General features: G+C 67.2%; 107 protein-coding genes, 6 tRNA genes and 2 pseudogenes (1 of these 115 running past the window's edge). 45 read left to right on the plus strand and 70 right to left on the minus strand.

Annotated elements, in window-relative coordinates; all coding sequences use genetic code 11:
• Positions 1-623: 623 nt before the first annotated feature.
• Both murA and ramA read right to left on the minus strand, forming a co-directional pair.
• Positions 624-1,886 (minus strand): UDP-N-acetylglucosamine 1-carboxyvinyltransferase, encoded by a 1,263-nt coding sequence (murA, locus tag L1O03_RS07740; protein ID WP_236119216.1) that lies wholly within the window; start codon positions 1,884-1,886, stop codon positions 624-626.
• Positions 1,887-1,940: 54 nt separating this feature from the next.
• Complete coding sequence (gene ramA / locus L1O03_RS07745) at positions 1,941-2,783, minus strand: acetate metabolism transcriptional regulator RamA (RefSeq protein ID WP_236119217.1); 843 nt, start codon at positions 2,781-2,783, stop codon at positions 1,941-1,943.
• Positions 2,784-3,193: 410 nt separating this feature from the next.
• Here ramA and cysK point away from each other — a divergent pair, with 410 nt between their 5' ends.
• Positions 3,194-4,129, plus strand: a complete 936-nt coding sequence (cysK, locus tag L1O03_RS07750; RefSeq protein ID WP_236119218.1) for a cysteine synthase A — start codon at positions 3,194-3,196, stop codon at positions 4,127-4,129.
• Between the two features lie 105 nt (positions 4,130-4,234).
• Positions 4,235-4,807, plus strand: a complete 573-nt coding sequence (gene epsC, locus L1O03_RS07755; protein WP_236119219.1) for a serine O-acetyltransferase EpsC — start codon at positions 4,235-4,237, stop codon at positions 4,805-4,807.
• Here the strand turns inward: epsC and L1O03_RS07760 are convergent.
• The 5 genes from L1O03_RS07760 to L1O03_RS07780 form a co-directional block, all read right to left on the minus strand.
• Positions 4,804-5,112, minus strand: coding sequence for a GNAT family N-acetyltransferase (locus L1O03_RS07760; RefSeq protein WP_236119220.1), 309 nt, complete (start codon positions 5,110-5,112; stop codon positions 4,804-4,806). The genes epsC and L1O03_RS07760 overlap by 4 nt on opposite strands.
• Positions 5,113-5,240: 128 nt before the next feature.
• A tRNA-Phe gene (locus tag L1O03_RS07765) sits at positions 5,241-5,313 on the minus strand.
• 27 nt (positions 5,314-5,340) lie between these two features.
• Positions 5,341-5,414 (minus strand) — tRNA-Asp (locus tag L1O03_RS07770).
• 204 nt (positions 5,415-5,618) lie between these two features.
• Positions 5,619-5,695: transfer RNA gene (locus L1O03_RS07775), tRNA-Asp, on the minus strand.
• Position 5,696: 1 nt separating this feature from the next.
• Positions 5,697-5,772, minus strand: a tRNA-Glu gene (locus L1O03_RS07780).
• A gap of 151 nt (positions 5,773-5,923) precedes the next feature.
• Between L1O03_RS07780 and L1O03_RS07785 the strand changes: the two genes are divergently transcribed.
• The 13 genes from L1O03_RS07785 to L1O03_RS07845 all read left to right on the plus strand — a co-directional run bounded on the left by L1O03_RS07785 (position 5,924) and on the right by L1O03_RS07845 (position 20,676).
• On the plus strand, positions 5,924-6,247 hold the full coding sequence (locus tag L1O03_RS07785; RefSeq protein WP_268914224.1) for a metal-sensitive transcriptional regulator: 324 nt from the start codon (positions 5,924-5,926) through the stop codon (positions 6,245-6,247).
• 3 nt (positions 6,248-6,250) lie between these two features.
• Positions 6,251-7,927, plus strand: a complete 1,677-nt coding sequence (locus L1O03_RS07790) for an ABC-ATPase domain-containing protein (protein WP_236119221.1) — start codon at positions 6,251-6,253, stop codon at positions 7,925-7,927.
• Entirely contained in the window at positions 7,924-8,418 is a 495-nt protein-coding gene (locus L1O03_RS07795) for a methylated-DNA--[protein]-cysteine S-methyltransferase (RefSeq protein ID WP_236119222.1), read from the plus strand. The genes L1O03_RS07790 and L1O03_RS07795 overlap by 4 nt, the downstream gene beginning before the upstream one ends.
• A gap of 14 nt (positions 8,419-8,432) precedes the next feature.
• Positions 8,433-9,044 carry a hypothetical protein gene (locus L1O03_RS07800; RefSeq protein ID WP_236119223.1) on the plus strand — a complete coding sequence of 204 codons (612 nt, stop codon included), beginning with the start codon at positions 8,433-8,435 and terminating at the stop codon, positions 9,042-9,044.
• Positions 9,045-9,159: 115 nt separating this feature from the next.
• Positions 9,160-10,584: an MFS transporter gene (locus L1O03_RS07805; RefSeq protein WP_236119224.1), complete on the plus strand. Its 1,425-nt coding sequence runs from the start codon at positions 9,160-9,162 to the stop codon at positions 10,582-10,584.
• A complete protein-coding gene (locus L1O03_RS07810; protein ID WP_236119225.1) occupies positions 10,581-11,675 on the plus strand; it encodes a glycerophosphodiester phosphodiesterase family protein in 1,095 nt (364 codons plus the stop codon). Before L1O03_RS07805 ends, L1O03_RS07810 begins: the two co-directional genes overlap by 4 nt.
• Before the next feature lie 76 nt (positions 11,676-11,751).
• Positions 11,752-12,753: a FecCD family ABC transporter permease gene (locus L1O03_RS07815; RefSeq protein WP_236119226.1), complete on the plus strand. Its 1,002-nt coding sequence runs from the start codon at positions 11,752-11,754 to the stop codon at positions 12,751-12,753.
• Positions 12,750-13,589, plus strand: a complete 840-nt coding sequence (locus L1O03_RS07820; protein WP_236119227.1) for an ABC transporter ATP-binding protein — start codon at positions 12,750-12,752, stop codon at positions 13,587-13,589. Before L1O03_RS07815 ends, L1O03_RS07820 begins: the two co-directional genes overlap by 4 nt.
• Positions 13,586-14,584, plus strand: a complete 999-nt coding sequence (locus L1O03_RS07825; protein ID WP_236119228.1) for an ABC transporter substrate-binding protein — start codon at positions 13,586-13,588, stop codon at positions 14,582-14,584. Before L1O03_RS07820 ends, L1O03_RS07825 begins: the two co-directional genes overlap by 4 nt.
• 20 nt (positions 14,585-14,604) lie before the next feature.
• Positions 14,605-15,993 carry a glycoside hydrolase family 1 protein gene (locus L1O03_RS07830; RefSeq protein ID WP_236119229.1) on the plus strand — a complete coding sequence of 463 codons (1,389 nt, stop codon included), beginning with the start codon at positions 14,605-14,607 and terminating at the stop codon, positions 15,991-15,993.
• 165 nt (positions 15,994-16,158) lie between these two features.
• A complete protein-coding gene (locus tag L1O03_RS07835; protein ID WP_236119230.1) occupies positions 16,159-17,712 on the plus strand; it encodes a Re/Si-specific NAD(P)(+) transhydrogenase subunit alpha in 1,554 nt (517 codons plus the stop codon).
• Positions 17,713-17,719: 7 nt separating this feature from the next.
• Positions 17,720-19,123 (plus strand): NAD(P)(+) transhydrogenase (Re/Si-specific) subunit beta, encoded by a 1,404-nt coding sequence (locus tag L1O03_RS07840; protein ID WP_236119231.1) that lies wholly within the window; start codon positions 17,720-17,722, stop codon positions 19,121-19,123.
• A gap of 404 nt (positions 19,124-19,527) precedes the next feature.
• Positions 19,528-20,676: an RtcB family protein gene (locus L1O03_RS07845; RefSeq protein ID WP_236119232.1), complete on the plus strand. Its 1,149-nt coding sequence runs from the start codon at positions 19,528-19,530 to the stop codon at positions 20,674-20,676.
• Positions 20,677-20,733: 57 nt separating this feature from the next.
• Here the strand turns inward: L1O03_RS07845 and L1O03_RS07850 are convergent, their stop codons facing one another.
• From L1O03_RS07850 to L1O03_RS07865, 4 genes are all read right to left on the minus strand, one after another.
• Complete coding sequence (locus L1O03_RS07850) at positions 20,734-21,303, minus strand: NADPH-dependent FMN reductase (protein ID WP_236119233.1); 570 nt, start codon at positions 21,301-21,303, stop codon at positions 20,734-20,736.
• Entirely contained in the window at positions 21,300-22,346 is a 1,047-nt protein-coding gene (nrdF, locus tag L1O03_RS07855; RefSeq protein WP_338026142.1) for a class 1b ribonucleoside-diphosphate reductase subunit beta, read from the minus strand. Before nrdF ends, L1O03_RS07850 begins: the two co-directional genes overlap by 4 nt.
• Positions 22,336-22,803 (minus strand): class Ib ribonucleoside-diphosphate reductase assembly flavoprotein NrdI, encoded by a 468-nt coding sequence (gene nrdI / locus L1O03_RS07860; RefSeq protein WP_236119234.1) that lies wholly within the window; start codon positions 22,801-22,803, stop codon positions 22,336-22,338. Before nrdI ends, nrdF begins: the two co-directional genes overlap by 11 nt.
• 267 nt (positions 22,804-23,070) lie before the next feature.
• Positions 23,071-23,499: a CAP domain-containing protein gene (locus L1O03_RS07865; RefSeq protein ID WP_236119235.1), complete on the minus strand. Its 429-nt coding sequence runs from the start codon at positions 23,497-23,499 to the stop codon at positions 23,071-23,073.
• Between the two features lie 182 nt (positions 23,500-23,681).
• Between L1O03_RS07865 and L1O03_RS07870 the strand changes: the two genes are divergently transcribed.
• Entirely contained in the window at positions 23,682-25,661 is a 1,980-nt protein-coding gene (locus L1O03_RS07870) for an acyltransferase family protein (protein WP_236119236.1), read from the plus strand.
• Between the two features lie 55 nt (positions 25,662-25,716).
• Here the strand turns inward: L1O03_RS07870 and L1O03_RS07875 are convergent.
• From L1O03_RS07875 to L1O03_RS07885, 3 genes and pseudogenes are all read right to left on the minus strand, one after another.
• Positions 25,717-25,789: transfer RNA gene (locus tag L1O03_RS07875), tRNA-Lys, on the minus strand.
• A 41-nt stretch (positions 25,790-25,830) separates the two neighbouring features.
• Positions 25,831-26,702: pseudogene (locus L1O03_RS07880) on the minus strand (aldo/keto reductase).
• 195 nt (positions 26,703-26,897) lie between these two features.
• On the minus strand, positions 26,898-28,400 hold the full coding sequence (locus tag L1O03_RS07885; protein ID WP_236119238.1) for an acetyl-CoA hydrolase/transferase family protein: 1,503 nt from the start codon (positions 28,398-28,400) through the stop codon (positions 26,898-26,900).
• 228 nt (positions 28,401-28,628) lie between these two features.
• Between L1O03_RS07885 and dusB the strand changes: the two genes are divergently transcribed.
• Together dusB and phoU are read left to right on the plus strand one after the other, a co-directional pair.
• Positions 28,629-29,774: a tRNA dihydrouridine synthase DusB gene (dusB, locus tag L1O03_RS07890; RefSeq protein WP_420830318.1), complete on the plus strand. Its 1,146-nt coding sequence runs from the start codon at positions 28,629-28,631 to the stop codon at positions 29,772-29,774.
• Between the two features lie 87 nt (positions 29,775-29,861).
• Complete coding sequence (gene phoU, locus L1O03_RS07895) at positions 29,862-30,602, plus strand: phosphate signaling complex protein PhoU (protein WP_236119240.1); 741 nt, start codon at positions 29,862-29,864, stop codon at positions 30,600-30,602.
• On the opposite strand, the gene L1O03_RS07900 is transcribed toward phoU, so the two are convergent.
• The 6 genes from L1O03_RS07900 to mshD all read right to left on the minus strand — a co-directional run bounded on the left by L1O03_RS07900 (position 30,599) and on the right by mshD (position 36,804).
• Positions 30,599-31,804 carry an HNH endonuclease signature motif containing protein gene (locus L1O03_RS07900; protein ID WP_236119241.1) on the minus strand — a complete coding sequence of 402 codons (1,206 nt, stop codon included), beginning with the start codon at positions 31,802-31,804 and terminating at the stop codon, positions 30,599-30,601. The genes phoU and L1O03_RS07900 overlap by 4 nt on opposite strands.
• 161 nt (positions 31,805-31,965) lie before the next feature.
• Positions 31,966-32,739, minus strand: a complete 774-nt coding sequence (pstB, locus tag L1O03_RS07905) for a phosphate ABC transporter ATP-binding protein PstB (RefSeq protein WP_236119242.1) — start codon at positions 32,737-32,739, stop codon at positions 31,966-31,968.
• A gap of 31 nt (positions 32,740-32,770) precedes the next feature.
• Entirely contained in the window at positions 32,771-33,601 is an 831-nt protein-coding gene (gene pstA, locus L1O03_RS07910; protein ID WP_420830326.1) for a phosphate ABC transporter permease PstA, read from the minus strand.
• Positions 33,602-33,654: 53 nt separating this feature from the next.
• Positions 33,655-34,713 (minus strand): phosphate ABC transporter permease subunit PstC, encoded by a 1,059-nt coding sequence (gene pstC / locus L1O03_RS07915; protein ID WP_236119244.1) that lies wholly within the window; start codon positions 34,711-34,713, stop codon positions 33,655-33,657.
• Positions 34,714-34,729: 16 nt separating this feature from the next.
• Entirely contained in the window at positions 34,730-35,818 is a 1,089-nt protein-coding gene (pstS, locus tag L1O03_RS07920; protein WP_420830319.1) for a phosphate ABC transporter substrate-binding protein PstS, read from the minus strand.
• Between the two features lie 122 nt (positions 35,819-35,940).
• Complete coding sequence (gene mshD / locus L1O03_RS07925; RefSeq protein WP_236119245.1) at positions 35,941-36,804, minus strand: mycothiol synthase; 864 nt, start codon at positions 36,802-36,804, stop codon at positions 35,941-35,943.
• Positions 36,805-36,826: 22 nt separating this feature from the next.
• Here mshD and L1O03_RS07930 point away from each other — a divergent pair, with 22 nt between their 5' ends.
• On the plus strand, positions 36,827-37,585 hold the full coding sequence (locus tag L1O03_RS07930; RefSeq protein ID WP_236119246.1) for an LmeA family phospholipid-binding protein: 759 nt from the start codon (positions 36,827-36,829) through the stop codon (positions 37,583-37,585).
• Positions 37,586-37,591: 6 nt separating this feature from the next.
• On the opposite strand, the gene L1O03_RS07935 is transcribed toward L1O03_RS07930, so the two are convergent.
• Positions 37,592-38,629 (minus strand): diacylglycerol/lipid kinase family protein, encoded by a 1,038-nt coding sequence (locus L1O03_RS07935; protein ID WP_268914240.1) that lies wholly within the window; start codon positions 38,627-38,629, stop codon positions 37,592-37,594.
• A 69-nt stretch (positions 38,630-38,698) separates the two neighbouring features.
• On the opposite strand from L1O03_RS07935, the gene L1O03_RS07940 reads away from it, so the two are divergent.
• A complete protein-coding gene (locus L1O03_RS07940) occupies positions 38,699-39,358 on the plus strand; it encodes a heme-binding beta-barrel domain-containing protein (RefSeq protein WP_236119248.1) in 660 nt (219 codons plus the stop codon).
• Positions 39,359-39,411: 53 nt separating this feature from the next.
• On the opposite strand, the gene L1O03_RS07945 is transcribed toward L1O03_RS07940, so the two are convergent.
• The gene (locus L1O03_RS07945) at positions 39,412-40,332 is read right to left on the minus strand and encodes an aminodeoxychorismate lyase (RefSeq protein WP_236119249.1); all 921 of its coding nucleotides are present in this window, start codon (positions 40,330-40,332) and stop codon (positions 39,412-39,414) included.
• 41 nt (positions 40,333-40,373) lie between these two features.
• Between L1O03_RS07945 and ygfZ the strand changes: the two genes are divergently transcribed.
• Positions 40,374-41,495 (plus strand): CAF17-like 4Fe-4S cluster assembly/insertion protein YgfZ, encoded by a 1,122-nt coding sequence (gene ygfZ / locus L1O03_RS07950; RefSeq protein ID WP_236119250.1) that lies wholly within the window; start codon positions 40,374-40,376, stop codon positions 41,493-41,495.
• A gap of 319 nt (positions 41,496-41,814) precedes the next feature.
• Complete coding sequence (locus L1O03_RS07955; protein WP_236119251.1) at positions 41,815-42,033, plus strand: DUF3073 domain-containing protein; 219 nt, start codon at positions 41,815-41,817, stop codon at positions 42,031-42,033.
• 102 nt (positions 42,034-42,135) lie between these two features.
• Here L1O03_RS07955 and purM read toward each other — a convergent pair whose 3' ends face one another.
• The 3 genes and pseudogenes from purM to L1O03_RS07970 all read right to left on the minus strand — a co-directional run bounded on the left by purM (position 42,136) and on the right by L1O03_RS07970 (position 45,232).
• The gene (gene purM / locus L1O03_RS07960) at positions 42,136-43,215 is read right to left on the minus strand and encodes a phosphoribosylformylglycinamidine cyclo-ligase (RefSeq protein ID WP_236119252.1); all 1,080 of its coding nucleotides are present in this window, start codon (positions 43,213-43,215) and stop codon (positions 42,136-42,138) included.
• Between the two features lie 85 nt (positions 43,216-43,300).
• A pseudogene (gene purF, locus L1O03_RS07965) lies at positions 43,301-44,719 on the minus strand (amidophosphoribosyltransferase); the annotation flags it as partial.
• A 114-nt stretch (positions 44,720-44,833) separates the two neighbouring features.
• Positions 44,834-45,232, minus strand: a complete 399-nt coding sequence (locus L1O03_RS07970; protein ID WP_236119254.1) for a sterol carrier family protein — start codon at positions 45,230-45,232, stop codon at positions 44,834-44,836.
• 52 nt (positions 45,233-45,284) lie between these two features.
• Here L1O03_RS07970 and L1O03_RS07975 point away from each other — a divergent pair, with 52 nt between their 5' ends.
• A complete protein-coding gene (locus L1O03_RS07975; RefSeq protein WP_236119255.1) occupies positions 45,285-46,280 on the plus strand; it encodes an acyl-CoA thioesterase in 996 nt (331 codons plus the stop codon).
• On the opposite strand, the gene L1O03_RS07980 is transcribed toward L1O03_RS07975, so the two are convergent.
• The 11 genes from L1O03_RS07980 to L1O03_RS08025 form a co-directional block, all read right to left on the minus strand.
• A complete protein-coding gene (locus L1O03_RS07980; RefSeq protein WP_236119256.1) occupies positions 46,277-46,639 on the minus strand; it encodes a lactococcin 972 family bacteriocin in 363 nt (120 codons plus the stop codon). The two genes, L1O03_RS07975 and L1O03_RS07980, sit on opposite strands and share 4 nt — an antisense overlap.
• On the minus strand, positions 46,636-47,268 hold the full coding sequence (locus L1O03_RS07985; RefSeq protein WP_236119257.1) for an ABC transporter ATP-binding protein: 633 nt from the start codon (positions 47,266-47,268) through the stop codon (positions 46,636-46,638). Before L1O03_RS07985 ends, L1O03_RS07980 begins: the two co-directional genes overlap by 4 nt.
• Before the next feature lie 25 nt (positions 47,269-47,293).
• Complete coding sequence (locus L1O03_RS07990) at positions 47,294-49,330, minus strand: hypothetical protein (RefSeq protein ID WP_236119258.1); 2,037 nt, start codon at positions 49,328-49,330, stop codon at positions 47,294-47,296.
• A gap of 65 nt (positions 49,331-49,395) precedes the next feature.
• Positions 49,396-49,689 carry a lactococcin 972 family bacteriocin gene (locus tag L1O03_RS11665; RefSeq protein WP_420830320.1) on the minus strand — a complete coding sequence of 98 codons (294 nt, stop codon included), beginning with the start codon at positions 49,687-49,689 and terminating at the stop codon, positions 49,396-49,398.
• A gap of 203 nt (positions 49,690-49,892) precedes the next feature.
• Positions 49,893-51,338, minus strand: coding sequence for a cation:dicarboxylate symporter family transporter (locus tag L1O03_RS07995; protein WP_236119259.1), 1,446 nt, complete (start codon positions 51,336-51,338; stop codon positions 49,893-49,895).
• A 198-nt stretch (positions 51,339-51,536) separates the two neighbouring features.
• Positions 51,537-52,268 (minus strand): hypothetical protein, encoded by a 732-nt coding sequence (locus L1O03_RS08000; protein WP_236119260.1) that lies wholly within the window; start codon positions 52,266-52,268, stop codon positions 51,537-51,539.
• 56 nt (positions 52,269-52,324) lie between these two features.
• Entirely contained in the window at positions 52,325-53,083 is a 759-nt protein-coding gene (locus tag L1O03_RS08005) for an ABC transporter ATP-binding protein (protein WP_236119261.1), read from the minus strand.
• The gene (locus L1O03_RS11615) at positions 53,076-53,870 is read right to left on the minus strand and encodes an MTB12 C-terminal domain-containing protein (RefSeq protein ID WP_338026144.1); all 795 of its coding nucleotides are present in this window, start codon (positions 53,868-53,870) and stop codon (positions 53,076-53,078) included. The genes L1O03_RS08005 and L1O03_RS11615 overlap by 8 nt, the downstream gene beginning before the upstream one ends.
• A gap of 64 nt (positions 53,871-53,934) precedes the next feature.
• Positions 53,935-56,130, minus strand: coding sequence for a S9 family peptidase (locus L1O03_RS08015; RefSeq protein WP_236119262.1), 2,196 nt, complete (start codon positions 56,128-56,130; stop codon positions 53,935-53,937).
• Between the two features lie 5 nt (positions 56,131-56,135).
• Positions 56,136-56,822, minus strand: a complete 687-nt coding sequence (locus L1O03_RS08020; protein ID WP_236119263.1) for an aminotransferase class IV — start codon at positions 56,820-56,822, stop codon at positions 56,136-56,138.
• Entirely contained in the window at positions 56,819-58,675 is a 1,857-nt protein-coding gene (locus tag L1O03_RS08025; protein ID WP_236119264.1) for a chorismate-binding protein, read from the minus strand. The genes L1O03_RS08020 and L1O03_RS08025 overlap by 4 nt, the downstream gene beginning before the upstream one ends.
• A 160-nt stretch (positions 58,676-58,835) precedes the next feature.
• Here L1O03_RS08025 and L1O03_RS08030 point away from each other — a divergent pair, with 160 nt between their 5' ends.
• Both L1O03_RS08030 and L1O03_RS08035 read left to right on the plus strand, forming a co-directional pair.
• Positions 58,836-59,801, plus strand: a complete 966-nt coding sequence (locus tag L1O03_RS08030; protein ID WP_236119265.1) for an SPFH domain-containing protein — start codon at positions 58,836-58,838, stop codon at positions 59,799-59,801.
• A gap of 17 nt (positions 59,802-59,818) precedes the next feature.
• A complete protein-coding gene (locus tag L1O03_RS08035) occupies positions 59,819-60,016 on the plus strand; it encodes a type II toxin-antitoxin system antitoxin (RefSeq protein ID WP_236119266.1) in 198 nt (65 codons plus the stop codon).
• Here the strand turns inward: L1O03_RS08035 and trhA are convergent.
• From trhA to purD, 9 genes are all read right to left on the minus strand, one after another.
• A complete protein-coding gene (trhA, locus tag L1O03_RS08040; RefSeq protein ID WP_236119267.1) occupies positions 60,013-60,723 on the minus strand; it encodes a PAQR family membrane homeostasis protein TrhA in 711 nt (236 codons plus the stop codon). The two genes, L1O03_RS08035 and trhA, sit on opposite strands and share 4 nt — an antisense overlap.
• A gap of 132 nt (positions 60,724-60,855) precedes the next feature.
• Positions 60,856-63,144 (minus strand): phosphoribosylformylglycinamidine synthase subunit PurL, encoded by a 2,289-nt coding sequence (gene purL / locus L1O03_RS08045; RefSeq protein ID WP_236119268.1) that lies wholly within the window; start codon positions 63,142-63,144, stop codon positions 60,856-60,858.
• Positions 63,145-63,159: 15 nt separating this feature from the next.
• Entirely contained in the window at positions 63,160-63,834 is a 675-nt protein-coding gene (purQ, locus tag L1O03_RS08050; protein WP_236119269.1) for a phosphoribosylformylglycinamidine synthase subunit PurQ, read from the minus strand.
• Positions 63,831-64,076: a phosphoribosylformylglycinamidine synthase subunit PurS gene (gene purS, locus L1O03_RS08055; RefSeq protein ID WP_236119270.1), complete on the minus strand. Its 246-nt coding sequence runs from the start codon at positions 64,074-64,076 to the stop codon at positions 63,831-63,833. Before purS ends, purQ begins: the two co-directional genes overlap by 4 nt.
• 41 nt (positions 64,077-64,117) lie before the next feature.
• Positions 64,118-66,643 carry a multicopper oxidase domain-containing protein gene (locus L1O03_RS08060; RefSeq protein ID WP_236119271.1) on the minus strand — a complete coding sequence of 842 codons (2,526 nt, stop codon included), beginning with the start codon at positions 66,641-66,643 and terminating at the stop codon, positions 64,118-64,120.
• 90 nt (positions 66,644-66,733) lie between these two features.
• Complete coding sequence (locus L1O03_RS08065; protein ID WP_236119272.1) at positions 66,734-67,243, minus strand: phosphoribosyltransferase; 510 nt, start codon at positions 67,241-67,243, stop codon at positions 66,734-66,736.
• Positions 67,244-67,271: 28 nt separating this feature from the next.
• Complete coding sequence (locus L1O03_RS08070) at positions 67,272-68,165, minus strand: phosphoribosylaminoimidazolesuccinocarboxamide synthase (protein ID WP_236119273.1); 894 nt, start codon at positions 68,163-68,165, stop codon at positions 67,272-67,274.
• A gap of 81 nt (positions 68,166-68,246) precedes the next feature.
• A complete protein-coding gene (gene purB, locus L1O03_RS08075; protein WP_338026151.1) occupies positions 68,247-69,674 on the minus strand; it encodes an adenylosuccinate lyase in 1,428 nt (475 codons plus the stop codon).
• Between the two features lie 59 nt (positions 69,675-69,733).
• Positions 69,734-71,017 (minus strand): phosphoribosylamine--glycine ligase, encoded by a 1,284-nt coding sequence (purD, locus tag L1O03_RS08080; RefSeq protein WP_236119274.1) that lies wholly within the window; start codon positions 71,015-71,017, stop codon positions 69,734-69,736.
• A gap of 34 nt (positions 71,018-71,051) precedes the next feature.
• Here purD and L1O03_RS08085 point away from each other — a divergent pair, with 34 nt between their 5' ends.
• Positions 71,052-71,486, plus strand: coding sequence for an HIT family protein (locus tag L1O03_RS08085; protein ID WP_236119275.1), 435 nt, complete (start codon positions 71,052-71,054; stop codon positions 71,484-71,486).
• Here L1O03_RS08085 and L1O03_RS08090 read toward each other — a convergent pair.
• The 3 genes from L1O03_RS08090 to L1O03_RS08100 form a co-directional block, all read right to left on the minus strand.
• Positions 71,483-72,931, minus strand: a complete 1,449-nt coding sequence (locus L1O03_RS08090) for a sensor histidine kinase (protein ID WP_236119276.1) — start codon at positions 72,929-72,931, stop codon at positions 71,483-71,485. The genes L1O03_RS08085 and L1O03_RS08090 overlap by 4 nt on opposite strands.
• Positions 72,932-72,936: 5 nt before the next feature.
• Positions 72,937-73,668 carry a response regulator transcription factor gene (locus tag L1O03_RS08095; protein ID WP_236119277.1) on the minus strand — a complete coding sequence of 244 codons (732 nt, stop codon included), beginning with the start codon at positions 73,666-73,668 and terminating at the stop codon, positions 72,937-72,939.
• Positions 73,669-73,777: 109 nt separating this feature from the next.
• Positions 73,778-75,514: a pyruvate dehydrogenase gene (locus L1O03_RS08100; RefSeq protein WP_236119278.1), complete on the minus strand. Its 1,737-nt coding sequence runs from the start codon at positions 75,512-75,514 to the stop codon at positions 73,778-73,780.
• Between the two features lie 224 nt (positions 75,515-75,738).
• On the opposite strand from L1O03_RS08100, the gene L1O03_RS08105 reads away from it, so the two are divergent.
• Positions 75,739-77,187 (plus strand): MFS transporter, encoded by a 1,449-nt coding sequence (locus tag L1O03_RS08105; RefSeq protein ID WP_236119279.1) that lies wholly within the window; start codon positions 75,739-75,741, stop codon positions 77,185-77,187.
• A complete protein-coding gene (locus tag L1O03_RS08110; RefSeq protein ID WP_236119280.1) occupies positions 77,187-77,756 on the plus strand; it encodes a TetR/AcrR family transcriptional regulator in 570 nt (189 codons plus the stop codon). The genes L1O03_RS08105 and L1O03_RS08110 overlap by 1 nt, the downstream gene beginning before the upstream one ends.
• On the opposite strand, the gene L1O03_RS08115 is transcribed toward L1O03_RS08110, so the two are convergent.
• The 3 genes from L1O03_RS08115 to L1O03_RS08125 are packed head-to-tail and all read right to left on the minus strand — an operon-like array spanning position 77,753 to position 79,709.
• Positions 77,753-77,977, minus strand: a complete 225-nt coding sequence (locus L1O03_RS08115; protein WP_236119281.1) for a helix-turn-helix transcriptional regulator — start codon at positions 77,975-77,977, stop codon at positions 77,753-77,755. The two genes, L1O03_RS08110 and L1O03_RS08115, sit on opposite strands and share 4 nt — an antisense overlap.
• A 3-nt stretch (positions 77,978-77,980) precedes the next feature.
• Positions 77,981-78,829 (minus strand): ABC transporter permease, encoded by an 849-nt coding sequence (locus L1O03_RS08120; RefSeq protein WP_236119282.1) that lies wholly within the window; start codon positions 78,827-78,829, stop codon positions 77,981-77,983.
• Positions 78,816-79,709 carry an ABC transporter ATP-binding protein gene (locus L1O03_RS08125; RefSeq protein ID WP_236119283.1) on the minus strand — a complete coding sequence of 298 codons (894 nt, stop codon included), beginning with the start codon at positions 79,707-79,709 and terminating at the stop codon, positions 78,816-78,818. The genes L1O03_RS08120 and L1O03_RS08125 overlap by 14 nt, the downstream gene beginning before the upstream one ends.
• Before the next feature lie 137 nt (positions 79,710-79,846).
• Between L1O03_RS08125 and L1O03_RS08130 the strand changes: the two genes are divergently transcribed.
• Entirely contained in the window at positions 79,847-80,695 is an 849-nt protein-coding gene (locus L1O03_RS08130; protein WP_236119284.1) for a class I SAM-dependent methyltransferase, read from the plus strand.
• A gap of 120 nt (positions 80,696-80,815) precedes the next feature.
• On the opposite strand, the gene L1O03_RS08135 is transcribed toward L1O03_RS08130, so the two are convergent.
• From L1O03_RS08135 to L1O03_RS08145, 3 genes are all read right to left on the minus strand, one after another.
• The gene (locus L1O03_RS08135) at positions 80,816-81,757 is read right to left on the minus strand and encodes a hypothetical protein (RefSeq protein ID WP_236119285.1); all 942 of its coding nucleotides are present in this window, start codon (positions 81,755-81,757) and stop codon (positions 80,816-80,818) included.
• Between the two features lie 77 nt (positions 81,758-81,834).
• Positions 81,835-82,152, minus strand: a complete 318-nt coding sequence (locus L1O03_RS08140; protein WP_236119286.1) for a TM2 domain-containing protein — start codon at positions 82,150-82,152, stop codon at positions 81,835-81,837.
• Positions 82,153-82,456: 304 nt separating this feature from the next.
• Positions 82,457-82,529, minus strand: a tRNA-Thr gene (locus tag L1O03_RS08145).
• A gap of 244 nt (positions 82,530-82,773) precedes the next feature.
• On the opposite strand from L1O03_RS08145, the gene thrE reads away from it, so the two are divergent.
• Genes thrE through otsB form a run of 5 tightly spaced genes read left to right on the plus strand, consistent with a single transcriptional unit; the run spans position 82,774 to position 87,446 of the window.
• The gene (thrE, locus tag L1O03_RS08150; RefSeq protein ID WP_236119287.1) at positions 82,774-84,288 is read left to right on the plus strand and encodes a threonine/serine exporter ThrE; all 1,515 of its coding nucleotides are present in this window, start codon (positions 82,774-82,776) and stop codon (positions 84,286-84,288) included.
• Between the two features lie 38 nt (positions 84,289-84,326).
• The gene (locus tag L1O03_RS08155) at positions 84,327-84,713 is read left to right on the plus strand and encodes a hypothetical protein (RefSeq protein ID WP_236119288.1); all 387 of its coding nucleotides are present in this window, start codon (positions 84,327-84,329) and stop codon (positions 84,711-84,713) included.
• Between the two features lie 29 nt (positions 84,714-84,742).
• The gene (locus L1O03_RS08160) at positions 84,743-86,188 is read left to right on the plus strand and encodes an alpha,alpha-trehalose-phosphate synthase (UDP-forming) (protein WP_236119289.1); all 1,446 of its coding nucleotides are present in this window, start codon (positions 84,743-84,745) and stop codon (positions 86,186-86,188) included.
• Complete coding sequence (locus tag L1O03_RS08165; RefSeq protein WP_236119290.1) at positions 86,185-86,664, plus strand: META domain-containing protein; 480 nt, start codon at positions 86,185-86,187, stop codon at positions 86,662-86,664. The genes L1O03_RS08160 and L1O03_RS08165 overlap by 4 nt, the downstream gene beginning before the upstream one ends.
• Positions 86,665-86,675: 11 nt before the next feature.
• Positions 86,676-87,446 (plus strand): trehalose-phosphatase, encoded by a 771-nt coding sequence (gene otsB, locus L1O03_RS08170; RefSeq protein WP_236119291.1) that lies wholly within the window; start codon positions 86,676-86,678, stop codon positions 87,444-87,446.
• Here the strand turns inward: otsB and L1O03_RS08175 are convergent.
• On the minus strand, positions 87,390-88,520 hold the full coding sequence (locus L1O03_RS08175) for a LacI family DNA-binding transcriptional regulator (protein WP_236119292.1): 1,131 nt from the start codon (positions 88,518-88,520) through the stop codon (positions 87,390-87,392). The genes otsB and L1O03_RS08175 overlap by 57 nt on opposite strands.
• Before the next feature lie 60 nt (positions 88,521-88,580).
• On the opposite strand from L1O03_RS08175, the gene L1O03_RS08180 reads away from it, so the two are divergent.
• From L1O03_RS08180 to L1O03_RS08205, 6 genes are all read left to right on the plus strand, one after another.
• The gene (locus L1O03_RS08180; RefSeq protein WP_236119293.1) at positions 88,581-89,669 is read left to right on the plus strand and encodes a metal ABC transporter solute-binding protein, Zn/Mn family; all 1,089 of its coding nucleotides are present in this window, start codon (positions 88,581-88,583) and stop codon (positions 89,667-89,669) included.
• A gap of 11 nt (positions 89,670-89,680) precedes the next feature.
• Positions 89,681-90,382, plus strand: a complete 702-nt coding sequence (locus tag L1O03_RS08185; RefSeq protein WP_236119294.1) for a metal ABC transporter ATP-binding protein — start codon at positions 89,681-89,683, stop codon at positions 90,380-90,382.
• 2 nt (positions 90,383-90,384) lie between these two features.
• Positions 90,385-91,299 (plus strand): metal ABC transporter permease, encoded by a 915-nt coding sequence (locus L1O03_RS08190; protein ID WP_236119295.1) that lies wholly within the window; start codon positions 90,385-90,387, stop codon positions 91,297-91,299.
• A gap of 194 nt (positions 91,300-91,493) precedes the next feature.
• Positions 91,494-92,720: a M20 metallopeptidase family protein gene (locus tag L1O03_RS08195; protein ID WP_236119296.1), complete on the plus strand. Its 1,227-nt coding sequence runs from the start codon at positions 91,494-91,496 to the stop codon at positions 92,718-92,720.
• Between the two features lie 13 nt (positions 92,721-92,733).
• The gene (locus tag L1O03_RS08200; RefSeq protein WP_236119297.1) at positions 92,734-94,041 is read left to right on the plus strand and encodes an MFS transporter; all 1,308 of its coding nucleotides are present in this window, start codon (positions 92,734-92,736) and stop codon (positions 94,039-94,041) included.
• Positions 94,042-94,269: 228 nt separating this feature from the next.
• Positions 94,270-95,079 carry a CE1 family esterase gene (locus L1O03_RS08205; protein ID WP_236119298.1) on the plus strand — a complete coding sequence of 270 codons (810 nt, stop codon included), beginning with the start codon at positions 94,270-94,272 and terminating at the stop codon, positions 95,077-95,079.
• A 46-nt stretch (positions 95,080-95,125) separates the two neighbouring features.
• Here L1O03_RS08205 and rlmB read toward each other — a convergent pair whose 3' ends face one another.
• The 8 genes from rlmB to L1O03_RS08245 all read right to left on the minus strand — a co-directional run bounded on the left by rlmB (position 95,126) and on the right by L1O03_RS08245 (position 102,490).
• Positions 95,126-96,076, minus strand: a complete 951-nt coding sequence (rlmB, locus tag L1O03_RS08210; protein WP_236119299.1) for a 23S rRNA (guanosine(2251)-2'-O)-methyltransferase RlmB — start codon at positions 96,074-96,076, stop codon at positions 95,126-95,128.
• A gap of 12 nt (positions 96,077-96,088) precedes the next feature.
• Positions 96,089-97,498, minus strand: coding sequence for a cysteine--tRNA ligase (gene cysS / locus L1O03_RS08215; protein WP_236119300.1), 1,410 nt, complete (start codon positions 97,496-97,498; stop codon positions 96,089-96,091).
• Positions 97,499-97,507: 9 nt separating this feature from the next.
• Positions 97,508-98,002 (minus strand): PTS sugar transporter subunit IIA, encoded by a 495-nt coding sequence (locus L1O03_RS08220; protein ID WP_236119301.1) that lies wholly within the window; start codon positions 98,000-98,002, stop codon positions 97,508-97,510.
• Positions 98,003-98,069: 67 nt separating this feature from the next.
• On the minus strand, positions 98,070-99,680 hold the full coding sequence (gene nagE / locus L1O03_RS08225; RefSeq protein ID WP_236119302.1) for an N-acetylglucosamine-specific PTS transporter subunit IIBC: 1,611 nt from the start codon (positions 99,678-99,680) through the stop codon (positions 98,070-98,072).
• Positions 99,673-100,485, minus strand: coding sequence for a PRD domain-containing protein (locus tag L1O03_RS08230; RefSeq protein ID WP_236119303.1), 813 nt, complete (start codon positions 100,483-100,485; stop codon positions 99,673-99,675). The genes nagE and L1O03_RS08230 overlap by 8 nt, the downstream gene beginning before the upstream one ends.
• A gap of 180 nt (positions 100,486-100,665) precedes the next feature.
• Entirely contained in the window at positions 100,666-101,157 is a 492-nt protein-coding gene (gene ispF, locus L1O03_RS08235) for a 2-C-methyl-D-erythritol 2,4-cyclodiphosphate synthase (protein ID WP_236119304.1), read from the minus strand.
• Positions 101,154-101,903 (minus strand): 2-C-methyl-D-erythritol 4-phosphate cytidylyltransferase, encoded by a 750-nt coding sequence (ispD, locus tag L1O03_RS08240; RefSeq protein ID WP_236119535.1) that lies wholly within the window; start codon positions 101,901-101,903, stop codon positions 101,154-101,156. Before ispD ends, ispF begins: the two co-directional genes overlap by 4 nt.
• Positions 101,900-102,490 carry a CarD family transcriptional regulator gene (locus tag L1O03_RS08245; RefSeq protein WP_236119305.1) on the minus strand — a complete coding sequence of 197 codons (591 nt, stop codon included), beginning with the start codon at positions 102,488-102,490 and terminating at the stop codon, positions 101,900-101,902. The genes ispD and L1O03_RS08245 overlap by 4 nt, the downstream gene beginning before the upstream one ends.
• 197 nt (positions 102,491-102,687) lie before the next feature.
• On the opposite strand from L1O03_RS08245, the gene L1O03_RS08250 reads away from it, so the two are divergent.
• Positions 102,688-103,320: a hypothetical protein gene (locus tag L1O03_RS08250; RefSeq protein ID WP_236119306.1), complete on the plus strand. Its 633-nt coding sequence runs from the start codon at positions 102,688-102,690 to the stop codon at positions 103,318-103,320.
• A gap of 15 nt (positions 103,321-103,335) precedes the next feature.
• Positions 103,336-104,745 carry a DNA repair protein RadA gene (gene radA / locus L1O03_RS08255; protein ID WP_236119307.1) on the plus strand — a complete coding sequence of 470 codons (1,410 nt, stop codon included), beginning with the start codon at positions 103,336-103,338 and terminating at the stop codon, positions 104,743-104,745.
• A 7-nt stretch (positions 104,746-104,752) separates the two neighbouring features.
• On the opposite strand, the gene L1O03_RS08260 is transcribed toward radA, so the two are convergent.
• Together L1O03_RS08260 and L1O03_RS08265 are read right to left on the minus strand one after the other, a co-directional pair.
• Entirely contained in the window at positions 104,753-105,373 is a 621-nt protein-coding gene (locus L1O03_RS08260) for a hypothetical protein (RefSeq protein WP_236119536.1), read from the minus strand.
• A 78-nt stretch (positions 105,374-105,451) separates the two neighbouring features.
• Entirely contained in the window at positions 105,452-106,075 is a 624-nt protein-coding gene (locus L1O03_RS08265; protein ID WP_236119308.1) for a carbonic anhydrase, read from the minus strand.
• 85 nt (positions 106,076-106,160) lie between these two features.
• Between L1O03_RS08265 and L1O03_RS08270 the strand changes: the two genes are divergently transcribed.
• Positions 106,161-107,054 carry an HhH-GPD family protein gene (locus L1O03_RS08270; protein WP_236119309.1) on the plus strand — a complete coding sequence of 298 codons (894 nt, stop codon included), beginning with the start codon at positions 106,161-106,163 and terminating at the stop codon, positions 107,052-107,054.
• Here L1O03_RS08270 and L1O03_RS08275 read toward each other — a convergent pair.
• The 5 genes from L1O03_RS08275 to L1O03_RS08295 all read right to left on the minus strand — a co-directional run bounded on the left by L1O03_RS08275 (position 107,025) and on the right by L1O03_RS08295 (position 112,940).
• The gene (locus L1O03_RS08275) at positions 107,025-108,365 is read right to left on the minus strand and encodes a threonine/serine exporter family protein (RefSeq protein WP_338026145.1); all 1,341 of its coding nucleotides are present in this window, start codon (positions 108,363-108,365) and stop codon (positions 107,025-107,027) included. The two genes, L1O03_RS08270 and L1O03_RS08275, sit on opposite strands and share 30 nt — an antisense overlap.
• 186 nt (positions 108,366-108,551) lie before the next feature.
• Positions 108,552-108,725, minus strand: a complete 174-nt coding sequence (locus tag L1O03_RS08280; protein WP_236119310.1) for a DUF4236 domain-containing protein — start codon at positions 108,723-108,725, stop codon at positions 108,552-108,554.
• 20 nt (positions 108,726-108,745) lie between these two features.
• Complete coding sequence (locus L1O03_RS08285; RefSeq protein ID WP_236119311.1) at positions 108,746-109,315, minus strand: hypothetical protein; 570 nt, start codon at positions 109,313-109,315, stop codon at positions 108,746-108,748.
• Positions 109,312-109,923, minus strand: a complete 612-nt coding sequence (locus tag L1O03_RS08290) for a hypothetical protein (RefSeq protein WP_236119312.1) — start codon at positions 109,921-109,923, stop codon at positions 109,312-109,314. The genes L1O03_RS08285 and L1O03_RS08290 overlap by 4 nt, the downstream gene beginning before the upstream one ends.
• 245 nt (positions 109,924-110,168) lie before the next feature.
• Positions 110,169-112,940, minus strand: a complete 2,772-nt coding sequence (locus L1O03_RS08295) for an ATP-dependent Clp protease ATP-binding subunit (RefSeq protein WP_236119313.1) — start codon at positions 112,938-112,940, stop codon at positions 110,169-110,171.
• 211 nt (positions 112,941-113,151) lie between these two features.
• Here L1O03_RS08295 and L1O03_RS08300 point away from each other — a divergent pair, with 211 nt between their 5' ends.
• Both L1O03_RS08300 and L1O03_RS08305 read left to right on the plus strand, forming a co-directional pair.
• Positions 113,152-113,580 (plus strand): hypothetical protein, encoded by a 429-nt coding sequence (locus L1O03_RS08300; protein ID WP_236119314.1) that lies wholly within the window; start codon positions 113,152-113,154, stop codon positions 113,578-113,580.
• A 64-nt stretch (positions 113,581-113,644) separates the two neighbouring features.
• Positions 113,645-113,717, plus strand: partial view of an NAD(P)/FAD-dependent oxidoreductase gene (locus L1O03_RS08305; RefSeq protein ID WP_236119315.1) — the start only. 1,043 nt of this gene lie beyond the right edge of the window; only the first 73 of its 1,116 coding nucleotides appear in the window; the start codon lies at positions 113,645-113,647; its stop codon lies beyond the right edge, outside the window.

The raw sequence follows: 113,717 nt of genomic DNA on the forward strand, positions 1-113,717 counted from the left end.
CCGCCAGCGTTCGTCCTGAGCCAGGATCAAACTCTCCTAAAAAGAATTTCAGAAAAACAACCAAAACCCCACCCACACCACCACCAGATGATGCGGCAAGAGCCTGATACCTGAAACAAACAAAAAAGAACTGCTCTTGAACCAAAAAACAATCAATCAATCATGACACAAACCACAACCATCAATGCCAGCAAGAGCACCAGCAACCACCACACAACGTGGTGTTGGTTGCACCTTATGCCACGAGGTCATGATCACCCACCCCACAACGGGGCAACATGGCCACCCACATGGAGGTCATGCCAGGTCACAAGACAAGGCAAAAAAGTACATTGGCTCACTATTGAGTTCTCACACAACACCACCACACACCCCCATACACACACCACCCCACCACCTGCCCACCAGAGCAAGAAGAAAACTTGGGATAATGCCGCGTGTCATGGTTCCCGTGTGCGGCAACAAACGACTACCTTACACCCACCACCAGATGGACACAAATCATCGCCTGGCCAGCATCTTTTGTCCCAGAGTGTTGCCACCCTGTCGCGCTGACTCCGGTAAATGTACACACCCCACCCAGGATCACACAAACCCCCAGCACAACAAGGGTTTTTAGCGCGCTAGGACTCGTGGGTGATGCGCTCGATCTCTGCGCCGAGGCTGCGGAGATCCTCCACAAAGTGCGGATAGCCCCTGTCGATGTGGTAGACATCGTGGACTTCGGTTTGGCCGTCGGCCACCAGCGCGGCGAGGACGAGGCCCGCGCCCGCGCGAATGTCGGAGCTCCAGACGGGCGTCGAGGAGAGTTGGTCGATCCCGCGGATCACGACGTGGTGGCCGTCGACGCTGGCATCGGCTCCAAGGCGCTGCATCTCGTCGACGAAGCGGAAGCGGGATTCGAAGACGTTTTCTGTGATGACGGAGGTGCCCTCGGCGATGGAGGCGATGCCGATGGCCATGGGCTGAAGGTCCGTCGGGAAGCCCGGGAAGGGCAGGGTTTGGTAGTCGACGGCAGAGGGGCGTCGATCCATGCGGACTCGGAAGCCGTGCTGGTAGGCCTCGACCTCGGCGCCAGCCACCTTGAGCTTTTCCAGCGCGAGGTGGAGGTGGCGCGGGGCGATGCCCCCGACGGTGACGTCGCCGCGCGTCATGGCCGCCGCATAGGCCCAGGTGCCGGCGACAATGCGATCGCCGATGACCTCGTGCTCCGTGGGGTGGAGGCGCTCAACGCCCGTGATGGTGATGGTGCTGGTGCCGGCCCCCTCGATCTGCGCCCCCATGGAAACGAGCATGTCGCAGAGGTCGATGACCTCGGGCTCACGCGCGGCATTGTCAAGGACCGTCTGTCCCTCCGCGAGCACGGCGGCGGTGAGGATATTCTCCGTGGCGCCCACCGAGGGGAAGTCCAGCGTGATGTGCGCGCCGCGGAGGTTGGCGGCTTCGGCGACGACGGCGCCGTGGCGGATCATCGTCGTGGCGCCCATCTTCTCCAGTCCGGTTTGGTGCATGTCCAGGGGTCGGGAGCCGATGGCGTCGCCGCCCGGGAGGGCGACGACGGCCCGCCCGCACCGGGCAGTGAGTGGACCGAGGACGCAGACGGAGGCTCGGAATTGGCGGACGGCGTCGAAATCGGCGTCACTCCGGGGCTCTGCCGGCGTGGTGATGCGGACGACCTCGCCGTCGATGTCCACCTGGCAGCCGAGCCCTTCCAGGACTTTGCGCATGAGGGGGACGTCGAGAATTTCGGGGCAGTTCCGGAGGGTCGTCGTCCCCTCGGCGAGGAGGGCGGCGGCCATGAGTTTCAAGACGCTGTTCTTCGCGCCGCTCACTTTTACGGCGCCCTGCAGACGGGCGCCACCGGTCACAAGAAAACTGTCCTTCACGCTCCTTAGCGTAGCGGGATGGGGGCGCGGCGGCAGAACCGCGTGCAGAGGGGCTTAGGGCAGCGCGCCGATGCGGCGGGCGGCGTTGACGGCCTCGTAGCGGGTGTGCGCGCCGAGCTTACGCATGACGGAGCGGAGATAGCTCTTCACGGTTTCCGCGCCGATGCCCATTTCCTCGGCGGCCTCGACGTTCGTGTGGCCGAGGGCGACGCAGGAGAGGACGTCGAGCTCACGGGCGGAGAGCTTGGCGGATTGCTTGATCCGCACGGGGGTGACGAGCTGGTCGCAGAGCACCTCGAGTTCCTTGCGGAGGCTTTCCTCCTCGAGGCGATTGGCCAACATGCGGAGCTTGGTGTGCGTGGAGCGGACCTGCTCCCACTCGGCGCCATTCATGACACGGCCGGTCTTCACCGCGCCCATCTTTCCGCCCTCGACGCGGCGGAGGGCGGCGTTGACGGCGAGGTCTTGCTCGAGCATGCGGCTGGTCATGGTGACTTCTTCGATGACCTTGTCACCCAGGCGGACCGGGGAGTGCACGCCGACGTAGAGAACACCTCGGATCTCGCGGTGGACGATCACCGGCACCGCGGCGATGGAGTGCAGGCCCTCGTCCTGGATGTAGCGGTCATTCTCGTGGGAGATGATGTTGGCTCGGGTGTAATCGGCTACCCCCACGGGGCGGCGGGTCTTCACGACGCGGCCGCCGACGCCCACCCCCTCGTCGACCATGAGGTTCTGGAGGGCCGGGGTCCGGAGCCCCACCCACTGGGTGATCTGCAGGCGGTTATCGGGCAGCAACGTGGCGTACATCGTTACCGGGATACCCGTCTTCGTCTTGAGGGCGGTCAGGGCCGCCCGGATGGCCTCGTCGTCGTCTTTGATGCGCTGGATATCCACCGCCACACCTCCTGACCCATCACGATGGGGGAGCCCATCGCTGGGGGAATTCGGACATCGTCTCCGTCGATTCGGAAGTATATCCCGACAATGGGGGTAAATAAAATCCCCCCACCTCCACCTATCTGGCGATTTCGGACACGAAAACCACATGCCCGAGCCCCTCCACACCCCCGATTCCTGAGAATTTCCCTATATTTCCCCAGGTGGGGCGCTCAGGCTCGCGGAGTAGACCGCACGGCCCTCGTGCCGATTGGCCGGGTGAGCTGGGATGCAGTGTGGCATTTTTCATACGATCTGCGTCGATGTAGACAAGTCTGTATGTCGACAGAGAACTGACATGTCTACAAAACCGGTGTATGGTGACCGGGAGAATCACTACGACAGAGAAAAGACAAGGAGTCAGTGCCATGGCACGCGTCTATGACAGCATCACGGAGACGATCGGTAACACTCCCCTCGTGAAGCTGCAGCGCCTCACCGAGGGCCTTCCCGCCGATGTGCTCGTGAAGGTCGAGTCCTTTAACCCCGCGAACTCGGTGAAGGACCGCATTGGTCTCGCCATCATTGAGGCCGCGGAGAAGTCCGGCCAGCTGAAGCCCGGCGGGACGATCGTCGAGGCCACCTCCGGGAACACGGGTATCGCCCTCGCGATGGTGGGCGCCGCCCGCGGTTACACGGTCATCCTCACGATGCCGGAGACCATGTCCACCGAGCGCCGCGTTATGCTCCGCGCGTACGGCGCGAAGATTATCCTCACCCCCGGCAGCGCCGGCATGCAGGGCGCGGTGGATAAGGCGAATGAGATCGTCGAGCAGGAGGAGAACGCGATTCTCGCCTCCCAGTTCGCCAACCCCGCCAACCCGGCCATCCACCGCGAGACCACCGCGGAGGAAATCTGGCGGGACACCGACGGCGACGTCGACATCTTCGTTGCCGGCGTGGGCACGGGCGGCACCGTGACGGGCGTCGGGCAGGTGCTCAAGGAGCGGAAGCCGGATGCCAAGGTCTACGCCGTCGAGCCCGCCGACTCCCCGCTGCTCACCACCGGAAAGGCCGGCCCGCACAAGATTCAGGGCCTCGGCGCGAACTTCATTCCTGAGGTGCTTGACCGTCGCATTCTCGACGACGTCTTCACCGTGTCCCACGAGGACGCCATCACTACCGCCCGCGCGCTGGGCGAGAAGGAGGCCATCCTCGGCGGCATCTCCTCCGGCGCGAACGTGTACGCGGCCCTGGAGCTCGCGAAGCGGGAGGAGAACGCGGGCAAAACCATCGTGACGGTGATCGCGGACTTCGGCGAGCGCTACGTCTCCACCATCCTCTATGAGGACCTCCGCGACTAGCGCTGCGTAGCGCCGCGGCAGGTGGCGCACCGCGGCACGCCGCTGAATTCATCGAAAGGGCCTGGATAGCCAGGCCCTTTTGTCTGTGCTGTTAGGATCACATCCATGCTTTGGACCTTGTGGACACGAATTCGAGAAGATCTCGAGAACGCCCGGGAGCACGACCCCGCCGCGCGGGGCACCTTGGAAAACGCCATCGTCTACTCGGGGCTCCACGCCATTTGGTGCCACCGCGTCTGCCACTGGCTCTGGCAGAAAGGGCACCGCGGTCCAGCGCGCATCCTCGCACAGATGAACCGCTTCTTCACGGGGATTGAAATCCACCCGGCGGCCACCATCGGCCGGCGCTTCTTCATCGATCACGGCATGGGCATCGTCATTGGCGAGACCGCGGAGATCGGCGACGGCGTCATGCTCTATCACGGGGTCACGCTGGGCGGCCAGGTCCTCACGCAGACAAAGCGCCACCCCACCATCGAGGACAACGTGACCATCGGGGCCGGGGCCAAGGTGCTCGGGCCGATCGTCGTGGGCGAGGGATCGGCCGTGGGCGCCAATGCCGTCGTGACGAAGGACGTCCCCCCGAACAGCATCGCGATTGGGATCCCCGCGACGACGCGCCCGCGCCGCAGCGAGGAATGCATCAAGCTCGTCGACCCCGATTACTACGAGATCTAGGCGCGCTCGAGGAGCTCGCGGAAGCGGGCAAACTTCTCTTTCGTCAGCGCATGGGCCACCGCCGAGCACGAGGGGATGAGGCGGAGCCCCTGGGCGGCCGTGTCCTCGAGCACCGCCTCGATGAGCGGGGTGGACAGTCCCTGGCCCTGGAACTCGGGGAGGATCTCCGTGTGGTAGACATCGCGGCGGGTGCCGTCGCTCCTGTACTCGGCGACGCCTGCCTCGGCGCCGTCGACAAGGAGGACGAAGCGCGCCTTCTCCGGCTCGTGGAGAACGGTGGCTGAGGATTCGGGGGATGGGGACACGGGGGCGCTCCTTTCATCGAGTGCTGGGGCACGTGTCCCACCAGTATGCCGGAGAACGCCGCGGCGCCGCTGGGTGCGGGCGCCGGCAGATACAGAAAAACCCCGTGGCTCTCACCACGGGGACACTGTGGCCAGACGCGGGATCGAACCGCGGACCTTCCACTTTTCAGGCGGACGCTCTACCAACTGAGCTATCTGGCCGAGAAAACTCGCTGGGAGTATTCTCCGCGACCCTGACGGGACTTGAACCCGCGACCTCCGCCGTGACAGGGCGGCGCGCTAACCAACTGCGCCACAGGGCCAGAAGCACCACACCGTGGTGCCCGTTGCACGAGAGGTTACTTTACCCAGAAGCCCCAACATTCTACAAACGAGCACGTCACACCGCATTTTTGAGGACATCGGCGGGGTAAAGAGACGCAGCGGAGGGCTGAGTATACGCCTCCGCAGCGCCCCAGGACAGAGAAAAAACGCCGGGGATCGTGTGATCCTCGACGCTCATCCACTGGCGACCCTGACGGGACTTGAACCCGCGACCTCCGCCGTGACAGGGCGGCGCGCTAACCAACTGCGCCACAGGGCCGTGGTACCCCCAACGGGATTCGAACCCGTGCCGCCGCCGTGAAAGGGCGGTGTCCTAGGCCGCTAGACGATGGGGGCCCGCCACGCGAAAGACTGCGCCCGCTACTCGGGGCACTGGTCACGCGGCGTGACTGTGTGAGAATATACCGTGATCGCAGGTCAATGCAAAACCACTGGCCAGGGCACGGATTACGGGGAGCCCCAGGGAGGGGGCGGTATCCTCGGCCCCATGAGCTCACCGACCCCCTGTTGTTCCTCTGGCGATCATGCCGAGTACGGCTACCTCGCCGATAAGTCCCGCTACGTGACGCGGATGCGCCGCATCGAAGGCCAGGTCCGGGGCATCCAGAAGATGGTGGAGGATGAGAAGTACTGCATCGACATCCTCACGCAAATCGCGGCGGTGCAGTCCGCGCTGGAGAATGTGGGGCTCAGCATCCTCGAGGATCACCTCTCCCACTGCGTGGCGGATGCGGCCGCGCACGGGGGAACCCTCGCGGACGATAAACTCGCGGAGGCCATGAACGCTATTCGACGGATGGTGAAGTCCTAGATCATGCTGTCTTCCAGGCTGAAGTCCCTCGATAACGCGAGCTACGGGGCGTATAAGAGCCTCCGTGGCTGCCACGATCTCGGGCCGGATATGCGCCTTCACATCGACCGCGTCCAGTCCGACCCCTTCGCCCCGCCCTCCCTCGCCCGCGTGACGGTCCCCGCGTCCTGGGCCTCCCCCACGGGTCTCGACGCCCCGCTCAGCCCGGCGGAACTGCGCAGCCCCGCCGCGGCCGACACCATACTGCGCCGCCTGCTCGACGCCCTCCCCACGCACGGTTCCAAGGAGCGCGGCAGCATCAGCATCGACCGGCCCGGGCAGGAGGTTCTTCGACGCTCCGCCGTTCAGGTGGATCCCGGCGGGCTCATTACTCTCTGCCTGGAGATCGCACTCCCCGCCCACGGTCGGCGCATTCGTGGGAGGGCGGCCGCGGAGCTGATCTGCGCCCAGCTTCCGGCCGCCGTCGAGAAGGCCGTGCGCTTCGATGAGGAGGCCACCGCGCGCTGCCGCGCAGCCTGCGCCCTGTACCGGGAGCAGGAGGCTATCTCTTCCTACCTCGAGGAGAAGCGGCTGGTGGCCTTCGTCGGGGATGGCGCGATCCTCGCGCGGGAGGCGGGAAACTCGGACCATCCTGCCACGCGCGCGATCCCCTTCCGTAGCCCCGACAGCCTCGCGCACACCATCGAGCTCCCGACGGGGCGCACCATCCGCGGCATGGGAATCCCGGAGGGGATCACGCTCATCGTGGGCGGGGGCTATCACGGCAAATCCACGCTGCTCGACGCGGTCTCGCGCGGCATTTACCACCACATCGCCGGGGATGGCCGCGAGTTCGTCATGACGCGGCCCGACTCCTGCTCCCTTCGCGCGGAGGACGGACGGAGCGTCAGTGGCGTCGACATCAGCCCCTTCATCGGAAACATCCCCTCGGGGGCGGATACGTCCTTCTTCTCCACGAGCAACGCCTCCGGCTCCACCTCGCAGGCGGCCTCCCTGCGCGAGGCGCTCGAGGCGGGCAGCCGCGCTCTCCTCATCGACGAGGACACCTCCGCCACCAACTTCATGCTGCGCGATGCCCGCATGGGACGGCTCGTGCCCCAGGAGAAGGAACCCATCACCCCGCTCCTCCACCGAGTGCGCGCGCTCTACCGTGACCTCGGGGTGTCCACCGTCCTGGTGGCCGGCGGCTCGGGGGCGTTCCTTGACGTGGCGGACACCGTCATCTGCATGGAGTCCTACGAGCCCCACGACGTCAGCGCCCGGGCGCGCGAGCTCTCCGAGCCCATCGGGGAGCAGCCGAGGGTCAGCGCCCCGGCGCCCCGCTGCGGGAGGATCGCCCGCTCGCGTGGGCGGGGGAAGCCGCGTCCGCCCCGCGCCCAGGGGCTCCACGCCGTGCGCGACGGGCAGGACACCGTCGACCTCAGCACGCTCACGCAGCTGAGCGACGCCTCGCAGACCGCGAGCATCGCTGCCATTCTCCACCGGATCGAGGAGGCCGGCGACGAGCAGCGCCCCCTCATCGAGCAGGTCCGCGCCCTCCTCGACGACGCACACCCGGCGCGCTACAGCACCCATCGCGGGCACCCGGGCCGGCTGGCCGAGGTGCGGGCGCTCGAGGTCATGGCGGCGATCAACCGGCACCGGGGCCTGCGCTGCCGCCGCCCGGAGGAGCAGCGATGAGGTGGGGCGAGGCCGCCTCCCCACTCGGCCCGCTCACGCTGTGGGCGGACCGCCTCCCCGGCGCCGGGTGGGCGCTCTGCGGAATTCACTACGAGGGGAAAGGCCCCGCGCGCGAGGCGGCGAAGCGCGAGGAGGAGCTTCCGCTCTTCCGGGATGTGCGTCGAGAACTTGAGGAGTACTGGGCCGGCGAGCGGCGGGAGTTCACCGTGCGCTGGGAGGTGCGGGGCACGCCCTTCCGGGAGCAAGTGTGGGCGGCGCTGGCGGGCGTCGGCTATGGGGAGACCGTCTCTTATGGGGAGCTCGCGCGGGAGATCGGGCGGCCGCGGGCGGCGCGGCAGGTGGGCCAGGCCGTGGGGGCGAACCCGCTCAGCATTGTGCTGGGGTGTCACCGGGTGCTGGGGGCGGATGGCTCCCTCACCGGATACGGGGGTGGCCTGGAGCGAAAGCGCTGGTTATTGAGGCTGGAGGGCTGCCGCTTTCGCGAGGACTGACTAGGGTCGAAGGTATGCATTTTCTTGGCTTTCCCCCGTATGCCTCGGCGATGGATGCGATCGTCGCGGTCGTGTTCGGACTCATGGCGGGAGCGGTGCCCCTCATTCTCGGGTTTATTGTCGCGTTCTTCCTCCTCAGGCACGACGACCAGGATCGGGTGCGCCGGCACCTGTCCAGCCCGCCCGGCCGGCGCAGCCTGGGGCTCGGGTGGGTGGCCGGACTCAGCGTCGTGGGCGCGGTGCTCGTGTGGTTCATCTGGCTCTCGTGGACCTCGGTGGCCAACACCGCCGCCGCCGTGGGCGCGAACTACCCCTATAACGTCCCGCAGGTGATTGGCTGCGTGGTGTTCATGGTGCTGCTCGTGCTTCTTATCGGGTGGCGGGCACGGCACAGAATGGCCGGCCCCATGCTGTCGGCCGCGTGCGCGGTGCTGGGCTTCCTCCTGCCGTGGACGTACATGGCGGCGGGCGCCGAGGGGCCGAACTTCTACCTCGTGGGGGCGAGCATGCTCGCGACGGGCGGGATGCTGGGGCTCGGCATTGTCGCGTTCATTCAAGGGATGGTGCGGCGCTCACGCGCCCTCCAGGCGACTGGGGCACAGAAGGACCCATCAGAAGTTTCTTAATCGAGAAGGGCAGCCTACCCCCATTTGTGCCCGTTTTCAGTGATACATCTCTCAAAATGAGAGTTTCTTAATCGTTTCACACTGGGAGTATGGCCGCCTCTTCATAATGGCCCCTATGAGTACACCTACGACCCGAGGCGGGGTCCCCGCATTCCTGCGGGCCCTCCCCGCCGCACCTCGGCTGCCGGAAGCCGAGATCGCGAAGAAGTATCCCGTTCTCCGATTCCAAGTCTTCATGGGAATCTTCCTGGGATACGCGGGCTTCTACCTGGTCCGCAACAACATCTCGCTCGTGTCCGCCCTCCTGAAGAGTGAAAACATCCTGGACACGGTGGCGATCGGCATCATCGCGAATGCCGTCTTCATCTCTTATGGCCTCTCCAAGTTCTTCATGGCCACGCTCTCCGACCGCGCGAACGCCCGGCTCTTCATGCCGATCGGCCTGGCGCTCTCGGGCATCACGAACATCCTCCTCGGCACTGTGCCGGTCCTCCACGCGAGCGTCCTCATCTTCGCGCTCGTCATGTTCATTAACGGCTGGTTCCAGGGCATGGGCTGGCCGCCCTCGGGCCGCGTCCTCGTCCACTGGTTCTCCACGAGCGAGCGCGGCTCCAAGACCGCCATCTGGAACTGCGCCCACAACGTCGGCGGCGCCGGCGTGGGCATCGCGGCCGCCTGGGCCCTGAGCTTCACCGGGGAGCAGTGGCAGTCCGCCTTCTGGTTCCCGGGCATCATCTCGCTCATCGTCGCCCTCATCGCCTTCATCCTCATCCGCGACACCCCCGAGTCCCAGGGCCTCCCGACCATCGAGGAATACCGCGATGACCCGGCCAAGACCGAGGCCATCGATGAGTCCGAGATGGAGTCCCAGTCCGTGTGGTCCATCGTGTGGAAGCACGTCCTGTCCAACCGGACCATGCTCTTCCTCGCCCTCGCGAACGTCTTCATTTACACCCTGCGCTACGGCGTCCTCAGCTGGACCCCCGTCTATCTCCACGACGTCCACAACGGCGACCTCAACGCCGGCATCGCGGGCTTCTCCTTCTTCGAGCTCACCGGCATCATCGGCACCCTGCTCTGCGGCATCGTCTCCGACAAGCTCTTCCGCGGCTACCGCACCGGCACCGGCGTGCTCTTCCTCAGCGGGGTGGGCATTTTCATCGCCGCCTACTGGCTGGTTCCGACGGGCACCCCGATCTGGGTGCTCATGGTCATCGTCGCGCTCATTGGCGGGCTCATCTACGGCCCAGTGATGCTCATTGGTCTCCAGGCCATCGACATGGCGCCGCGCAACGTGGCCGGCACCGCCGCTGGCTACACCGGCCTCCTCGGCTATGTTGTGGGCGCGACGCTCGCCTCCACCGGTGTGGGCTGGATCATCAAGCACTTCGGCTGGGATGTCACCTTCATCTTCCTCATCATCTGCACCGTTCTAGCGGTTGCACTGCTCCTGGGTGTGGGTAAGGATGAAAAGCGGCTCATGGAATCCCATGCAGCAGCACGGCAGAACTCTGAAAAAACTAAGGAGACGCAACGATGAAACTGCGTAATGTGTGGGCAGTGAGCTCTGTCTGCGCACTGGCGTTTGGCCTCGGGGCGTGCGGGAACGCCCAGGAGAATGACGCCCAGCCGGCGTCGTCAAGCGCACAGACCTCGAGCACGGAAGGCAGCACCCCCGTGGAGTACACCGAGCCGCTCGACCTCCAGGCCCACCGCGGCGGGCGAGGCGAAACCACCGAGGAGTCCCGGCTGGCCTTCGAGAAGGCTCTCGACATGGGGGTGAGCACCCTCGAGTTTGACATCGTCATGAGCAAGGACGGCGTCCCGATGGTGTGGCACGACCCCGACGTCAAGGCAGAAAAGTGCCGCGACACCGCCCCCGTCCAGGAGGGCGACCCGCAGTTCCCCTACGTGGGCAAGGACCTCCACGACCTCACACTTCCGCAGATTCAGACGCTGCGTTGCGATGTCCAGCTGAAGGACTTCCCCGAGCAGGAAGTGGCCAAGGACAACACGATGCTGCAGCTCAAGGACGTCTTCGCCCTCACCGCGGAGCGTCAGGCTGACGTCGATTACAACATCGAGACGAAGATCGAGGGCGACAAGCGCGAGCGCTCCGCCAGCCCCGAGGAGTTCGTCGACGCGATCCTCAAGGAGGTCGACGCAGCGGGCGTCGCGGACCACGTGACGATCCAGAGCTTCGATTGGCGTTCGCTGCCGCTCGTCAAGGAGCACAACCCGTCGATCCGGACCGCGGCCCTCTATGACGAGACCACCTGGCTCGAGGGCTCCCCGTGGATCGGCGACATCGACTACAACGCTGTCCACGGCGATGCCCTCGAGGCCGCCTCGCAGCTCAAGGTCGACTACGTCTCCCCCGGCTACGCCGTGCCCTACGGCACGACTCCCGAGGACGCCGACTTCCACCCCGTCACCACACGGGAGTACGTGAAGAAGGCCCACGACCTGGGCATGAAGGTCCTGCCGTGGACCGTCAACGACGAATCCACCCTGCGGTGGATGATCGAGGAAGCGGGCGTCGACGGCATCATCACCGACTACCCGAGCCGGCTCCGCTCCGTCATGAAGGACCTGGGCATGGAGCTCCCCCAGGCCTATCCTTCCCGCTAACCACTTTCGCTCCCCATAGGCTAGGCTCACTTCTAGATCTGATCGTGCACTGAGCAGAGAGAAGGAGCGTGGGCCGATGCCTCACACTCGACCGGGAGGGCGCGCCCGCAGCACCCGCATCATCCGCTGCGCCGCCCTTCCGGTTTTGCTTGTCCTCCTCGCGGTGGCGTTTGTGCTCGCGCTGGGTTTGGGGCCGCGCAGCGGGGTGGGGCTCACCTCCCCCACCGTGCTCGCGGGGCGGCTGCCGCGGGCGATCGTCGCCACGCTCGTGGGCGCCTCTCTCGCGCTCGCGGGGACCATCCTCCAGGCGGTCTTCCGCAACCCGCTGGCTGATCCGGGGATCATCGGGGTGTCCTCGGGCGCCGCGGTGGGGGCCGTCGCCGCGATGGTCACGGGGCTGGCTAGCACCACCGTGTGGGCCCTTCCGCTCAGCGCCTTCTTGGGAGCGCTGGGCACGGCCGTCGTCGTCTATCTCATCGCGGCGCGGCGCGGGGCGGACCCCATCACGCTCGTGCTCGTCGGCATCGCGGCGAGCGCCTTCCTCGGGGCCGTGACCTCGGCCATCGTGTCCAATGCGCCCACCGACTCCGACCTGCGTGGCATCGCGTTCTGGATGAACGGCGACCTCGTTGCGCGCCAGTGGTACCACGTGCCCATGGTGGCGATCCCGCTGCTTATCGGGGTGGTGGGGGTGGTGCCGCTCGTGCGGCGGCTGGACCTCCTGCTCCTCGGTGAGGACATCGCGCACAGCACTGGCGTTGACCTCACCCGCACGCGGATCGCCGCGCTGGGGGTGGCCTCGCTGGTCACCGCCGGGGCGGTGGCGGTCTCTGGGGTCATTGGCTTCGTGGGACTCGTCGTCCCGCACCTGGTCCGGCTGGTGCTCGGGCCGCGCCATGGGCTGCTCCTGCCCACGGCCGCGGTGGCCGGCTCGGTCTTCCTGCTCATCGCCGACACCCTGGCGCGCAACGCCGGGCTCTCCGTCGTCTTTCAAACCGGCACGATCGTCGCCTTCCTCGGCTCCCCGATCTTCCTCTGGCTCCTTTTATCCTCTCGACGGAGGTGGACGCAGGCATGAGCCTTCGCATCAGCAACCTCAGCGTGCCGGAGATCCTCCCGCCACCCGGGATCAGCATGGAGTGCGAGCCCGGCAGCGTGACCGGCATCATCGGCCCGAACGGGGCCGGAAAGTCCACGCTCATCAAGGCGCTCTACGGGCGCATGCCCGGTGCGACGGGCAGCGTGTGCCTCGACGGCACGGAGCTCACGGCGATGCGACCCGCGGAGCAGGCGGCCCGGCTGGCCGTCGTTCCGCAGGACACCTCGAGCGGCGGGGAGTACAGCGTGGCGGACATGGTTGGGCTTGCGCGCAGCCCCCACCTGGGGCGCTTCGGTCTCTTCCGCGGCGAGGACCACGAGCGGGTAGCCCGCGCCCTCGCAATCACGGGGATGAGCGCGTTCGCGGAGCGGCCGGTGAACCGGCTCTCGGGCGGGCAGCGGCAGCTTGCGCACATCGCGCGGGCGATCTGCCAGGATACCCCGGTGATCCTCCTCGATGAGCCGGTGAGCGACCTCGACATCCGCCACGAGCTCACAGTTCTCCGCCTCCTCCAGCGGCTGGCCCGCCAGGGCCGGACTATCCTCGTTGTTCTTCACAACCTCGAGAGCGCGGCCCGCTTCTGCGACCGGCTCGTCCTCCTCAGCGAGGGCCGGCTCGTGAGCCAGGGCCCACCCGCCGAGGTTCTCGACGCCCCCACCCTCGCCACGCACTACCGCGTGCGCGCGCGAGTGGGCCGCGACCCCGACACGCACGCGCTGCGCGTCAGTGTTCTCGACGCCATCGAGGACGCCGACGATCCCCACGCGCGCACATCCTCCCCCTTCACCTCCTCACAGAAAGAAGAGACACCATGACGCATACTGTTCTCTCCCGGCGCGCCCTGCGCGCCCTGGCCGCCGGCACCCTCGTGCTCGGGCTGGGCCTGGGTGCGTGCTCCGCCCCGAAGGAGAACACCAGCACCGAGTCCCCCGCCGCCTCCGCCAGCGCCAGCCAGGGCGCCGAGGACACGGCCGCCGCCTTCCCGCGGGACGTCGACGTCCACGGCCAGAGCGTGCACCTTGATGCTGCTCCGCAGCGGATTGCCGTCGCCTCCCCGGACGCGGCGGTTCTCCTCGCGGCGCTCGTCGATGGGGAGCGCTTCGTGGCCACCCCCGACTTCGGCCCCGAGACCCCGGCCGGAGCGACGCGCATCCCCGGCTCCCACACGGTGGATCCCGAGCAGCTGCTCTCCATGGAGCCTGACCTCGTCGTGTTGACGTCGCGGCACGGGCAGGAGAAGGACGCGGCGAGCATGCTCCAGAGCTCCGGGGTGCCGACGGTGGTCATGCCGAGCGACGCCTGGTCGAGCATCGATGACCTCAAGGAGAATCTCAGCATCTTGGGTTCTGTCGTGGGCGCGGAGGAGAAGGCCTCGGAGCTCAACGACTCCATTCAGTCGAAGCGGGAGGAAATCACCGCGTCTCTGAAGAAGGACACGCACCCGCGGGTGCTCACCCTCATGGCGCACGGCGGCAAGAAGATGCTCATGCCGAAGAGCACCATGCTCAACGGCCTCGTGCGCGAGGCAGGCGGTGTTCCTGCCATCGATGAGCAGGGCGGCCACGGCGTACTGCCGGCGGATCCGGAGGTAATCGCGGAGATGAAGCCGGACGTCATCCTCGTGCAGCAGTTCACCGAGAACCCCGAGGCGGAGTACCGCGAGCTCCTGGAGAGCCCGGTCCTCGCCGATGTTCCCGCCGTTAAGGATCACCGCGTGTCCTACCTGCCGGTATCCACCAGCGGTGAGACCGCAGGCGTGGCGATCACGGAGGGCCTTGAGCAGGTCGGAAAGGCGATTGGCACTCTGTAAGCCAGTGCTAGGCTCAAGGTATGACGAAACTGAATAGCGGAGCTCACGGCTTCCGTCCCCGCGGTCTGCGCGCCGCGGGGGCCTCGGTCCTCGCCGCAGCGTGCAGCCTGGTCCTCCTTCCCCTCGCCCCCGCGTCCGCGGGCAGCCTTCCGCCAGAGGAACCCGCCGTCGCGCCCTCCCACTTCCACTGGGGTGTGGCCACCTCGGGATTCCAGGTTGAAGGCAGCAACCCGGACTCCAACTGGAAGCGCTACGTCGATTCCACTGCCCCCACCGGGAAGATCGATCCGGTGAACGACGCCGTCGACTTCTGGAACCGCTACCCGGAGGACATCCAGCGGGCGGCCGACATGGGCGTCAATACCTTCCGCCTCAGCGTGGAGTGGGCGCGCATCGAGCCCCAGCCGGGCCAGTATGACGAGGAGGCCCTCAGGCACTACGACGACATCATCGGCACCATCCGGGCGCACGGAATGACCCCGATGATCACGATGGTGCACTACGTCTACCCGGGTTGGCTCGTGGACCACGGCGGATTCATGACCGAGGAGGCCGTCGAGCACTTCGGGGCCTTCGCGGACCTCATCGCACAGCGCTGGGGCGGCCCGGGGAAGGACACCCTGTGGGTGACCTTCAATGAGCCGCTCGTCTTCTTCGGCCACGAGGTGGAGATGGGCAACGTCAAGGTCACCGACATGCCGCGCTTCCTCGACTACGTGGCCCGCGCCCACCGCCTGGGCTACGAGGCCGCGCACCGCGCGAACCCGCAGACCATGGTCACCACGAACGAGGCCTTCCTCCCCGCGGTGACGGGCATCGCTGATAAGGTCCTGCTGGACAAGGTCGCTGACCAGGTGGACTTCATCGGCATCGACTACTACTACGGCGTGGCGCTCAACAACCTCACCGCCGTTCACGCGGCCGCCGCCGACTTCGGCCGCGTCCGCCCGCAGCCCGAGGTCATCTACGACGCCATCAAGCACTTCGGCACCTCCTACCCCGACAAGCCGATCTACATCGTGGAAAACGGCATGCCGAGCGATAACGGGCAGCGCGCCGACGGCGTCGAGCGCAGCGACTTCGTGAAGGACACCATCTTCTGGGTGCAGCGCGCCATCGCGGATGGCTACAACGTCATCGGCTACAACTACTGGTCGCTCGTCGATAACTACGAGTGGGGTGACTACACCCCGCGCTTCGGCCTCTACCAGGTCGACGTGCTGAGTGACCCCTCGCTCGAGCGGAAGGCGACGTCGGGTGTCGACGCCTACCGGGAGGTCATCGAGCAGGGCGGGCTCCCCGCCGACTACCGGCCGGTGCTGCCGCTGGCGTTCTGCTCCGCCTCGACCATCCCCGATAGCTGCATCAACCCGCCGGACCCGAACGGGCCGCGCCAGCCGATCCGCTAGCGCGGGCGCGGGCGGGGCGCGGGGCGGGCGCGCGGGCGCGCTGCCTGTGCCCGCCTGTGCCCGCGGCCACTCCTTCAACGTGAACTCACCCACACTTATAGGCCCAGGTGAGGATGAACGCATATAAATGGGAAGTAACTGTTCGTTTCTCCCAGGAGTGGTGTTGTGATCATCGGAGTTCCCCGAGAACCAGACCCTGACCAGCCCTTAGTGGCGTCCACCCCGGACACGGTGACTTCTCTCATCCGCCTCGGCTATGAGGTGATGGTGGAGCACGGTGCCGGGGTGGATTCGTCGTTCCCGGATGAGGCCTACGCCCAGGCCGGCGCCCGCCTCGGCACGCGCGAGGAGGTGTGGGGCCAGGACATCGTCCTCAGCCTCGACACACCGCCCGCCGAGTGCCTCGACCTCCTGCATCGCGATGCCATTCTCATCTCCCGGCTGAACCCCGGGAGCAACCCGGAGCTCATCGAGGACCTGCACCGGCGCCGCGTCACCGCGCTCGCGCTCGACGCCGTTCCCCGCATCAGCCGCGCCCAATCGATGGACGTCCTCTCCTCTATGGCGAACATCGCCGGCTACCGGGCGGTCATCGAGGCGGCGAGCGCCTTCGGCCGGCTCTTCACTGGGCAGGTGACGGCCGCCGGGAAGATGCCTCCCGCGCGTGTGTACGTCATCGGCGCCGGGGTGGCGGGGCTCTCCGCGATCGGCACGGCCAACTCCATGGGCGCCATCGTGCGCGCGACGGACCTTCGCCCGGAGACCGCCGACCAGGTGGAGTCCATGGGCGCGGAGTTCGTCCCCATCCCCGCGGCAACGGAGCGCTCCGACAGCGGATACGCGAAAGAGATGACCTCCGAGCAGGCGACGGCGGCCGCCCAGCTCTACTCCACCGAGTCCGCGGCCGCGGACATCGTCATCACCACCGCGAATATCCCCGGCCGCCGATCCCCGGTCCTGCTCACGGCGGAGGACGTGGCGGGGATGCGCCCGGGGAGCGTCGTCGTCGACATGGCCGCCCAAGGGGGCGGAAACTGTGAGCTCACGGAGCCGGGGACTGTCGTGCACACGGACAATGGTGTGACGATCATTGGGTACACGGACCTCGCGGGGCGGCTGCCGGCGCAGGCCTCGCAGCTCTATGGGAAGAACCTGGTCAACCTGCTGGCGCTGCTCACCCCGGAGAAGGATGGGCAGCCGGTGTGGGACTTCGAGGATGACATCGTGCGCAGCATCTGCCTCACGCACGAGGAGGACATCCTCTGGCCCCCGCCGCCGGTCACGGTGTCGGCGGCGCCGACGCCCGCCCCCGCGCAGGAGAAGCCTGCCGAGGAGCCCGCTGCCGAGGACACCGCCCAGGCTGAGGCGCGGCGGAAGCGTCGGCGCGGGCTGTGGCTGGGCGTGGCGGCGCTCGCCGCGATTGTGCTCATGCTGCTCAGCCCGCAGGAGATGGCGGGGAACTACGTGGTGTTCATGCTGGCAATCGTCGTCGGCTTCTACGTCATCACGGCGGTGACGCACTCCCTGCACACGCCGCTCATGTCCGAGACGAACGCGGTGTCCGGGATCATCGTGGTGGGGGCGCTACCCGCCATCGGGTCGGGGCACCTGGCGGTGCAGATCATTGGCATGATCGCGGTCTTTGTGGCGTCGATCAATATCTTTGGCGGTTTCCTCGTGACGCACCGGATGCTCGCCATGTTCCGGAAGGATGCGTGAGGTCAGCATGGGCACTCTGTTATCGGTTTCTTCGGTCGTCGCGGCGCTGTGCTTCATCCTCGCGCTGGCGGGGCTCGCGCGGCAGGACACCGCCGAGCGCGGCAATGTCTTTGGCGTGGTGGGCATGATCGTGGCGGTCGTGACGGCCATCGCCTCCACCCTCATGAGCTCCCAGCACTCCGCGCTGGTGACGCTGCTGCTCATCGTTGTGGCGATGGGCGGTGGCGCCTGCATCGGGATCGTCAAGGCGCGCTCCGTCGAGATGATCGCGATGCCCGAGCTCATCGCCATCCTCCACAGCTTCGTGGGGCTCACGGCAGTGCTCATTGGCTACTCCTCTTTTGTGCAGGAGTGGCAGAAGGGCACGGTCAGCGAGCTCGACGGCTTCCACCTCGGTGAGATCCACATCGGCATCTTCATCGGCGCGGTGACGGTGACAGGCTCCGTGGTCGCGTGGCTGAAGCTGGCGGGGAAGATCTCGGGCGCGCCGCTCGTGCTGCCCGCGCGCCACGTCCTCAACCTCGTGGCGGTCATCGTGTGCGTGGTGTTGCTGGTGGTGTTCGTGTGGACGGCATCGTGGTGGTCGCTCATTGTCATGACGGTCCTGGCGCTGCTCCTGGGCGTGCACCTCGTGGCGGCGATCGGCGGCGGCGACATGCCCGTCGTCGTGAGCATGCTGAACTCCTACTCCGGCTGGGCGGCCGCGGCAACCGGCTTCATGCTCGGGAACTCGCTGCTCATCATCACCGGCGCGCTCGTGGGCTCCTCGGGTGCGTACCTCTCGGCCATCATGTGCCGCGCGATGAACCGCTCCTTCGTGTCTGTCATCCTCGGGGGCTTTGGGTCCGACGGCGGCTCGGCGGGGGCCGCGGCCGGCGCCGACCCCACCGCCACGCACACGACGATCTCCGCCGCCGAGACCGCGGAGCTGCTCTCCGGGGCGCGGCGCGTTGTCATCGTTCCGGGCTATGGCATGGCCGTCGCGCACGCGCAGTACCCGGTTGCTGAGCTCACCCAGAAGCTGCGGGACAAGGGCGTCGACGTCGTCTTTGGCATTCACCCCGTGGCGGGGCGCCTGCCCGGGCACATGAACGTGCTGCTCGCGGAGGCGAAGGTGCCGTATGACATCGTCCTCGATATGGACGAGATCAACGACGACTTCCCCGACGTCGATGCCGTGCTCGTCATCGGCGCGAATGACACCGTCAACCCCATCGCGGAGGAGCCCGGCTCCCCCATCGCCGGGATGCCGGTGCTCAAGGTGTGGGAGGCGGAGAAGGTCATCGTGCTCAAGCGCTCCATGGGGGCGGGCTATGCCGGCGTGCAAAACCCGCTCTTCGTGAAGGAGAACACGTCGATGCTGCTCGGCGACGCGAAGGAGTCGGTCACCTCGGTCATTCAGTCGCTCTGAGGGGCGGGGGGCGGCTCCTGGGCGCAGCTCCCGGCCCCGGCCGCCCCGTGTTGACAACTCCCCTCGCGCGTGCGAGACTCTTTCCTTGCAGTAACGACACTCACCGATGCAGCAGAAAGGAGCGCAGCCCATGCGGATGTCCACGCTTTCCCTGGCAGTGAAACGACAGCATGCTTGTGCTGCGCCCGCGCATATGGTGATGGAGGCTACGAAGGCTTAGCCTTTCCTCGTTTCACTGCATTCATTCACGCACCATTTCCGCGGCGCGCCCCGATACTCCGGGTGGCCGCGGTTTTTTCGTGCCTGATCTCCGGGGGCTCGTGGGCTCAAGGAAGCAGACGCGCCGGCCGCGGAAGGCCGGCGCCTGCTCCCGCGCCGCGCCGACTTCACGAAGGAGTACCCCTATGGAGATTTTTGCCACCGAGCTCGACGAGAAGGTCCTGGAGCAGGCCGAGCAGCTGGCCGGGATGCCGTTCATCCACCCGCACGTCGCCCTCATGCCGGATGCCCACTACGGGATGGGCTCCTCCATCGGGACGGTGTTTGGGACCGTGGGCGCGGTGATTCCGTCCGCGGTGGGCGTCGACATCGGATGCGGGATGATAGGCGTCCGAACGCGATTCACCAGCGCGGACCTGAGAGACAAGGACCTCACGGTCCTCAGGGACGCGATCGAGGAAGCCATTCCGCTCTCGCCTGGGAACTACAACGCCTGGCAGCTTCGCGATTCCGCCGACGCCCGGTGCCGCGAGCTCGCCGCGCTCGCGGAGGAGACCGGCGTGGATCTGCGGCACTCGCGCAAGTGGCGGCAGCAGCTCGGATCCCTGGGCGGCGGCAACCACTTCATCGAGCTCTGCCTCGATGAAGAGGACCGGGTGTGGATGTTCCTCCACTCCGGTTCGCGCGGCGTGGGGAACAAGATCGCGCGCAAGCACATCTCGATCGCGCAGCGGCTCTGCGCGCGGGCGTCCGTCGACCTGCCGCACAAAGACCTCGCCTACCTCGAGGAGGGAACCCCCGAGTTCGACGCCTACCTCCGCGACCTCCACTGGGCGCAGCGCTTCGCGTGGCTCAACCGGGAGGAAATGATGGACCGCTTCTCGGACGCCCTCGGCGACTTCCTCGACTCCCCCGTGGAAGAAGTGGAGCGCATCAACTGTCACCACAACTACACGGTGCAGGAGGAGCACTACGGCCGGACGGTCTGGCTCACCCGCAAGGGCGCCATCCGCGCGGACGTGGGCGTGCCGGCCCTCATCCCCGGCTCCATGGGCACCGCCTCCTATGTGGTGGAGGGGCTCGGATACCCGCCCGCCCTGCGCAGCGCCCCGCACGGCGCCGGGCGCCGGATGAGCCGACGCCAGGCCCGGGAGACGTTCAGCGCGGCGGACCTCGAGGACCGGATGGGCGACATCGTCCACCGCGCGGGCGAGGCGTGGATCGACGAGATCCCCGATGCCTATAAGGACATCGACGAGGTCATGGAGGCCTCGCGCCGCCTCGTGCGCGTGCGGCACACGCTGCGCCAGGTCCTCAACGTGAAGGGCACCTAGGCCGGGGCGGGGCCGGGGCCGGGCCCGGGGCGCCTCGCGCGCGCGGGAGGCCCGGCGCTAGGCGTGCTTCTCGACGAGCGTCGCGTAGCGCTGCACGTAGCGGCCGAGGAATTCGGCCGTATCGTGGGGCAGGTCCGGCAGGAGCCGGTCGGACTGCCCGAGGAAGACCTCCGGCTGGCCCAGCATCGGCATGTCGAAGTAGCTGAGCGCCAGGCGGAGGTTTTTCTGTGAGCTGTATCCGCCCATGCGCCCCACCGAGTGGCTCACGATTCCCACGGGCTTGTTCATCCACACGGCCTCGCCCGTCGGCTTGGAGCCGATGTCCACCGCGTTCTTCAGGCACGCGGGGATGCAGCGGTTGTTCTCCGGGGTGACAATGAATACCCCGTGCGCGCTGCGGATGGCGTCGCGGAAGTGCTCATAGGAGTCGGGGCGGGGCGCCCAGTGGGCGTCGGGGTCGTCGAAGTCCGCGTTGTAGAGCGGCAGGTGGCCGATCTCCACGATCTCGGCGTGGTGGCCGGCGGGGAGCATGCCCATCGCGATCTTCGCGATCTTCCGGGCGTTGGAGTCGCGCCGCAGGCTGCCCACGAGGACGGCGGTTTTCAGCGATGCGGTGGTGTCAGTCATGAGAATGATTCCTCCTCGGTGTCGTCGTCGAGCCCGAAGGCCCAGTCATCATCGTTGGTCTCCTCCGCGCGCCCGATCACGTAGGCGGAGCCGGAGCCGGAGAAGAAGTCGTGGTTTTCGTCCGCGCCCGGGGACAGGGCGGCGAGGATGTCCGGCGGCACCTCGACCTCGCGGCCCTCGAACCAGGCGGGGAAGCCGAGGTTCATGAGCGCCTTGTTCGCGTTGTAGCGGACGAAGGCCCGCACCCCATCGAGGATGCCGGAGCCGGCGTAGAGCTCCTCGGTGTAGGCGTCCTCGAGTTCGAGGAGGCGGCGGAGTAGGTCGCGAGTGAACGCGCGCATGTGCGCCTGGGTGGCGTCGTCGGCGCGCTCCATGCCGCGCTGGAACTTGTAGCCGGAGTAGTAGCCGTGGACGGCCTTGTCGCGGAGGATGAGGCGGATCATGTCCGCCGTGTTCATGAGGTGCCCGCGAACGGAGTGGTGCAGCGGCAGGTAGAAGCCGGCGTAGAGCAGGAAGGAGCTGAGGAGGACCGTCGTGACCTTGCGCTCGAGGGGTTGGTCGCCCCGGTAGCAGGTCATCATCGTGCGCGCGCGTTCCTGGAGGACGTCGCAGTGGACGGCCCACTCGTAGGCGGCGTTGATCTCCGGGGTGCTGCAGAGCGTCGAGAAGATGGACGAATAGCTTCGCGCGTGCACGGATTGCATGAAGGAAATGTTGGTGTAGACGGCCTCCTCGTGCTCGGTGGAGGCGTCCGCGATCTGCAGAACCTCGCCGACGGTGGCCTGCACGGTATCCAGCAGGGTCAGGCCCGTGAACACCCGCATGGTGAGCTCGCGCTCCTCCGGGCTCAGCGCCGCCCACGAGGCCGCGTCATTGGAGAGCGGGATCTTCTCCGGCAGCCAGAAGTTCGCGGTGAGGCGATTCCACACCTCGAGGTCCTTGGGGTCGCTGGCCCGATTCCAATTGACTGGGCGCAGGCGCGGCGGATCGTCCGCGGGCCACCACTTCGGCGGGGTGACAACGCCCTGGCGATTACTCTCCACGCTGCCCCTCCCAGAACTTCACGAGCCCCTCGCGCACGACGGCCACATCCCGCGACGTGCCCAACAACTCAAATCGATAGAGCAGCGGCACGTGCAGGCGCTCCGCGATGATCCGCCCCGCGATCCCATAGTCCACGCCGAAATTGGTATTTCCCGACGTCATGACCCCGCGCAGAAGTCGCCGGTTCTCGGGGATCGACAAGTGCCGACGCACCTGCGGCGGAACCGCCTTGCGCGGATCTCCCCCGCCATAGCTGGGAACGAGCAGCACATACGGTTGGGTCAGCCGGATCACGCCCTCCCGCCGCGGATGCAGCGGGATGCGAAGAGCGGGGCGCTCCAGCTTCTCGACGAAACGTCGCGTGTTCTCCGAAGCGCTAGAGAAATACACCAGATCCGGGGACTGCTCTGGGGGAATGGTCCGCACCGGGATCTGGGCTGCCACGGTATGTGGCATGGCTATCACACCTCCTTGACGGTGTTGATGACGAGACGGGCGCGAGTTTACAGTCTTTTGAACTTTTTTGTCAGTGTGGACGAACTCGCGGCGCGGCGCGCGGGCTGCGCGCGAGAGGCGCCCCCATCCCCGATGGCAGCGGCGCGCGAGCGATCCCCAGAGCTCGGTGCCCCCAGTGCCCCGCTATCCCCGATAGCACACAAATGCTGGGAAAAGAGCACCCCCTGCTCTTTTCCCAGCACTTCCCCGATGATGTCCGCTCTTCCCCTAGCGGAATCGCACGGTGCAGTAATGGAACGGGTCGCGCGGATTATCCTGACAATCCGCACCGATCGTCGTGAACGACGGATCCGTCATGATCTCGTTGTGATCGGGCGATTCCTTCCACGCCTTCAAGGCTTGCGCCGGAATGTCGCGATCGTCGTTAGGCGCAGCCAGGATTTCGCCTTCATAGTCCACGAAGGTGTGCTCGTGGGTGTAGTCGTTGGTGGTCACGATGTGCCTCGTCCACCGCTCCGCCCCCGCCTGGAGGCGATCGCTCTTCGCCAGCGTGTTCAGCCCGAGGGACTGGCGGTACTCATTGATCTTCACGATGACCTCGTCCCCGACGGTCGTCGCGTGGGCTTCGCTTGTTCCCGCGAGCACGGTGGCCATGGCGGCCACGACGATCATCGCGCGTGCGCAGTGCTTCTTCATGGTGGTGTTACTCCTCATCCTCGATGGGGCCGCTGCGGCCTGACACAATTCAGGTTAGGAGCGGAGCGTGCGCTCTCCAACGCGAGCGCGGGGGAGCTCTCCCCTGGCGTATTGGGGCCGAGCGTGCGTCGACTGCTATCGTTGGCATGTTTTATTGGCCGCCCTCACCAGAAAGCGTTCTTATGCCGCGTCCAACCGACTCGCGTACGTCCTATGTTCCGGCGATCGACGGGCTCCGCACCATCGCCGTCGCAGCGGTCATCCTGTATCACCTCGATCCCGCGTGGCTGCCCGGCGGGCTCCTGGGCGTGGCGGTCTTCTTCACGCTGTCCGGCTATCTCATCACGTCGAATCTCATGCGCAGCTACCACCGGGGGCGCGGCCTCGGCCTGCCGACGTTCTGGCTCCGACGCTTCCGCCGCCTCGTTCCCGCGGTGGTGCTGTTGGTGGCGGTGAGCGTCGTTCTCACGCTGATGTTCGACCACGCGAACATCGCGAAAGCCAGCGGCGAGGGTCTCAGCTCCCTCTTCTACGTCAACAACTGGCACATGATTATCGCGGGGCAGTCGTATTTTGATCGCTTTGCTGGCCTCGGCGTCTTTGACCACATGTGGTCGCTCTCCGTGGAAGAGCAGTTCTATCTCTTCTGGCCGCTGATCCTCTGGGTCTTCCTCTTCCTCGCGCGCGGGAGGCGCTTCGTCACCGCCGGCGCGACGACCGTCCTCGCGCTGCTGTCCTTCGCGTGGATGGCGTACCTGGCGTCCGGCCATCCCGACGACCCGACGCGCATCTACGAGGGCACCGACACCCGCGCGGGCGGTCTCCTCCTTGGTGCGGCTCTCGCGATCCTGCTCGCGAAGGCCCAGGGCAGCCGACGCGTCCCGCGCGTGCTCGCAGAAGTGGGCGGCTGGGTCGGGCTGGTCGTCGTGCTCGCGATGATGTGGCTCGTCCCGGACTACACGCTCTTCCTCTACCAGGGCGGGCTGCTGCTCCTGTCGATTGCGACGATCGGGGTCATCCTCGGCGCCGTGAACCAGCGCTCGACGCTCTCGCGCGCGCTGGGAATCGGGCCGCTGCGGTGGATCGGCGAGCGCTCCTACGGCATTTATCTGTGGCACTTACCCATCATCGTGTTCCTCCCCGAATGGACCAACGTTCCCGCGTGGGCGCGGGGGCTTCTTGCGGCAGTCCTAGCCGTGGTGTTGGCTGCGCTGTCGTGGTCGATGGTGGAAGACCCCATCCGCCGCCGGGGTGTCGTGGCTCCGCTCCGCCAGTGGTGGGCGTCTGCCGTCGAGGCCTATCGTTCGCCCTCCGAGCACGTGCGTCTCCCGCGCACGGCGCTCGCTGCGGGAAGCGTGGCGGCAACTGGGCTCGTCCTCGTGGGGATCCCGGCTGCATGGAATGGGAGCTTGAACCACTCGGCGGCCTCGGCCCCGAACAACTCCACGCCCCCGGTGATGGAGCAGAAGATCGACGGCGAGCAGGAGGCGCAGCAGCCCGTCGACGGCGTCAACGAGCAGGAAGCCATGCGCTGTGACACGGTCATCCACGTGGGGGATTCCACCTCCATCGGCATGTTCAGCGACGAGTACCTCAACGACCCCCAGCGCAACGCCGCCGTTGTCTATCGCGCGTACGGGGCGAGCACGGTCATCGCGGTGAACCAGGGTGCCCGCGCCACCATTGAGGCGCTCGAGGGTGATCCGACCATCGAGGATTCCGTCGTCGAGCAGGCCGCCACCGAGCACGAGGGGCAGACCTGCTGGGTGATCGGCTCCGGGGTCAATGACGCCGCGAACCGCGCCGTCGGCCACTCCACGGGCGAGGCGGAGCGCATCGACACCATCATGAAGCACATCAAGAGCGACGACCTCGTGCTGTGGCCGACGGCCGTCACCAACCGCACCTCCGGCCCCTACGCCAACGAGAACATGGCCCCCTTCAACGAGGCCCTCCGCGAGGCGCCGAGCCGCTACCCCAACCTCGTCGTGTACGACTGGGCCTCCGACGTCCGCCCCGAATGGTTCCTTGAGGGCGACGACGTCCACTACAACGCGGAAGGCAACGGACAGCGCTCCGAGTGCTTCGCGCGTGCGTTGGCCGCCGCATTCCCGCGCGAGGGCGACATCCCCGAGTCCCACGAAGTTCGGGTCATGGACTAGGACCCGCATGCGAGCAGCGAAAAACCCCGGCGCGACACCGGGGTTTTCTCGATTGTGGGCCCTGTGGGGCTCGAACCCACGACCTGCGGATTAAAAGTCCGTAGCTCTACCAACTGAGCTAAAGGCCCTCCCACCCCCTCAACCGAGGGGGCCTAAAAAGTATAACGGCTCAGCACGAAAAAGTGGAATTAGGGCCAGGCCCGGATGAGCGCTCATCGCGATCAAGTAAGCCCATGTGGTGATCGTTATATCGGTTGCCTTTGACGCCGAGGTCGTCGACGAGGTTCGTCAGGCGAGCCATATGGTCCGCGCTCAGCCGGACCTCCGTGGCCCCGATGTTCTCCCGCACGCGCGCGAGGCGACGCGTGCCCGGGATCGGGACGACGAACGGCGCCCCCGCGCGCACGGAGCCCGTGACGATTCCCTTCCCCAGCGGGCTAAAGGGAACGAGCCCGATGTTGAACTCCTCGCACGCGGCCAGCACGGGGCCTTCGGGATCGCGGGCCCAGAGGGAGAACTCGTTTTGCACCGCGGCCACGGGATGCACCGCGTGCGCGCGACGGATGGTGGTGGAGGATGCCTCCGAGAGGCCGAAGGCGAGGACCTTGCCGGCGTCGACGAGCTCCGCTACCGCGCCCGCGACATCCTCGATGGGGACGTCGGGGTCCACGCGGTGCTGGTACAGCAGGTCGATGTGGTCGGTGCGGAGGCGGCGCAGTGAGCCGTCGACGGCGGCGCGGATGCGCTCGGGCCGGGAGGTGAGGCCGCGGTTCTCGCCGTCGGGGGTGAGGTCGAAGCCGAACTTCGTTGCGATGACCACCGAGTCTCGCACGGGCGCGAGGGCCTCCCCCACCAATTCCTCGTTGTCATAGGGGCCGTAGACTTCGGCGGTGTCGAAGGAGGTGCCCCCCTCATCGACGGCCTCGCGCACGAAGCGAATCATGTCCGCGCCCCCGGGTTCGGGCCGTAGCTTTGGGACATCCCCATGCAGCCAAGGCCGATGGCGCTGACCTTGAGCGGGCCGAGTGTGCGTGTGTGCATGGACGTTTTCTTTCCAGGCTCGGAGTGCAGCCTCCGATTGCGTCTCGTTGGCACATTCAGTGAGCACCCTCGAGTTCGCTTGAGGTCAATCGGGCGGTGGGGCTCGGCTCCGGGCCGGCCGCCCGCACGACGAAGCCCGCCCCGCGGCGGGTGCTGCGGGGCGGGCGGGGCCGTGACGGCAGGGCGGGGGCGGGTTTAGCCCTTCATGCTGCCGGTCTCAGCGAGGTTCTGGTGGAAGGAGAACGCCGTCGCCAGGTCGTGCGGGGTGTGGTGGAACTTGCCCTTGTTGGCGCGCTCGTAGTACTCCTCCAGGAGCGGACGGTAGTCCGGGTGAGCGATGCTGATCATCTTCTTCACGCGGTCACGCGGCGCGAGGCCGCGCAGGTCGGCGTAGCCGTACTCGGTGATGATCACCATGACGTCGTGCTCGGTGTGGTCGATGTGGCTCGCGAACGGAACGATCGCGGAAATGGCGCCTCCCTTGGCCACGGACGGCGAGATGAAGGAGGAGATGTAGCCGTTCCGGGTGAAGTCGCCCGACCCGCCGATGCCGTTCATCATGCGGGAGCCGGAGACGTTCGTCGAGTTGATGTTGCCGTAGATGTCGGCCTCGATCATGCCGTTCGTCGCGATCAGGCCGACGCGGCGGATGACCTCCGGGTGGTTGGAGATCTGCTGCGGGCGCAGAATGATGGACTCGCGGTAGCGCTTCGCCTCGTCGTTCATCCGCTCGGCGTACTCCGGGGACAGGGCGAAGGACGTCGCGGAGGCGACGGTCATCTTGCCGGCGTCGATGAGGTCGATCATGCCGTCCTGGATGACCTCGGTGTAGGCCTGGATGTTCTCGAACTTCGAGTCGAGGAGGCCAGCCATCACGGCGTTCGGGACGTTGCCGACGCCCGACTGCATGATGTAGCCGTCGTAGGTCAGGCGGCCAGCGGCAACTTCGCCCTCGAGGAAGTCAAGGAAGTTGCCGGCGATCTTCTCGGAGACTTCGTCGGCGGGCTTGAAGGGAGCGTTGCGGTCGGGGGCGTCGGTTTCGACGACGGCGACCACCTTGTCCACATCGATGTCGATCCACGGGGAACCGATGCGCTGGCCGGGCGAGGTGATCGGCACCGGGACGCGGTTCGGCAGGAGCGGCATGCGCCAAATGTCGTGCATGCCCTCGAGATCCTCGGACTGCCACGAGTTGATCTCAATGATGATGCGCTTCGCGGAGTCCAGGTACTCCACGTTGTTCCCCACCGCGGAGGACGGAATAATCGCACCATCTTCCTTAATGCGGACAGCCTCCACCACGGCGACATCCAGCTGGCCGAAGAAGCCCTGCTGGATGAGCATGCCCATGTGAGAGAGGTGAATGTCCTGGTACTTCATCTCCGCCGCGTTAATGGCGTTACGCATAGACGGATCCGACTGGTACGGGGCTCGGTAGTTGATAGCGCCGGCTTCCGCCATGACACCATCGCAGTCCGGGGCGGTGGACGCGCCGGTGAAGACGTCGATCTTGTACTCTTCGCCCTTCGCCTGCGCTTCCTTCGCGCGCTCAGCGATGGCGGTGGGGAGAGCCTTCGGGTAGCCAGCACCGGTGAAGCCGGACATTCCTACCTTGTCACCGTTGTTAATAAACTGAACGGCTTCCTCCGCGCTCATAACCTTGCCACGAAGCTGAGCGTTCGCGATTCTGTCAGACATGCATGTACCTCCTGAACCGATAGCCTCCCCCATTCCTGGGGTAAGTCCACGGCTTCTTTCATTGATGTTGGACGCCGGTCACATCATAGCGACCCCGTTACGCCAACCACACTAACCCATTTGCCCTCAGCGCGCCGACAAGGGCTTTTTCTCCCGGCGCAGCACCCCTCCGCGCGCGCGAGCCACCCCGGTTTGGGGGAAGCCACGGAAGAGAGCACAATGAGTCCCGTGGCCTTAACGATCGGAAACCTGCACCTCCAGTCCCCCGTGATCCTCGCACCCATGGCGGGCGTCACCAACGTGGCGTTTCGGCAGCTCTGCCGCGAGCAAGAACTCCACCGCACGGGCACGGTGTCGGGCCTGTACGTCTGCGAAATGGTCACCGCGCGGGCGCTCGTCGAGCGCAACGAGAAAACGCTGAAGATGACGACCTTCGCCCCCGAAGAATCGCCGCGCAGCCTGCAGCTGTACACGACCGATCCGCGCTACACCTACGAAGCGGCCAAGATGATTGTCGACGAGGACATGGCGGACCACATCGACATGAACTTCGGCTGCCCCGTCCCCAAGGTGACTCGCCGCGGCGGAGGCTCAGCCCTGCCCTACAAGCGCAGGCTTTTCGGCAACATTGTGGCCGCCGCCGTGCGGGCGACGGCAGGCACGGACATCCCTGTGACGGTGAAATTCCGTATTGGCATCGACGAGGAACACCAGACCCACCTCGACGCGGGGCGAATCGCCGTCGAGGAAGGGGCCCAAGCTGTCGCGCTTCACGCCCGCACGGCCGCCCAACGCTACTCTGGCACCGCCCGGTGGGAAGAGATCGCCAGACTCAAGGAGCACCTGGCACACACGGGGATTCCGGTATTGGGCAACGGTGACATTTTCCGCGCTACCGACGCTCGCCGCATGATGGAAGCAACCGGGTGCGATGGCGTTGTTGTCGGCCGAGGATGCCTGGGACGGCCCTGGCTCTTTGCCGAGCTCTCCGCCGAGCTGCGAGGCGAGCCCGTCCCCCAGGAGCCCAGCCTCGGGGAGGTGTGCTCCATCATTGAACGGCACGCGGAATTGCTGGCCGCCCACGAGGGAGAAAACCGCGCCTGCCGAGATCTACGCAAGCACATGGGCTGGTATCTGCGGGGTTTTCCCGTGGGTGGAGAGCTCCGATCGGCGCTCTCTCGGGTGTCTTCCCTGCAGGAGTTAAAGGATGTCCTCGCACCCTGGAGCTATTCCACCGCGCTGGCGGTGGACGCCGACGGCGCGCGCGGACGCCAAGGATCACCAGCAAAAGTCGCCCTGCCCGACGGCTGGCTCGATGATCCCGAGGACGACACCGTTCCCGAAGGCGCGGAGATTGAGAATTCCGGCGGCTAGATGGGCTGACCTGTCCCAGATCCGCCCGTGCGGAGACGTCCTAGTCTCCGCGCGCAGAAGCAGTAGCAATTCTCTATGCTGTAGCACATGCGTACTGCTTATAGGGAACACTTGGACGCCTTCGCTCACGATCTCATCGTGATGTGCGACATCGTGCAGGAGATCATGTCTCAGGCTTCGCACGCGCTCCTCCACCACTCCCTGCAGTCCTCCGAAGACGCACTATCCCTCGCCGACCAGCTTGATGACACTCGCACTCGGTGCGATACGAGGGCCATCGAGCTACTCGCGCTGGAGGCTCCCGTTGCTCGAGAGCTGCGCCAGGTAATCTCGTCGATTTATATCGTCGAGGATTTTGATCGCATGGCGGCCCTGGGCATGCATGTCGCAAAGTGCGCTCGCCGTCGACACCCGCACCCGGTTCTTCCGGACCCCATGATTGGGTATTTCGAAGAATTAGCTCGATTAGCGCAGGAGATGGTCGGCCGTGTCCACGAGCTTCTTGTCGACCCCGATGCGGAAGTTGCTATTCGCCTCAGCCAAGATGACGACGCCGTCGATGATCTCCACGATCATCTCATGACTAAGCTCACGCTTCACGAGTGGCCGCATAGTACTCGCTCTGCTGTGGATGTCACGCTGCTCACTCGGTATTACGAGCGTTTTTCCGACCATTGCGTCAATGTGGCGGGCCGGATCATTTATCTCACGACCGGCCTCATGCCCAATGAATATCTCGCCGAACGCGAGCGTGATCGCGATGAGGAAGAACTCAAGCGTCGCTTCGAGAAGCTCGAGCGGATTTACCACCGTGGAAACACGCGTTAGTTCATTGCAAGCTGAACGCGGGCGAGAGAGCCACCGTTATATTCCTCGATAGCCAGCCGGCTCATCCGTGTCTTTCCGGACAGAGTCCGCCACAGATAGCGCCCGTCGGCCGTGCGCTCAAGATCCGCGCTGTGCCCCATCTTCCTGTGGCAGCACGAACACAGCATCGACAGATTGTCCATATTCGTGGGGCCATTTTTCATCCACGGAACAAGATGATGAGCATCAGATAAAGCAGCAGAGCGGGAGCACCCAGGGGCGGCGCATACGACTTGGGCAATCGTCTGGGCCGCTTTCTGCGCGGGGCTGAAACCCCTGTGGATCCTTTGGAGATCGAGGATCTGATGGTCTCCGCCAATGACAACTGCCCACCCGTAATCAGAGAGCTTCATGGTCGAATATTCCGACAAGCTCACGAGGGCGCCGTCGGTCGTCGCAAACCATTTCCTGCCCTCAGAATCATCGATGAGCGCCTCTTTGTTGAGCTCGGGCGCAGTAATGATCACCGCTGGCTGGTGAAGGAGTGAACGCAGTGGATTCGCCAGGTGGTCATCCTCAGACATGGGAGATGAGGCGGTCCCGCCCTGGTAGATCAACTGAGATAGAGCGTGAAATTTTAACTCATCCATGGGCTGCGATCGGTCTTTTCGCCACATCGCGACCGCACGCTCATTGATAGTGGTGATCATGCGGCTGAGCAGGACATCAGGGCCCGTAATTTTGATGTATTTCCGCCCATCAGCGTCTGCTTTGGCGCTGTGATGCAGTGTAGGGCGGACCCGTGGGCGAGGAAGCGTTTCACGAATCTCACGTGTGAGGTGGTCTCCCCAATTTTTGAGCTCAGTGAGGTCATAATCCATCGCGCGCTCGACGAGCGTCCGGCGCAATTGTTCGCGCTGAATACGGTGCTCGCGAGGAACCTTCCTGGTCATGATGCCAATCATGACCAGCCGGTTAAAATCAACCCGTTTCGCCCTACACAATTCCACCGTGCCATCACGAATTGCTCGCTCTTTTTCCGGAAGCGGACCACACAATTCCTCCGCAGTGCGGATATAGCGACGAGCCTCTGCCGTCGTGATCGGCAGGAGCTCAGTGAGACGAGACTGAACATCAACCCCCGAGGACCGAAGCTCATAAATCTCTTCAGCCAACTCGATCCCATGACTCAAAAGCTGGGCAAAAATACCAATGTAGATCATGGTCCTGAGGTTAAAGGATCGGAGCGGCACGCCAAGCAGGACGGTCACCGCACTTGTGGATAATTCCAGTTATCCACAGATCTTGGCTCACGGGACTCCACGGGGTTGCGGAGAATAGACAGAGAGGCTAGACGCACTGGTATGCCCCCTAGCCTGGCCTTTTAACCAAATCGACCGGAGATGTAGTCCTCTGTCTCCTGCTTTTCCGGCTTCTCAAAGATACGACGTGTGGGCCCGTACTCAACAAGGCGTCCTGGCTTCCCCGTCGCTTCAAGTGAGAAGAAGGCCGTCTGCTCAGAGACGCGAGCAGCCTGCTGCATGTTGTGCGTCACGATGACGATTGTGTACTTCTCGCGAAGCTCGTGGATGAGTTCTTCGACGGCCAGCGTCGAAATGGGATCCAAAGCGGAGCACGGTTCGTCCATGAGAAGAACTTCTGGCTCCACGGCGATCGCGCGCGCGATACAGAGACGCTGCTGCTGACCACCCGACAGCCCGCCGCCCGGACGGTCAAGGCGGTCCTTAACTTCCTCCCACAGGTTCGCACCGCGGAGGGATTTTTCCGTCACCTCGGCAAGCTTCTTCTTGTTCCTCTCACCGGCCAGCTTCAGCCCCGCGACGACGTTGTCCTGGATAGACATCGTCGGGAAAGGATTCGCCTTTTGGAAGACCATACCTACCGTGTTCCGCACGGCTACCGGGTCCACCTGGGGATCGTAGATATTCTTCCCATCGAGGAGGATCTCACCGGTGACCGATGCGCCCGGGGTCACCTCGTGCATACGGTTGAGGGTGCGCAGCACAGTAGATTTTCCGCAACCAGAGGGGCCGATGAAGGCCGTCACCGACCGCGCGGGAATGTCCATGGAGACGTTCTGGACAGCGTGGAAGTCTCCGTAATAGATGTTGACGTCGTTCAGCTTCAGTTTCGTCATGGTTTTTCTCTCACAGATCTCTCGGGGCCGGCTAATGGGTTTTCACGGAGAATTTGGCGGAAATCCACCGTGCACCGAGATTCAGTACCGCGATGATGAGCACAAGGGTGAGCGCCGCTCCCCACAGCTTCGCGAGGACAGCATCCGACGTCCCGGCCTTGTACATATCCAGCATCATGAGAGGCAATGAGGACTGCGGGCCGTGCAGGGCATCCCAATTGATGACCTGAGTAGAACCCACAAGGACAAGCACAGGAGCTGACTCTCCCATCACGCGCGCGATAGCGAGCATGACGCCGGTGACGATGCCGGACAAGGCCGTCGGGATCACGATACGGGCGATCGTCTTCCACTTAGGCACCCCCAGCGCGTACGAGGCTTCACGCAGATCCTGCGGAACGACGCGCAGCATTTCCTCCGTGTTCCTGATGATGACGGGCACCATGAGGATCACCAGCGCGAGAGATACTGCCAAGCCGGAACGGTGGAAGCCGAAAAGCACAATCCACGCCGAGTAAATGAAGAGCGCAGCCACGATGGAAGGAACGCCAGAGAGGATATCCACCATAAAGGTCGTCGCGCGCGCGAGACGGGAGCCGTTGGCGTATTCCACGAGATAGATCGCCGTGAACACGCCGATGGGAATCGAGAGCACCGCCGTGATCAGCGTTTGCACCAGCGTGCCCACGATGGCATGGAGCGCACCGCCGCCCATGGTGTGGTACATGACCCCGCGCTGGGAAGAGGTCCACCACGCGGCGTCGAGAAGTGAGCCGAGCCCGCGCGAGACGACCTCCCACAGGACCCAGACAAGTGGGATAAGGGCAATCACCATTGCAGCGGTGATGATGGCCGTTGCGATGTGGTTCTTTGCTCGGCGCCGAGGTGAGACACCAAGCGAGGCAATCGTCGTCGTCACTTCTTCTTCCTCCCCTTCTTCGTCGAGGAGCCTGCGACAACCGTCCTGGCGATTGCGTTGACAACAAATGTCAGAGCGAATAGCACGAGGCCGGCAGCGATGTAGGCTCCCGCGCGGAGGTCGTCGTTGAACTCGGGTGCAGCGTTGGCGATGGCGGTGGCGAAGGTGGTGCCGCCGTCGAACAGGGAATTCCGGAAGGCGGAGGACGGCGAGACCACCATGTAGAGAGCCATCGTCTCACCGAGGGCGCGGCCCAGGCCGAGCATCGAGCCAGCGATGAACGCCGACTTCCCGAAGGGAAGTACCGTCATGCGCACGACTTCCCACCGCGTAGCGCCGAGTGCCAGTGCAGCTTCGATCTGCCCGCGCGGAGTCTGAACGAAGACCTCACGAGTCGTCGCAGCGATTACCGGCACGATCATCACCGCGAGGACGATGCCTCCGGTGAGGATGTTGCGCCCCGTGTCGAAGGACGGCGAATTCGAGTAGGTCGCGAAGAGCGGGATCCACGACAGGTGTGCGTGGAGGAACTCGTAGACCGGTTTCAGCGCAGGGCCCAGAACTTGCCACGCCCAGAGGCCGTACACAATCGACGGGACAGCCGCGAGCATGTCGACAACATTCCCGAGCGGCTTCACCAGGCGACTGGGCGCATAGCTCGCGAGGAAGATCGCGACGCCAAGGGCCACCGGCATAGCGATGATGAGCGCCACCAGGGAGACCAGCACCGTCACCGCGAAGAGGTTCGGAATGCCGAAGAACATCGCCGAGGTGTCCTTCGTATTCCACGCATCCGCGTAGGTGAAGAAGCCGCCGATTCCTTCGGCATTGTTGATCAGCGCTGGGACCGCACGCCACACAAGGAAGAACCCGATGGCCGCGATGATGATGCTGATGAGCGTCGCCGAACTGACGGAGATTCCACGGAAGATGGAGTCTCCCGCGCGACGAGAGCCGGAGCGGCCGGCCGACTCGGGGAGGAGCCCAGGATCAGCCTCGGGGATGCTCGTTGGGGCGGGCGGCGCCTCGCGCGTGGAAAGAGGTGAATGAGTCATAGCGATGAGAGGGGGGTTAGCTGATCGCCTTGACGGCTTCGTCGAGACGATCGCGGTGGGTACCGGCAACAGGGATGTAGCCCAGCTGTTCGAGCTGCTCGTCCTGAGAGTTCAGAGACACCGTGAGGAAGTCCTTCACGAGGTCCCGGGTTTCGTCGTCGTAGCCGGCGGAGCACACGATCTCGTACGTCGTGAGGACGAGCGGGTACGTATCCGCCTGATCCATGGAGTACAGGGCGTTGGTGTCCACAACCATATTGTGGCCCTCGCCGGTGAAGCTCAGCTTGTCGAGCGCAGAATTCACCGTGTCCTTCGTGGGGGCGACGGGGCCGTGACCGAAGTCGAGCTTCGCCACGCCCAGGTTCTGTTGGTGAGCGAAGCCTGCCTCGACGTAGGTGATCGCGCCGTCGATGTTCTTCACCTCGGTAGAGACACCGTTGGAGCCGTTCGCGCCAGCGCCGACGGCGGTCGGGAACTGCTGCCCTTCGCTGGACCAGTCCGTGGACGCCTTGAGGAACTTCTGGAAGTTATCCGACGTCCCGGACTCGTCCGAGCGGTAAATGACGGAGATCCTCTTGTCAGGCAGGGACACGCCCTCGTTCTCCTTCGCGATCTCCGGGTCATTCCAGGATGTGATTGCGCCCGAGAAGATCTTTGCCACCGTGCCCACGGAGAGGTTGAGGTCCTGCACTCCGTCGAGGTGGAAAGCGATAGCCACGGGGCCGATCACCATAGGCAGGTGCCACGCCTCGTTGCCGTTGCACCGCTTCTTCGCGGCCTCCACCTGGTCATCCTTCAGGGGCGAATCCGAACCTGCGAAGTCCACCTGCCCAGCCACGAAGTTCGTCCGGCCCGAACCGGAACCGGAGGCGTTGTAGGACAGGCTCGATCCGCCCGCCGCCTCCTGGAAGCGGTTGTTGAAGTAGTCCATCGCATTTTGCTGCGACGAGGCGCCCTCGCCCACCAGGTTGCCCGTGGTGCCGCTCAGCCCCTCCACGGTGCCGGCACTGTCACCACCAGCCGAACCCGTCTCGCTGCACGCGGTCAGAGCGAGAGCCGTCATGACACAGGCGGACAATGCCGCCGCCGAACGCAGAGATTTCATGGTGAAGGCACCTTTCATGGGTTGGTTGAGTCTCACAAACAATCAACCTATGCGCGCGAGGTGACCTTCTCCCTCATTCAAGATGACGAGCGCGTGAACATCCCCCAAACTTTGAGATTCCCTCAGCGATACACGGTGTGTCGCTCCACCTCGACGAATCCCCGGCGCGCATACAGAGCAGTTGCGGCCTCGTTATCCGCCTCGACGTAGAGAATCACGCTCCGCGCGCCCCTCTCCTCGTGAAGTCGACGCACACCCATCCGCAGGAGCGGCGTACCCAGCCCCTGGCCCTGGTACGCGCGCGCGAGCCCAACGACATACACCTCGCCCACGGCGTCTTCACCACCGTGCCACTTCGTCCAGTGGAAGCCGGCGAGCTCCACGCCCGTGCCCGCCGTGTGCCAAAGGAACAGCACATCCTCCGGGTCGAACCACTCCGTGTCGCACGCGCGGGAGAGGTGTTCGCGGTCCCAGCCGCCTTGCTCGGGGTGCCAATCAAAGGCCTCATTGTTGACCGCGAGCCAAGCGTCGAGAACCGCGTCCTCTCCCCACCGCGCGCGCGAAGCGCTCAGGGAGAGAACTTCAAAGCCGTCGGGGACGGTGAGTTGCGATTGCTCGTCGAGCCCGTCGCCGCGCAACTCCATGACGAGGAGCTCCCGGACAACCTCCATCCCGTATTCCGCCGCGAGGTGGCGAGCCGCGGGGAGGTTGCCGTGCGCCCAGAACTCCGCGGTGGGTTCGAGAGCGCGCGCCTCGTCGATGAGGCTCCGCCCGATCCCCCGCCCGCGCGACGCGGGGTCGACGCACAGCTCCACCTGGTTGCCGTCGAGCGCCGCAATGCCGCCCGCGCGATACAGGTGCCGGTGGCCGAGGTCTGGATCGCGGAGGCCGCGGAGGAAATTCTCGGAGAAGGCGTCGAATCCGTCTTCCGCGCGCGCGGAAGCGAGGAGGGCGGACACGGTCGTGGACTGTTCGGGGGTAAGCATGGCCCCAGGGTAGCCTGAGGGGGTGAGTTTTCCTCGACGTGTCATCCGGTGGGTGCTGTGCATAGTTGTCGTGGTGGGGCTGTTGTTGCTTGCCGACGCCGGCCTCGCCATGCGCACGGAACGGCGCACAGCGCAGGCGGTCCAGGATATTGCGGGGCTCGATGTGGAGCCGAAGGTGAGCATCGGCGGCTTTCCTTATACTCTGTCCGCGCTCACGGGAGAGTTCTCGGGGGTGAGCGCGACGGCGCTCGACGTCGACGTCCCCGAATTCGGGATGCTCAACGCGAGCTCGGGGTACTCGGCGGTCGAGGTCACGCCCGCGCAGGTTCTTAGCGGGGACTTCTCCGGCGCGCTCGCGGAGCTCTACACGCGCACGCTGAGCCTCGACGGCGTGGCACTCGGCAATCAGCTGGGGATCACCGACCTCGAGATTGCGAATCCATACGACATTTCGCCATCCGGCGGCGTCGCCAGCGAGGCACAGCTCACCGGCACCCCGCCCGGGTTCGATCAGCCCGTCACCATCACCGCCGCGCTTCGGCTCGACGGCCCGTGGTTCCACCTTGTGCCGCGCGAAGTCATTGACGCGCCCGAGTCACACGAGCAGGACGCCCTCAACGCGTTTCGCTGGGACCTCGACACCCGGCGGCTGCCCCTCGCCCAGCAAGCTCAAGCCGTGTATCTGCGCGGCGGCTCTATCTATTTCGAGGCACAGCGGCGCAACACCACCGTGGACATCCGCAATCTCTCCCCCATCGAAAGCTCCGCCGACGACAACTGACCCCTCTTAACGGGCGCACACCACGCTGCGGAGGATGCTGCGCCAGCGGCGCGGTCCCGGCGCCGGGGTATGCTCGCGCGCGACGACCTCGATAGCACCGGGCACGGCGCGCAGGCGCACCTGCTCATACTCGCCCTCGTATTCGCCGTCCACTTGGAAGCGCTGGGGCCCCGCGCACGCGAGGGTGATTTCGCGGGCGTCGTCGACGCTCACAATTCGGTCGGAGATCCACTCCTCCCAGCGCGGCCGGTGGCCCACCCCAACCAAGTGCAGCATCGCGGCGACGCCGCGCACGCCCCGCACCGAGCGCAGCGCGAACAGGCTCAGCCCGTTGTCAAAGGAATTACGGGGGTTCGTCACGACGGGCACCGGGCCGAGGAACGTCCACGGATTCGTATTAGATACGAGGCAGAGCGGCACCCGCGGGATGCGGTGCGTCTCGCCCGCGCGATCGACAACGCGGGCGCTCATCGCCGGCGGCTGGCGCTGGGCGCTCGCCCACGCGCGCAGCGACACAATGAGGTAGCGCAGCGGCGTCGCCGCGAAGCCCCGTGCGCGCGCCCGCTCGATGCGGGCAATCACCTCAGCGTCCACGCCGAAACCCGCGTTCACCGCAAACCATCGGTCATTCCAGGTCCCCAGGCACACCCGCCGTCGTCGATTCCCCGCGAGGAGCACCGCCAGATCCTTCGCCGCCGCGACCGGATCCGATGGGATACCCACCGCGCGCGCGAAGACGTTGGCGGAACCGGTGGGAATAATGGCCAGGGCGGGGAGCGGGGACTGCTCGCGCGCGCGGAGGTCGTCGTCGGCACGCACGGGGCCGAGGAGTCCGTTGATGGCTTCGTTGACCGTGCCGTCGCCGCCGACGATGAGGATGACGTCGTAGTCGGAGCGGCGGAGTCCTCGGCAGAGATCCTCGGCGTGGCCCGGGCGGTGCGTGAAGCAGGTGCGCAGGCGCAGGCCCGAGACCTCACGCAGGCCCGGCACGATCCGGTGGAAGAGCGCATCCGTGTGCGTGGTTGAGTTCGGGTTCGCGATCATGAGGACGTCCACAACTCAATAGGCTACCGACGCCTCGCGCGCGGAAGACGGCCCATTAGGCTGGGGTGCATGACTGAAGAGAACGCGCAGAACGGACACCCCGAAAACATCGCGCCGCGGCTGGACGGCAACGACGCCGTGAACGCGGCGGCCGAGCACTCGAAGAAGACGGCCCACCGCAATATTCCGCTACTCGGGGAGATCCCGCTCCCCGATGACACAGCGAATCTCCGCCACGGGCCGAACCTCCACGACGGCCTGCTGGCGCTGCTGCCGCTCGTCGGCGTGTGGCGCGGGGAGGGGCAGGCCGACACCGTCGAGGACGGGTCCTATGCCTTCGGCCAGCAGCTCACCATCGCGCACGACGGTGAAAATTACCTGAGCTATGAGTCCCGCATGTGGCGGCTCGACGACGACGGCAAGGCTGCCGGCTCCCTCGATCGGGAGACCGGCTTCTGGCGCATCAATGACAAGGATGAAATCGAGCTCATCTGCTGCCACTCGGCGGGCGCCGTCGAAATCTTCTACGGCGATCTCCTCAACGAGCGCGCGTGGCAGCTGGAGACCGCCCAATCGCTCGCGACGGCCACCGGCACCGTCATGCTCGGCGCGGGCAAGCGCCTCTACGGGCTCATGCCGAACAACGACCTCGGCTGGGTGGAAGAACGCAGCATCAACGGCGAGCTCAAGCCGCGGATGTCGGCTCAGCTCGAGCGCGTCGTCGGATAGCGCCGGGGCCGGTCCCCGGGGCCGGCCCGCCCCGCCCGCCCCGCGCGGCCCCGCTAGTCCGTCGCGGAGATCGCCGCGGTGAAGAGCTCGCGGGCCTCGTCGAGATCGCGGGGCTCGAGCTCCGTCTCGCCGATGCGCATCACCGGCACCGCCCCGCGCACGGAGCTCACCAACCACACCGAGCGAGCGCGCTCGAGGTCGTGCACCGTGAGCTCCTTCTCCTTGCACCGCCACCCGTGCGCCTGGGCATACTCGAAGATCGCGGCCTGGGTGGTGCCCGGGAGGACGTCGCCCCCGCTCGGCGGGGTGCGCAGCCGCTGGCCCTTCTTCACGATGACGAGCGTCGACGTCGCGCCCTCGAGCACCGTCTCGTGATCCTCGCCGAGCCACAGCACATCATCGAAGCCGCGCTCGCGCGCGCACCGCAGCGCCGCCATCGCCGCGGTGTAGTTAAGCGTCTTCGCACCGAAGGTGAGCCACGGGGCATCCTCGTGCGGGGTTTCCGACGTCGACCACCCGCGCGGAGCGCACATGACGGACACTCCGTGCTCGCGCTGCTCCATCACCGACGGGGGGATCGCCTCAATGCGCAGCCACGCACTCGGGTTGCCGGTGCTCGCGCGCCCGCGCGTGTACGTCCACACGCACTTCGCCTCCCCCTCAAAGCCGGTGGCCGGGTCCTGCCCCAACTGGCGGTACCACTCCGCCGCGGCCTCGAGGGTGGCGCGCCGCCAATAGCTCGGGTCCGGGGCCGGCATCCCCAGAAGCTCGGCCGAGGCGCGGAAACGCGCTGCGTGTCGCTCGAAGTTGGCCGGCTGGCCGTCGCGCACCAACACGGTCTCGAAAATGCCCTCCCCCCTGGTGACAGCCGCGTCGTCCCAATAGACCATCGGAAGATTGGGATTGTGCAGACGGGTGGAACCGCCGAAGGGCTCCACGATGAGAATGACCGGTTGCGGACTGCGAGGACCCATGCTTTAGATTATGCCCCTTTCCGACCGTTACCATCGATACTGTGACGTCGCACTACACCTCCCCGCTCCTGCAGATCGACGGAGCCACCGAGCTCCCCGACTCCGACGCCCCGCTCCTCCCCGAGCACCGCGGAGTCGCCTGGCACTACGGCGATCCCCTCGTCGAGCAACGCCGCCTCGACGAGCGCCCCGGCTGGATCGACCGCAGCCACCGCCGCGTCCTCCGCGTGAGCGGACCCGACGCCCCCGTCTTCCTCAATAATCTCCTCAGCCAAAAACTCGACGACGTACCCCCCGGTTTCGCCTCCCCTGCCCTTGATCTCGACATGCAGGGGCACATCCTCCACCACCTCGACGTCCTCCGCGCGCACGACACCGACACCGGCGATCCCACCTTCCTCATCCACGTGCCCGCCGGCCAGGAAGAAAGCCTCCGCACCTTCCTCCAGCGCATGATCTTCTGGTCGAAAGTGGAGATCACCCCCGCGGACCTGGGCGTCCTCACCCTCCTCGGCGAGGGCAGCCACGCCCTACTCCGCTCTGTTCTCGACGACGCCAGGACGCGCACCGAGCTCGTCGGCGCCCCCATCGACTGGCGCGGGCGCGAACGCGCCGACCTCCTCCTCGCGCGCGCGGAGCTCCCGGCGCTCATCCGCCTCCTCGAGGAGCGCGGGGCCGGGCGCGCCGGGCTCATGGCGTTCACCGCCGAGCGGGTGCGCGCGCTCGAGCCGGAGCTCGGGGTCGACCTCGACCACCGGAGCATTCCCCACGAGGTGCCCCACTGGATCGGCCGCGGCTCGCACCCCGGCGCCGTCCACCTCCACAAGGGGTGTTATCGGGGCCAGGAAACGGTCGCGCGCGTGGAGAACCTCGGGCGCTCCCCGCGGGTGGCCGTCCTCCTCCTTCTCGACGGCTCAGCGCCGACGGAGCCCCACGCCGGGGAGGCCATTCTCCGAGGTCAGCGGGCTGTGGGCCGGCTGGGGACCGTCGTCCACGACTCGGACTACGGCCCCATCGCCTTCGCCCTGCTCAAGCGCAGCGCCCTGGGCCAGCCCGGGCTGCACGTCGGGGACACGGCGGTGGCCGTCGACCCGGATTCCCTCCCGCGCGACGAAGGCGAGCGCGCCGGGCGGGCCGCCGTGAACCGACTCCGCGGGCGCTAGGGGCGCGTCGGCACCCCCCCTTTCTGGGGTGGCGCGAACCCGGGGCTCCCGCGCGGGCGGAGCGGGGCCTTCCGCGCGCGCGATACTGCCGGCCGATAGTTTTGCCCCCTTCACGCTGCACGGTGGCAGGTAGCTCACAGGGTTCATCTGATGTCTTTTCCGGGTGCCTAGCTGCTGCGACGCGCCCGAAGCTGACCCGGTTCGGAAAAATTCGGTCTGAGCCGGTATTCTGTCTACAGGAAAAAAGAGATAGAAGCACGTTGATGGGGCATCCGAATTCCCTGGATCGCCCCTTTTCGAACCCGAGGGGGTCAATGCCATGGGGCGCGGACGCGCGAAGGCAAAGCAGACCAAGGTCGCTCGTCGATTGAAGTACCACTCTCCAGAGATGGATCTGGAGTCGCTTCAGCGAGAGCTCGCCGCTCAGGCCCCTCATCACGATGAGCAGGCCGACGAGCACGAGGACGACCTCTACGCCAAGTATGCCGACTGGGCCGATGTCGATGACGAGGAGGACGAGGACAGCCACCGACGCTGACCTCCCCTTCCCCGGGCGCACACTCACACAGAACGGAAAGCCCCGCCTCCCCCTTGAGAACCAAGGGTCGCGGGGCCCTTTCCTGTGCCTGCGGGCCGAAGCCTAGTAGCCGGGGTGGCTGCCCTTGAGGAGCACGCGCGCGTCCTCGCCCTCGGCGGCGCTGCGCACGGTACCGAGCTCCCAGGCGTCGACGTGCCGGGCGGCGAGCATCGCGAGCGCGCGATCCCGATCATTGGGAGACACGACGGCCACCATGCCCACACCCATGTTGAAGGTCTTCTCCATCTCCGCCTGCGCGACGGTGCCGAGCTTCTGGATGGTCCGGAAAATCTGGCCCGGCGCCCAGGTGCTGCGGTTGAGCTCGGCCACCAGCCCCTTGGGGATGACGCGGGACAGGTTGCCGGCCAGCCCGCCGCCGGTGACGTGGCAGAAGGTTCGCACCTCGCACTCGGCGGCAAGGGCCAGGCAGTCCTTCGTGTAGATGCGGGTGGGCTCGAGCAGCTCCTCGCCGAGGGTGCGCTCAAATTCCTCCATGTATTCGTCAAGTGAGAGCCCCGCGCGCTCGAGGAGCACGTGGCGGGCCAGCGAGTAGCCGTTGGAGTGAAGCCCTGAGCTCTTCATACCGATCACAATGTCTCCCGCGCGCACGCGATCCGGCCCCAGGACCTCATCCGCCTCGACGACGCCGACCGCCGTCGCGGACACGTCGTAGTGATCGGGCTCCATGACGCCGGGGTGCTCAGCCGTCTCGCCGCCGAGCAGCGCGCAGCCGGCCTGGACGCAGCCCTCGGCGATGCCGGACACGATCTCCGCGACGTGCTCGGGCACGACTTTGCCGATCGCGATGTAGTCCTGGAGGAAGAGCGGCTCAGCGCCGCAGACGACGAGGTCGTCGACGCACATCGCCACCAGGTCGATGCCGATGGTGTCGTGCTTGTCCATCGCCTGCGCGACGGCGAGCTTGGTGCCCACGCCGTCCGAGCCGGCGGCGAGCAGCGGCTCCCGGTACTTGCCCAGGGCGAAGAGGCCGGCGAATCCGCCCAGGCCCCCGCGCACCTCGGGGCGGGACGCGCGCTTCGCGTGCGGGGAGATGAGCTCCACCGCGCGGTCGCCGGCGTCAATGTCGACGCCCGCCGCAGCGTAGGAGGCGCCCTCGGTGCTGTGATCGTTGTGATCGGTCATGATTTCGTCTCTATCCTTCGCTGTGCTGGGCGGTGCGATCCGCCGGGGTGGTCGGGGAATCCTCGTAGTCGATGGTCGCGGTGCCAGCGGCCTGGCCCGACTGCAACCGGCGCACCAGGTCCGCGTGCGGGTTCCCCTCCGGCACGCCGATGGGGTACCGGCCGTCGAAGCAGGCGACGCACAGGTCCTCCCGCCGCTGGTGGCTCGCCTCCACCATCTGGTCGATGGACACGAAGCCCAGGCTGTCCGCGCCGATGGCCCGGCACACGGACTCCACCATCTTCTCCTCGCTGCGGGTATCACCCGCGTTCGCGATGAGCTCCCCGGGGCTGGCGAAGTCGATGCCGTAGAAGCACGGCCACTTCACCGGCGGGGAGGCAATCCGCACGTGGACCTCCGCGGCGCCCGCCTCCCGGAGCATCCGGATGAGGGCGCGCTGGGTGTTCCCGCGCACGATGGAGTCGTCGACAACAACGAGCTTCTTGCCCGCGATGACCTCCTTCAGCGGGTTGAGCTTCAGCCGGATGCCCAGCTGGCGGAGGGTCTGGGAAGGCTGGATGAACGTCCGGCCCACGTAGGCGTTCTTGACGAGGCCCTGCCCGAAGGGGATACCCGACTCCTGCGCGTAGCCGACGGCGGCGGGGGTGCCGGACTCGGGCACGGGGATGACGAGGTCGCCGTCGGCGGGGTACTCGCGCGCGAGGCGGCGGCCGATGTCGAGGCGGGTGGCGTTGACGGCGCGGCCGCGGATCGTGGAGTCCGGGCGGGCGAGGTACACGTACTCGAAGACGCAGCCCTTGTGGCGGGTCTCGGCGAAGCGCTCGGAGTAGACGCCGCCGGCGTCGACGGCCACCATTTCGCCGGGCTCGATCTCGCGCACGAAGCTGGCGCCCACGATGTCGAGGGCGCACGTCTCGGAAGCGACGACCCAGCCGCGCTCGAGGCGGCCGAGGCAGAGCGGCCGGATGCCCCACGGGTCGCGGGCCGCGTAGAGGGTGTTGCCATCGGTGAAGGTGAGGCAGAAGGCGCCCGTGATGCGCGGGAGGAGCTCCCGCGCGGAGTCGAGGAGGCTCACGCCGCTCGTCATCTTCTCCGCGAGCAGCGCGGACATGACGGCCGTGTCGGAGCTCGCGGACTCGGGGTCGATGAGCCCGCGCTCTGCGGCCTCATCGTGGAGCTCCCGATAATTGACGAGGTTGCCGTTATGGCAGAGCGCCACGTCCCCGCCCTCCGGGGTGGAACGGAACATGGGCTGCACGTTTTCCCAGTGCGTGCCGCCGGCCGTGGAGTAACGCGTGTGCCCGACGGCGACATCGCCCTGCAGGGCGCTCAGCGCGGACTCCTCAAACACCTGCGAGACCAGGCCCATGTCCTTGAAGACGACGATGCTATCCCCATCGCCGACCGCAATCCCCGCGGCCTCCTGCCCACGGTGCTGCAGAGCAAAGAGGCCAAAGTAGGTGAGTTTTGCGACTTCTTCCCCGGGGGCCCATACCCCGAACACCCCGCATTCTTCGCGAGGTTCCTGCTCGCCCCGATCATCAAGATCGGGGTGAGGTGCAGAAGGCGGAGGGCACTTGGAGTCACTTAACCGGCGGTCTTGAAATACCACGTCGCCTTAGTTTACCCCCGGCGCTTCGTTGAGCCGAATAAGTGGGAGCCACCGCGCCACCTCTCCCGCGCGCGAGCCGCTCGCATCCACGCCCTGAGCAGTGGCGATGTCCTCGAACCCGCAGACAAGCCGGAGCCACGTCCGCGGATCGCACTCCACTACATTGGGTGGGGTTCCGCGCGTGTGCCGCGGCCCCTCGATGCACTGCACCGCCACATAAGGGGGGACGCGCACCTCGACGGAATGGCCCGGCGCGACGTCCGCGAGAGTGCGCGCCGAGCGGCGGACCGCATCGGCGACGGCCGCGCGCGGGGGGCGGGGAACGGACTGGTCGTCGTCGGCAATCCACTCCGCGATCGCGAGGAGCGCGCGACGGGTGGCGGCGGGGTCGGAAGAAGAAGCCATGGACCCCAGCATAAGGACTGTCCTCCGTGCGCACGCTGCTACATTGGCCTCCATGACGAGTGAGCGTGAGAAGTCCCCCAGCCTGACCCTGCGGTTTATGGCCGCGCCGACGGACGTTCTCATGGCGGGCAGCCATGGGGTCTCCGGCGGGCGTGTGCTCGAGTGGATCGATAAGGCGGCCTACGCCTGCGCCACCCAATGGTCTGGCACCTATTGCGTCACGGCGTACGTGGGGCACATCCATTTCACTCGGCCGATCCCCAGCGGGCACATGGTGGAGGTGCGCTCGCGGATCGCGATGACGGGGCGCAGCTCCATGCACATCGTCAACGAGGTCTTCTCCGCCGACCCTCGGGAGGGCAACTTCACGCGCGCGTGCGACTGCCTCGTCATTTTCGTGGCCAAGGACACGGCCACGGGGAAGTCCACCCCGGTTCCCTCCTTCGTGCCGAGCACCTCCCAGGAGGAGGCCGCGCACGAGGCGGCGCTCTCGCGCATCGAGCTGCGCCAGGCCATCGAAGCGGAAATGGACAAGCAAACCTACGACGGCGAGTCCGAGGCGCCTCGACTCATCCACCGCTTCCTCGCGAAGCCCACCGACATCAACTGGGGCGGCAACGTCCACGGCGGCACCGCCATGGAATGGATCGACGAGGCTGGCAGCGCCTGCACCATGGAGTGGTCGGGGGAGCACACCGTCGCCGTCTACGCGGGCGGCATCCGTTTTTATCGGCCGATTTCCATCGGCGATCTCATTGAGGTCGACGCCCGACTCATGCGCACCGACACCCGCTCCATGCAAATGAGCATCCACGTGCGCTCCGGCAGCCCCCGCGGCGGGCGCGAACACCTCCGAAAGGCGATCCACGCGACCGTCGCCTACATCGGCATGGATCCCGACGGAAACCCCCTGCCCGCCCGCCAGTTCTACCCGCACACCGAGGAGGACCTCCGGCTCGCCGAGCACGCCACCATCCTGCGCAACCTCCGGGCGGAGTACTCGCCGAAGCCGCTCATCGCCATGTCCGAGGCGCGGCACATCGACTAGTCCGCGCCGGCCGCGCCGGGGGAGCCGGGGGAGCCGGGCCCCTCGCACAGGGCCTTATCCTGCGTATTCCCCAGCACCGCAATCCGCCGCGAGGACGTCTGGGCGCGCGCCCAGTCTCCCGCGCGCACGCAGCCGGAGTCCACGTAGGTGTGCCCGGTCACCGAGGAGCTGTGCGGGCGATCATTCTGGAAGTTCGACCACGTGCGCCCCGCGGAGGCCCCGTAGTCCCAGGTGCCGCCCTCGGGCGGGTGGACGGAGAAGGACCCCTCCTCGCCGCCGGCGGTCATGCAGTACGTGCCGGCGCCCAGCACGACGACCACCGCGCCCGCCACGCTCCACGCCACAGTCTTCTTCGTCATTGGCTGATCGCCACCTTTCTATCGCAGTGATCTGCTGCCCACGGGTCATGGCTCACCATGAGGACGGCTGCCCCCTGCTCCGCGCAGCGGGCCAATTGGTCAAGCACGAGCGCCGCGTTCTCCCGATCGAGGGATGCCGTCGGCTCGTCCGCGAGAATGATCGACGGCCGACGCACGAGCACGCGCGCCACGGCGACGCGCTGCTGCTCGCCGCCACTCAGCTGATAGACGACGTCCTTCTGCCGCCCGCCGAGCCCAACGATCTCCAGCGCCTCGTCGATGCGCCGGCGGTTGCGCCCCACTCCCCCGCGCGCGCACGCGAGGGCCACGTTCTCCTCGACCGTGTCGTTATCGATGAGAGCGTAGTCCTGGAACAGGTAGCCGATGTCGTGGCGGCGCACCCGCATCCTCGCGCGCGCGGAGGCGCGCGTCAGATCCGCGCCGAGGAGGGACAGCGAACCGCCGTCGAGAGTATCGAGCAGACCGACACAATTGAGCAGCGTGCTCTTGCCGCAGCCGGACGGGCCGGTGAGGCAGACGCGCTCGCCGGCGTCGACGCGGAGGGACACCCCCTCCCACAGGGTGCGTGCCGTGCGCGCGGGGCCCACCTTTTTAGTTGCATCTTTCACGTCAATGAGTGGAGTAGTCACAGGTTTACCTCCGAGTCTGAACGAGCTGCTGAGTGCCCGGGCGGCGCAGCACGAGCGCGGTCACGGGGAGAGAACTGAGCGCCACGATGAGCAGGGTCCACACCCACGTGGCAGGGGACACGGTGAACTGGGCGATGAGCGTGGGATCGGCGGCGCCGGAGAGCGCCCCGCCGTCCGTCCACGCGCGCACGAGGGATCCGCGATACCAGAGGAACCACCCCGCGATGGCGAGGACGGCGAGCTCCGCGACGCCCAGCACCGCGTAGACGCGCCACGGTCGGCGCCCGTGGACGACGTACGCGCGGAGCTTCTGGTGCAGAACCTTGAGGCACGCGAGCCACAGTGCGATCGCCACGATGAGGATGAGCACCACCGCGGCCACGGTGCCGCCCAGGTAGACCCACGTAATCCTGCCCATCTCCTGGTGGTGCGAGGCCCAGGACTGGCTCATGAGATCGCCCGTGCGGATGAAGGAGCCCACCTCGGGGTCGCGCTGGAGATCCATGATGTCGTCATAGGAGGTGAAGAGGAGGTGTCGGGTACTCATCTGCGCGACGATGGTGCGGCTCGACATGAGGAGGTTGTCATTCGGGAACACGACCACGATGGGGTCCGGCGCATCGGCGCGGTTCATCCACTCCGAGTCACCGACCTCCCACGTGAAGGCCGAGCTGCTCCCCGCCGCGTACGTGTGCGGCCGGGCCGAGGCCGCGCTGAGATTGTCGGAGCCAATGGGGACGGCAGAGAGATCGACGTCCGGCGCGAGCGAATCCGGCGTGAAGAGCAGCGGATCCCCGTGCGGGCCGGCCTCCTCGTACGCGCGGAGGAGTTCGCCGCGCAGAGATCGGTGCGCAGCAGCGTCGTTGAGGATGAGGACATCGCGGTCGAGGTGCGCCGGCGGGATGTCCGAAGCGAAGTGGTGCTGCGTGAGGAGGACCCGACCGCTCGCGGACAGCTCCCGCACGCGCGCGGCGAGGGCCTCGCGGGTGTCGTCGAGATCCTCCAAGCCGCGCGCACCGGAGAGGGAGGTGGAGTAGGCCTCCGGCGCGGCGGCCCACTCATCTTTCTCTGAGTGTTGGAGCGCCCACTCCCCGCTGTAATTGATGAGCCCAATGAGTAAGGAGGCCACCGCCACGGCCGCCCCGGCGCGGACGACCACCATCCCGGTGAGTACCGTGCGCGCGGGGAGCCTGCCGGCGAGGAGCGCCGTCGTGCTCTCGCAGCGGATGAGCGCGACGCCCAGCGCCACCGCGATGATCGTCGCCGCGAGCGCCACCCCGACGAAGACGCCGGACCACTCCAGCCACTGGAGGGTCGACGCCGCGTTGGTGAGAAGGACCGTCGTGAGGACGAGGAGCACGAGTGCCCCGGCGAGGATCGCGTAGAGGCGGCCCGCCCCGTGCGCGAGGACGTGGGCGACGCTGCGCCACCAGGATGAGCCGTGGAGTCGGCGGACGGCGTCCGCGCGCGCGTCGACGAGAACACCAATGAACCCGACCGCCACGCAGAAGCCCACCGTGAGCGTGAGCAGCGTGCCCAGCGCTGTGCCCGAGAGAAGATAGGCGCCGGTCTGGCTCTGGAGCGCCGTGGTGGGGATGCCTTGCGCGCGGGCGTAGTCTTCGACGGCCGCGCGGAAGTCTTCGCCCCCGGTGAGCTCGAAGATCTGGCGATACTCCCCGTGCGGGAGGTCAGTGAGGGGGGCGAAGCGCAGCGCAGGGGTGCCCGGGAAGCCACGATAGGGCGTGTGCATCCACTGGTCGACGGCCGGCCCCGCCCCATAGACCGTGCGCCCCTCCGGGGTGGGGATCTCCACGAAGAGGGACTCCCCATGCGCGCGGGCGAGGCCCTCGAGGTCGCGGAGGATCTCCTCCGAGGGGCGGCCGCTCTGCGCCCACGTCTGGAAAGCCAGGGAGGAGCGCACCCCCGGGTACTCCTCCTGCTGGAGGGTGGTGGCCGCCCACCACCCGAGGAGAACACCGACGACCACAGCCATGCACACCGCGCAGTAAATAAGAACGGAGCCCTTGATGCGTAGCCGCATAAAAAGCCTTTCTAATGAAGAGGAGCAGAGCGGACTTGTCCGCCCTGCTCTTCTCAGCTCATCAGTTACAGTGTGCAGAACCGATAGTATGCACCATCAGCACCTGGGAGATACTTCGAGTGCGATTGGGCACGAGCCCAGACATTCGGTGCTACACAACCGGAATCAACATACTGGTGACCTTGCACCGAAGACCCATGAGCAGCCGTGGGATGGAAGAAATTCGACCATACCCTGCCACCAGAATTACCATGGTCCCATTCGCCACCGGCCACTGCTTCGGCAGAAGCGACTCCCGCCCCTACTAGGCAACAACTCATGACACCAACGAGGATTTGTTTTGCAAATCTGCTACGCATTTCACCCCTTACCTTAGCGTAACGACTGACATTAAATTACGCTATCACAGGTAAGGACTTCCTGTACCGATTGGTAATATTAATCACACACGGACGCCGGCCCCGAGCGCTGTGCTCGGGGCCGGCGGGAAAGCGTCGTGCGTGCGCGCGGGGCCGCGCGGGGCCGCGCGGGCGGGCGCGCGGGCGGGCGCGCGGGCGGGTGTTTAGCGCTTGTAGGCGTCGAGGTCCACCTGCGGGGTCGGCTGCAGACGATCCTGCGCGGGGTTGACCACGGAGGGGCTGCGGCGGAAGCTGCCGGGCTTGTCGTCGTCGTCCTGCGGGACGTAGGGGATCTTGCCGTCGAGGACATCGCGGCAGCGCTGCTTGTCGAGGGTACCGGTCCACTTGCCGACGAGGATGGTGGCGATGGAGTTGCCAGCGAAGTTCGTCAGGGCGCGGGCCTCGGACATGAACTTGTCGATGCCCATGACGAAGGCGACGCCGCCCAGGAGCTCAGCGTGCTGCGATTGGAGGCCGGCGGCGAGGGTCGCGAGGCCAGCGCCAGAGACGCCGGCTGCACCCTTGGACGCGATGATCATGACGACCAGCATGCCGATCTGCTCCCCGATGCTCAGCGGGGTGTGCATGGCGTTGGCGATGAAGATCGCCGACATGGTGAGGTAGATGGCGGTGCCGTCGAGGTTGAAGGAGTAGCCCGTCGGGACAACGATGCCCACCGTCGACTTGTCGACGCCCACGTGCTCCATCTTGCGCATGAGGTTGGGCAGCGCGGACTCGGAGGAGGAGGTCGCGAAGATGAGGAGGAACTCCCGGCCCAGGTACTTCATGAGCTTGAAGACATTGAGGCCGGTGAACACGTAGAGCACCAGGCCCAGCACGCCAAAGATGAAGATGATGCAGGTGATGTAGAAGGCGAGCATGAGCATCGCGAGCTGGAGAACCACGCCCCAGCCAGACTTGCCGACGGCCGCAGCCATGGCGCCAAACGCGCCCACCGGGGCCAGCCACAGGATCCAGGTGAGGATCTTGAAGACCAGCTTCTGGAGGTGGGCAACGAAGCTGAGGATCGGCTCACCCTTGGAGCCCATGGTCTGCACCGCGAAGCCGACGACGAGCGCCGTGGCCAGCACCTGCAGGATGTTGCCCGAGACGAAGCCGCTGAAGAAGGTGTTCGGGACGATGTCCAGGAGCATCGCGGAGAGCCCGCCGCCCGAGGAGCCGTGGCTCGCGGAGTCACCCACGAGGTGCTTGACCGCCTCTTCCGAGGGGGAGATATTCGTTCCCGTGCCGGGGTGGACGAAGTTCCCCACCACCAGGCCGATCGCCAGGGCGAAGGTGGACATCGTGATGAAGTACGCCAAGGCCATTCCGCCGGCCTTACCAACCGTGGCCGCCGAGCGCACCGAGCCAATACCCAGCACAATAGTGCAGAAGATCACCGGCGTGATGATCATCTTGATCATCTTGATGAACCAGGTGCCCAGGAACTCAAAGTTCACGGCCACGCCCGGGGCCGTCACACCCAAGGTAATACCCGCCACGATGGCGATAATCACACCAATATAGAGCCAGTGCGTGCGATCCTTACGGGGCTTCTTCGGCTCAGCGATCCGTGGGCCGCTCGAGCGAGACGTGTAGGACTCAGCCATTGCTCCTCAATTCTTCCGTTACGCGCCGCCGCACCGGCGCTAGACGTCGCCCCTCGTCCCGTGATGAGCGTGGGCGGATCGGCACGGCGATCAGGCGATCACGTCACGGACGAACGGTAGGTCACACTCAATATTTCTCTACCGAGTGTCATGAGACAACTCCTTTTGGCGCCCGCGTGTTACCCGGCTCTCTTTTTATCAGGGGGTTTTCCCACGTCGCCTGCTCCGCTCCCGCAGAACCCCCAGAAAAACCAACCCCGCGGTGATAACGAACACATATATTAGGGCGCCAGTCCTCCCCCATGCAGGGGTAAGGGCGACGCTCTGGCCCGTTGCCCACACTCCGTTCAAAAATGGCATCCACGGCAGGATTCGTGCTCCACCCGGAAGAAGGGCAACCGAGTTCTCCACCAACAAGGCCCAGAGCAATAACAGAGCCACCGCGCTCGACGGACGCCCGATCATCGCCCCCAGGCCCACCCCCGCCCCACAGGCAAGCGCCGCCCACACGGGGACCGACCACACGAGCCGCGCGCTGACCGTCGAGAAGAGATCCACCGATCCATACACCTCCGGGCTCACCCAGGGCAGGACCAGGAGCACCACCAGGGTGCTCAACCACAGCGACACCGCCGCGACGCCACCCCACCACAGCCAGCGCCCCAGGACATCAGCCAACGCCGAGGGTAGCGCGCGTCGATAGAGCTCCCCGGCCGGGCCGCGCCCGACGGAGGCCTGCGCATAGGCAGCGCCCGAGGCGAAGACGAGCACCCCCAGGAAGACAATCCAATACGTGGCGTTGTCCTCTCCCATGGGCTGGACGTGGAGCAGTCCTCCCGTATGGGAGAGGCGCTCGGACACCAGGGCCACGCCCACGGTGAGCAGGAGGGGAAGAGCCACCGCCATGGGGAGGATGATTCGCCACATCACCTGTCCCCCACCAGTTCGATAGGCTTCCGCCCGAGCACTTCGAGCAATGAGGCGAATCATCGCGCACCACCCTCCATCACGGCACGTTCGAGGTCCCCATAGCGCGCGCACACGTCGGGGATGTGTGCGTCGATCAGGATGGAGCCGCTGCCCACGACGATGACGCGGCTGGCACACCGTCGGGCATCCTCACCGTGATGGGTGGAAAGGAGCACGCAGCGGCCCTCGGACTCCGCCCAGTAGCGGATACGCTCGCGCAACCAGTGAATGCCCGCGACGTCGAGCCCGTTGAAAGGCTCATCTAGGAGCACGCACGCCGGGCGCGCAAGCTCCATAGCCGCGAGCCCCACGCGCTGGCGATAGCCCAAGGACAGGCGGCCCGCCGGGCGATCGGCCACCTCAGCCAGGCCCATCATGGGAAGAACCTCCTCCACTCGACTCACCGGGATCCCGGAGAGCGCGCACAACCAGGAAAGATGACGGCGTGGCGTGTGGCGCGGGTCGACGGCACCTGGATCACAGTGCGCCGCCACCCGGGTCAGCGGCGCCTCCCACGCGCGCGGCGGGGAACCGCACACCGTGATCTCGCCGGACTCCGGGAGGAGACTGCCGCCCACCAACTTAAGCAGGGTGGACTTGCCCGTCCCGTTGAGCCCCATGAGCGCGACGACCTCCCCCGCGCGCACGGAAGCGCTCACGCCGGAGAGGACCGGCTGATCCCCGTAGCGGAAGGTCACGTCGCGGACGTCGATGAGCACGTCCCCGTGCGCGTGGGAGGCCGGGGTGGGCCCCATCTGCTCGCCGCCCCTAACCATTGCAGTGGATGGGGAGGCCGACGGTGCGCACGCCCTCGCACACGGAGGAGTTAGCGAGCTGCCACACCCCATTGCGGTAGACGAAATGAATGCGCAGGTGAATGGAGGGGCGCCCCGCTGATCCCGAGTCGAGGGTCGCGGTCAGGGTGTCCCCGTTGCGCTCGAGGGGCCCGGAGATCCGCTTCCAGCCCAGGGGCGCCCGGAATAGCCCCAAGCGATAGACCGTCTGTGGCACGACGACGGCCGCTGGGCCGGCCTCGAGGTTGGCCGCTTTGGCCCCGTCCGAGGCGGGGGTGGCGACAAGGAAGTGGACGATGCCGTTGAGATCATCGAGGGAGGGCTCGGGGGTGGTCACGCGGAAATCCGCAGCGAGGGGCGCCGGAGGCTCCCATCCGAGGGAGGGGTTCGGCGCGGGCGCGGGCGCAGGCTCTGCGCTCGGGCTGGGCGTGGCGCTCGACGCGCCGGTGGCTGCCGGGGCGCCGGTGGCGGCGCCGAGCTGTCCCTCGGGGAGGGCGGTCGGTGTCGGGGCCGCTGGCGTCGTCGACGAGGACGCGGCGGAGGTAGAGGCGGTTTCGCTGCCCGAGACCGAGGTGGCCGGGCTAGCCGGGGCGCCCGGGCTGGGGCTCACGGTCACCGTCTGGGCGTCGGCGGCCACGGCGCTCGGCCGCGGCTCGCGCTGGAAGGCCAGAACCCCCAGCGTGAGTATGAGCGCGGCCACGATGGCGGATGCTCCCGCGGAGACCGCCACCGTGGGCCAGTGAATGGGTTGATGGTGTCGCCAGGGCACAGTGCCCCTCCCTCATCATTAATGACGTATATTACATGCCGATTATACGTCACTAAGGGAAGGCTCATCTCACCTTTTGGGCCTCGGCGGCAGAGATTCCCGTCACCTTCCAGATGAGCCAGGCGTACTCGAAGGCGGTCTGCCGCCACAGCTTGTAGCGCCCGGAGACGCCGCCGTGCCCGGCATTCATCTCCGTCTTGAGGAGGAAGGTGCCGCCGGTGGCGGTGTCGCGGAGCTTGGCGATCCACTTGGCCGGCTCCACGTAGAGCACGCGGGTGTCATTGAGCGAGGTCACCGCCAGGATGTCCGGGTAGTCCTGCGCGCACACGTTGTCATAGGGCGAGTAGGAGGCCATGTAGTCGTAGACCTCGGGATCGTGGTAGGGATCCCCCCACTCCTCCCACTCGGGGATGGTGAGCGGCAGCTCCGGCTTGAGGATGCTCGTGAGGGCGTCGACGAAGGGCACGTCCGCGAGGATCGCGCAGAAGCGGTCCGGGGCCATGTTCGCGACGACACCCATGAGGAGCCCACCCGCCGATCCCCCATACGCGGCGAGGCTCTCGGGGGTGCTCATCCCGCGGGCGATGAGGTCATCGGCCACCGCGATGAAGTCCGTGAAGGTGTTCTTCTTGTGCAGCTGCTTGCCCTCGTCGTACCACCGTCGGCCCATCTCGCCGCCGCCGCGGACGTGGGCGATCACCACGACGATGCCGCGGTCCAGCAGGGAGAGGAAGGAGCGGGAGAAGAAGGGGTCGGTGGAAGACTCGTAGGAGCCATAGCCGTAGAGGAGGGTGGGGTGCGGGCCGGCGTCGAGGTCGACGTCCGCGCGGCTGAGCACGGAGACGGGGATCTCGGCACCGTCCGCGGCGGTGGTCCACAGGCGCACGGCGCGGTAGTCCTCGGGGTTGTGGCCGCAGGGGACCTCCTGCTCCTTGAGGAGGGTGCGCTCGCCGGTGGCAACGTCCAGGCGGTACACGCGCGAGGGCGTCGTGAAGGAGGTGTAGCCCAGCATGAGGATGGGGGCCTCCCACTCGGCCATGCCGCCGGCGGAGGCGCTGTAGAGCTCCTCGTCGAAGGTGATCTCCTCGAAGGAGGTGAAGCCCTCGTGCTCGTCGAGGCGCATGATCGCGGTGCGGGGGATGGCCCCGCGCCGGTAGCCGAGCACAATCTGGTGGGCATAGGTATCGACGCCCTCGAGGCGCACGTCCTCCCGGTGCGGGACGAGTTCGTGCAGCTCGCGCAGGGGCGGCAGCGGGGCGTCGACCCGGCACTCCCCGAGGGAGAAGTTCGGGCCGAGCGCGTTGTGCGTGACCAGCCAGCGCTCCTCGCCGGCGATGATCGCGTGGTTGATGTCATAATCGACGCCCGGCTCCCGCTCCCACAGGCAGGTGAACTCGCCTTCGGGGGTGTCGGTGCTGAGCACCCACACTTCCTTCGTGAGGGAGGAGGCGCTCATGATGATGAGCCAGCGCTGGGAGCGGCACATCCCGACGTCGACGTTGAACTTCCCATCCTCTTCGGTGAACACGCACACGTCCGCCGACTGCGGCGTCCCCACCCGGTGGCGCCACACCTTGTCGGGGCGCCAGGCGTCATCGACCGTGGTGTAGAAGATGTACTCCTCCCCCACCCACGTCGCGCCATAAAACACGCCCTCGAGGCGATCCTCCAGCAGCTCCCCCGTGGCGAGGTCCTTGATGACGAGGGTGAAGCGCTCGTCGCCGGTGGTGTCCGTCGAGTAGGCGAGGTAGCGTCCCGAGCGGGTGACATCGCTCGCGCCGAGGGAGAAGAACTCGTGGCCCTCGGCGAGCTCATTGAGGTCGAGGAGCACCTCCTCGCCCTCCGCCGGGGAGCCGTCCTCGGGGATCTGCGGCGGCTGCCAGGGGTCGGCCCCGGCGGCCTCGGCGGCCTCGGCGACCGGGATGCGGCAGGAGTAGCCGTACTCGGAGCCCTCCTTCGTCCGGCTGTAGTACCAATAGCCGCCCAGCCGCGTGGGGATGGACATGTCCGTTTCCTTCACGCGGGAGCGGATCTCCTCAAACACCGTGGAGCGCAGGTCCTCCAGCGGAGCCAGCTGCGCCTCCGTGTAGGCGTTCTCGCGCTCGAGGTAGTCGAGGGTCTCCGGGGACTCCTTATCCCTCAGCCACTCATAATTATCGACGAAGTCCCGCCCGTGAAAACTCCTGGTCACGGGCTTCTTCGCGGCGATGGGCGGCTGGGCGGCGCCCGCCCTCTTCTCCGGCGTCACGTGTTCAGTCATGGGTCTCACTCTAAGTCCACGCGTCCGAGCACCGCCACCTCCGTCACACCGTGCAAGGCGTTGAGAGCATAGACCCGCGCGCGGCCCGAGCGCGCCGCCTCCTCCACCTCGGCCACGCTGACCGGGCGCCGGCACAGCGAGTCCCAGCGCAGCTCCGGCCGGCCGGGCTCCGGCGGGCTCACGGGCTCCCCGCTCAGCAGGAGCTCCTCGCTCACGGAGGGCAGGCGGGGCCCGGCGGGGAGGATGAGCCGATCCCCCTCCAGCAGGAGGATGGCGGAGGTGGTGGCCTCGAGCACGCGGCCTCCGCGCGCGAGGAGGAGATCATCCGCGCCGCGCCGGGCGGCCAGGGCGCGGAGCTCGCCAAGGACGGGCAGGTCCGGCCCCTTGAGCTCCGGGTGGCGGCGGGGATCACGCACGCACTCCCCGATGAGCAGCCGCGTGCGGCGGCGCCGGGGTGGGCTCGGGCGCCAGGCGAGGCGGTCCGCGCGCGCGGAGCCCTCGAGGCGGGGGAACCACTCGCCGGCGGAGGCGTCCTCGCAGGCCGCGCGCACCGAGCGGAGGAAGCGCTCGGGTGGGCGTCGGCCATAAAAGCGCTGCACGCCGTGGGTGTAGCGGCGGAGGTGGGCGTCAAGCCCGCAGAACTCGGCGGGCTGGCCGGGGAGGCGGCGCAGGTACCAGGAGTCGATGATCATAGGTCGAGCCTCGCGATCGGGGCGAGGGCCTGGCACTTCGTGCGGACTTCCTCCCACTCGGCTTCGGGGTCGGAAGCGTCGAGGATCGCGCCGCCCACCCCATAGCTGAGCTCCCGCCCGTTCGCGACGAGGGTGCGGATCGTCATCGCGAGCTCCGCCTCCCCCTCGCCGCTCAGCCACCCGAGGCAGCCGGAGTACACCCCACGCGGCTCCCCCTCCAGCTCCGCGAGGATCTCGCAGGTCCGCTCCTTCGGTGCGCCCGTCATGGAACCGCCGGGGAAGGCCGCCGCCAGGGCATCGACGACGTCCACCCCCGGACGGCACTGCCCGACGACGGTGCTCACCAGCTGGTGGACGGTCGCGAAGCTCTCCACCCCGAAGAGCTCCGGTACCCGCACCGAGCCCGGCGCGCACACGCGCGCAAGATCGTTGCGCACGAGGTCCGTGATCATGCGGTTTTCCGCGCGGTCCTTCGGGTGCGCGGCGAGCTCCGCCGGGTCCGCCGAGCGCGGGCGCGTCCCCTTGATCGGCCGCGACATGAGTTCCCCGCGCGCGCAGCGGAGGAAGAGCTCGGGGCTTGTGCTGAGCACCTGCGTCTCCCCGAAGCGCAGGTACGCCCCATAGGGGGCGGGGTTGTGCGCGCGCAGACGCAGGTAGTGCTCGACGCCCACCTCGCCGCGGCCGCGCAGCTGGGTGGTGAGGCACGCCTCGTAGGTCTCGCCCGCGCGGATGGCCTCCTGCACGGCGGCGATCTTGGCCAGGTACTGCTCGCGCCCCTCGCGCGCGCGGAGGCGGAGGGGCTCCGGCTCCGGCGCCCGGGCGGGGCCGGGGGCTGCGGGGGCGGGCCCGGCGAGGTGGCGGCGCAGGTCCGCGAACCACTCCTCGTCCTCGTGGAGGCTGATGGCGTAGATGTCCGGGTTCTCCCCTGGCCCCACGAGAATCGCCCGGTCGACGAAGAGGAACTCCCCGCCGGTCTCTGCTTCGTAGCCCAGCCAGCCGACCCAGCCGGGGCGGAAGCGGAAGGGCAGGCGATCGGGGTCGGGTTCGGCGAGCAGCCGGCGGCCCGCCCAGGGGGCGCGGAGTTCGCGGTCCAGCTCCCCGCCCTCGCCGGGCGCGCCGCGGAGGCGGAGCAGGCGGGCGTCGGGGCCGCCGTCGTCGGCGAGGATGCTCCAGCCGGTGCCGGTGGAGTCATCGAGCCAGATGGCCACCTCGCGCTCGGCGAAGAGGGAGCAGAAGAGGGCTTCGGCGGTCCAGCCCTCGCGCGCGGGGAGGCGCTGGGCGCGCACGTGCGGCCAGCCGGCGAGGCGAAGGAAGTTGCGCAGAAGGGTGCGGCCATCGGGGGTGGAGATGGATTCCGGGTGGAATTGGACTCCCCACCAGGGGCGACGGCGGTGGCGCAGGGCCTGGATGACGCCGTCCTCGCTGCGGGCGAGCACCTCCATGTCCTCCCCGGGGCGCTCGACCACCCAGGAGTGGTAGCGCGTCACGCTCATGGGCGAGGGGATGGTGTCGAAGAGGGGGCTGCCGTCGTGCTCCACGGAGGAGAGCACCCCGTGGTGCGGCGGGTGGGTGCGGAGGGTGCCGCCGGCCGCCACGGCCATGAGCTGCATGCCCAGGCACACCCCGAGGACGGGCAGGCCGGAGCGGAGGGCCTCGGCGCTGAGGCCGGTGTCGGCGGGGTGGTCGGCGCGGCCGGGCCCGGGCGAGATGATGATCGCGCCGACGTCCTCCAGCGGGAGGCCCGCGGGATCATCGTTGCGGATGACCAGCGGTTCCACTCCGAGGTGGCGGCAGTCTTCGACAATGTTGTAGGTGAAGGAGTCGTGGTTATCGACGATGAGGAGCCGGGTCACAGGCACTGAGGATAGCGACCGGGCCCGGCGCGGTGGCGGGCGGGCCGGGGCAGATCCTGCCGGTGCCGTTCCCGCCCCGTCCCCACCCCTTCCCCGCGCGGCGAAAAACTGATATCATATTTATGTCACATAGACACCACTTCACCGTGAAAGGATCGCCATGAGCGACACCACCCCCGCCGTCGCCGACACCCCCGTCGGCCGCGACGGCACCCGCGTCTCCATTACCGAGAGGCCCGCGAAGGCAGGAGGGGCTGGGCTCGCCAGCCTCGCACTCCTCGTCGTCCTCGTGATTCTCGCGCTCTGCGCGTGGGGCTTCGTCTCCCAGGCCATCGCCGATGACAACGGAACCGCCGGCCCCAACTCCGGGATCTGCATGTTCGTCTGCTTCGTCGTCTTCCTCGTGACGATCCTCCTCGGCGTGAGTTCCTTCACCATCGTGCAGCCCGGACACACGAAGGTCCTCACCTTCTTCGGCACCTACGTGGGCACGGTGCGCCGCACGGGCTTCAACCTCGTTCCGCCGCTCACGAGGAAGCAGCGCGTCTCCGTCCGCGTCCACAACTTCGAGACCAACGAAGCAAAGGTCAACGACTACAACGGCAACCCCATCACGATCTCCGCGATCATCGTTTGGCAGGTGGCCGACACCGCGACCGCCTCCTTCGCCGTCGAGAACTACGAGAAGTTCATCCGCTCCCAGGCAGAATCCGCCCTGCGGCACGTCGCCACCCAGCACCCCTACGACTCCGACATCGACGGGCGCGTCTCCCTCCGCGGCGGCACCGACGACGTCTCCTCCGAGCTCGCCCACGAAGTCGCCGAGCGCGCGGCCGTCGCCAGTCTCGAGATCGTCGAGGCGCGCATCTCCAGCCTCTCCTACGCCCCCGAGATCGCCCAGGCCATGCTTCAGCGCCAGCAGGCCAGCGCCATTGTCGACGCGCGCGAGACGATCGTCGACGGTGCCGTGAGCATGGTCCGCAGCGCCCTCGATCAGCTCGAGGCGGAAGGCATCGTGGACCTGGATCCCGAGCGCCGGGCCGCCATGGTGTCGAATCTGCTCGTCGTCCTCTGCTCCGACAACCACACGCAGCCCGTCGTCAACACGGGTGGCCTCTACTCCTAAGAAATCGGCCCCCACCCATGGCCCGAAAAGTCATTTCCTTAAGGCTCGACCCCGCCGTGCACGACGCCCTCGCCCGCTGGGCCGCCGAGGACCTCCGCAGCACCAACGCGCAAATCGAAGTCCTCCTGCGCGACGCCCTCCGGCGGGCCGGCCGGCTCCCCTCCGACGTCGGCGGCCTCCCCCGGCGCGGCCGCCCGCCCAAGGACGCGAGCTAGCACACCACCATCCACATGGCGATCATGTGGAGAATCGCCGCGACCACCGTGGCCGCGTGGAAGTGCTCATGGAAGCCCAGGTAGCGGGCCTCGCGCCCCGGCCACTGCACGCCGTACATGAGCGCGCCGAGCGAATAGACCACCCCGCCCGCAAAGAGCAGCCACACCACCGCGGGCCCCGCGTTGTGCCAGAGCTGGGGGAGCATCGGCACGATGAGCCAGCCGAGTACCAGGTAGACCACCACGTCGATCCACCGGGGGTGCTCGATCCACACCATGGAGAGGATGACCGCCGCCACCGCCCCCGCCCACGCAATACTGAGGACCACCGCCGCGCTCGTGGCGGACAGGGTGATGAGGCAGAGCGGCGTGTACGTCGCCGCGATGAAGATTGCGATCGTCGAGTGGTCCGCCCGACGCCACCAGCGCACCGTGCGCGTGCTCCGCCACGGCCCCAGGTGGTAGGCGGCGGAGACCCCGAAGAGCGCGATGACCCCCAGCGCATAGATCGTCACCCCGAGCCCCTGCCACCAGGGCAGGAGCATCCACGCCATCGTCGTGAGGACCGTGCCCGCAATGAGGGATCCGATGGCCGCCCCGAAGTGCGCCCACCCCCGTCCGCTCGGGCGCGGGCCGCGGTCATAGACCTCGCGCGTGCGCTGGATGATGTGGTCATTCTCGGGGTGAGCGAGGGTGGCTGCCGACATGAAAGAACCTCCGGCCTAGTAGGTTACTTAAGCGTAATCTACGCCGGAGGTTCCCTCCAGGCAAGAAGCCAGCCCCACACGGGGCGGCGGGGCGCGGCGGCCCCGCCCCCGCCCGCGGGCTGCGGTGCCCCGCTACTCCACGACGGAGTTCGCGCCCACCACGTGGCCGAAGTGCTTCGGCAGGGTGGACTCCCAGGCCTCCTTGAGCTCGGCGAGCGGAACGCTCACCACGCCGAAGTCGATCTGGGCCTCGGCGCCCGCGGCGCCAGTGCTCTCACCGATCCGCGCCACCGGGATGCCAAGCTCCTCGGCGCGCGCCTGGAAGGCGTCGGCCTGGGCGGGCGTCGTGGCCACGAGCATGCGGGAGGCGGACTCGGAGAAGAGGGCCGTCGTCGGGTCCTCGTGCACGGCCGCGAGGTCCACGCGAACACCCACCTCCTCGCGCTGCGCCATCTCAAAGACCGCCTGCGCGAGGCCACCCTCGGAGAGGTCGTGGGCCGCGGTGATGTCCTGCGCGCCGACGAGGAGGTCCGCGAGGCGCTGCTCATCAGCGAGGTCAACGCTAGGCGGCAGGCCCTGGAGGCCGCCGCCGCTCACCTGCTGCCAGATGGAGCCGCCGAAGTCCTCGCCCGTCGCGCCGAGGAGGAAGAGCACCTCCGGCTCGCCCGCGCGGCCGAGGTCGTGGGCGTGCGCCTGGCGGACGTCCTCGATGACGCCGAGGACGCCGACCACCGGGGTCGGCAGGATGGGCTCGGTGCCCGTCTGGTTGTAGAAGGAGACGTTGCCGCCGGAGACCGGGATGCCGAGCTCCTGGGCCCCGTCGGCGAGGCCGTGGACGGACTCGCGGAACTGCCACATGACGTCCGGGTTCTCCGGGGAGCCGTAGTTGAGGCAGTTCGTCACGGCGACGGGACGTGCCCCGGTGGCGACGACGTTCCGGTAGGCCTCGGCCAGCGCCAGCCGTGCACCCATGTTCGGGTCGAGCTTCGTGTAGCGGCCGGAGGCATCGGAGGCGACGGCCACGCCGCGGTGGGTCTCCTCATCGATGCGCAGGACGCCGGCATCGCTGCCCAGCGCCTTGACGGTGTTGCCGCGCACGTAGCGGTCATACTGCTCCGTGATAAACGCGCGGGAGCACAGCGCGGGCGAGCCCACCATGTCGAGGAGGGCGGCGCGCAGGTCGCTCGGGCGGGTGATCTCGGCCGGCTCCTGGAGGGCGTCCTGCCACTCGGGGCGGGCCCAGGGGCGCTCATAGACGGGGCCCTCGTTGGCGATGGTGTGCGCCGGGGCGTCGACGACGACCTCACCCTGGTGCGTGATGACCAGGTGCTTTCCGGTGGTCACCTCGCCGATCTCCGCGCAGGTGACGTCCCAGTGGGCGCAGATCTCGCGGAACTTCTCCACGTTCTCCGGGGTCACCACGGCACACATGCGCTCCTGGGACTCGGAGGCGAGGATCTCCGCGGCCGTCATGTTCTCCGCGCGCAGCGGCACCGCGTCGAGGTTGATGCTCATGCCGCCGTCGCCGGACGCCGCGAGCTCCGAGGTGGCGCAGGAGAGGCCCGCGCCGCCCAGGTCCTGAATACCGACGACGACACCCGCGCGATACAGATCAAGGCAGCACTCGATGAGCACCTTCTCCGCGAAGGGGTCGCCCACCTGCACGGCGGGCAGCTTCCGCTCGGCGCCTTCCTCGAAGGTGTCGCTCGCGAGCACGGAGACGCCCCCGATGCCGTCGAGCCCCGTGCGGGAGCCGAAGAGCATGACCTTGTTGCCCGTGCCGGACGCGAAGGCGAGCTTGAGGTCCTCCACCTTGAGCGTGCCCACGCACAGGGCGTTGACCAGCGGGTTTCCGGCGTAGGACTCATCGAAGACGGTCTCGCCGCCGATGTTCGGCAGGCCCAGGCAGTTGCCGTAGTGGCTGATGCCATCGACCACGCCGGTGAGCACGCGCTGGGTGTCCGGGAAGTCCGCCGGGCCGAAGCGCAGCTGATCCATCACGGCGATCGGGCGGGCGCCCATGGCCATGATGTCGCGGACGATGCCGCCCACGCCGGTGGCCGCGCCCTGGTGCGGCTCCACGTAGGAGGGGTGGTTGTGGGACTCGACGCGGAAGGTCACCGCGTTGCCATCCCCGATGTCCACCACGCCAGCGTTCTCCCCGATGCCGGCGAGGATCTTCTCCGCCATCTCCGGCGTCGTGGTCTCACCAAAGTAGCGCAGGTGCACCTTGGAGGACTTGTAGGAGCAATGCTCGGACCACATGACGGAGTACATGCTGAGCTCCGCGTCCGTCGGCCGGCGCCCGAGGATCTCCTTGATGCGCGCGTACTCGTCGTCCTTGAGGCCCAGCTCGCGGTAGGGCTGCGCCTCGTCGGGAGAGGCGAGCGCGGCCGAGACAGTGTCGTTGTGAACAGTCATGAATCGTCCCCTCCTTTAGACGGACGCCGTCGCGTTGATCGCGGACACGAACATCGGCAGCCCATCAAGGGAGGGCCCCGTGAGCTCCTCCACGGCGTGCTCGGGGTGCGGCATGAGGCCGACGACGCGACCATCCGCGCTGCACACCCCGGCGATACCGTGCACCGAGCCGTTGAAGTTATCGGTGTAGCGGAAGACCACGCGGCCTTCCTTCTCCAGTTCCTCGATGGTCTCCGCGGAGGCCTGGAAGCGCCCCTCCCCGTGCTTGGCGGGGATGAGGATCTTCTGCCCCTCCTCGTAGCCGCTCGTCCACGCCGTGGACGCGTTGGCCACCTCAAGGTAGGTGTCCACGCAGTGGAAGTGCAGGCCCTGGTTGCGGGTGAGAGCACCCGGCAAGAGGCCCGCCTCCGTGAGGATCTGGAAGCCGTTACAAATGCCCAGCACCGGCATGCCCTTGTGCGCCCGATCAATCACCGAGCGCATGACCGGCGCCAGCGCGGAGATCGCCCCGCTGCGCAGGTAGTCCCCATAAGAAAAGCCGCCAGGAACGATGACGGCATCGACGCCACGCAGATCCTCGTCCGCGTGCCACAGCTCCACGACTTCAGCGCCCGCAATGCGTGCCGCACGCTGGGCATCGACGTCGTCGAGCGTCCCCGGGAAGGTGATGACACCAATCCGTGCGCTCACTGGCTCACCTCAGCATCCACGACCTCGAAGTCCTCAATCACCGTGTTCGCCAGGAGGGTCTCAGCAACCTTCTCCACTTCGGCGCGGGTGACGGTTCCATCCACCTCCAGTTCGAAGCGCTTGCCCTGCCGGACATCACTCACCCCGGTGACACCCAGCCGGCCGAGCGCTCGCACCACGGCTTGACCTTGAGGATCCAGAATCTCTGCCTTCGGCATGACGTTGACAACTACTCGGGCCACGTTTGGCTTCCTTCCTCGCAGGATTTGGTTGCCCCCACAGCTTAACTGTTCGGGTGCTCTGCGGGGGTGGTGGCCTCGACGATGACATTCCCACGCATCCCGCGCTCCGCGTGCACCATCTGGTGATCGACGAACGTGTAGGTCCCCGGCTCCTCGAAACGGGTCTCCACATAGCCGCCCTGGGCCGCCGCGAGGTCGAGCGCCTGGGAGCCGCCGCCCGCCGCGCCCGGCTCCTCGTCGAGAAGCATCCGCCCCTCCTTAAACACGCGGTGGAACTGCGCGCCCACGATGTGGAAGCTCAGCCCCTGGTTGGGTCCGGCCGCGAGCACCCAGAAGCGCACCGTCTCCCCCGCCTTCACGCGCAGCGGGTGCGCGGAGCTCACGTACTGCGCCGCGTAGCCGTTGAAGCGCCAGGCCGACGGCTCCTCCGCGATGACATCCGCCGGGTCCGCGTAGATCTCGCTCCCGACGAGCACCACCTCATGGTCCACCGGCGCAAGCCCCGGTGGGTCGATGATGACCGCGCCGTGCATGCCCATCGAAATGTGCTGGCTCATCGGGTGCGTGGAGCAGTGATAGAGCCAGATCCCCGCGCGCGTGGCTGTGAAGGCGTAGTGGAAGGTCTCCCCGGGCGGGACCTGCGTGGTCATGGCGTCGGGGGAGGCGCTCGTCGCGTGGAAGTCGAGGGAGTGAGACATGGACCCGTCATTGATGAAGGTGATCTCAAAGCGATCGCCGAGGTGGCCGCGCAGCGTCGGCGCCACCGGATCCTTGCCAAAGCTCCACACCTCCTGGCGCATCCCGGGGGCCACCTCCGCCTGAAACTCGCTGGCCCGCAGCGTCACCCGGTGCGTACGCTCCGCCGAGGCTGGCGCCAGCCAGGGATCCACCGTCGGTGAGTCCGAGGAGGGGTCCGCGATCATCCCGGCCTGCCCGTGCCCGTGCTGGTGGCCGCCCGCCCCCGCGGTGGGGCGGGGCGCCGTCCCGGCGCCCGTCGTCACGCGGAAGGTCATGCCCATCTGGCGGTGGCCGGCGATGGTGCACCAGCCCTCGATCCCCTCCGCTGGCACCACGGGCACCTCGAGGGTGACCTCCGCGCCCGGCTCCACGCGCCCGGAGTCCTGGCCCGTCGCCAGGTGCAGGTCATGCACCTGGCTATCGGTGTTGCGGAAGGTGAGCACCAGGCGATCCCCCGGCCGCGCAGCCACCTCCGCCGGGGAGTAGCTCATATCCTGCGCCGTGACCTCCGCGGTGACCGTCTCCCCCGTGGGCTCGACGTCCGCCGGCGCCACGCTACCTCCCGCGCCGAGATTGCCCGTCGTGAGCACGGAGCCCACGAGCGCCACCACGGCGAGCACGCTCACCGCCAGCGAGACCTGCTGGGCGCGCAGCCCGCGAGGCATGTCCTCCACGCCCGGGCCCTCCCCGCCGCGGAGGACGGACACCTGAGCCTTCGCCGCGCGCGCGATGAGCGGCAGGACCGCCGCGAGCCCCAGGCAGCAGAGCCCCGACACCCCGACCCGCGCCCAGGAGGGCAGGGGAAGGAGCCAGAGGAGAAGCCCCACGTTGACGAGCGCCCAGCGGAACATCCCGCCGCGGTCCATCTCGCGCAGGCCCGCGCGGAGGGCGGAGGGTCCGCCGCCGATGGTCGTCGGCAGGAGATAGCTCATCATGCCGAGCAGCAGCTGCGCGCCAAACCCGATGACCAGCGGAATCGTGAGGGAAGAGATGACAAACCCGGGGCTCAGGACGCGCGGGACGGCTACCAGCAGGGAGCCGATGAGCCAGCACACCGCGGCGGCCACGCTCGCCGAGGCGTAGGTGACGCGGTCGCGCGGATCCCGGAGGACGGCGAGGACATCCCGCGCCCACGGGATCGCCTGAAGAATCCACGCGAGCGCGATGAGCCCCACGCCCACCATCGCCATGGGGCGCAGCCCGCCGAGGGCGCCCAGCGCACCCAGAAGCAGGCCGCTCGCCATGCAGCCCACGACCAGCCGCGGCCAGCCCCCGTGCGCGCGGGTGCGCCACACCGCGGGGAACATGCGCTGCAGCGTGCCGAGGGCGGCGCAGCCTAGGAAGCCGAGGAGGTTGATGACCTCGTGGGCGAGGAGGAGGTCATCGTGGCGCGCCGCACCCCAGGGGGAGACGATGAGCACGCCCATCGTGGCGCCGAGCGGCAGGCACAGCGTCGAGAGCGCATACCACCAGGCCCGGAGGCGGATGAGCGCGGCGGCGTGCCAAAGGAGCGCCGCGGAGACGAGCACCGCTCCGACGAGCACCACCGGCCACTGCCCCAGCATCTTCCCCGCGATGACGACGAGAATCCCGGCGTTGAGCAGCGCGATGAGCGAGAGCGGCGGCTGGGAGGAACGCTTCGCGAAGTGCCGCCCCCACACGACGATGGAGTTCGTCACCGCCCCGAGGGTGAAGAGGTGGACGAGCACCCAGCGCCCCTCGGGGAGGAAGGGGTGCGTGAGTCCCGCGAGGACGATGAGGACCAGCCACACCTTGACGGGCAGGTGAAGGAGGGTGCGGGCGCGGGATCGGGACCTCGAAGGTTTCATGGTATCTAGTATGCGCTTTTAACATCCCGGGGCTTTCCCCGGGCCCCCGATACCGCCACGCCGCACCCGCACCCGCGCCCGCGGCCCGCGCTAGGCCTTCGCGCGCGGCTCCACCGGGGGCTCCGCCGACCACGGGAAACAAATCCACTGGTCGGTGCGTCGCCACACATAATCGGGCTCCACCACGGAGGCGGACTTCCCATAGAGCACCGCGCTGCGGACCTCCACGACGTCCTCGCGCAGGAGGTTGAGTACGAGGTCGAGGGTGCGGCCGGAATCGGCGACGTCGTCAACAACAAGGACCCGGCGCTTGTGGAGCGATCCTGTGTCCAACAGGGGCTCCAGCAGCACCGGGTCCGGAAGGGTTTCGTGAACGTCGGTATAAAACTCGACGTTCATCGTGTCGGAGAGTTTCACTCCGAGGGAGTAACTCAGCGCACCGCCGGGGATGAGCCCGCCGCGGGCGATGGGGATGATGAGATCCGGTTCGTAGCCGCTATCGGCGATCATCTGCGCGAGCTCGCGCTGCGCCACTCCAAAGCCCTCCCAGGTGAGGACTTCCTTCTCGTCGAGCTGGGAAGAATCCGCATGATAAGCCATGCCCGGATTCTACTCGGTCGGCCCTCCGCTAGACGCAGGAACCGATCCAATCGGAGAACTTCCGGCCGGAAATCCGCTCGTAGGCCTCGATGTAGCGCTCCCGGGTGGCCTCAATGACCGAGCCGGGCAGCGGAGGCGGCGGGGTGCCGTCCTTCTGGTTCCAGTCCGCCTTGGAGCTGAGCAGCCAGTTGCGCACGTACTGCTTGTCAAAGCTCGGCTGGACCTTGCCCTCCTCATAGGTGTCCGCGGGCCAGTAGCGGGAGGAATCGGGCGTGAGGACCTCGTCCGCGAGGACCAGCGTGCCGTTCTCGTCGACACCAAACTCGAACTTCGTGTCCGCGAGGATCACCCCGCGCTCCTCGGCCATCGCGGCGGCCGTGGAGTAGATGGACAGGGTGGCGTCGCGGAGCTCGGTGGCGCGGGCCTCCCCCAGCTTCTCGACGACGGCCTCGAAGGGCACGTTCTCATCGTGGTCCCCAAACTCGGCCTTCGTGGCGGGCGTGAAGATGGGCTCGGGCAGGCGGGAGGATTCGCGCAGCCCCTCGGGGAGCTCGATGCCACACACCGTGCCGTTCGCCTTGTACTCCTTCAGTCCGGAGCCGGTGAGGTAGCCGCGGGCGACGCACTCGAAGGGCAGCATCTTCAGCTTCTTGCACACGAGTGCTCGGCCGAGGACTTCTTCCGGGATGCGGGGATCATCGATGGGCCCGGCGAGGTGGTTGGGCACGTCGATGCTGTCGAAGAAGTAGACGCTCATCGCGGTGAGGATTCGCCCCTTATCCGGGATCTCGGAATCCAGGATGTAATCGAAGGCGGAGATCCGGTCGCTGACGACCATGAGGAGGGTCTCTTCGTCGATCTCGTAAATTTCCCGCACCTTACCGGCGGAAAGGTGGGTGTAGTCAGAGAGTTCCGGACGCATGCTTAGGCAGTCTAGTGGGGGCCGTGCGGGCCAACAATTGGAGGGTCCACATCGGCCCCGACTCCGGGGGCGCCCCGCGGGCTAGAGGATGTCCCCCGGCTGGTAGCGCGCGGCTTCCGGGTAGGTCTCGACGACGTCCTCAATGCGCTGGAGCACCCGGTCGGTCTGCGATTCCGCCGCGCCGATGAACGCGTGGCGGTCGGCCAGGGCGGCGCGGAGGTCCTCGGCGCTGAGCGGGAGCCGCTCGTCGGCGGCCAGACGCTCCACGAGGTCCTGGTCAGCGCCGTTTTCCCGCATGTTGAGGGCCACGGCCACCGCGTTCTCCTTGATGATCTCGTGGGCGGTCTCCCGGCCGACCCCGGCGCGCACCGCGGCCATGAGGATGCGGGTGGTGGCGAGGAAGGGGAGGTAGCGCTCGAGCTCCCGGTCAATCATGGCGGGGAAGGCGCCGAACTCGGTGAGTACGGTGAGGAAAGTCTCACACATGCCGTCGAAGGCGAAGAAGGCGTCAGGCAGGGCGACGCGGCGGATGACGGAGCAGAAGACGTCGCCCTCGTTCCACTGCTGGCCGGCGAGGTCGGCCGCCATGGTGAGGTAGCCGCGGAGGATCACCTGGAAGCCGCAGACGCGCTCGCAGGAGCGGGCGTTCATCTTGTGCGGCATGGCGGAGGAGCCCACCTGGCCTTCCTTGAAGCCCTCGGTGACGGTCTCGTTGCCGGCCATGAGGCGGATCGTCGTCGCGAGCGAGGAGGGCCCGGCACCGAGCTGCACGAGGGCGGAGAGGGCGTCGAAGTCGAGGGAGCGCGGGTACACCTGGCCCACGGAGTCGAAGGTGCGGCTGAAGCCGAGCTCATCGGCGATGGCGCGCTCGAGGCTCGCGAGGTGCTTCTCATCCCCGCCCACGAGGTCGAGCATGTCCTGGGCGGTGCCCATGGGGCCCTTGATGCCGCGCAGCGGGTAGCGGCTGATGAGGTTCTCGACGCGGTCCAGCGCGATGAGCATCTCATCCGCGGCAGACGCGAAGCGCTTGCCGAGGGTGGTCGCCTGCGCGGCCACGTTGTGCGAGCGGCCGGCCATGACGAGGGAGCGGTACAGGGCGGCCCGCTCCCCGATGCGCGCGAGGACGGCCACCGCCTTGTCGCGCACGAGCGCGAGAGAGCTGAGGATCTGGAGCTGCTCGACGTTTTCCGTGAGGTCGCGGGAGGTCATGCCCTTGTGGATGTGCTCGTAGCCGGCGAGGGCGTTGAACTCCTCGATCCGCGCCTTCACGTCGTGGCGGGTGATGCGCTCCCGGGCGGCGATGGACTCAAGGTCCACCTGGTCCACCACGGCCTCGTAGGCGCGGATGGCCTCGCTGGGGATGTCCACCCCGAGGTCCTTTTGCACCCGCATCACGGAGATCCAGAGCTGACGCTCCATGCGGATCTTCGCCTCGGGGCTCCACAGGCGGGTCATCGCCGCGGAGGCGTAGCGGGAGGCCAGGACGTTGGCGATGGGCGCCTTCGTCACCGGGGTGTCGTCGATGGTCTCTGCGTTCTTCTCAGCGTTCTTCTCAGCCACGCCCTCGATTATGACATTCCCGGCAGGGTGATGGTGCCCTCGACGGCCGGCAGCGCGATGTCCGAGCGGTAGTGCCCACCCTCCAGGTGGATGCCGTCCAGCTGCCGGTAGGCGTCCTCCCGCGCTTCGGCGAGGGTGCTGCCCGTCGCCACCACGTTGAGCACCCGGCCGCCGGCGGAGACGAACCCGCCGTCCGGGCCGGCCGCGGTGCCCGCGTGGAGCACCGGGGTCTCGGCCGTGACCCCCTCGATGGGGTCCCCCTTCTTCGGGGAGGCGGGGTAGCCCTCCGCCGCGAGGACCACCGTCACGGCATAGCCGGGCGCCCAGCGCAGGGGCGGCAGCTCGCTGAGGTGGCCGCGCGCCACGGCGTCGAGAACCCCTGCGAGCGGGGTCTCCAGCAGCGCGAGGACGGCCTGCGTCTCGGGGTCGCCGAAGCGGCAGTTGAACTCCACCACGGCCGGGCCCTCCGCACCCCAGGCCAGGCCCGCGTAGAGGAGGCCGGAGTAGGGGGTGCCGCGGGCGACGAGCTCTTTGGCCACCGGCTCGCACACCTCGCGGACGATGCGCTCGACGCCGTCCTCGGGCAGCCAGGGGGTGGGCGCGTAGGCCCCCATGCCGCCGGTGTTCGGGCCGCGGTCACCGTCATAGGCGCGCTTGTGGTCCTGGGCGGGAAGGAGGGGGACGACGGTCTCGCCGTCGACGAGGCAGAAGAGGGACACCTCGGGCCCCTCGAGGAAGGTCTCGGCCAGCACCGGGTGGCCGGACGCGAGGACTGCCTCCGCGTGCTCGCGCGCAGCCTCCCGATCCTCGGTGACGACGACGCCCTTGCCGCCGGCCAACCCGTCATCCTTGATGACCCAGGTGGGGCCGAACTCGTCGAGGAGGGCGTCGAGTTCCTCGGCGCTGGCCCCCGGCGCGAGGCTGCGCGACTGCGCGGTCCGCACCCCGGCGGCCGCCATGACGTCCTTCGCGAAGGCCTTGGAGCCCTCGATCTGCGCGGCCGCCTTCTGCGGGCCGAAGACCGCGAAGCCGGCCTCCCGGAGGGCATCGGCCACGCCCGCGACCAGCGGGATCTCCGGCCCGATGACGACGAGCTCCGCCTCGACCTCCCGGGCGAGGGCCACCATCGCGGCGGCGTCGTCGACCGCCCCGGCCTCCGGGTGGCAGGTGGCGAGCGAGCTCATGCCGTCGTTCCCCAGGGCGACGTGGAGGGCCGTGGTGGCAGGGTCAGTGGCGAGGCCGCGGACGAGGGCGTGCTCGCGGGCTCCGGATCCGATCACGAGAATGCGCATGGCCCTCATCCTAATGGGCGGTACGCTGACAACCATGAGTAGCGTCTTCACCAAGATCATTCAAGGGGAGCTCCCCGGCCGCTTCGTCTATCGCGATGAGACGGTGGCCGCGTTCCTCACCATCGAGCCCGTGCGCTACGGGCACGTGCTGGTCGTCCCCATCCGCGAGGTGGACAAGTGGACGGACCTCGCGGAGGAGGAGTGGCTGCACCTCGCGGGGGTGGCGCAGCGCGTCGGGCAGACCGTGCTCCGCAGCTTCGACTGCCAGCGCGCGGGCACCCTCATCGCCGGCTTCGAGGTTCCCCACACCCACATTCACGTCTTCCCCGCCGACGACATGTCCGGCTACTCCCTCGGCACCGCGATGTCCCCCGACGAGACCGACCCCCAGGAGATGGACCGCGCCGCCGAGGCCCTGCGCGCCGCGCTCGGGACCGGCGAAGATGGCCGCCCCCTGGCCGAGGCCTAAACCTCCCCGCTCCCCGGGGCGGAGAAGAGTTCCTCCTCGGTACCGGCGGGCAGCGCCACGGTGAACGTCGAGCCCTCCCCCGGGGCGGTCTGTACCGTGATCGTGCCGCCGTGGCGCTCGACGAGGGAGTGCACGATCGCGAGCCCCAGCCCCGAGCCGCCCGAGTTGCGGGAGCGAGAACTGTCCGCGCGGTAGAAGCGTTCGAAGATGTGCTCGGCGTCCTCGGGGCTCATGCCGCAGCCGTCGTCGATGATGAGGATCTCCGTCATGGGCACCCCGGCCGGGGCCGCCCCCTTCTCCCCCGCCTCCTCGGCCGGGCGCAGCACGATGCTCACCTGCGCCTCCTCCCCGCCGTGGACGAGGGCGTTGGCCACGAGGTTGAGGATGATCTGGCGCACCTTGTCCGCCTGCCCGAGCGCCACCGGGATCCCCGGGTGCTGGTTGATGACGCGGACGGTGCGCCCAGGGTAAGTTTCGCGCATCTGGGTGGCGACGGAACTGGCCGTTTCCAGGAGATCGACGGGGGCGGTCTCCAGGGCGTTGCCCTCCGCGCGCGTGAGGCTGAGCAGGTCCTCCACGAGGTAGGTCATCCGGGTGGACTCCTCCTCGATCCGGTCGATGACCCAGTCCGCGTCGGGGGCGGCGCCGCTGCGATAGAGCTCGGTGTAGCCGCGGAGGCTCGTGAGCGGGGTGCGCAGCTCGTGGGAGGCGTCCCCCACGAAGCGGCGCATCTGCTCCTCCTTCTCCCGGGTGTGCTCGAGGGAGCGCTGCAGCCGGTTGAGCATGATGTTGAGCGAGGCCCCCAGCTGCCCCACCTCGGTGCTCATCGGCCACTCCGGCACGCGTCGGTCAATCTGCCCCTCCGAAATGTCCCGCGCGGTCCGCTCGACGACGCGCAGCGGGCGCAGCGCCCGCCGGATGAGCCACCAGCCCACCAGCGCGATGACGATGAGCACCATCACCCCCACCAGTCCCTGGAAGAGGCGCATGCGCTCGATGACCAGATCCTCCCGGTCCAAGTTGCGCGCCACCACCGTCATCACACCGTGCTCCTGCGTGGCGATCGCGCGCCACTCATCGTGCAGCCCGGCGCTGCTCGCCGAGCCCACCGAGTGCACGGTCTCCGGGACGCCGGAGGTCCCCAGCCCCGACACGTCCGGGAACACGCCCAAATCGTTGAACACCACCGAGCTGCCGTCGTCGAATATCTTGATGACGGTGTAATTCGAGGGCGGGTGGGCGCCGGCGCGCTTGGTGAAGAGTTCAGAGTCGCGGGCCCAGCCGTGGAGGGAGTTGTAGAGGTCCTCGTCGACGCGCTGGTAAATGTCATCTTTCATGACGGAGCTCACCATGGCGGAGCTCGCGAGGATCCCCAGCCCGCACGTGGCCACCATGAGGATGACGAGCCACGTCCGCAGCGGCACCGAGCGGAGTGCTTCTTTCACCCCGCTCACCCGCGGCCCGCCCCGCGCGGGGTGCGCAGCACATAGCCCACGCCGCGCACGGTGTGGATGAGCGGCACCTCGCCGGTGTCAATCTTCCGGCGCAGGTAGGAAATATAGGACTCGACGACGTTGCCATCCCCGCCGAAGTCGTAGTGCCACACGTTGTCGAGGATCTTCGCCTTACTCAGCACCACCTCAGCATTGAGCATGAGGTAGCGCAGGAGGTTGAACTCCGTCGGCGAGAGCTCCACGTACTCCCCCGCCTTCGTGACCTCGTGGGTCTCATCGTTGAGGGTGAGGTCCGCGTAGCTGATCGTCGCGTCCTCCGGCTCATGATCGACGACGCGCCCCCGCCGCAGAATCACCCGCAGCCTCGTGATGACCTCCTCCAGGGAGAAGGGCTTGGTCACGTAGTCATCCGCCCCGATGGTGAGCCCGTGGATGCGGTGCTCGACGGCATCCTTCGCGGTGAGGAAGAGGACGGGGGCGTCGATCCCCTCGCTGCGCAGGCGCGTGAGCAGCTCAAACCCGTCCATGCGGGGCATCATGACGTCGAGGATGAGGGCGTCCGGCTCGTACTCCCGGGCACGACGAAGGGCCTCGGCGCCATCACGTGCCGTGAGGACGTCGAAGCCCTGGAATTTGAGGCTCACTTGAAGGAGCTCCACGATATTCGGCTCATCATCGACGACGAGCACCTTCACCGGTTGAGCATCAGAGTTGAGGAGCGCAGACATGCCTCCATAGTATTCACGCCCGCATGGGCCGCGGCTGCCAGCATTCTGTGAGCAGCCTGAGGATCCCGGGCCCCGTGGACCCCGCGACCTTGGGACCCGGGACCCCGGCCTAGGGACGCGGGATGTTGCGGAGGTTCGAGGTCGCCATGTCGAGCATGTGCCCCACGCCGCCGCCGAAGACGGTCCGGGTGGCCGCCTTGGAGAAGCCCATGAGCTGGGCGAAGGTGATGTTCGGCGGGATGCTCAGCGCGTTCGGGTCGGTGACCACGTCGATGAGGGCCGGCCCCTGGTAGGCGAGCGCCTCGGCGAGGACGTCGCGCGCCTTCGCGGGATCCTCGATGCGGAAGGATTTGATGCCCATCCCCTCGGCCACCTGCGCGAAGTTGACGTGCTCGTGGTCGGTCTCGAACTCCGGGATACCCTGGACGAGCATCTCCAGCTTCACCATGCCCAGCGAGGAGTTGTTGAAGACCACGCACTTGAGCGGCAGCTGGTACATCTTCACGGTGAGCAGCTCGCCCATGAGCATGCTGAGCCCGCCGTCCCCGGAGAAGCTAATCACCTGCCGGCCCGGCTGCGCCGCCTGGGCGCCGATGGCCTGCGGCAGCGCATTGGCCATGGTGCCGTGGCGGAAGGAGCCGATCTGCTCGCGGGAGCCGTTCGGGGTGATGTAGCGCGCGCCCCACACGTTGCACATGCCGGTATCGACGGTGAAGATCGCGTCCTCGGCGGCCAGCTCGTCGATGATGTTGGCGATGTACTCCGGGTGGATCGGCACGTGCTTGTCCACGTTGGAGGTGTAGGCCTCGACGACGGAGCTCAGCTTCCCGCAGTGCTTGCGGAGCATCTTGTCGAGGAAGCTACGATCCCGCTTCTCCTCCACGTGCGGGAGGATCGTCTTGATGGTGGCGGCAACATCGCCGATGACCGGGTAGCGCACCGTCGTGCGGCGGCCGATGTGCGAACCATCGACGTCCACCTGCGCGACGTTCTCCGTCGGCAGGAAGTCCGAGTAGGGGAAGTCCGTGCCGAGGAGGATGAGCAGGTCCGCCTCGTTGGAGGCGTCGTGGCACGCGCCATAGCCGAGGAGGCCGGACATGCCGACGTCAAAGGGGTTGTCGTGCTGGATGTACATCTTGCCGCCCAGCGCGTGCCCGATCGGGGACTTGATCTTCTCGGCGAGCTCCAGGACCTCCTCGCGCGCGTCGCGGACGCCCGCGCCGCAGAAGAGGGTGACGGTCTTGGCGTCGTTGATCGCCTTGGCCAGGGCCGCGGCCTGGTGCGGATCCGGGAGGAGGATGGGGCGGCCGGCGGCTACCGTCGAGTTGGTGAAGACGGGGCGGGTCACCTCCTGCTGGCTGACGTCGCCCGGGATGACGAGGACGGAGACGCCGTGCCCGGCCATGGTGGACTGGATGGCGTGGTGGACCACGCGATCGCCCTGGTCGGCGGAGTTCACCATCTCGCAGTAGGCGGAGCACTCCTGGAAGATCTTCTCCGGGTGGGTCTCCTGGAAGAAGCCGGAGCCGATCTGGACGCTCGGGATGTGGCTGGCCAGGGCCAGCACCTTGGCCCCGTTGCGGTGGGCGTCGTAGAGCCCCTGGATGAGGTGGGTGTTGCCGGGGCCGCAGGAGGCAGCGCACACGGCGAGCTCACCGGTAACGAGGGAGTCGGCGCTCGCGGCGAAGGCGGCCGCCTCCTCGTTGCGCACGTGCACCCACTCGATGGACGACTTCCGCACCGCATCAGAAATGGGGTTGAGGGAGTCCCCCACCAACCCGTAGATGCGGCGCACGCCCTGCTTCTCCAGGGTGTCGACGAGCAACTGCGCAAAATTCTTAGCCACTAGTCTTCGTTCTCCTCTCTTCGCGAAACTTCCTCTATGGTGCTCCCTTTATCCCCGGCGACGCTACCTTTTGGCCCGTTTTTCGCCCATCTGGTGTGAGGAATTACACCGCACGAGCAGTGGTTATGTACGTCTCATTGGGATATAGCGGGACTCTCCCCGGCCGGGCGCAGCCCCGCCCACCGACTTGGTAACTGTACTGAACGTTCGTTACAGTTACTCCCATGAGTCCCGACACCACCTCCACGCAGCGGTGGACCTTCCTCGCCATCATTTCCGTTGGCCTCTTCCTCATCGGCGCGGACAACTCCGTGCTCTACACAGCCCTCCCCACCCTCGAGGCGGATCTCGGCACGAGCGCCCTCGAGGCCCTGTGGGTCATCAACGCCTACCCGCTGGTCCTCTGCGGCCTCCTGCTGGGCACGGGCACGCTCGGCGACCGCATCGGGCACCGGCTTATGTTCCTCCTCGGCGTCACGATCTTCGGCCTCGCCTCCCTCGGCGCGGCCCTCGCGCCCTCCGCCTGGGCGCTCATCCTCGCGCGCGCGACGCTCGGGGTGGGCGCGGCGATGATGCTCCCCTCCACGCTCGCGCTCATCAGCATCACCTTCGACGACGAGCAGGAGCGCAACACCGCCATCGGGATCTGGGGCTCGATGGGAGCCGTCGGCGCGGCGACGGGACCGCTCCTCGGCGGGCTCCTCCTCAACCACTTCTGGTGGGGCTCGGTCTTCCTCATCAACGTGCCGGTGGCCGTGGCGGTGTGGCTGGCCACCGTCATCATCGCCCCGGCGAACGCCCCGAACCCGGAGCGCCACTGGGACGCGCTCTCTTCCTTCTACGCCATGCTCGCGATGATGGGCGCGGTCATGCTCATCAAGGAGGCCGCAGCCGGGCGCGAGCCCTGGCTCCTCGGAGCCTCAGCCGCGTGCATGATCCTGGGCGGCTGGCTCTTCCAGCGCCGGCAGCGCCGCCTCCCCAGCCCGCTGCTCACCTTCGATATCTTCATCAACCGCCTGTTCAGCGGCGGGGTGCTGGCCGCCGGCGGGGCGATGTTCTGCGTCTCCGGGATGGAGTACATGACCACGCAGCGTTTCCAGCTCATCGGCGGGTACACGCCGTTGGAGTCGGGGCTGCTCGTCGCGCTGGTGTCCCTGGCGTGCATCCCGGCGTCGATCCTGGGCGGCATCTACCTGGCGCGGCTGGGCTTCCGCACGCTCATTGCGGGCGGCTTCGCGCTGCTCGCCGTGGGACTCGTCGTGGCCGCGGTGGCCTTCTCCCGGGGGCAGCTCCTCGCGTTCGCGGTGGGGCTTCTGCTCGTGGGCGTGGGGGCCGGCAGTGTGATGTCGGTGTCCTCGACGGCGATCATCGGTTCGGCCCCGCTGCGCCGCGCGGGCATGGCCTCCTCGGTGGAGTCGGTCTCCTATGAGTTCGGGACGCTCGTCGCCGTCGCGATCGTGGGCTCCGCGATGCCCGCCCTCTACCGCCTCTTCGCCCCCGCCGGGCGGCCCGAGCTTCTCGCGGCGGACCCGGCGTCCGCGGCGGCGTATGATTCCGGGTATTTCTGCATCGTGGGGATCGTCGCCGCGATGGCTGCGCTCTGCGCCCTGGTCACGGCCTGGTGTTTCCGCGGCAACCCCCGCCGCGCCCTCGTCCCGGAAGGAGTCCACTGATGCGCCCCAACAAGCGCGAGGCCATCCTCAAGGCCGAGGTCGCCATTATCGACGACGCCGGCCCCGACGCCCTCACCTACGAATCCCTGGCGGCGCGCTCGGGATTCTCCAAGTCCGGCCTGGTCTATCACTTCCCCTCGCGCGAGGAGCTCATGCTCGCCATCCACGCCTACCTGGCGGAATCCTGGGAGCAGGAGCTGCTGCGCGCTGCGGGCGTCGAGGACGTCACGCAGCTCTCTGAGGCCGAGCGCCTGCGGGCCGTCGTCCTCTCCTTCTCCACGGCGGCGAGCCTCCCCGAGCTGCTCCTCCAGATCGAGGCCGTCCGCCACCCCGAGGCTGCGGCTATCTGGCGCGCCGTCGACGAGCGCTGGATGCCCAAGCCCGCCACCATTCTCGACGGCCCCACCCGGCGCGCCGCCTACCTCGTCCAGCTCATGGCCGATGGCCTCTTCCTCCACGACCACCTTCACGTCACCCCGCTCACGCGCGAGCAGCGCGCGGCCCTCACCGAGGCCGTTCTCCAGCTCATCCCCACGCCGGAGGATCCGGGCCCCCTCGCGCGCGGCTAGAGGAGGGGCGGGAACTCCTCGAGGGAGAAGATGGACTCGACGGGCACGTCGAAGTAGCGGGCGATGCGCAGCGCGAGGGCGAGGCTGGGCGCGTATTCGCCGCGCTCGAGGTAGCCCACGGTTTGATAGTGGATGCCGAGGTCCTCGGAGAGCTGGCGTCGGCTGATGCCGCGATCGGCGCGAAGCACCGCGATGCGGTTATGAATGGCGCTGTCTGTCATGGTTTAGGTTCCCACGTGCTGGCGCTGGGCCGCCTGGAGGCTGGCCACCATCCCAAGCGTCTCTTTGCGGAAGGACCGCTGCATCACCGAGGGCACCAGCGCGAAGCCGATGACGAGCCACGCCAGCATGATCCCCAGCCCGAGGAGCGGGTGGAAGCTCTGCGAGGCCTCCGCGAAGGGGACGTCCACGACGAGCGAACGGACCACGTGCCCACCCCAGTAGAACGGCAGGCACTGCTGAATAGCCTGGACCCAGCCCGGCAAAATGGTGATGGGGAAGACCAGGCCGGCTGTTCCGAAGAGAGCAAGCACACCGCCAAGAATCACAAGCTGAGAATACAACCCGCGGATGAGCGAGGCCATGATGAGGCCAATCGGCGCAATCGAGGCGAGCATGAACAGCTCAACCCCGAGCACGGCGATGGCCTTGGGGAGCGAGAGTGAGACATCGGGGAAGACGAGGATCCCACCCAGGAACAAAATAGCCTGCGAGAGGAACACCATCAGCCCGGTGGCTAGCACCTTCCCCACGCTCCAGGCGAGCGCCCCGTGCGGGAGGATGCGCACCCGCGCCAGCGTCCCGCCGACCCGGTCGGTATAGACCTCCGAGCAAATCTGGGCCAGGAAGAACCCGGCAAGCCCCACCGAGCACCCGAGGATGCTGTACATCCGTCGAGAAATGTCGACGCTCTCATCCACGGGCTCCGTGCTGAAGAAGGCGTGGACCGCGAAGAAGATCGCCTCGGTGAGGAGAAGGCCCACCATCCCGAAGCCCAGGAGATTGGGGCGAATATCGGCGCGGGCATAGCGCATGGCCGCTCGGGCAATAGCCAGGGGTTTAGTGCGTGACATGGCTCTCCTTCTCAGCGAGTTCCTCGTGGTGGCGGATGATTTTTAGGTAGGTGTCCTCCAGGTCCGCGGAGTGTACGCGGAGCTCCTTCGCATCCTCGGGGACGGAGTGGATGATGAAGTCCCGGGGCTCGTCCGTGGAGTGGACGTGGCGGGTGCCGCTGGCGTCGCGCCAACTCACCTCCGACTGGCCGGAGAACTGCTGGCGCAGCTCAGGCACGGTGCCGTCGGCGATGATGCGCCCCTCGCTCATGATGAGGATGCGGGAGGCGAGCTTCTCCGCCTCCGCGAGGTCGTGGGTGGTCATGAGGACCGCGGACTCCCCGTCCACCTGCTCCATGATGAGGTCGTGGAGGCGCGCCTTGGCCACGGGATCGAGCCCCGTCGTGGGCTCATCGAGGAGCAGCAGCTGCGGGTGGTGCATGATGGCCGAGGCGAAGTCCACACTCCGACGCTGCCCGCCCGACAGCTGACCCATCGTGGAGCCCAGCTTCTCCTCCAGGCCGACGCTCGCCAGCGCCTCCTCCGGCTGCCGCACGTCGTCGACCTCCGTGGAGTATTGGGCGTGGAGCCAGCCGAGGTGGTCGGAGATCCGCCACTTCCCGTGGTCGGACCAATTCTGTTGGACGAGGCCCACGCGGGCGCGGAGGCGGGCATCGGTCTTGAGAGGGCTCTTCCCCAGCACGCGGACGCTTCCGCGCTGCGGGGTGAGCATGCCCAGGAGGTTTTCCACGAGGGTCGTTTTTCCCACGCCGTTGGGGCCGAGGAGGCAGACGACCTCACCCCGGTGAATCGTGAGGTTTACCCCCGTGAGCACGTCATTCTTGGCATAAGCGAAGTAGAGGTCGCTCACCTCTACGGCTGCGGCCCGGTCTGTTCGCATAAGGACTCCTTCGGAATGCAGTAGGTCTACTATGTCCGTAGCAGGAATACTACATCCGGCAGAAGTAGTACGTCAAGAATGGCGGAGATCACTTCAATGAAGATGAATCGGGATTCAGATTGATTACCCTAGGTTCTATGGACAGCACGGCACAGAAGCTCTTTGGCAGCGAGATCGGCTCCACAACAGTCACGACGATCGCCTCCCGCGCGCGCGGCGCGGCGAAATACGGCATAACAGACTGGACAGACACCCAGGCCGAGGAGGTCTTCCGCGCCCTCCAGGAGCGCGCCCAGCGCGAGGGCTTTGACCTCGAATCCCTCTGCCTCACCTCGAAGAGCGCCGTGGTGGGGACGATCCGCCGCTCCCAGGCCCTCGACCAGCTCATCCGCGACTTCGCGGCCGCCCACCCCTCCCCCGTCATCCTCAGCCTGGGGATCGGCCTGTGCAACGCGGCCTCCCGCCTCCGCGACATCGACGCCCGCTGGTTTGGCGTCGACAAGAAGGAGGTCCTTGACACCCGGGCGGAGCTCATCCCCGAGGACACCGTCCATTGCATCCCGGGCGACCTCGCTGAGCCCCACACATGGCTCCCCCACATCCCCGCCGACGCCCCCACCCTCGTCGTGGCGGAGGGCGTCCTCATGTACCTCCAGCCGGAGAGCGTCCCCCCGCTGCTCGACGCCCTGCGCGCCCACTTCAGCGAGGCCCCGGCACTGGAGCTGGCCGCCGACCTCTACGACACCCTCATGATGAAGCGCAAGACCGATCACGAGATCAAGGAGCGCACCGGCGCCAGCTACAGCTTCGGCGCGGAGGGCCCCGAGGGGCTGGCGAGCCAGGCCGAGGGCTGGGAGGCACTCGGAGCCGTGGACACCATGAGCCCCATCAGCACCGAGATGCGCCTGGCAGTGCCAGCACTCAAGCGCCTCTGCCGCGGACGGCTGCCCTACTCGGTGATGAGGATTGCGGCGACTAGAGCGTAAAAAAGGGGCGACGACAAACGGAAGCCAGGAAAGCCATCATGCTTCCCGAGCTTCCGTTCTGATTCTCGCAGCACACCCCGCGTGCTCAGAAATCCCCCGAGATTCCCACGCGGGCTGCGATTAGTCGATCGGCTTAATCAGATACACACGAGCGCCGACGCCCGCAGTGCACAACCAGCCCACACCACTGCCGTCGAGGTTGCAATCAACCTCGTATTTCGCGCCATTTGTCCCCGTGACATCATGCAGGGCCCAATTGGAATCCGAATCAATTTCATCCGCCATCGTGGCAGCGATGTTTCTGGAAAGCTCCTCCGAAGCACCATGCTTACTCCCGCGGGGAGGGATACGGTAGATCTGGAATCCCGAGTACCCGTTGTCATCCACTTCCACGGCCTCGGAAGGAATGTGAATCGAGCTCCTCGAGGGGTAGTTCCGCGAAACCGACGCTTCCGACGTTGTCTCGGAGGTGGACGTCTCCTCAGATGACGTCGTCGTGTATTCGGACGAGGTGGTCATCTCGCTGGACGTTGGAGGCGCAGCCACCGTCGCGTCTTCATCGTCGTCTCCCACTGTCTTAACAATGCGAACGACGAAAAATGCCGCGACGACGATAATGACGAAAATCAGCGCAATAATGAAACCAATGAGCCAACCATTCGTCTTTTTCTCATCGGATTTCCCCTCAGCAGAATACGGTGCCCCCTGTGACGTGGGAGCCCCGTAGGGCTGCTGCGGGTAGCCCTGCTGATATGGAGGAACCTGCTCCGTAGAGTACGGAGCCGACTGCTGCTCATAAGATGAGTGCCAGTCATCATGCGCAGGGACCTGAGGAATTAAACCAGTCTCCGTAGAATCCTCATTCCCCTTCTCAGACGAAGACAGATCAGAGGCCTCAGAGGACTTCTCCACCTCGGGAGATGCGTGTGCGTCAGCGTCGACGGCCCACTCATCTGTCCGCTCGTCATGATGCGGACCGGACCAGTCACCGGACCAATCCTCATTGGACCAGTTCTCGGCCCATTCATTGTCGTCATACTTGTCATCGCGCGGACCGCTCATGATTCCATCCTCTCTGGATTTCTGCTGGTACATACCTTATCAGGCAATCCCCCGGAAGACACGAGGGCGCAACGCACTTAAATGAGTGGAATCCCATAGGCATCACGGTCATAGCCACTGCTCTTGGTGGCCACGAGGAAGATGTCCACAATCCACCAAATGACCAAGCCTGTATAGACAATCGCGGGAACGATGAGCGTCCACATTAAGAGACTGGCCAGAACCGCCAGCAGCGGGCGGAGAATGCCCCGCTTGAAGTTGCCCAGATAGAAATCGTGCATCGCGATAAGGCCCAGGAAGATCACCAGCAGCAGCGTGGCCACCCAGCTCTTCTGCTCCACCCAGGCGAGGACATAACCGGGAGCCGGCGGAGCCGTCCACTGGGGCTGCGCCATGGGCTGCCCCGACCATTGCTGCTGATAGCCGGGCTGTGACGGCCATTGGTGGTACGAGCCCTGGGGCGCTCCCTGCGGTGCTCCCTGCGGTGCTCCCTGGGGCGCCGCGCCCCATTGTTCACCGTTCATCTGACCTTCGTGCGAGCCGTCTACCATGGGGAGCCTCTTTCTCAGGGTGTGCTGATTGTATTCTCTGTGTTTTATCATCCTTTGCGGACAGCGTTTCCCCTCACTCCCCTGGATAGGGGAAGCCTCCCGGCCCAGCCACAGAAAAAAAGAGCAGGCCCCCTCACCTGCTCTGCCGAGCTGGAGATGGGACTCGAACCCACAACCTACGGTTTACAAGACCGTTGCGCTACCAATTGCGCCACTCCAGCACGGGCGCCCTCTCTGGAGTCTGGGCGCCCTGTGAAGAAGATACCGGACCGTGTCGGCGAAAGTCCACATCGGCCCTGGGCTGCGCCGATGCCAGGACAATGCCGCCTCGTCGCACGCTCAGCACGCCCGTGCGCCGGCAGCGGCGGGCTCGCGTCCAACCGCGCCCGCGGACGCATTAAAGTCGGCTGTGGGCGTTCCCACGCGCACTCGTTTCAGCACCAACCACGAGGAAGTACGACAGCGTTGACAGGACTCTTCCACGCTCTGCGTTCCAAGGCTCGGAGCCAGGGGCACATCGCCACGATCGACGCGGCCAAGGCGGCGCCACCGCCCTCCCCCCTCGCGCCGATTGACCTGACGGATTCTGCCCAGGTCGCGGGCGTGATGGACATTTCCGCCCGGATTGGGGAGCTGCTGCTGGCGTCGGGAACATCAAACAACGACGCGAAGACGCAGATCCACGCGGTGTGCTCCGCCTATGGTCTGCACTACGTCCACGTGGACATCACGTTCAACACGATCACGATCTTCACGCATATCGGCACGCACCGACGCCAGCCGGTGACCGTCTTCCGCGTGGTGCGCGGCCTCACCACGGACTTCTCCAAGCTCAGTGAGGTGGACCGGCTCATCCGCTCGATCCAGGGCGGGGCCACGCCGCCGGAGGTGGCGGAGAAGATCCTCGATGAGCTCTATGCCAAGCCGGCGACGTACAAGCAGTCGACGTCGATCCTCGGCTGGGGCGTCATGGGCGGCACCGTCTCGGTGATGCTGGGCGGCGACGCGATCGTGGGGCTCACGTCCTTCTTCGTGTCCATGCTCATCATGGCGGTGAACTACTGGCTCGATAAGAAGAACCTGCCCTACTTCTTCCAGAACGTCGTGGGCGGCATGCTCGCGACGCTGCCAGCGGCCGTCATGTACGCCTCGGTGGCGTACTTCGGGGTGCGGATTTCGCCCTCGCAGATCATCGCCTCCGGGATCATCGTGCTGCTGGCGGGGCTCACCCTCGTGCAATCGCTGCAGGATGGGATCACGGGCGCGCCGGTGACGGCGTCGGCGCGATTCTTCGAGACGCTGCTCTATACCGGTGGCATCGTCGGCGGCGTGGGCCTGGGCATCCAGCTCTCGGCGACGCTGGGGATGGCGCTGCCGGCCCTCGAGTCCGTCGCGCCGCCCAACTTCCAATCCGCGCTGGTGCGCGTAGTGTTCGGCGCGATCGCGACGGGTGGCTTCGCGCTCGCCTGCTATGCGGAGAAGTCCTCCGTGTGGTTGTCGGCGATCACCGCCGCCTCCGGTTCCGTGTTCTACTACTATGTGCTCTCCCCGCTGGGCACCTCGGGGGTGACCGCGGCGGCGGTGGCGGCCGTCGTCATCGGTCTGGCTGGTGGTTTGCTCGCCCGGCGCTTCCAGATCCCGCCGGTCATCACCGCCATCGCGGGTATTACCCCGCTCCTGCCTGGTCTCTCCGTCTACCGGGGGATGTACGCCGCGCTGCATGAGCAGATGCTCGTCGGCTTCACCAACCTCGCGGTGGCCCTCGCGACGGCGTGCGCGCTCGCCGCGGGCGTGGTACTCGGTGAGTTCATCGCTCGACGCCTGCGCCGGCCCCCGAAGATCAACGCCTATCGCGCCTTCCGGGCGGCGCGTCGCTACTCCTTCCAACAGGCCTCCCGCGCGAAGCGCGCCCAGGCGCGGCTCACTGGCAGCCGTCGTCGGCCCAAACGCGGCGCTTCCGGTGCTAGTGGCGTAGAATAGGTGCCCGCAACTACCGGCCCACATACGCAGGAGGATCCTTGCCGCCCAAGGTCACTGACACTCGTCCCAATCTTGATGCCATGCACGCGGTGGAGGAAGAGACAGCTCGCGGGGCTCGGCGCATCGTGGCCACCTATGCCGAGGACTTCATGGACGGGGTCACGCTCATGTGCATGCTCGGCGTAGAGCCGGAAGGGTTGTCGCACAAGAAGGTTGCCGCCGAGTGGGAGGCCGCCCACCCGAAGAAGAGCACCAAGAAGTCCACCAAGAAGAGCTCGAAGAAGTCGACCAAGAAATCGACGAAGAAGAGCACCAAGAAGTCCACGAAGAAGTCGACGAAGAAATCCACCAAGAAGTCGACCAAGAAGAGCACCAAGAAAACCACGAAGAAGACCAGCGCGAAGAAAACGACGAAGAAGAGCTAACTGAGCTAACTGAGGGAGGGCTCCGCTTCATGTCGAGCTTTGTCGTCGTAGCCAACCGGCTGCCCGTCGATTCCGTTACCCGCCCCGATGGGAGCCACGAGTGGGTTCCCTCCCCCGGGGGCCTCGTCACCGCTCTCAGCCCCGTCCTCAAGGAGCACGAGGGCTGCTGGGTCGGCTGGCCCGGCACCACCGATGACACCCACCCCCTCGAGCCCTTCCGCACCGAGGACGTGATCCTCCTGCACCCCGTCTCCCTCAGCGCGACGGACTACGAGGAGTTCTACGAGGGATTCTCCAACGCCACCCTGTGGCCCCTCTACCACGACCTCATCGTCCCCCCGATCTACGAGCGCACCTGGTGGCACACCTACCGCGAAGTGAACCTCCGCTTCGCCGAGCACGCGGCCAAGGTCGCAGACCACGGCGCCACCGTCTGGGTGCAGGACTACCAGCTCCAGCTCGTGCCGGGGATCCTGCGGCAGCTGCGCCCCGACGTGAAGATCGGCTTCTTCCTTCACATCCCCTTCCCCTCCGCGGACCTGTTCCGGCAGCTCCCCTGGCGCGAAGAGGTGGTCCGGGGTCTCCTCGGCGCCGATGTCATCGGCTTCCACCTGCCCAGCTACGCGAACAACTTCCTCTCCCTCGCCCGCCAGGTGAGCGGCGCCTCCGGCTCCCACACAGGCCAGCCCGACACGCTCACCGTCCACGGCACCGCCCGGATGCGGGAGCGCAACGCGATCGTCGAGGCCCCCGACGGGCGTCGAGTCCACGTGGCTGCCTTCCCCATCTCCATCGACATCGGCTCCATGAGCCAGCCCGACGCGCAGGCCGTGGCGGACATCCGGCGACGGCTCGGCAACCCGCGGCATCTCTTCCTCGGCGTGGACCGGCTGGACTACACGAAGGGGATCCTCCAGCGCCTTGAGGCCGTCGAGCAGCTTCTCGAATCCGGCAGCCTCGACCCGGCGGAGACGGTCCTCGTGCAGATTGCGACGCCCTCGCGCGAGCGCATCGCCCAGTACCGGAAGGAGCGGCGGCGCGTCGAGGAGGCCGTGGGCCGCATCAACGGGCGCTTCGGGCAGCTCGGCCATCCGGTGGTCCACTACGTCCACCGCACCGTGCCGAAGTCCGAGCTCTCCGCCTGCTACGCCGCCGCCGACGTCATGCTCGTCACCGCCTTCAAGGACGGCATGAACCTTGTCGCGAAGGAGTACGCGGCCATGCACCCCGACGGCTCCGGGGCCCTCGTGCTCAGCGAGTTCGCCGGCGCCGCGGAGGAGCTCCCCGAGTCCTTCCTCTGCAACCCCCACGACCTGGAGAGCGTGAAGCGCGCCATCTACAACGCCGTCTACACCCTCGAGCACCAGCCCGAGGAGGCCCAGCGCCGCATGCGCGCCCTCCACACGCAGGTCCACGAGCACGACGTCCAGCTGTGGGCCCGCAGCTTCCTCAGCTTCCTCAAGGAGCCCGCATGATGAGCAGCCGCCGCCTGGCCCTCGTGGCCGCCGCCGCGCTCCCGCTGCCCCTCCTCGCCGCGTGCGCGGAGGACCCCGGCACGGATCCCCTCACCGGCACCGAGTGGCAGGTGACCAACATCTACCGCGAGGAGGGAGAGCCCAGCAGCCTGCCCCCGACGCTCGCCGGCGCCGTGAAGCTCGTCTTCGGCGAGCACACCCTCGCGGGCAACACGGGCTGCGCCAACATCCAGGCCATCACCTCCTTCACGGCGGATCGCCTGGAGGTCACCGACGTCCACTTCCACCCCGAGGACGGCAGCCCCTGCACCGGCGCGGATCTCAACGTCCACCAGGCGGTGAGCGACATCCTCCGCAGCGGCCCGCTCACCATCCTCCACCCCTCTGACTCGGAAATGATCCTTCGCGAGGACACCGGGCGCCCCAACCCGCCCGCGCTGCGCCTCGCGCGCCCCGTCGACGATCCCCACGAGTAGAAAGCCTCCCCATGACGAGCATCCATGACCTGGCAACCACCGCCGAGCTCCTCGTCGTCAGCGATTTCGACGGCACCCTCGCCGGCTTCAACCCCTCCGACATCTACGACGTGCCGATCAGCGAGGAATCCCTCAGCGCCCTGCGCACCCTCGCCCACCTGCCGCACACCACCGTGGCGGTGCTCTCCGGGCGGCACCTCGGCGGCCTGAAGAAGGTGTGCCCGCTCGAGGCTCCCGTCCTCTTCGCCGGCTCCCACGGCGCCGAAACCTCCGGCGAGCCCTCCGGGGAACGCGGCCCCGACGAGCAGCAACAGTGCGCCCTCGATGCGCTCGACGCCCGCCTCGCCGAGATCATCGCCTGGGAGCCCCGCACCTACCTCGAGCGCAAGCCCTTCCACCGGGTCATCCACGTGGCGCCCTTCGTCGACGAGGATCCCTCGCGCGCGCGGGAGGTCCTCGACGCGGCGCTCGCCGTCGAGCACGAGGGGGTGTCCATGCTGGAGGGCAAGAACATCGTGGAATTCTCCGCGAGCGAGGAGAACAAGGGCACGTGGATTGCTTCTCACCGGGAGTCCCTCGGGGCGACGGGGGTGCTCTTCCTCGGCGATGACACCACCGACGAGACCGGCTTCCGCATCCTCCGCGAGGAGGACCTGGGCGTCAAAGTGGGCGAGGGCGACACGGCAGCCACCGAGCGCGTCGCGGACCGCGACGGGGTGGCCGCCCTACTGAGCGAGCTCGCCGCCGGCCGCACGCGGTGGGCCGACGGTCTCTCCCGCTAGGAACTGCGTCGGGAGGATCTTCCGCGGGGGCGTGTCCAGGGGGTGCCCGGCGCTGCGCTCCTCGATGAGCTCGAGGAGAATGCGGCCCGCCGCCGCCCCCTTCTGCTTATTCGGCTGGAGGACCGTGCTGAGATTGCGGTCCACGGCCTGCTCAATGCCATCAAAACCGGTCACCGAGAGGTCTCGCGGCACGCTCCACCCACGCTCGCGCGCGTAGGACAGGACGCCGAGCGCCATGGTGTCCGTCGTGCACAACACCGCGGTGAGGTCCGGGTGCCGGGTGAGCAGCTCCCGCGCCGCGTCGCGCGTGTTCTCCCGGTTGTTGATGTAGCGGGTGACGATGGGCACCGACCCCGGGTCAATGCCCGCGCCCGCCAGGACCTCGAGCGCGCCGAGCACACGCGAGCGCTGGAGGTGCAGGTCCGCGTGCTCGACGTCCTGGCGGCTGATGAAGCCGTCCCGGTCCGTCGCGAAGAGACGGGGGCTGAGGATCCCGATGCGCCGGTGCCCCGCCTCCACGAGCGCCCGCGCGGCCGGCTGGATGGCGGCGTGATCGTCGATACCCACGAAGGGAAGCTCCGGGTGGTCCGTCGGCTGATCGCAGAGGACGAGCGGCACGTGGCGGGCCATCGCCGCACGCAGATAGGGGTCATTCTCCGCCACGGAATAGACGACGAACCCGTCCACCACCGCGGAGTTCACCAGCCGCAGCGCCGCCGCATCATCGTGATAGGAGGAGGGGCCGACGGGCACGAGCGTGAGCGAGGTGTCCGAGCCATAGGAGGCCTCCGCGACGCCGACGAAGAAGTCCACACTCGCCCGGTCCTCGAAGGCGAAGCTCATGTGCTCCGTGAGCAGCACCCCCAGCGCCCCGACCTTCCCCGCGCGAAGGGAACGCGCCATGGGGTCCGGCCCCGGGTAGCCCATCCGCTCCGCGGCGGCAAGAATTTTTGCGCGCAATGCCGCCGATAACTGATCCGGGTGATTATACGCATTGGACACGGTTGTGCGGGATACTCCCAGCTCAGCCGCCACAGATGCGAGAGTGCCACGACGAGAGGAGCGCTTTACCATACATATCAATCTATCAGCCGCACGTTGACAATTATTTTCAACACTAGGAAACTTGGCATCATGGCTTTTTCAGATTCCTCTCAGCGCATTATTCGCGCCGGCGCGGCAGCCTTCGCAGCCGGCTCTCTCTTCCTCGTTTCTGCGTGCAGCGACGGGTCCAGCAGTGACTCCAGCTCCGCGAGCAGCGAGAACACCTCGGCCTCCGCGTCGGCGGACGGCATCTCCATCGTGACGTCCACGAGCATCTGGGCGGACATCGCCAAGGAGGTGGCCGGCGACGGCACGAACATCCAGGCGATCGTCACGGGTAACGACGTCGACCCCCACCACTTTGAGCCCAGCGCGGCGGACATCGCTAAGGCGAAGGACGCCGACCTCGTCGTCGCCGGTGGTGGCGGCTACGACGCCTGGCTCTACCAGGCCGTGGACCAGGACAAGGTCATCCACGCCCTGCCGCTCACCGAGCACCACCATCACCACCACGGTGAGGGCGAGGAGGCCCACGAGCACGAGCACTCCCACGAAGGCGAGGAGGCCCACGAGCACGAGCACGAGCACGGCCACTCCCACGAGGGCGAAGAGGGCCACGAGCACCACCACCACGGTGACCGCGAGGGCGCCGAGACCAACGAGCACGTCTGGTACGACGTCGATGCCCTCATCCAGGTGGCCAACGATGTGGCCTCCCGCGTGAAGCAGATCGACTCCTCCGCCAAGGTGGACTCTGATTCCATCGACGCCCGCCTGGGCAAGCTGAAGGAGCGTATCTCCAAGCTGCCGCACCTGCACACCGCCCAGACCGAGCCGATCGCCGACTACATCATCGGCGACTCCGAGATCCACGACATCACCCCCGAGGGCTACCGCGAGTCCTCCCTCGACCACGGTGAGGCCTCCGCTGCGGACCTCAAGGAATTCCTCGACCTCATCGACAGCGGTGAGCTCGACTTCCTCATCTACAACCCGCAGACCGAGACCGACCTGACCAAGAAGATCCACGACGCCGCGGAGGCCAAGGGCCTGCCGATCGTCGAGATCGCCGAGACCCCCGAGGCTGACCAGAACTTCCTCGATTACTTCGAGTCCGTCGTCGAGCAGCTGGAGAAGCAGGCCGACGCCGCCTCCCACGGGGAGCAGAAGGCCGCCTAACCGAGGGACCTATGCTTCTTGAGTTTCACAACGCCGCGGTGCACCCGCTCTGGTCCGACCTCTCTTTCCAGGTCGAGCCGGGCGAGTTCATCGCGGTTCTTGGTCCCAACGGGGTAGGAAAGTCGACGCTGCTCTCCGCCATCCTCGGCACGCGCAAGCTGAGCGCCGGGAGCGTGAGCCTCAACGCCCGGGTGGGCTTCATCCCGCAGCAGCGGATGTTCCCCCCGGACCTCCCGCTGCGCGCCCGTGACCTCGTCTCCCTCTCCCTTGCCCACGGCGTGGTGCGAGGGAGGCACGCGCGGCGCCAGCAGGTGGAGGAGGTGCTCGCGAGGGTCGGCGCGACGGACCTCGCGAAGCTGCGGGTCGGCCGCATGTCCGGCGGGCAACAGCAGCTCATCCGCCAGGCCCAGGCTTTCGCCCTCAACCCCCAGCTCATCCTCGCCGACGAGCCACTCCTCAGCCTCGACGTCCGACGCCAGCGTTCCACGGTGGACATGCTCCACCGCCACTGCGCCGAGGACGACGGCGCGGTCCTCTTCGTGACGCACAGCATCAACCCTGTGCTGCAGGTCACCACGCGGGTGCTCTACCTCGCCCCGCACGGGCATGTGCTCGGCACGGTGTCGGAGGTCATGCGCTCGGAGGTGCTCTCTGAGCTGTATGGCACGCAGGTGCACGTCGTCGAAGTCGATGGCCGAATGGTGGTGATCTAAACATGAACCTTGGCGCTTTCCTCAGCGAGTATGCCTCGGCCACCGGGGACCTCCTGGCTGTGGATTTTGTTCAGCAGGCGCTCATCGCGGCGGCGGTGCTGGGCGTGCTCTCGGGCGTGATGACCCCGCTCATCGTGCTCCGGCAGATGTCCTTCTCCGTCCACGCGACGAGCGAGCTCGCCCTCATGGGCGCAGCCGCCGCCCTCCTCTTCGGCCTCAACGTCGGCTGGGGTGCGATTGCCGGCTCTATCGTCGCCGCCCTCATGCTCGCCCTCCTGGGCATGAAGCAGCACCAGGACGCGGTGATCGGCGTGGTGATGAGCTTCGGGATGGGGCTCGCGGTCCTCTTTATCCACCTGTACAAGGGGAATTCCACCCGTGCGTTCTCGCTGCTGACCGGCCAGATCGTGGGGGTCTCGACGGCCTCCACCGCCACGCTTGTCATCGTGACGGTGTGCGTCGTCGGACTCATTGTTCTGCTGTGGCGGCCGCTGCTCTTCGCCTCCGCTGACCCCACGATGGCCCACGCCGCCGGGGTGAAGCTCCGGGTGCTCGCGGTGATCTTCGCGGTGCTCGTGGGTATCACGGCGGCGCAGTCCGTGCAGATCGTCGGTTCGCTGCTGGTCATGGCGCTGCTCATCACGCCGGGGGCCTCGGCCGTGCAAGTGACGGCCTCCCCCGTGCGCGCGGTGGTTCTCTCCGTCGTCTTCGCGGAGGTCGCCGCCGTGGGCGGGCTCATCCTCTCGTTGGCCCCGGGCGTTCCGGTGTCGGTCTTCGTGACGGGGATCAGCTTCCTCATCTACCTCATCTGCCGCGTGATCAACGCGATCACGAACCGCGTCGCGCAGGTGGGGCAGGCCTCTGCGGGGGAGCCGCACCACGCGGCCGCGGCGGCCGAGCAGGGGCCGCTCACCTAGAGCCGCCCCGCCCCTCCCCGCACCCGGCAGGACGTGCGGGCGAGACCCGGGAAACACCCCGGCGCCTCGCCCCCCGTCCTGCCGGTTTTTCGTGTGCCCACCCTCGGGCAGTTAGCGCCATCACACTTTCGGGGACTAGCATATGACAGAAATTCAGCAATCTCTCACTAGATCTGGAGGCAGTGAGCACGACGATGAAGGAATCTTTCCACAGCATCGCTCAGGACATCGCCGCCTTGGCCCCCGAGCTAAGCAGCATCCGTCATGAGCTTCACCAGATCCCCGAGGTGGGCCTGCACCTGCCGAAAACGGCGGCCCGCGTGCGCGCGGAGATCGACGCGCTCGGCCTCGAGGTACACGAGTGCGAATCCGCCACCGGGTTCATGGCGGTCCTGCGCGGCGGCGCATGCACCGCGGCGGCCCGGCGGCCCATCGTCCTGCTCCGCGCGGACATGGATGCGCTCCCCGTCCAGGAGGACACGGGCCTGGACTGGGCGTCGACAAATGGAAACATGCACGCCTGTGGCCATGACCTGCACACGGCAGGTCTCATCGGCGCGATGCGGGTGCTCTGCGCGCGGCGCGAGGAGCTCGCCGGCGATGTGGTCTTCATGTTCCAATCCGGCGAGGAGGGCTGGCACGGCGCGCAGCACATGATCAACGAGGGGCTTCTCGACGCCGCCGGCCGCACCCCCGACCACGCCTATGGGGTGCACGTGTGGTCCTCGCGCTACCCGGCGGGCTACATCGGGACGCGCCCCGGCCCCATGATGGCTTCCTCCGACTCGATGGCGATCACCATCCACGGGCACGGCGGCCACGGCTCCGCCCCGCACGAGACGCGCGATCCCATCCCGGTGGCGGCGAGCATCGTCACCGAGGCGCAGGTCATGGTGGCGCGGGAGTTCAACATCTTTGACCCGGTGGTCGCGACGTGCGGCCAGATCCACGCGGGCACCATCGCGAACGTCATCCCGAACACCGCCTTCCTGGAGTTCACCCTGCGCACCCTCTCCTCGGCGTCGCGCGAGCGCCTCATCCGCCGCCTGCGGGAGCTCGCGGAGCACACGGCCGCGGCCCACGGCATGCGCGCGGAGTGCAAGCTCGTTGAGCTCTACCCGGTCACCATGAACGACCCCGACGAGTACGAGTTCGCCGCCGACACCATCAGCTCCGTCTTCCCGGAGCGCTGGCAGCTCCAGGAGACCCCGATGGCCGCCGCGGAGGACTTTTCCCAGGTCCTCGAGAAGATCCCCGGGGTGTTCATCGGCGTCAGCGCCGTCAACCCCGGGGAGGATCACACCTCCCTCCCCTTCAACCACTCCCCCCACGCCCGTTTCCGCGACGACGCGATCGCGGATGCCGCCACGATCCTCGCGACGCTGGCCTACCGCCGGCTCAGCGGGTCCGGCACCTCCTAGCGAAAGGACAACGATGAGTACCAGCACCACCCCGCGACGCCAATCGCCGCTCAAGACGCTGGCAGGCACCGGCGTCGGCAACGCGCTCGAATGGTTCGACTGGAACGTGTACGCCACCTTCGCGGTGTACTTCTCCACCCAGGTGTTCAATAACGACGACCCCACCTCGGCCTTCCTCAGCACGATGGCGGTCTTCGCCGTCGGCTTCGTGGCCCGCCCCTTCGGGGGTTTCCTCTTCGGCTGGCTGGCGGACCGGATCGGCCGGAAGGAGTCCCTCGCCGTCGCGGTGATGTGTGCCTCGCTGGGCTCGATCCTCATCGCCATCACGCCCACCTACGAGTCGGTGGGCTGGATCGCGTCGGCGATCCTCGTCATCGCGCGCCTCATCCAGGGCCTCGCGCACGGCGGCGAGCTGCCCTCCGCGCAGACGTACCTCGCGGAGCACGCCCCGCGCGAGCACCGCGGCCTGTGGGCCTCCTCCATCTACGTCACCGGAACGCTGGGCATCCTGGTGGGCATGGTGTTCGGCCTGGTGCTGGAGGTCTCCCTCACCGAGGAGCAGCTGCTGAGCTGGGGCTGGCGCATCCCGTTCGCGGCGGGCGCGGTGCTGGGCCTCACCGCCCTGTGGATGCGCCTCCACATGGACGAGTCCGAGGTCTTCGAGGCCGAGAAGGAGCGCACCGCCTCCACCGAGCAGAAGAAGACCAACATCTTCGTCTCCGTCGCCAAAAACTGGACCACCGCCCTCAAGGTCGTGGGCATGACGGCGGGCCTCACCGTCGGCTATTACGTGTGGTCGGTGACGATGCCCGCCCTCGCGCAGAAGAGCTTCGGCTTCAGTGCGTACGACGCCTTTACCGGCTCGATCATCGGCAATGTGGTGTTCATTATCGCGCTGGTGTTCTGGGGCTGGGTCTCTGACCGCTGGGGCCGCAAGCCCACCATGCTCATCGCGATGCTCGGCTGCGCCGTCCTCTACCTCCCGCTCGTCCACTACGTGGAGGCCCAGCAGACGATGGTGGCCCTCATCCTCGCGATCTCCGTGCAGCTCTTCCTCCTGGCCGGCTTCCTCGGCCACGCGCCGGCCACCTACGCCGAGATGTTCACCACCGACCAGCGCGCCTCCGGCTTCGGCATCCCCTACGCCCTCACCATCGCGATCTTCGGCGGCACTGCCGGCATGATCATGACGTGGATGGGCAACGCCACCCACTTCGCCATCTACTCCATCATCCTGCTGGTCATCTCCGCGATCACCATCCTCACCCTCAAGGAGACCAAGGGCATGGACCTCCACGGGCACTACCCCGAGGAGTACTAGCCCCCACACGGGCCACCACGTTCCTCCCCTAGGACGAGGCGGCCCTTTTCGCGTCATCCTTCCGGCGCATGAGATCGAGCGCCACCACCACGCGCGCACCCGACGGTGGCCCCGGGCCACGAGGTACTGAGATCCATGGCCTCAGCGTACGTGGGCCAGAGTGCTGGGAAAAGAGCACGGGGTGCCTATTTTCCAGTACCTCTCCCCCTATGGGGCACAATACACACCATGCCCCGATCCGAATTCCCCACCGCCCAGCGCACCCGCACGTACCAGCTCATCTCCCCCGAGGCCTCCGCGCGCGCGGGAGCCGAGGACGCGCCGGTGCTCCTCCTCGTCCACGGGTCGCAGCAGTCCTCCACGGTGTTCCGCGCCTTCACGGACCGCATGTTCGAGGGCCTCGGCTTGCGCGCCCTCTACCCCGATGGGGTCGCCCACCACTTCAACGACATGCGCGCCCACCTCCCGGAGCGCACGCGCGAGGAGGGCGTCGACGACGTCGATTTCCTCACCAGCCTCTGCAGCCACATCGGGGCGCGCCGCGTCATCGGGCTGGGATTCTCCAATGGAGGGCACATGATCCTCCGCCTCCTGCGCGACGCCCCTGGTTTTCTAGCAGGGGGTGCTATTTTTGCAGCATCTCGCCCCGCTGAGGGGAACATTCTTCCGCCCACCGAGCCCCCGGCCCCCTGGCATCCCACCCCGCTCCTCTTCTGCCACGGCACCGCAGACCCCCTGGCCCCCTATGGGGGCGGGCTCGCCGGCGTGGGTGGCCGCTCGCGCGGGGAGTGCCTGCCGGCGCGGGAGTCCGCGGAGTTCTACGCGCGCGCGAACGGCGCCACCGGCGCGCCCGCCGAGCGGCGGGTGGGGGAGAATGTGTCGGTGGCGCGATGGGAGGGTGCTGCGCCCGTCGAGCTGTGGACGCTCGAGGGTGCGGGCCATGTGATTCCGGGGCAGAGCGCGCGGCTGCCGGTCCTCGGGGAGCCGTGCTCGGAGGTGCGGGCCGACCGCATGGTGGCGGAGTTCTTCGGCCTCTGAGGTCGGGGCCCGCGCCGCCCCCGCCGCGCCGCCCCCGCCGCGCCGCCTACGCGGTGCCGGCCGCCCGGCGCTGGCGGGCGAACTCGCTGAGGACCACCCCGGCCGCCACGGAGGCGTTGAGGGATTCGACCCAGTCGGCCATGGGGATGGACATGATGACGTCGCAGTTCTCGCGCACGAGGCGGGAGATGCCCTTGCCCTCGGAGCCGACGACGATGAGCACGGGGGTGTCCGCGGCGGCGGTGTAGGTGTCGAGGGTGTGCTCCCCGCCGGCGTCGAGACCCACCACCTGGTAGCCGTTGCGCTGGAATTCCTTGACGGTGCGGGTCATGTTCGTCGCCTTCGCGACAGGCAGGCGCGCGGCCGTGCCCGCGGAGGTGCGCCAGGCGACGCCGGTGACGGAGGCGGAGCGTCGCTCCGGGATGACGACGCCGTGGCCGCCGAACGCCGCAACCGAGCGGATGACGGCGCCGAGGTTGCGGGGGTCGGTGATGTTGTCGAGGAGGACGACCATGCCCTTCTCCCCCGTGTCCGCGATGGAGCCGATGAGGTCGTGGACGTCGGTGTAGGAGTAGGGCGGGATGAGCAACCCGATGCCCTGGTGCATCCCGTTGCCGGTGAGGCGGTCCATCTCGGCGCGGGGGATTTCGCTCACCGGGATGTTGCGCGCGGTGGCGAGGGTCACCGCCTCGGTGAGGCGGTCGTCGTTGCCGGTGCCCTGCACGACGTACAGGTGGCTGCCCGGCACGTGGGCGTGCAGGCACTCGACGACGGGGTTGCGCCCCACGACCAAGTCCGGGGTCTCCCGCACGTGGCGGCCGCTGTTGCGGCGCTCGCGCTCAACCTTGCGCTTGTAGGCGGCGTGGTAGGGGCGATTCTCCGCTTTGGGCGTCGGCCCCTTGCCGGCCAGTGCCCGCTTGTGCTTGCCGCCGGAGCCCTTGGTGGCTCCCTTTTTGTTCTTCTTCCGGCGGTTGGGCCGGAAATCATTACCCGCCATTGAATTCTCTCCCTATGATTCCAAAGACCAGGTGGGACCCTGGGGCGTATCCGTGACGACGATGCCCGCCGCGGCCAGGCGATCGCGGACGGCGTCGGCCGTCGCGAAGTCCTTCTCCTTGCGGGCCTGGGCGCGCCGCTCGAGCTCCGCGCCCACGAGCGCGTCGAGGGCCGACAGGGCGGCATCATTATCCCGGGTGGAGCCCTGGCCGCCGTGCCACTGCTCGCTGAGCGGGTCGATTCCGAGGACGCCCGTCATGGCGCGGACCTCCCCGCCCAGGCGCAGGGCCTCCTCGTGCTCCCCCTTCGCGAGCGCACTGTTGCCCGCGCGGACGGCGCGGTGGATCTCCGCGAGCGCGCGCGGCACCGCGAGGTCCTCATCCATGGCGGCGGTGAAAGCCTCGGGGAAATCGCCGACGCCCACCTCCGCGTGCTCGCTCAGGCGGTGGAGGAAGTCCTCGATGCGCCGGTAGCCGGCAGCCGCCTCCGTGAGCGACTCCGGGGAATACTCCAGCACGCTGCGATAATGGGCGCTGCCCAGGTAGTAGCGCAGCTCCACGGGCCGAACGACCTTGAGGAGCTCGGGCACGCTGAGGACGTTGCCGAGGGACTTGGACATCTTCTCCCCCGCCATGGTGACCCAGTGGTTGTGCATCCAGTACTGGGCGAAGCCATCGCCGGCGGCGTGGGACTGCGCGATCTCGTTCTCGTGGTGGGGGAATTGGAGGTCCAGGCCGCCGCAGTGGATGTCGAAGCTCTCGCCGAGGTACCACGTGGACATCGCGGAGCACTCCAGGTGCCAGCCCGGGCGCCCCGGCCCCCACGGGGTGGGCCAGGAGGGCTCGCCCGGCTTGGCGGCCTTCCACAGGGCGAAGTCCTGGGGGCTGCGCTTGCCCTGGTGCTCGGATTCGCCCTGCTCCATCTCCTCGACGCGGTTGCCGGAGAGGCTGCCGTAGTCGGAGCCCTCGGCGGCCGTCCACGCGGCCACGTCGAAGTAGACCGAGCCCTCGTGCGCGTAGGCGAAGCCGCGGTCGATGAGCCGCTGCATATAGTCGACCATCTGGGTGACGTGGCCCGTCGCGCGGGGCTCCACGCTGGGCGGGAGCACGCCCAGGGTGGAGTAGGCCTCGGTGAAGAAGCGCTCGTGCGTCGAGACCCACTCCCACCAGGGCCGGCCATTCTCCGCCGCCTTGGTGAGGATCTTGTCGTCGATATCCGTCACGTTGCGGACAAAGGCCACATCGAGGCCCTTGGCCATGAGCCAGCGGCGCAAAATATCAAACGCTACCCCGCTGCGCAGATGGCCAATGTGCGGCTGGGCCTGCGGGGTAGCTCCACACAAGTACACGGAGGCGTGCCCCTCACGCAGGGGCACGAATTCTCGCAGGGACCGGGTACTGGTGTCGAAGATTTTTAAAGCCACGCCCTGAGTTTAGACGAGACTAAAGGTGGCAATCGCCGCGCCCTGGGTTGCCGGACCCGCGGTCACCTCCGCCCCGGACACCTGGCTCTTGTCCGTGCCGACGATCGGCGTGACGAGGTCCTTCCCCGCCTCGCGGATCACCTTCGCGTGGACCGTCATGATCGGGTCGCCGGCCTTCACCTTCGCGCCCTCCTCCACGAGGGCGGTGAAGCCCGCCCCCTTGAGCTCGACGGTGTCCAGCCCCACGTGCACGAGGACCTGCGTCCCCAGCTTGGTCACGAGGGCGAAGGCGTGCCCACCATGAAAGATGTTGGACACCCGGCCGGTCACGGGCGCATGCACCGTGAACTCGTCTGCGTCCGTGCTCGGGCGGATCGCCACGCCGGCGCCCAGCATCCCGCCGGCGAAGACCGGGTCCGGGACCTCGCTCATAGGGATGACAGTGCCCTCAAAGGGGGCGTGGATGGTGAGGTCGGTATCTTTGCTCTTCGCGAAGAATCCCATGCTTCTCCTGTCCTGTGCGGGCGCGCCGGCGGGACCCGGCGCGCGCTTCTGTCCTGAAGGTTTTAGCTTAGCGCTTGGCGCGCTGGAGGAGCTCGGCCACGTCATCGTGGACGAACTGCACCTGCGGGCCGATGATGACCTGCACGTTCCCAGCGCCGGGGCGCATGACCCCGGCCACCTCGGCGGCCTCCAGCTGGTGTTCGTCCACCTTGGCGTCGTCGAGAACGGTGACACGCAGGCGGGTCGCGCAGTAGTCGAGGGAGTCGATGTTCTCCGCGCCGCCGAGGCCGGCGAGGATGCGCTCGGCCTGGGAGCTGGGGGCGGCGCTGGACTCGGCCTGTGCCTCGCGTTCCTCCTCGGGGATGTCGGTGAGGGCAGCCACGCCGCCGTCGTCGGCGGAGCCGCGGCCCGGGGTGAGGAGGTTGAACTTCCCGATGAGGAACCAGAAGATCCCGAAGTACACGAAGAAGTAGATGACGCCCAGAAGCAACAGCATCCACCACTTGTTGGCCAGCGGGTTCTGCGAGGAGAGGACCATGTCCACAAGCCCCGCCGAGAAGCCGAAGCCCGAGGTCCAGTGGAAGGCGGCGGCGATCGCCAGCGACACACCTGTGAGCAACGCGTGCACCACGTAGAGTAGCGGGGCCGCGAACATGAAGGAGAACTCGAGCGGCTCGGTCACGCCGGTGAAGAAGGAGGCCAGCGCGCCGGCCATCATGAGGGAGCCGACGACCTTCCGGCGCTTCTTATCCGCGCGCAGGTACATGGCCAGCGCCGCGCCGGGGATGCCGAACATCATCATCGGGAAGAAGCCGGCCTGGTAGCGGCCGACCTGGCCCACGACCTCGCAGGCGGAGCCGTTCCACACGCCGGGGCAGCTGGCGGCGTCGGTGGCCTGGCGGGCGGCCTCGATGGTCTCTGCGCCGTTGAGGAACTTGCCGATGTCATTGATGCCAATGACGTCGAACCAGAAGATCGAGTTGAGCGCGTGGTGGAGGCCCGTCGGGATGAGGAGGCGATTCACCACGCCGTAGATGCCCGCGCCGAGGATGCCCATCCCCTGGATCCACTGGCCAAAGTGGAAGAGGACCGAGTAGAGCAGCGGCCACACGAAGAAGAGGACGCCGGCCAGGACCATCGAGAAGAGGGCCGTGAGGATAGGCACGAGGCGCCGGCCCGAGAAGAATGCCAGGAAGTCCGGCAGCCGCGTGCCCGAAAACTTGTTATAGGTGAACGCGGCGAGCAGGCCCACGATGATGCCGATGAGCACGTTCTTCGAATCAATGGCATCCCAGCCCTGGCTGGCCCAGGTGAGGGCGTCGGAACCTGTGAGGGCCTCCGGGTCCTCGATGCCCCGGTAGCCGGCCATGGCCTTCGGCCCGATGAGCTGGATGACCGTCTGGAAGCCAACGAAGCCCGAGAGCGCCGCCGCACCGTTGTGGTCCTTCGCGAGGCCAAAAGCCAGCGCCAGCGCGAAGATGAGGCCCAGGTTGTCCATGACCGCCGAGCCCGACTTGAGGAAGATCGACGCCAGCACCGAGCCCTCGTTGATCGCGTCAATCCAATAACCGATACCGCACAGCAAGGCCGCGACCGGCAGCACAGCCACCGCACCCATGAGCGCCTTGCTCAATTTCTGTAGCGAACCCATCACGGAGGACTGAGCCGACTTAGCCATGACGGTTCTCCTTTCTCTCGAGACGCCAGCCGTGGAGAAGCACCGCCAGCAAGGCGGCCTCGCCCGGGGCCTTCGCCCCCATATCCGCGAGCAGCCCCACAGCCAGGTGATATTCCTCAGGAAGATGGTGAGCGATGAGCGGCGCCAACTCCGTCTCCCGGGCGCGCCCCTCGCGGAGCCTCCGGTACGCGCGGGCCAGTGCCGCCACCAATTCCTCGTCCGCCTCGCCGGCCGACGCCCCACCGCCCAGCCGCTCCAGCACGGTGTCCGTCCACGCGGCCAGTTGATTCGCCTGGGCCAGCGGGGTCTTCACCGTGACGCCGCTGCGGGCGGCGTTGAGGTGCAGCGCGACGGCGGCCGCCTCCTCCTCCGGGAGGTCCGACGACGGCAAGGTGGAATTCAAGTAGTGAACGATGATCTGGGCAGCCCGGAACTCCTCAGGGAAGGCGCCGGCTACCTCAGCGAGAATCGTGGAGTACATGTGCTTGCCCTGGCGGACGCGGCCAATCGCGAAAGACAAATGTTCCGTGAGGATGAGGTACACGCTCGGGTGCAGCTCCCCCAAAAGATCACTGGCCAAGTCCACCGCCGCCCCGACCTGGCGCACCATGGTGGCGTCGAGGTCATCGATGACCGCCATGAGCGGTGCTTTCTCCGGCTGGATGGGCACATATGTGCGCTGGGCGCGATCCCCAGCGATACGTTCCCCGGTGCGGCGCCCGAAGCCGATTCCCCGTCCGACGAGCACGCGCTCGACGCCCTCGTCATCGCGCACGAGCACAGCGTTGTTGCTGAAGACGCGCACTATACGAGGCTGCTCAGGGGCCACGACGGCCTCCCCTCAAGACGGGCCGAAACCCCGCGGCGGCCTGGGCGGCGCCTGGCGCTTCGGCGGCGGTCGTGCCTGATCGGATCAGTAACACCCGCACCACAACGTACCGGGCCCAGCCTAACTACTTATTGGGGCCAAAGATCAGACATCCCCCTATTTGGGTGCGGCCCACACGATCGCGGTCGCCACCGCCGCCCGGCCTTCCCCCCGACCGGTGAAGCCGAGGTGGTCCGTGGTGGTCGCCGAGACCGAGACCGGGGCGCCGAGGATCTCCGAGAGGTGGCGCTCCGCCTCCTCCCGGCGCGGCCCCATCTTCGGGGTCTGCGCCACGAGCTGCGCGGCAACATTCCCGATGACGAAGCCCTTCGCGCTGAGGAGCTCCCGACACTCGCGCAACAGCCGCTCACCGGCGACATTGTCATACTCCGGCCGTCCAACACCGACGAAGGAACCGAGGTCACCGAGGCCCGCCGCGGACAGGAGGGCGTCGACAATAACGTGGCTGACGACATCCCCGTCCGAGTGACCCTCGCAGCCATCGGCGTCCTCGAAGAGGAGGCCGGCGATCCAGCAGGGTTTCCCCTCCTCGATCTGGTGGGCGTCCGTGCCGATGCCCACGCGGGGAATGATGGGCTGCGCGCTCATTGCTGTCCTTCTTTCTCTGTGCGACGGCGGTCGAGGAGGAGCTGGGCCACCTCGTAGTCCAGCGGGGTGGTGACCTTCATGGCGAGGGGATCCCCCGGGACGCAGGCCACGGGCACGCCCCGCCACTCCATGAGGGAGGCGTCATCGGTGATGAGTTGCCCTCGACGCTCGGGAGGCTCGGCGAAGTAGGCCTCGTTCGCCTCGCACAGCGTGGCCAGGTCAAAGCCTTGCGGGGTCTGGACCGCGCGGAGGCTCGCCCGCGAGGGCGTGGATGCCACCCGGTCCTCCTCCGTGACGACCTTGATCGTGTCGGAGACAGGCAGCACCGGGATGACGGCGCGCTCGCCGGCGTCGAGAGCCGCCACGACGCGCCGGATGAGGGAGGCTGGGGTGAGGGCGCGGGCCGCGTCGTGGATGAGGACGCGGGCGCCCGGGGCGTCGGCGGTATCGGGGAGGGAGCGGAGCCCGGCGAAGACGGAGTCGGCCCGCTCACCGCCGCCGTGGACCAGCGCGACCTGCTCGAGGAGCCCCGCCTCCGCAAAGAGGTCCCGGGCATAGGACTCCCACTCCGGGGAGACGAGGACACGGACCTCGTCGATCACACCGCTGCCGAGGAGGGTGCGCACGGAGCGCTCGACCAGGCTCAGGCCGTCGAGGGGGACAAAGGCCTTCGGCAGCGAGGCGCCCAGGCGCGTGCCCTGCCCCGCGGCGGCAACGAGGGCAAAGGTGGGGGCGTGGCTGCTCAGGAGAAGTCCTCGTCGTCGAAGTTGAGGTCGTCGAAGTCGACGTCCGTGTTCTCATCCGCGAGCTTGTTGTCCGGGTCCGGGGAGCTCGCGGCGTTGTGGCGACGAATGATCTCGTCCACATCCTTGAGGAAGGCATCCGCCTTCTCATCATCGACGGTCTCCGCGAGGGCGAGCTCACCGACGAGGATCTGCCGCGCCTTCGCGAGCATCCGCTTCTCACCGGCCGAGAGCCCGCGATCTTGGTCGCGGCGCCACAGGTCACGGACAACCTCCGCCACCTTGTTCACATCGCCAGACGCCAGGCGCTCCTGGTTGGCCTTGTAGCGGCGAGACCAGTTGCCAGCCTCTTCGACGTCGGTCTCCCGAAGGACGGAGAACACCTTGCGCAGCCCCTCATCGCCGACGACGTCGCGCACCCCCACGAGCTCAGCATTCTTCGACGGTACACGAACCACAAGGTCAGACTGCAGAATCTGCAGGACCAAGAACTCGAGCTCTTCCCCCTTCAACTCCCGGGTCTCGATGGCCTCGATCACCGCAGCACCATGGTGCGGGTAGACAACGGTGTCCCCGACCTTGAATTCCATTCCTTCTCCTCGTAGAGATGCCCAGTTGTTCGGCCCACTATTCTACACGGCCGGCGGGCGGCGGCCGCGGCGGAGGGCCCCGGATCGGAGGTCAACATAAAGATGGATACACCCCCGTGTCTGTGAACAGACACCGTGAAGGCGCTAAGGTAGGGATGAAAAAGACGTCATCACCCTGCAATCCGGAGGACCGTTCCGTGAAGTCCCTCAAGTCGGCCGCCCGCAGCGGCCTCCTTGTTACCGCCACCCTTGCTTCCGCTCTTGCTCTCGGCGCCTGCTCCGCCGGGCAGATCTCCCAGACCGCGGACCAGGTGCCCGCGATCAACGGCACCAACGCTGACGCTGACAACAACTCCCTCTCCGTGCGCGACCTCACCGTGATCCTCGATCCGCACGACGCGAACAACAACACCCTCCGCTTCATCATCACGAACCAGGACCCCAAGACCGCCGGGAGCGCTCAGGGTGAGAACGCCAGCCACAAGCACGAGGTCACCCTCACCAAGGTGACCCTCGACGGCACCGACGTCACCTTCAACGGCGAGCTCCCGCCCATCGGCCGCGGCTGCACCCTCTTCTCCGATTCCGCGGACGCCCTCCAGACCGGCCCGCAGGACGGCACCGAGAAGAACCAGTGCATCTACCGGGTGTCCAACACCATCGAGAACAAGGACTTCGCCTACGCCGGCCACCTCCCGGTCACTTTCACCTTCGATAACGGCACCACCATCAACATGGACGCCACGGTGAACGCCCCGCAGCTGCCGGCCGGCTCGCTGGAGCGCTCGGTCCACGGTGGTGAGGAATCGGGCCTCCAGAACGCGAAGTAGGCCCCTTCACTCCGTATGGCGCGAAAGCCACGCACCCTCTACGTCTGCCGGGAATGCGGCTACTCCACCCCGAAGTGGCTGGGCCGCTGCCCTGACTGCGGATCCTGGGGCTCCCTCGAGGAGTCCGTCCCCGCCCAGGGCACCAGCGGATCCTCCACCAACCCCCGCCCGGGGGTTGTTCCTTTAACACCCACCTCCCCAGCCGCTCCGCTCACCAAGATCAACGTGAGCACCAGCCGAGCGCTCAGCACCGGGATCGGGGAACTCGATCGGGTTCTCGGTGCGGGGGTGGTTCCCGGATCCGTCGTGCTCCTCGCCGGCGAGCCGGGCGTCGGCAAATCCACTCTTCTGCTGGAGGTGGCCTCGCAGTGGGTGCAGAAGGACTCCTCGCGCACGGTCCTCTACGTCACCGCGGAGGAGTCCGCCGGGCAGGTACGTGGCCGCGCCGAGCGCACCGGCGCCGTCCACGAGACGGTCTACCTCGCGGCGGAGTCCAACCTCGACGTCATCATGGGGCACGTGGAGCAGCTGCGCCCCAGCCTGCTCATCGTCGATTCGGTCCAGACCATGCACGCCCCCGGCGTCGAGGGCGTGCCCGGCGGGGTGGCGCAGTCCCGGGCGGTGACGGCCACCCTCACAACCATCGCGAAGAACACCGGCATCCCGGTGCTGCTCGTCGGGCACGTCACCAAGGACGGGGCGGTGGCCGGGCCGCGGGTGCTCGAGCACCTGGTGGACGTCGTCCTCCACTTCGAGGGGGATCGCCACTCCAGTCTGCGGATGCTGCGGGGGATGAAAAACCGCTTCGGCGCCACCGACGAGGTCGGCTGCTTCGAGCAGCACTCCGACGGCATCCACGAGGTCCCCGATCCCTCCGGGCTCTTCCTCTCCCAGCACGGCCGCACCCCCGACGGCTCGGCCATCACCGTGGCCCTCGACGGCGTGCGCCCCATGCTCGTGGAGATTCAGTCCCTCGTGGTGGATACCGAATCGAAGAATCCGCGGCGGGTCGTCACGGGTGTCGACGGCAACCGCGTGCCCATGATCCTCGCCGTGCTCTCCAAGCGGACAGCGGTGCGCACCCAGCACCAGGAGGTCTATGTGGCCACGGTCGGCGGGGTGCGCATTCACGACCCGGCCACGGACCTGGCCGTCGCCCTCGCCACGGCGAGCACCCACCAGGGGCGCGCCCTCCCGGAGAAGACGATTGCGCTCGGGGAGATCGGGCTCTCCGGGGAAATCCGCCGCGTCCCCAACCTCAGCCGCCGCGTGCAGGAGGCGGCGCGGCTCGGCTACCGCCGGGCGCTCATCCCCGCGGGCTCAGACATTACAGCAGGCTCCGTCCCCGGCTTGCGCCTCAGCACGGTGAGCACCATTCACGAGGCCCTCGAGGCGGCGGGGCTGAGTTCCCCGGGCCCCTCCTAGCCCGGATTTAGCCCAAGTTGAAGGTGTACGCGGCGGAGGGGTTGTCCCCCACCACGCCGTGGAGGAAGTAGCCGCCGGGGGCGACGGGCTCGCGGCCCTCGCACTGCTGCGGGGCGCTGCTGGCCCGGGACCACTGGGCCTCGAAAGTGGTGGCCTTGCCCGCCTCGAAGACGCGCTTGCCGGTGGCCTCCGACTGGGTGCAGTCCACGTCCGCCCACACGCGGCGGTTCGTGGCCATCTCATAGACCTCGAAGCGCAGGGGTTGGGCGTCGAGGTCAATCTCGCAATCCGCGGCCGTGGGGTTGTCCACGCTCATGTAGAAGATGGGCGTGTCCTGCGGGCCGTAGGAGGGGCGGTCGCTGCGCGCGGTGATGATGAGGTCCGAGAGGGTGCAGGTGGCGTTGGGGTCTTTCACGACGCTCGACGTCGTCTCGCTCGGGCTCTCGCTGGCGGAGGCGCTCGTCGTCTCGCTGGAGCTCTCCGTGGTGGGGGCCGCGCTGCTCGAGCTGCTCACGCTCGCGGCGGGCGTCGGCTCCTCATTCTTTCCTCCCCCGCAGGACACCAACCCCCAAATGAGCAGGAGAACGAGCACAACGATGATCACCACGGCGGCAACACGCCGCCGCATGTAAATCTCAGGCGGCAAACGACGGGGCGGTTGATGACTCACGCCTTCAAGCTTAAGCCGCCACCCCGCCCCGATGGGTTATTCCACGCCGTGGCTGCACACGGTTTCCACCCGGTTATCGCTCACCCGGTAGCGTGCCCCCACGACGCCCACGCTTCCCTCCGCCACCTTCTCCCGCAGCGCGGGGAACTGGGCGAAGAGGGTATCGACGGTGTGCCGGACGTGCACGCGCTCGACGTCCGCGGACTCCGTGTGCCCCTCCCGCTGGGCGGCGAGCACCGAGGGCGTCACCCTCTCCACGAGGACATTGCTGAAGCCCCCGGGCAGCTCGCCCGTCGTCACCGCGGTGAGCGCGGCGCCCACGGCGCCACAGAACTCGTGGCCTAAGACCACGACCAGCGGACAGCCCAGACCATTGACCGCATACTCCACCGAGGCGAGCACCGAGAGCCCCAGGATCTCCCCCGCCGTGCGCACGACGAAGATGTCGCCCAAACCGGAGTCGAAGAGGAGCTCCACCGGGGCGCGCGAATCCGAGCAGGAGAGCACCACGGCGCGCGGGCTCTGCCCGGCGCTGAGCTCCGCCCGGCGCTCGTCGTGCATGTGGGGGTGCTCCGAGGCCTGCGCGGCGAATCGTTCATTGCCCGCGAGGAGCTCATCCCACACGGCCTGCGGACTGGTGAGTTCATCATGAAGCGGCATGAATCCTATTGTGGCAAAAGGCTCCCGGGGATCGCGACATGACCACGGTTTCGGCTCGCGCCCGCGCGGCGGTTATCGTCCTTGTGTGGCACAATCCCTCCGCGCTGAACTCATCTCCTGGTACCGGGAACACGCCCGCCCCCTCCCGTGGCGGCGCCCCGGCACCAGCCCGTGGGCCATCCTTCTCAGCGAGGTCATGAGCCAGCAGACCCCCGTCCAGCGGGTCATCCCCTCCTGGGAGGACTGGCTCCGCCGCTGGCCCACCCCGCGCGCGCTGAGCGAGGCCTCCACCGCCGAGGTCCTCCACGCGTGGGGTCGGCTCGGCTACCCGCGGCGGGCCCTGCGGCTGAAGGAGTGCGCGGGGGTGATCGTCGAGAACCATGGGGGTGAGGTTCCCGACGACGTCGAGGCGCTGCTCGCCCTGCCGGGGATCGGGGCCTATACCGCGCGGGCGGTCGCGTGCTTCGCGTTTGGGAAGAATGTGCCGGTGGTGGATACGAACGTCCGGCGTGTGTACGAGCGCGCCATCGAGGGCGCGTTCCTCACCCCGCCCGCGCGCGCGAGGGACCTGCAGCGGGTGGGCGCCCTCCTCCCCGAGGGCGAGGGACCCGAGGGGCCGGAATTCTCCGTGGCGCTCATGGAGCTCGGGGCGCTCGTGTGTACCGCGCGGGCGCCGCGCTGCGAGGACTGCCCGATCGTGGGGCGCTGCGAGTGGCAGAGGCTGGGCTGCCCGGAGCCCGATGAGGAGGCGCTGCGCGGGGCGCGTCGGCGCGTGCAGAAGTTCGAGGGCACGGACCGCCAGGCCCGCGGGCGGATCATGGCGGCGCTGCGGGAGAGCCCCGGATTCGCGCCGCTCCCCGTGGAGGAGGTCAAGCGGCTATGGCCCGACGAGGCCCAGTGGAGCCGCGCGCTCTTCTCGCTCATCGAGGATGGGCTGGTGGAGCAGGACTCACCAGGATACCTTCGGCTCCCCCTCTAGAGGCTTGTCGAAGTTGATGAGGTGGCCGAACATCCAGTCGCGGTCGGTGAGCATGCGCGCCAGGGTGAGGCCGGCGGCGATGGCGACGACCACGGCGCCCGCCGAGGCCGCGTTGGCGAGCGCGAGGGACATGTCATTGATAGTGACGTGGTAGACCGCGTTAAACATCATGGCCCCCGGGACCATGATGACGGAGGCCGGGACCGTCGTCGTGATGCGCGGCAAGGCGGCCTTCTTGGAGGCGAGGGCGCCGACGAGCCCCACCACAAGGCCCGCGAACATCGCGGGGAAGAAGGGCAGCCCCGTGTAGCCCACGAGCAGCAGGCGGCCGACGTTCGCGATCATGCCGACCGTCGAGGCCACGAGCACCATGCGGCGCGAGGAGTTGAAGATGAAGGCGAATCCCGCGATGCCGACGAAGCTCGCGACCGCCGCCGCGCCATACCACCACATCGGCATCATGCCGGCCGGGGCCTTCGGTGGCTCGGGGTTGATGCCCGTGATCCAGCAGATGACGCCGACGGAGAACGTCGCCACCGCGATGATACTGAGGGCATATGTCAGGCGTGACATGCCCGCGAAGAAGTCAAAGCGCGCGAGGTCAATGACCGAGGAGAACAGCGGGAACCCAGGGATGAGGAAGAGCACGGAGCAGACCACACCGCTGCTGATGACCTCCGGGTGAGGAACAACGAGCGTGATAAGCCAGTAGACGAGGCACGCCACAATACCGCCCGCGGCCACGCCCGCCAGCTGGATGGCGTGCTGCCGAGCCACAAACGTCCTGGTGAACTGGCCAGCGCCGGCCGCCACCGCCACCGCAGCGACCGCCGGCCACGGCACGTGGTTGAGCACCGCGAAGCCCGCACACGCACAGGCGCCCGCGATGGTGAGCACCGTCGGGCTCCACCGCGGGGCTCGGACGTTCCGCTCCACCCAGTCGAGGCGCCGGTTGAGCTGCTCCGGCGTGATCCGCTGATGCATGTGGTGGGTGATGTACTCCAGCGCCTCGATCCGCGAGGAGTCAATCGCCGGCGACTGCTGCGCCGCCACCACCGTGCGGAACAGATTCCCCCGGTGGAACGTGCATTCAATCGAGGTGACAGAGACGACGACGTCCAGCCGGTCAAAACCCAGGGCGCGCGCCGCTCGCTTCATCCCCCGGATGACGCGGTAGCCCGATGTCCCCGCCCCCATGAGAAGCATGCCGAGGCGGAGAACGGCGTCGGCAGCGAGACCGAGCTCGAAATGCTGGTCATCGTGATGGTGTGGTGCCTTATGCTCATCCCAATGCGATTGATCCTCACTCACATACCGAGAGTGTAGCCAAATCGGGCAAGAAACCACACTCCCGGGCAGAATATGCGGGTGAAGTCACGTATACGGGGCGATGTGGGCGGCACTGTGGGCGGCACCTATAGCCCTCCTCAGCGCGGAGGGGCGAAGGGGCGGAGGGATCGGGGCGTCACCTCATCGCCGGAAGAGCTCCGGAAGAGCTCACTTCTTCCAGCGGCCGCGGAAGTGAAATCCCCCGGGCAGATTCACGGTGAAGCCGCCGCGCGAGTTGACGGTGACCGGGCCGGCCTTCGTCGAGCTCGACACCCCGGACTTCGAGAAGTTCAGCCACGAGTTCTTGCCGACCTTCTGCTTCTTGCGAAAGTAGATTCCCATGGAGGGCAGTGTAGCGGACGCTAGGGGGTGTTCGTCTCCCCCTCCGCGCACCGTCGGAACTCCTCGATGGGGACGGAAGCGAGGGAGGTCCCGTCCCCGACAAGCACCGTCTCCGGCGAGAGTTGTTCCGCGTAGTCCTCCAGCTTCCCCGGCAGATAGGAGCTGCGCACGGACTGCGAGCCGGTGTACCCCTGCTTCTCCCACCACGAGGCCTTCTTCGCGGCCATCACCCATGTTTCCTCCGCGCCGGCTCGATCGAGTCGCTGGTGCGGGGTGGCCGGGGAGCTCGCCCAGCCCTCGCCGTGCTCGTCGTACGGCACGGTAAAGGAGCCCGTGCGCGGCTCATCGAGGGTATACGCCGCAAGATTCTCCCCCGTTGACACGACGACGCTATCCACCGCGTGATCGCAGGCGTTCACCGCCACAAGGAGCTGCCCCGCACCATCGACCGTCACACCCGCCTGCCCCGACTGCCCACCATGGAGAAGAACCCGCGGGGCAAGGCGCACAGAAAGCTCCACGCAGAGCACAATGATCACGAGCACCCAGATGAATCGGACCCAGCGTGGCCACCCTACGTAAGCCTTCATCGCAGCCACACCCCTCGATACGTATCGGTACAGGCCATGAAGTCCTCGCGGCTCACTTTCTGCACGAGCCCGTCGGGACGGGTGCCCTCGGCGGCTAAACTCGGTGGCTTACTGCCCACCACGACCCATTCAGAGGATATATCCGCGTCTAATTCGCTGATTCTCTTCGGATACCAGGCGGGATTGACGAAATATGTGGGGCCATACCCGGTCAATTCTCTCCACAGAGTTCTCTGAAAGCCGCGAATCTCCGTGCCCGAAAAATTCTCCGGGGAATGATCGCCTCCCTGCGGGAATCCCCGATAGAGGCTGCTGTCCGGATTGACGTCAACGCGATAATCCCAGACTCCCTCCACCGGAATCTCCACATACCCGGACACCCGATCCACCAGGTAGCGGGTCTGCGTCACCTCCCGCTGCTGAAGGGTGATGGTATCGACGGGGAGGCCGCACGTATTCACCGCGATTGCCACAGTGCCGCGCTCATCACGGGTGAGGCCCATTTTCCCATAATTACCCCCAGCACCCGGATACCAGCCGAAAAACACCGCATACCCGCCAATGATGACCCACGGCGAAAAGATGAGGAGGAGGCACGCGAGAATCATGAGAGGGACGTACCTTTTCACGCGCCGCCGATCATCATCGTCGAGCATCATCCACTCCTCAGTGCACACTATCCACGGGGAAGTCGTTTTTCCCGCCACAGTACTATGGCGCGCTCCCCCCCCCCCGCAAGAGCGCCGGCCACGCCACGAGCGCCCTGCGCATATGAGGAAGGGCCCAACCCGCTCATCGGCGGGCTGGGCCCTTGATCTCGCCGGTGGCATCGCCCCCGGCCTATCGCCTTTCCTTAGGGCGTCTGGGGCTGGGCGCCGCCCTGGCCCGGGGTGTCATCCCCGCCGGGCTGGCCGTAGGAGGAGCCCCGGCCGAAGGTGCCGGTGCCGTGATCATCGCTGACGTCGGCACCCTCCTTGCGGATGGTTTCCATGTCGAGGCCGTCGGCAGTGTCGCTCTCGGGCACGTCCCCCTGGGAGGCATCGGCCACGTTCTTCACGGCCTCCGCCGCCTGGATGGAGAGTTCTCCGTCCTCATCCTCGGAGGAGGCGCCGCCCTTCTTCGCGGTGAAGGTGAAGGTGGCGTCCTCGGTTGCCTTGGATTCGCCGTCCCAGCCCTCGACGTCCACGAGCACCGTGTCACCCGAGGTGAACTCCGCGAAGAGGATCTTCTCGGAGAGGGTGTCCTCGATCTCGTGCTGGATAGTGCGGCGCAGCGGCCGGGCGCCGAGCACCGGGTCGAAACCGCGCTTGGCCAGCAGGTTCTTGGCCTTCTCCGTGAGCTCGATGTCCATGTTCTTCGCGCGGAGAGCATCGCGCACGCGGCCGATGAGCAGCTCCACCATCTCGACGATCTGTGCCTGGGTGAGCTGGTGGAAGACGACGATGTCGTCAATGCGGTTGAGGAACTCAGGCCGGAAGTGCTTCTTCAGCTCGTCGTGGACCTTCTGCTTCATCCGCTCGTAGCGGGCCTCCTCGTCGGCCTCGGCGGAGCCGGAGAAGCCCATGCCCACGGCCTTGGAGATGGAGCCGGTGCCCAGGTTCGAGGTGAAGATGAGCACGGTGTTCTTGAAGTCCACCATGCGGCCCTGGCCGTCGGTGAGGCGGCCATCTTCCAGCACCTGGAGCAGCGTGTTGTAGATCTCCTTGTGGGCCTTCTCGATCTCGTCGAAGAGGACGACGGAGAAGGGCTTGCGGCGGACCTTCTCGGTGAGCTGGCCGCCCTCCTCGTAACCGACGTATCCGGGGGGAGCGCCGAAGAGGCGGGAGGCGGTGAAGCGGTCGTGGAACTCGCCCATGTCGATCTGGATGAGGGCGTCATCCTCGCCGAAGAGGAATTCCGCGAGTGCCTTGGAGAGCTCGGTCTTGCCCACGCCGGAGGGGCCGGCGAAGATGAAGGATCCGGACGGGCGCTTGGGATCCTTGAGGCCAGCGCGGGTGCGGCGGATCGCCCGGGAGACCGCCTTGACGGCGTCCTCCTGGCCGATGATGCGCTTGTGGAGCTCCTCCTCCATGCGCAGCAGGCGGCTGGACTCCTCCTCCGTCAGTTTGAAGACGGGGATGCCGGTCCAGCTGCCCAGAACCTCGGCGATCTGCTCTTCGCCCACCTCGGCGACTTCGTCGAGCTCCCCAGCACGCCACTGCTTTTCCTTCGCCGTGCGCTCCTCCTTGAGCTTGCGCTCCTGATCGCGCAGCCCGGCGGCCTTCTCGAAGTCCTGGGCGTCGATCGCGGCTTCCTTCTGGCGGCGGACGTCGGCGATCTTGTCGTCGATCTCGCGGATGCCTTCGGGGGCGGTCATGCGGCGGATGCGCATGCGGGCGCCGGCTTCGTCGATGAGGTCGACGGCCTTGTCCGGGAGGAAGCGGTCGTTGATGTAGCGGTCGGAGAGCTGGGCCGCGGCGGCGAGGGCGCCGTCGGTGATGGTGATACGGTGGTGCGCCTCGTAGCGATCACGCAGGCCCTTGAGGATCTCGATGGTGAGGTCCACGCTGGGCTCGGGCACCTGGACGGGCTGGAAGCGGCGCTCGAGGGCGGCGTCCTTCTCGATGTGCTTGCGGTACTCGTCGAGCGTGGTGGCGCCGATGGTCTGCAGCTCACCGCGGGCGAGCTTCGGCTTGAGGAGGCTCGCGGCATCGATGGCACCCTCCGCCGCGCCGGCGCCGACAAGGGTGTGGATCTCATCGATGAAGAGGATGATGTCCCCGCGCTGGTTAATTTCCTTGAGGACCTTCTTCAGGCGTTCCTCGAAGTCGCCGCGGTAGCGGGAGCCGGCCACGAGGGAGCCGAGGTCGAGGGAGTACAGCTGCTTGTCCTTCAGCGTCTCCGGGACCTTGCCGTTGACGATGTCCAGCGCCAGGCCCTCGACGACGGCGGTCTTGCCGACGCCCGGCTCGCCGATGAGCACCGGGTTGTTCTTCGTTCGGCGGGAGAGGACCTGCATGATGCGCTCGATTTCCTTCTCGCGCCCCACGACCGGGTCGAGTTTGCCCTCCTTGGCCGCCTGCGTGAGGTTCCGACCAAACTGATCTAAGACTAAGGAGTTGGAGCGCTCACCGGAGCCACCGCCCATGCGGCCGCGGCTGCCGGCACCAGCGCCGATGGGGCCCTGGTCCTGCTCCTGCTGGGTGCCCTCGTAGCCGGAGAGCAGCTGGATGACCTGCTGGCGAACGCGCGGCAGGTCAGCCCCCAGCTTCTGGAGGACCTGGGCGGCCACGCCGTCGCCCTCACGGATGAGCCCGAGGAGGAGGAACTCGGTGCCGATGTACTTGTGCCCCATCTGGAGCCCCTCGCGCAGGGAGAGCTCCAGGACCTTCTTGGCCCGCGGGGTAAAGGGGATGTTGCCCTGGTGCGGCTGCGAGCCGTGGCCGATAATCTCCTCCACCTCTTGGCGGACGGCATCGAGGGAAATCCCCATGGATTCGAGGGCCTTGGCGGCCACGCCCTCGCCCTCCTGGATCAGCCCCAAGAGAATGTGCTCGGTGCCGATGTAATTGTGGTTCAGCATCCGCGCTTCCTCTTGCGCCAGAACGATGACGCGTCGAGCACGGTCGGTAAACCTCTCGAACATCTTGTCTTAACCCCTGTCTGTTTCTACTACGTTCCACTTACAATAACGCCCCGGGCGGACACGGCTTCCTCCCTTCGCCGCCGCGCCCCGCATTCTGCGCACATACCCGCTGGTCAGAGGCCATGTTTGGGCTTGTACGCCGGTAGCGAACACGGCCCGCGGGGGTGATCTCCCCTCGTTCATGTCCGACCCATTTGCCATACTTCCGGCTATGAACAACGCACACACTGCCTCGCTCCTCAACGTCGAGGGCATTCTCGACGCCACCCTGTTCCGCTCCCTTCTCGACGCCTGGCAGCCGCCCGGACGCGATGGCCTCTTCGTCACCGATCCGCCGAGCGAGCCCGAGGAGGGGCTCGTCTCCCGCGTGCTCATCTACCGGGAGGAGGGGGTGAGCGCCCACCTCGCCACCTTCACGCACGCCCTCACCCCGGAGTCCTGCGACATGGACGATGGCTGGAGCCGCAACGAGGATTTCTCCCGCGGCGATGGCAAGGAGGAACTGCTCCTCGTCGGGAATTCTTCGCAGGCAGGGAGCCTGCGGGTGGAGTTCGTGGTGGAGCGCCACGAGGACTTCGTGCGGGTGGGAGAGGTCTACGACACACTCGTGGACCTTCTCCTCGCGGAGGTGTCTCTCTGAGGGGAGGGGTGGTCTACTATCGGGAATGGTTTTCAGAACAGCACCCTTGTCCGAGGAGATTCACATGAGCTCAGCTGAGCCGCTCGACGTCATCGTGGTGGGCGCGGGCCCGGCCGGGATCGGCACCGCACTGGCCT

Origin of the sequence: Corynebacterium uropygiale, assembly GCF_021568315.1 — a bacterium.
Taxonomy (GTDB): Bacteria; Actinomycetota; Actinomycetes; order Mycobacteriales; family Mycobacteriaceae; genus Corynebacterium; species Corynebacterium uropygiale.

Coding starts and splice junctions, on each gene's coding strand:
- purD (WP_236119274.1), bottom strand. CDS start 71,017: ATGCGCATTCTCGTGATCGGATCCGGAGCCCGCGAGCACGCCCTCGTC.
- L1O03_RS07845 (WP_236119232.1), top strand. CDS start 19,528: ATGGAGATTTTTGCCACCGAGCTCGACGAGAAGGTCCTGGAGCAGGCC.
- L1O03_RS07850 (WP_236119233.1), bottom strand. CDS start 21,303: ATGACTGACACCACCGCATCGCTGAAAACCGCCGTCCTCGTGGGCAGC.
- L1O03_RS08115 (WP_236119281.1), bottom strand. CDS start 77,977: ATGACAGACAGCGCCATTCATAACCGCATCGCGGTGCTTCGCGCCGAT.
- L1O03_RS08125 (WP_236119283.1), bottom strand. CDS start 79,709: ATGCGAACAGACCGGGCCGCAGCCGTAGAGGTGAGCGACCTCTACTTC.
- L1O03_RS07995 (WP_236119259.1), bottom strand. CDS start 51,338: ATGGCTGAGTCCTACACGTCTCGCTCGAGCGGCCCACGGATCGCTGAG.
- L1O03_RS08070 (WP_236119273.1), bottom strand. CDS start 68,165: ATGCGTCCGGAACTCTCTGACTACACCCACCTTTCCGCCGGTAAGGTG.
- L1O03_RS07885 (WP_236119238.1), bottom strand. CDS start 28,400: ATGTCTGACAGAATCGCGAACGCTCAGCTTCGTGGCAAGGTTATGAGC.
- L1O03_RS08195 (WP_236119296.1), top strand. CDS start 91,494: ATGAAGGAATCTTTCCACAGCATCGCTCAGGACATCGCCGCCTTGGCC.
- L1O03_RS07795 (WP_236119222.1), top strand. CDS start 7,924: ATGAGGTGGGGCGAGGCCGCCTCCCCACTCGGCCCGCTCACGCTGTGG.
- L1O03_RS08220 (WP_236119301.1), bottom strand. CDS start 98,002: ATGGGATTCTTCGCGAAGAGCAAAGATACCGACCTCACCATCCACGCC.
- L1O03_RS08135 (WP_236119285.1), bottom strand. CDS start 81,757: ATGAGCGGTCCGCGCGATGACAAGTATGACGACAATGAATGGGCCGAG.
- L1O03_RS08015 (WP_236119262.1), bottom strand. CDS start 56,130: ATGACTGAACACGTGACGCCGGAGAAGAGGGCGGGCGCCGCCCAGCCG.
- L1O03_RS08265 (WP_236119308.1), bottom strand. CDS start 106,075: ATGCCGCTTCATGATGAACTCACCAGTCCGCAGGCCGTGTGGGATGAG.
- pstB (WP_236119242.1), bottom strand. CDS start 32,739: ATGACGAAACTGAAGCTGAACGACGTCAACATCTATTACGGAGACTTC.
- L1O03_RS11665 (WP_420830320.1), bottom strand. CDS start 49,689: ATGCGTAGCAGATTTGCAAAACAAATCCTCGTTGGTGTCATGAGTTGT.
- L1O03_RS07810 (WP_236119225.1), top strand. CDS start 10,581: ATGAAACTGCGTAATGTGTGGGCAGTGAGCTCTGTCTGCGCACTGGCG.
- L1O03_RS08185 (WP_236119294.1), top strand. CDS start 89,681: ATGCTTCTTGAGTTTCACAACGCCGCGGTGCACCCGCTCTGGTCCGAC.
- epsC (WP_236119219.1), top strand. CDS start 4,235: ATGCTTTGGACCTTGTGGACACGAATTCGAGAAGATCTCGAGAACGCC.
- L1O03_RS08200 (WP_236119297.1), top strand. CDS start 92,734: ATGAGTACCAGCACCACCCCGCGACGCCAATCGCCGCTCAAGACGCTG.
- otsB (WP_236119291.1), top strand. CDS start 86,676: ATGACGAGCATCCATGACCTGGCAACCACCGCCGAGCTCCTCGTCGTC.
- L1O03_RS08165 (WP_236119290.1), top strand. CDS start 86,185: ATGATGAGCAGCCGCCGCCTGGCCCTCGTGGCCGCCGCCGCGCTCCCG.
- L1O03_RS07830 (WP_236119229.1), top strand. CDS start 14,605: ATGACGAAACTGAATAGCGGAGCTCACGGCTTCCGTCCCCGCGGTCTG.
- L1O03_RS08180 (WP_236119293.1), top strand. CDS start 88,581: ATGGCTTTTTCAGATTCCTCTCAGCGCATTATTCGCGCCGGCGCGGCA.
- L1O03_RS07945 (WP_236119249.1), bottom strand. CDS start 40,332: ATGGGTCCTCGCAGTCCGCAACCGGTCATTCTCATCGTGGAGCCCTTC.
- L1O03_RS08095 (WP_236119277.1), bottom strand. CDS start 73,668: ATGTCTGCGCTCCTCAACTCTGATGCTCAACCGGTGAAGGTGCTCGTC.
- L1O03_RS08140 (WP_236119286.1), bottom strand. CDS start 82,152: ATGGCGCAGCCCCAGTGGACGGCTCCGCCGGCTCCCGGTTATGTCCTC.
- L1O03_RS07825 (WP_236119228.1), top strand. CDS start 13,586: ATGACGCATACTGTTCTCTCCCGGCGCGCCCTGCGCGCCCTGGCCGCC.
- radA (WP_236119307.1), top strand. CDS start 103,336: ATGGCGCGAAAGCCACGCACCCTCTACGTCTGCCGGGAATGCGGCTAC.
- mshD (WP_236119245.1), bottom strand. CDS start 36,804: ATGCTTACCCCCGAACAGTCCACGACCGTGTCCGCCCTCCTCGCTTCC.
- nrdI (WP_236119234.1), bottom strand. CDS start 22,803: ATGCCACATACCGTGGCAGCCCAGATCCCGGTGCGGACCATTCCCCCA.
- L1O03_RS08190 (WP_236119295.1), top strand. CDS start 90,385: ATGAACCTTGGCGCTTTCCTCAGCGAGTATGCCTCGGCCACCGGGGAC.
- cysK (WP_236119218.1), top strand. CDS start 3,194: ATGGCACGCGTCTATGACAGCATCACGGAGACGATCGGTAACACTCCC.
- L1O03_RS08295 (WP_236119313.1), bottom strand. CDS start 112,940: ATGTTCGAGAGGTTTACCGACCGTGCTCGACGCGTCATCGTTCTGGCG.
- L1O03_RS07785 (WP_268914224.1), top strand. CDS start 5,924: ATGAGCTCACCGACCCCCTGTTGTTCCTCTGGCGATCATGCCGAGTAC.
- L1O03_RS08065 (WP_236119272.1), bottom strand. CDS start 67,243: ATGGCTTATCATGCGGATTCTTCCCAGCTCGACGAGAAGGAAGTCCTC.
- L1O03_RS08030 (WP_236119265.1), top strand. CDS start 58,836: ATGAGCGACACCACCCCCGCCGTCGCCGACACCCCCGTCGGCCGCGAC.
- L1O03_RS08035 (WP_236119266.1), top strand. CDS start 59,819: ATGGCCCGAAAAGTCATTTCCTTAAGGCTCGACCCCGCCGTGCACGAC.
- rlmB (WP_236119299.1), bottom strand. CDS start 96,076: ATGGCGGGTAATGATTTCCGGCCCAACCGCCGGAAGAAGAACAAAAAG.
- L1O03_RS07990 (WP_236119258.1), bottom strand. CDS start 49,330: ATGCGGCTACGCATCAAGGGCTCCGTTCTTATTTACTGCGCGGTGTGC.
- L1O03_RS08280 (WP_236119310.1), bottom strand. CDS start 108,725: ATGGGAATCTACTTTCGCAAGAAGCAGAAGGTCGGCAAGAACTCGTGG.
- L1O03_RS07900 (WP_236119241.1), bottom strand. CDS start 31,804: ATGATCTACATTGGTATTTTTGCCCAGCTTTTGAGTCATGGGATCGAG.
- L1O03_RS07870 (WP_236119236.1), top strand. CDS start 23,682: ATGCCGCGTCCAACCGACTCGCGTACGTCCTATGTTCCGGCGATCGAC.
- L1O03_RS07800 (WP_236119223.1), top strand. CDS start 8,433: ATGCATTTTCTTGGCTTTCCCCCGTATGCCTCGGCGATGGATGCGATC.
- L1O03_RS08005 (WP_236119261.1), bottom strand. CDS start 53,083: ATGGTTAGGGGCGGCGAGCAGATGGGGCCCACCCCGGCCTCCCACGCG.
- L1O03_RS08260 (WP_236119536.1), bottom strand. CDS start 105,373: ATGCGGCGGCGTGTTGCCGCCGTGGTGATCATCGTTGTGCTCGTTCTC.
- L1O03_RS07955 (WP_236119251.1), top strand. CDS start 41,815: ATGGGGCGCGGACGCGCGAAGGCAAAGCAGACCAAGGTCGCTCGTCGA.
- L1O03_RS07865 (WP_236119235.1), bottom strand. CDS start 23,499: ATGAAGAAGCACTGCGCACGCGCGATGATCGTCGTGGCCGCCATGGCC.
- L1O03_RS07805 (WP_236119224.1), top strand. CDS start 9,160: ATGAGTACACCTACGACCCGAGGCGGGGTCCCCGCATTCCTGCGGGCC.
- L1O03_RS08290 (WP_236119312.1), bottom strand. CDS start 109,923: ATGATTCTCGCGTGCCTCCTCCTCATCTTTTCGCCGTGGGTCATCATT.
- L1O03_RS07980 (WP_236119256.1), bottom strand. CDS start 46,639: ATGACGAAGAAGACTGTGGCGTGGAGCGTGGCGGGCGCGGTGGTCGTC.
- L1O03_RS08130 (WP_236119284.1), top strand. CDS start 79,847: ATGGACAGCACGGCACAGAAGCTCTTTGGCAGCGAGATCGGCTCCACA.
- ispF (WP_236119304.1), bottom strand. CDS start 101,157: ATGAGCGCGCAGCCCATCATTCCCCGCGTGGGCATCGGCACGGACGCC.
- L1O03_RS07840 (WP_236119231.1), top strand. CDS start 17,720: ATGGGCACTCTGTTATCGGTTTCTTCGGTCGTCGCGGCGCTGTGCTTC.
- L1O03_RS07970 (WP_236119254.1), bottom strand. CDS start 45,232: ATGGCTTCTTCTTCCGACCCCGCCGCCACCCGTCGCGCGCTCCTCGCG.
- L1O03_RS08020 (WP_236119263.1), bottom strand. CDS start 56,822: ATGATCATCGACTCCTGGTACCTGCGCCGCCTCCCCGGCCAGCCCGCC.
- L1O03_RS07975 (WP_236119255.1), top strand. CDS start 45,285: ATGACGAGTGAGCGTGAGAAGTCCCCCAGCCTGACCCTGCGGTTTATG.
- L1O03_RS08300 (WP_236119314.1), top strand. CDS start 113,152: ATGAACAACGCACACACTGCCTCGCTCCTCAACGTCGAGGGCATTCTC.
- L1O03_RS08285 (WP_236119311.1), bottom strand. CDS start 109,315: ATGAAGGCTTACGTAGGGTGGCCACGCTGGGTCCGATTCATCTGGGTG.
- L1O03_RS08085 (WP_236119275.1), top strand. CDS start 71,052: ATGAGTAGCGTCTTCACCAAGATCATTCAAGGGGAGCTCCCCGGCCGC.
- L1O03_RS08175 (WP_236119292.1), bottom strand. CDS start 88,520: ATGGTAAAGCGCTCCTCTCGTCGTGGCACTCTCGCATCTGTGGCGGCT.
- L1O03_RS07790 (WP_236119221.1), top strand. CDS start 6,251: ATGCTGTCTTCCAGGCTGAAGTCCCTCGATAACGCGAGCTACGGGGCG.
- purM (WP_236119252.1), bottom strand. CDS start 43,215: ATGACCGATCACAACGATCACAGCACCGAGGGCGCCTCCTACGCTGCG.
- L1O03_RS08060 (WP_236119271.1), bottom strand. CDS start 66,643: ATGAAACCTTCGAGGTCCCGATCCCGCGCCCGCACCCTCCTTCACCTG.
- L1O03_RS08110 (WP_236119280.1), top strand. CDS start 77,187: ATGCGCCCCAACAAGCGCGAGGCCATCCTCAAGGCCGAGGTCGCCATT.
- trhA (WP_236119267.1), bottom strand. CDS start 60,723: ATGTCGGCAGCCACCCTCGCTCACCCCGAGAATGACCACATCATCCAG.
- phoU (WP_236119240.1), top strand. CDS start 29,862: ATGCGTACTGCTTATAGGGAACACTTGGACGCCTTCGCTCACGATCTC.
- L1O03_RS08245 (WP_236119305.1), bottom strand. CDS start 102,490: ATGGAATTCAAGGTCGGGGACACCGTTGTCTACCCGCACCATGGTGCT.
- L1O03_RS08205 (WP_236119298.1), top strand. CDS start 94,270: ATGCCCCGATCCGAATTCCCCACCGCCCAGCGCACCCGCACGTACCAG.
- purL (WP_236119268.1), bottom strand. CDS start 63,144: ATGACTGTTCACAACGACACTGTCTCGGCCGCGCTCGCCTCTCCCGAC.
- L1O03_RS07935 (WP_268914240.1), bottom strand. CDS start 38,629: ATGATCGCGAACCCGAACTCAACCACGCACACGGATGCGCTCTTCCAC.
- L1O03_RS07940 (WP_236119248.1), top strand. CDS start 38,699: ATGACTGAAGAGAACGCGCAGAACGGACACCCCGAAAACATCGCGCCG.
- pstC (WP_236119244.1), bottom strand. CDS start 34,713: ATGACTCATTCACCTCTTTCCACGCGCGAGGCGCCGCCCGCCCCAACG.
- L1O03_RS08160 (WP_236119289.1), top strand. CDS start 84,743: ATGTCGAGCTTTGTCGTCGTAGCCAACCGGCTGCCCGTCGATTCCGTT.
- L1O03_RS07820 (WP_236119227.1), top strand. CDS start 12,750: ATGAGCCTTCGCATCAGCAACCTCAGCGTGCCGGAGATCCTCCCGCCA.
- L1O03_RS08120 (WP_236119282.1), bottom strand. CDS start 78,829: ATGTCACGCACTAAACCCCTGGCTATTGCCCGAGCGGCCATGCGCTAT.
- nagE (WP_236119302.1), bottom strand. CDS start 99,680: ATGGCTAAGTCGGCTCAGTCCTCCGTGATGGGTTCGCTACAGAAATTG.
- L1O03_RS08105 (WP_236119279.1), top strand. CDS start 75,739: ATGAGTCCCGACACCACCTCCACGCAGCGGTGGACCTTCCTCGCCATC.
- L1O03_RS07815 (WP_236119226.1), top strand. CDS start 11,752: ATGCCTCACACTCGACCGGGAGGGCGCGCCCGCAGCACCCGCATCATC.
- pstS (WP_420830319.1), bottom strand. CDS start 35,818: ATGAAATCTCTGCGTTCGGCGGCGGCATTGTCCGCCTGTGTCATGACG.